This is a genomic window from Kosakonia pseudosacchari, from assembly GCF_900184035.1.
In the GTDB taxonomy this organism is placed as follows: Bacteria; Pseudomonadota; Gammaproteobacteria; order Enterobacterales; family Enterobacteriaceae; genus Kosakonia; species Kosakonia pseudosacchari.
Genome location: NZ_FXWP01000009.1, coordinates 171,061 through 286,403 on the forward strand (window position 1 = coordinate 171,061; position 115,343 = coordinate 286,403).

Here is a 115,343-nt window from a genome sequence, read left to right on the forward strand (position 1 = left end):
GAAAATCCTGATTGAAGGGCCGCCGCGTCGCGATGTGCCGATTTTGCTGCGCCAGACCAGTTTTAAAGCACTCGATGAACCCGTGCTATTTAACGGCGAGCACCAGGGCACGCATACCGCGCGTTTTGGCGAAATCGAACAGCGCGGCGTCGCGTTAACGCAGAAGGGGCGCGCGCTCTATGATCAACTGCTGACCAGCGCCGGAACCGGCAAAGATAATCTGACGCACCAGTTGCATTTACAGGAGGTGTTTAAAGCCTTCCCGGACAGCGAAATGCTGCTGCGCAAGCAAGGGCTGGCGTGGTTCCGCTATCGCCTGACGCCAACAGGCGAAGCACACCGCCAGGCGATTCGCCCGGGCGACGATCCGCAGCCGCTGATCGAACGCGGCTGGGTGGTGGCGCAACCTATCACCTATGAGGATTTTCTGCCGGTCAGCGCGGCGGGGATTTTCCAGTCGAACCTTGGCAACGAAACCCAGGCCCGCAGCCACGGCAACGCCAGCCAGGCGCAGTTTGAGGCTGCGCTGGGTTGCCCGGTGTTCGATGAGTTCACACTCTATGCGGAAGCCGAAGCGCGCAGCAAACGGCGTTGCGGTCTGCTGTAAAACAGGTAATCTGCCAGAAATCAGTTATTTCTGGATGTTGTTATGGAAAATCCATTAACGCCGCTGGCACACATCCGCCAGGGGAGTGTGCTGGGATGCAGTGAGGACGCCTTTCATGTCTGGCGCGGTATTCCGTTTGCCGCGCCGCCCACCGGCGCACTGCGCTGGCGCGCGCCCCAGCCACCGCAGCCCTGGCAGGGCGTGCGCATAGCCGACACGTTTTCCGCCGCCAGTTGGCAAAACAGTGATTACTGCCTGCAGATCGGCGGCGGAGATCCGGGGCGTTTCTCCGAAGATTGTCTCTATTTGAATATCTGGTCACCGGCTTCGCGGACAACACCGCTGCCGGTGATGGTCTGGCTGCACGGCGGCGGGTTCACTATCGGCTCCGGCGGGTTGCCACCGTATGACGGAAAAGCGCTTGCTGCGCGCGGTGTGGTGCTGGTGACGGCCAATTATCGCCTTGGTCATCTGGGCTTTTTCGCCCATCCGGCGCTGGAGCAGGAGAGCGATGAGCGCGTCTACAACTTCGGCTTGCTTGATCAGATAGCCGCCTTGCGTTGGGTGCAGGAAAATATCGCCGCGTTTGGCGGTGACGCTGACAACGTTACGCTGTTTGGCGAATCGGCCGGGGCGCGCAGCGTGATGGCGCTGATGGCTTCGCCGCTGGCAGAAGGGCTGTTTCACAAGGCCATTATTCAGAGCAGTTATACCTTACCGGATACACCGCGCGAGGCCGCGCTGGCAAAAGGTGAAGCGATTGCCGCGCATTTTGGGCTGGAAAATGCCAGTGCCGAACAGTTGCGCGCGCTGCCGGCAGAGGCGTTCTGGCCGCTGGAAGCGCCGTTGAAAATTGCGCCTGCGCCCATCGCAGGTGATTGCGTGTTACCGGAACCGATGCTCGATACCTTTTTCGCCGGTCGGCAACATCCGATGCCGGTCATTATCGGGTCGAACAGTGATGAAGCCAGCGTGATGGCCGAGTTTGGCGTCGATCTCGCCGGGCAAATCGAAAAGATACGCCGCGAACAGCGGCTCGGACTGGGGCTGATCCGGCTGCTTTATCCGGGAGTGAAAGGGGATGCCGAACTGGGTCGCCAGGTCTGCCGCGATATGGCCTTTACCACGCTCGGTCTGGTGGTGATGCAGGCCCAGCAGCGTGTCGGGCAACCCTGCTGGCGTTACTGGTTTGATTATGTTGCCGAAGCGGCGCACGACACCTATATCAACGGCGCGTGGCACGGTAATGAAGTGCCGTATGTATTCGACAATCTTATGCTTTCGGAGCCGTCCTGCCACTATGTTAACCCGCGCGATCTCGCCTTTGCCGCGCATATTGCCGATTACTGGGTGCGGTTTGCCGCCCACGCTGAACGCCGAACTGAAGCACTGCCCGGCGTGGTAACCTGGCGGGCCTGCGTACGTGGTCGCGATCGCCTTTTACGGATGGGATTGAATAAACATGCAGGATTTCGCATGGTTAACCGCTTTATGCGTGCGCGACTGAGCTTCTTTCGCCGGGTTATGCGCCACCATGTGAAGCTTGATTAGCCCCCAGTAACCCCTCTCTGAACGCCGCCAGCCCGGCGGCTTTATTCTCCGTTTCCCGCAGCACCAGGCGGTAACTGGCACCGGTTCTGACACGCTGCGAAAACGGGCGCAGTAAGCGTCCGGCCTGGATATCTTCCGCAACCAGCGTCTCATCGGCGATGGCCATCCCCAGCCCCTGAATGGCCGCGGTAATGGCGAGATCCATGGTGTCGAAGTGTTGATTTTTGCTCATGGCGGGCTGAAACGCGCTTTGTCTTGCCAGCCACAGCGACCAGTCGGTTTTATCCCGCGTTGGGTGCAATAATGTGGCGGCTTCCAGCGCAGTGCGCTGCGCCAGGGCGTGGCTTATGACCGGCGTTAACGCTTCCTCAAACAACAGATCCCCGGCGCTTAATTGAGTACCAAACACAATCGCCGCGTCATAAGGTTCTGTTTTGAAGTTAATGGTGTGATCGGTGGTGGTGGTCAATGCCACCTGTAATTCAGGGTAACGTTGTTCCAGATTCACCAGTCGCGGCACCAGCCAGCGTATCGCACAGGTTGGCGCTTTCAGACGCACCACCGTTTGTTGCGAACGCGCCTGGTCTGCGACCATCAGCAGTTGCTCGAACGCGCCGCGCAGCTCCGGTAGCAGGGCGCTGCCTTGCGGGGAAAGGTGCAAGCCGCGCGCATGGCGCTCAAACAGCGGAAAGCCGAACCAGTTTTCCAGCGCGGCGATTTTGCGGCTGACCGCGCCCTGCGTCAGGCACAACTCTTTTGCCGCATGCGTCAGATTCAGGTGGCGGGCGGTGACCAGAAAAGCGTCGATGGCATTGAGCGGCAACGATCGGGGTGACATGACAACTCCAGCTATGCAATTTATTCATGGCTATTATGACAACAATTCGGTTGTCGGCTCAACAGGGTTTAGTTTGAATGCTTATGCACTTTTTATGTGAAAGGATCAGGCATGACTCTGCGTACCCCGGTGAAAACTCGCTCCAAATTACCCGATGTTGGCACCACCATTTTTACCGTTATCGGCCAGCTTTCCGCCGAACATAATGCGATTAACCTTTCTCAGGGCGCGCCCAACTTTCCCTGCGATCCGCATCTGATTGCCGGGGTGACGCGTGCCATGCAAGCCAATCATAACCAGTACGCGTCCATGACCGGTCTGCGCCCGTTAAAGGAGCGGATTGCTCAGAAAATCAGCGAGCTGTACCGCACGGATTACGACGTTGACAGTGAAATCCTCATTACCGCCAGCGCCAGCGAAGGGTTGTACTCCGCCATCAGCGGGCTGGTGCATCCGGGCGATGAAGTGATTTACTTTGAACCCTCGTTTGACAGCTATGCGCCAATCGTCCGTTTACAGGGCGCAACGCCCGTTGCCATCAAACTGACCGTGCCGGATTTCGCGGTGAACTGGGACGAAGTGCGCGCGGCAATCACACCGCGCACGCGCATGATCATCATTAATACGCCGCACAACCCCAGCGGGCAGGTTTTTTCAAGCGCTGATCTTGAGCAACTGGCAGCGATCACTCGTCACACCGATATTGTGATCCTCTCCGATGAAGTCTACGAACATGTGGTGTTTGACGGCGAGCCGCATCACGGCATGGCAACCCATCCGCAACTGGCCGAGCGCAGCGTGATTATCTCGTCGTTTGGCAAGACCTACCATGTGACCGGCTGGCGTGTGGGATACTGCGTTGCGCCTGCTGAACTGATGGACGAGATCTGCAAAGTCCACCAGTTTTTGATGTTTTCTGCCGATACCCCCATGCAGCATGCCTTTGCTGATTACATGGGTGACCCGCAGGGTTGGCTGTCGCTGGCGGCGTTTTACCAGCGTAAACGCGACCTTTTGCAAACATTGCTCGCTGAGTCACCGTTTCGCCTGCTACCCAGCGCCGGATCGTTTTTTCTGCTGGCGGATTACAGCCACTTTAGCGATGAAAGTGACAGCGAGATGGTTAAAAGGCTGATTATTGATTGCGGTGTTGCCACTATTCCGTTGTCGGCGTTTTATACCGATGGTACAGATAACAAGTTGATCCGCCTCTCTTTTGCGAAAGACGAGGCCACATTAAGAGCAGGCGCGCAGGCCCTGTGTCGTGTTAAGCCACGCTAAGGAGCGTTAATGATGAAATATAAAGCACTCTGTCTGGGCATGGGTTTGCTCTGCTCATTCTCCTCGTTTGCCGAAAACGCCCTGCGTTACGGTGTGGAAGCGGAATATCCGCCGTTTGAAAGCCGCAACGCGTCAGGCGAACTGGAAGGTTTTGACATCGAACTGGGTAACGCTGTCTGCAAAGCGGCGCAGCTGAAATGCAGTTGGGTGGAGACCTCGTTTGATGCGTTGATCCCGGGGCTTACAGCCAAAAAATTCGACGCCATTAACTCGGCGATGAACATTACCGAACAGCGGCGCAAAAGCATTGATTTCACCCAGCCGATTTATCGCATTCCTTCGCAACTGGTCGGCAAAAGTGGCGACGGCATGGAAGCGACCGCTGAGGGGCTGAAAGGCAAAACCATTGGCGTGTTACAGGGATCGATTCAGGAAACCTACGCCAAAGAGCACTGGGAAAAGCACGGTGTCACGGTGGTGTCGTATAAAGATCAGAATATGGCGTGGGGAGATTTGCTGAACGGTCGCATTGACGCCTCACTGGTGATGTCAGCGGCGGGGCAGGCAGGTTTCCTCAGCAAGCCGCAGGGGAAAGGGTTTGGCTTTATTGGCAAACCGGTATCGGACGATACGATCCTCGGCAGTGGTATCGGTTTCGGGCTGCGCAAAGGTGACGAGGCCACCAAAAAGCAACTTGATGCCGCCATCGATAAAATCCGCGCTGACGGCACCATCAAAACGCTGGCGGAAAAGTACTTCCCCGGCATTGATGTTAGTGTCAGCGCACAATAAAGCATGACCACTCTGGCGCCTGCCGTCTGATGTCCGGCAGGCGCTTTTTTATTTCCGCCGCAAACCTCCGCTGTTATACAGATCTTTACGCCGCTTTCGGGCTGCTCTTATCGACAGAAAATATTTCATGTTTCGTTCATATATTCGGCAGCCAACAATTGGATTCTCAATGAATTTTGTCTAGAGTGATGCGTTCATTAATGAACGCTTTCGCCGCTATTTCGCGTCATCGCGAAATGCCATTTGACGACCAGAAGGACGTGTTACCAGGCATGAACCGCAGACGATTTATCCAAGCATCCATGGCCCTTGCCGCAACTTACGGCACCACCGGTGTTGCATCGCTCTTTTCCCGCGCGGCGTTTGCGGCGGAAACGGACATTGCCGATGGCCAGAGCCGCCGTTTTGATTTCTCCGTGCTGCAGTCCATGGCGCACGATCTGGCGCAACAGCAGTGGGGCGGCGCACCGAAAGCGCTCCCCAACACGCTGGCGAACCTGACGCCGCAGGCTTACAACAGCATTCAGTATGATGCGCAGCACTCGCTGTGGAACAACGTTGATGGCCGCCAGCTGGACGTGCAGTTTTTCCACGTCGGCATGGGGTTTCGCCGCCGCGTTCGCATGTTCTCCCTCGACCAGAACACGCACCAGGCGCGTGAAATTCACTTCCGCCCGGAGCTGTTTAACTACCACGACGCGGGCGTCGATACGAAACAACTGGAAGGGCAAAGCGATCTGGGTTTCGCCGGGTTCCGCGCCTTTAAAGCGCCTGAACTGGCGCGCCGCGATATCGTCTCGTTCCTCGGCGCCAGCTATTTCCGCGCGGTAGACAGCACCTTCCAGTACGGCCTTTCCGCACGCGGCGTGGCGATTGATACCTTTACCGATACGCCGGAAGAGTTTCCGGATTTCACCGCCTTCTGGTTTGAGACGGCAAAAGCGTCCGATACCACCTTTACCGTTTATGCGCTGCTCGACAGCCCGAGCATTACCGGCGCGTACAAGTTCGTGATCCATTGCGAAGAGAGCCAGGTGATCATGGATGTCGATAACCGCCTGTATGCGCGCAAAGACATCAAGCAACTGGGTATCGCGCCGATGACCAGTATGTTCAGCTGCGGTAATAATGAACGCCGCGTCTGCGATACCATTCATCCGCAAATTCACGACTCCGATCGGCTGGCGATGTGGCGCGGCAACGGCGAGTGGATCTGCCGCCCGCTGAACAACCCGCAAAAATTGCAGTTCAACGCTTATCAGGATGAAAACCCGAAAGGGTTTGGCCTGCTGCAACTCGATCGTGATTTCTCCCACTACCAGGATGTGATGGGCTGGTACAACAAGCGCCCAAGCCTGTGGGTGGAGCCGCGTAACAAGTGGGGAAAAGGGGCGGTCAGCCTGATGGAGATCCCCACCACCGGCGAAACGCTGGATAACATTGTCTGCTTCTGGCAGCCGGAAAAACCGGTGAAAGCGGGGGATGATTTTGCCTTCCAGTATCGTCTTTACTGGAGCGCGATGCCGCCGGTACGCTCGCCGCTGGCGCGCGTTTACGCGACCCGCACCGGCATGGGCGGTTTCCCGGAAGGCTGGGCGCCGGGCGAACACTATCCGGACAAATGGGCGCGTCGTTTCGCTATTGATTTTGTTGGCGGCGATCTGAAAGCGGCCGCGCCGAAAGGCATTGAGCCGGTCATCACGCTGTCAAACGGTGAAGCGAAACAGGTTGAGATCCTCTATGTCGAACCATTTGACGGGTATCGCATTCTGTTCGACTGGTATCCGACCAATGATTCCACTGATCCGGTAGACATGCGCCTGTTCCTGCGCTGCCAGGGCGACGCCATCAGCGAAACCTGGCTCTATCAATACTTCCCGCCTGCGCCGGACAAACGTAACTACGTTGATGACCGCATCATGCGCTAATCTCACTTCGCCCCCGTCAGGGGGCGAATGCTTTATGGAGTCGTAATGGACGATACCGTTATTCCGGTGAATGACCATCTCACGCTGCATGCCGTCGACGAGCGGTTTGTGCACGATCTTCACCAGTTAATTGTCAAAAACCGCGACTGGCTACAGCAGTTTCTCAACTGGCCGCACTCAGTCACGTCCATTGATGACACCCGCAAAACCGCGCAGAGCAACATGCTGTTGCACCAGCGCGGTTACGCCAAAATGTTCATGATGGTGCGCGACGAGGTACTGGTGGGCGTGCTGGCGTTTAACGCCATTGAGCCGTTAAACAAAACGGCCTATATCGGTTACTGGCTGGACGAAGCCTGCCAGCGGCAGGGAATGGTGTCTCAGGCGATGCAGGCGATGATCGATTTTTACGCCCGCCGCGGCGATATCCGCCGCTTTGTCATCAAATGCCGGGTGGCGAATCAGGCCAGCAATCAGGTGGCCTTGCGCAACGGCTTTACGCTTGAAGGCTGCCTTAAACAGGCCGAGTTTCTCAACGGTTGCTTCGACGATCAAAATATCTGGGCGAAGATCGTCGACAGGGCCTAACTGGTGGCCTGCGATACCGCTTTTCGCAGGCCGTTTACCGCCGGTGAGTTCATCGGCGTTACCAGCGCGTAGTTGTAGTGATCATCACTCCAGTACTGCGCCATCACATCATCTGACTCGCGCTCCCCGTGGGGAAGTTTTACCGGGCTTAACGGGCGGATATACCAGCCGACCCGCGTACCGTTCCTGTCCTGATACATAATCAGCGCCGCCGGGCCTTGCGCGGTGGCGATAAGCCGCGCGCCGGATAAGGTGAAACCATACTGTTCAAGATTTGGCGGCTGGTTTCCATTAATGAAATACCGGGCGACCCAGCGGGTGAGTTCGGTTTGCTGGCTTGCCACCACATCCATTGGCGTGACGGCGGCGTTGTCAAAAAGTTTATAAGCCTGAACCGCGTCCTCCATCGGCTGATGCGTCATTAACATTTGCGACTCTTTTAGTTGCCAGCCGGTGTAACCGCCAACACTTAACGCCACTACCAGCGCGAAGGCGGTGGCCAGTTTCCATTGCCGCTGCTGACGGGCCTGGCGGCGTAAATAATGCGGCTCCGGTTTTTCCAGCGCGATGTGTTGCTGGCTCATGGCCTGGCGGAGTTGCTGTGCGTCGCGTCGCCAGCCGGCAACCTGCGCGGCGGCATCCGGGTTTTCTGCCAGATAGCGCTCGACACGCGCTGAGGTCGCCTCATCGGTTTCGCCATCCATCCAGGCATGCAGATCGTGTTCATCCGGTGGCAACGTCATTTCAGTCTCCTCAGCGGCAGCGGTGCTGCCGTACCGTCTAATTTCTCATGTAGCAATTTACGCGCGCGTGACAGGCGCGACATCACGGTGCCGGTCGGGATATCGAGCGTTTGGGCGACTTCTTTATAACTCAGCCCTTCAATGCTCACCAGCAACAGAATGGCACGATAATCGGTCGGCAGCGTGGCGAACACCGCCAGCGTATCATCCGCCATTGCCAGTGATTCGGTCGACGCGCTAATGGCCTCCTCGCCGGTGAAAAAGGCGAGGATTTTCATGTACCGCCGCTTGCGCCGCTCGCCGTCAATAAACTGACGGTAAAGAATGGCAAACAGCCAGGCGCGCAGGCTCCGTTCGCCATCACTATTTGGGCTACGCGTCAGCGCTTTCATCAGGCAACTTTGCACCAAATCTTCCGCGCTGTGCGGGTTACGGGTCAGCCACAGCGCAAAGCGTTGCAAATGTGGCATCACCTGACGAATCTCATCATCAGTCAGTTGCATAGCTTGCCTTCATCGCTTGCGGGTTCCCGACATGCTTTCAAAAACGCCATCGCGCAGCACGAGGGCATGAAACAGTGCGGCGGCTAAATGCAGCATCACCGTTGCGAACAGCGCCAGCGCCACCAGAGAATGCAGTGGCCGCAGCAGCGCGTAAGTATCATTATTCACCGGCAGGATAGGTGGCAACAGCCAACCGCCGACCGTAACCGGGTAGCCCGCCGCCGAGAGCATCCCCCAGCCAATCAGCGGTTGCGCAATCATCATCGCATAGAGCGCCCAGTGTGAAAGATGCGCCATAGCACGTTGCCAGACGGCGAGGGTCGCCGGTAACGCGGGCGTGGCAGTATAAAACCGTAACCACAAGCGAACCAGCACCAGCACCAAAATCATTAAACCCAGCGGTTTATGGATTGACACCAGCAGGCTGTGCAGGGATGAGACGGTAGAAACCATCACGACGCCAATAAACAGCATTGCGATGATCGCCGCCGCCATTAACCAGTGCAGCACACGCAGCGCCGGGTGGAAATAAGCAACCTGTTTCATAAATGAGCTCCGGCCTGGGTGGATTGTTCACGGGTGCGCGCGTTGTAGGATTTAGCATAGGCCGCAGAACGCGCATTGAGTAAAGGATCGTCGGAGGCGGCAATGCCATCCGGCAGGATCATCGGGTCATAATTGATGTCGTTGCACGGCCCGTTTTCCTGTTCGGTTGCGCGAGTCAGTACCAGCGTTCCGGCGTTGATGGTTTGCCTGTCGGCAGGCCAGACTTTCGAAGCATTGCTGCCATCGTCACCCGGCTGCGCGACGGTTATCAGCAAATCCCACTTCAGCGGCCCCTGCGCCAGTCGCTGTTTGATATCCGTTTGCAGGAAGTTTTTATTACTCTTTTCTTCGGCGCTGATGGGCTGATAACCGGTGTGCGGCACCATGCTCCAGCGCACCAGATGCGCCATATCTGCTTTATCTATAAACCGGAATGCGTTCAGGCTGTTAAACCGATCGCTGGCCCAGCTCGACGAAGGGACATTCTGTTTTGCCCATGCCAGAAACGGTGCGACCTCGGGGTTCTTTTGCACGAAAGCTTTGAATTTCTCCGCGTTTGGTTTGCCGGTTGCCGTATCGGGCAGCGAGGCAACCTGTAATTCATAGAATTGCTCGACGGTGGAGACCGGGAAGAAGGGCATTGCGTTCATGCCGGTGCGCCACTGTTCACCGTTCGCCAGCTGAAACGCCAGCGCCAGACTGCGCACGGGAACAGCATAATCCGGCGCGGCAGGGTTTCCACCGGCGATGGCAAAACGCCCGATGACCGGCGTTTCACCTGCGGCAAATACCTGGGCGCGTGACAACGTACTGGCATTGCCGTTAGAGATAAAACTGCCGGTGACGCAGAGCCCTTTGGCGTGATTTCGCCGATAACCCGGATGCTCGCCGCCCGCCTGTTGTAAGACATTAACCAGTTTATCTGCGCTGAGGCGCTGGGGGGTTAACCAGCCTCCGCCCCACAGAAACAGCACAATCAACACCAGAGGAACACATGCGATCGCTGCAAGACGTGCAAGGATCTGGCCGGTCGTAAAAGGAGTGTTTGTCATAGTCGCTCACCTGCTAATCATGAGCGGATAAGACGAAGCAACGGCGCGTTTATTCCACGCAGGAGAAAAAATATTTTCGTCAAAAAAGCCTGCAACAGAATGTCTGCTGCAGGCCCGGTGTTATCAGGGGTTTATCGCCGCAAAAAGTGTCGCGAAGGTGCCCTCTTTTTCAGCCCAGCGCCGGGGTTTATCACGCTCCAGCACCAGTTCGCCCGCAGGATGATCGCCGCGCTCAATCATGGCGATCACTTCACTGATATAAGCCGGTAATGGCATCGCGCGCGGATCGGTTGCCTGCTCTGCGCCTGTGAGGGTGGTTTGCACATAAGGCGGCGAAAGTTCAAGTACCTCAACAGGCGTATGGCGAAGCTGATGGCGCAGACAAACCAGCCACGTATGCAAGAACGCCTTGCTGGCGCAATAAGTCGGGAAGTCTGCCCTTGGCACAAACGCCAGCGCCGAACTGGTTGCCAGCAGCGTGGCGTCGGGTTGGTGGCGAATCAGCGGCAGAAATGCGGTCACCGTCCGGATGACGCCAAGGATATTGGTGGTGACGATCGCCTGCGCCATATCTGCGTTCCCGTTACCTTCGGTAAAATCCTCTGCGCCAGAAATACCGGCGTTAGCGATCAGTACATTCAGTCGGGGAAACTGCGATTTGACACGTCTGGCGAGCGCTTCTGGCATGCCGCCATCATCGACATCCAACTGAAATCCCGCCATACCTGGGTTGTTACGAATGACCTCATCCAGCAGCGCCTGACGGCGCCCGGTAATGATAACCTGATTACCCCGCGCATAAAGCGCTTCAGCCATCGCGCGGCCAATGCCGCTGGTTGCGCCGGTGATAAGAATAGTATTGCCGCTAATGTTCATAAAAAAACATCTCCAGTGATCGGGAATGGAAAGGCGACGACACAAGCCCGCAGCCGAAAAGATGGCGGGGAGTGTGGATCAGAGGTGAGTGCCGCGCCTGCATTAGGAACCCTGTTTTCTCTGCTGAGACCCTCAGGAACCTGGGCGCGTTGGATGACGGTAACGCCTACGGCATGGTGGAAAATGCCGGGTGATCATATTTTCATCGCCAGTAACAGACAAGCGACTTATAAAGCGCCAACCAGCGGCGTACGGGTAATGTGCTGCCTGTCGTTAATGACTTTTGGCCCGCGTAACAGAATACTTTCGCCTTCCTGCGCGTCGACGACCACATCGCCGCCTATTTCAATCTGATGCTCGATCAGCACATTGCCGTGAATGCGCGCATTGCCCTGAATCACTACTTTTTCATCCAGTTGCAATGGTCCGCCGTGTAACCAGGCGTGACCGCCCACCAGCACGTGATGTTTTAAAATACAGTTGCCTTCAACGACCGCGTTTTCGGCCACCTGCGAACTGTAGCGCAGGGTGGGGATCTCATCGTCAAGCGTCCCGGCGACCACACGCGCATGACCATATACTTTGGCGCAGTCGCACACCCAGACATCATTAAGCTCGTTGCCTTCGAGCAGGGCGAAATCAAAGACTTCGGCGCGGTGTTCAATAAAGGCGTAATTGACGATGGCGTCGCCATAAATTTGCGCCTGATGCACCACGCGCGAATGGCTGACGGTGGCGCTGTCGTAAATCTGCAAAATCTGTTCGTTATCCAGCGTTAAACCCTGAGCGGCAACGATATCGCAGCCATTCAGAATACGGGCATCGCCGCGTAGATGGCATAAACCGCGCACCGTTGACGCCTGAACGGTGACGTTGTCACTTAATTGCGCGCCGTGGCTTATTTCACAGCCGTCAACCCAGGCGTTGTCCTTGATAACGACATCGTGGCAAATGACGCACGGCTGGGTGATCCGCGCATTGTCACGTACCAGGCTGCCAAGAAAAACCATGCTGTTTTCATCATAAATCCAGCAATTTCCCTGCTGATCCAGTACGTTCTCATTATCAACCCAGCCACCGGCGCTGCCCGCTACAACATCGTTAAAATCGCGCAGGGCGATAATCTGGCGCAGCGCGACGGATCGTTTCTCACCGCCAATCTGGTAATGCATGGTCCTTTGCTCATCGCTGAGCCGATACTTGTTCATGCTACATTTCCCCCATCTGCCTGAGTTAAACGTAGCAAATTTTACGCCGCTGGCTATCCGCCAGCGAAACCAATAAAATGCGCGAAAAATGCAACTTATCAATTCGCGACGTATTGAGGAACAGCATGAGCACCCGTACTGATAACTACTTTACTGAAAAATACAGCATGACCCCGACCCATTCGGAAGTGCTTAACGCCATGAATTATGTCCAGCCGGGTAAAGCGCTGGATCTCGGCTGCGGTAATGGCCGCAACAGCCTGTTTCTCGCCAACCGGGGTTTTGATGTCACCGCGTGGGATAAAAATCCGAACAGCCTGAGCAATTTACAAAATATCCGTGACGCGGAAGGGCTGGAAAACTTACATATCGAGGCGGTTGATCTCAACCATCTCAGTTTTGACGGCGAGTATGATTTTATTCTTTCGACCGTGGTGCTGATGTTTCTGGAAGCGAAAACCATCCCGGGGCTGATTGCCAATATGCAGCGCTGCACCAAACCGGGCGGCTATAACCTGATTGTCGCGGCAATGGACACGGCAGATTTCCCGTGTACGGTCGGCTTCCCGTTTGCCTTTAAAGAGGGTGAGTTACGCAATTATTACGCGGGCTGGGAACTGCTGAAATACAACGAAGAGGTGGGTGAGCTTCACCGTACCGATGCTAACGGTAACCGCATCAAGTTGCGCTTTGCCACCATGCTGGCACGCAAATCCGCGTAAGTTTTCCCGCTGCGACAGTAAAAGAGCCGGAAGGAGTCCTCCGGTTCTTTTACTACCAGCCCGCCGTTTTTTCTTTGAACATTCACTGCACCACGCCTGTTCCGCTATTCACCCGGTAAACACCACCGGCAAACTGATTGATGATTACAGTGATGACGTGTTAGCGCTGGCGTAGCAAATGCCGGATGGCAAGGCCAGCCAGCCCATTCGCGATATCCGCATCCGGCAGGTTAAAGCGGGCCAGTATTGCGGGTGAAGTCCGTTCCGATACTTTCACCGGTCTGTTTTAGCGCGCTGCCAGCAGGCAAAGTTGCAGTGCCACGTTATAAGAGGCTTCGAAAGCGCGTAGCGGCAAGAACTCAAAACGCGAGTGGAAGTTATGCGCGCCGGTGAAGAAATTCGGCGTCAGCAAACCCTTAGCAGAAAGCGCCGCACCGTCGGTGCCGCCGCGCATTGGCGTCGGTTTTGGCGTGATACCCAGTGATTCCATCGCTTCAAACAGTAAATCAATCGCCCGACGATCGTCGCCAATCGCGTTGCTGATATTGCTGTAAGTATCGCTGATGCTGTAGTCCACTTTCGCCGTCGGATATTGCGCGGCGATTTTCGCCGCGACATCGGCAATTTGTTGTTTGCGTTTAGCAAAACTCTCGCTGTCGAAATCACGAATGCTGGCGTTCAGCGTCGCGTAGCTCTGCACGGCATTGAGACCGTTAAACCAGATATAACCTTCGCGTCCTTCGGTGTGCTCCGGCGTTTGCTGACGATCGAAGTGGCTGATGTAATCCATCGCCATCAACAGCGGGTTAACCAGCACGCCTTTCGCCGACATCGGGTGCGCCGTCACGCCGGTAAACTGGATTTGCGCGCTGGCGGCGTTAAAGTTCTCATAAACAATTTCGCCCAGTTCGCAGCAGTCGATTGTCCAGGCGAAATCAACATCAAAACGCTGTAAATCCAGCGCTTTCGCGCCGCGCAGACCCACTTCTTCATCCGGCACGAAGGCCACCACGATATCACCGTGACGCTGTTCTGGTGTCAGGTTTTCCAGCAGCGTCATCACCACGGTAACGGCCGCTTTGTTATCCGCGCCGAGGACGCTGGTGCCATCGCTGAAAATAATCTCTTCATTGGGATACGCGAGAATTTCCGGATGCTCATCCACGCGCAGCCAGATATCCTGCGCGCTGTTCAGACAGAGATCTTGTCCCTCAAAGCGCAGGATCTGCGGATGAATATGCGGCGATAAACCGACATCCACGGTGTCGATATGGGTGATAAAACCAAGGCGCGGCGCGCCGGGAACCGTGCCTTTTTTGACCGCAGTGACGGTCGCGTGATCGTCGATGACAATCTCTTCAAGACCGAGTGTTTTCAACTCATTAGCCAGTTCACGCGCCATGTCAAACTGCCCGACGGTGGTGGGTAAAGTAGTGGCAGTGGCATCGCTTTGGCTGGTGATGCTGAGATAGCGAAAGAAGCGATGCGTTAATTGACTGGTGAGCGACGACGTCATAGTGATTCCTTCTTTATTCGAATTATCAGGTGTTTGCAAATTCACTTTAATGTTATTTATGAGAGGGCAAACAACAAGCCTTTACAATAAAACAACAGGAAAAACTATGATTAGCAAACCGACAACACTTGCTCTGGCGTTGGCCGCGATGATAGTGAGTTCTTCTGTGGCGGCGAAAACGCTGGTCTATTGCTCGGAAGGCTCGCCGGAAAACTTCAACCCGCAACTCTATACCTCGGGCACCAGCGTTGATGCCAGCGCGGTGCCGGTCTATAACCGGCTGGTGGATTTCAAAGTGGGCACCACGCAACTGCAACCCAGCCTCGCGGAACGCTGGGATGTCAGCGAAGACGGCAAGGTTTACACCTTCCATCTGCGCAAAGGGGTGAAGTTCCAGAGCAACAAATACTTCACGCCAACGCGCGATTTCAACGCCGATGATGTGATCTTCTCATTTATGCGGCAAAAAGACGCAAACAACCCCTATCACAATGTCTCTAACGGTACTTACTCGAACTTTGAAAGCCTGGAGTTCGGTTCGCTGATCACCGCGATTGATAAACTCGACGACCATACCGTGCGCTTTACGCTGGCGCACCCGGAAGCCCCGTTTGTTGCCGATCTTGGCTGGTATTTTGCGTCGATTCTCTCTGCGGAGTACGCCGATGCGATGTTAAAAGCAGGGACACCGGAACGCGTCGATATGGATCCGATTGGCACCGGTCCGTTCCGGCTGGCGCAGTACCAGAAAGATTCGCGCATTCTGTTTACCGCGTTCGACGGCTACTGGCAGGGCAAAGCCAAAATTGATCGTCTGGTCTTCAGCATCACGCCGGATGCGTCCGTGCGGGTGGCAAAACTCGAGAAAAACGAGTGCCAGGTCATGCCGTTCCCCAATCCGGCCGATTTGCCACGCCTGAAAGAGAACAAAGACATCACGCTGATGAGCAAAGCCGGGTTGAACACCGGGTTCCTGTCGTTCAACACGCAAAAAGCGCCGCTGGATAATGTCAAAGTGCGCCAGGCGCTGGCAATGGCGATCAACAAACCGGCAATCATCCAGGCCGTGTTCCAGGGCACGGGTACCGCCGCGAAAAACCTGCTGCCGCCGGGTGTCTGGAGCGCGGACAGCGAACTGAAGGATTACGACTACGATCCGGAAAAAGCCAAAGCGCTGCTGAAAGAGGCCGGATTTGCGCCGGGAACAACCATCGATTTGTGGGCAATGCCGGTGCAACGCCCCTATAACCCGAACGCCAAACGGATGGCCGAGATGATCCAGGCCGACTGGGCGAAAGTGGGCGTGCAGACCAAAATCGTCACCTATGAGTGGGGCGAATACCTGAAACGGGTGAAAGGCGGCGAGCATCAGGCGGCGCTGATGGGCTGGACCACCGCGACCGGCGATCCGGATAACTTCTTTGGCCCGCTGTTTACCTGTACCTCTGCCAATGGCGGATCTAACTCGGCGAAGTGGTGTTACGCGCCTTTTGACAAAATTATCGCCGAAGCGAAAGCCACGACCGATCATGACAAACGCGTCGCACTGTATAAAGAGGCGCAGCAAATGATGCACGATCAAATGCCGGCGGTGATGATTGCCCACTCAACGATTTTCGAACCGGTACGCAAAGAGGTGCAGGGCTACGAAATCGACCCGTTTGGCAAACATATTTTCTGGCAAGTTGATCTGAAGAAATAACCCTGAACAGGCGAGCAAACCCTCTCCGTTAGCGGTTTGCTCGCACCTTTCACTGCGCGTTAATGATGACGGAATACGTGTTGTCAAAACCGCTGCCTGCAAAGCTGTTTTCCCCCCACAAAATGCCGCTGCGTTTGCTATACCTTAAGAGCAATTCCGCACTCACAGGGACATCCTCATGCGTACTCATGCATTGGTTAGCGTTGCCGTCTTTTCCGGCCTGCTGGCGTTATCAGGCTGCGCGTCAAAAGTGACACAACCGGAAAAATATTCCGGGTTTCTAAAAGATTATTCCGGGCTGCAGGAAACCACATCCGCCACCGGTAAACCGGTGCTTCGCTGGGTGGCGCCGGGTTTTGACCCGGCGAAATACGACAGTATCGTCTACCACCCGGTGGTCTATTATCCGGTGGCGAAACCGACCAGCCAGGTGAATCAACAGGTGCTGGATGGCGTCCTCGACTACACCAACAGCAAGCTGAAAGCCGCTGCCGCCGCGCGTAAACCACTGGTGACATCGCCAGGCCAGCACAGCCTGATTTTCCGCGGGGCGATAACCGGTGTGGACGCCAGCAAACAGGGGTTGCAGTTCTATGAAGTGGTGCCGGTCGCCATGGTCGTGGCGGGCACGCAGATGGCAACCGGCCATCGCACGATGAACACACACCTCTATTTTGAAGGCGAGTTAATTGACGCACAGACCAATGCGCCGGTGTTGAAAGTGGTGCGCCAGGGGCAAGGGAAAGATGTAAATAACGAAAATGCGCCGGTCACCGTCGACTCGCTGAAACAAGTCATTGACGATATGGCGACCGACGCGACGATGTTTGATATCAGCAAGCGTTAGCTTTTCGACGTGTTCCGCGCCCGCCCAGCCATGTTTCCGGGCGGGCAAACATCACCAGATTACCGGTAAGGATCAGCAGTAACCCGGCAACGCCATTGAAATGCCAGATATAGCCCTCGAAGAACGTCGAAACTGTCAGCGCGACCAGCGGAAACAGCAGGGTGCTGTAAGCCGCTTTACTGGGGCCAATGCGACCGACCAGCGTAAAATACGCGCCAAAGCCGATCACCGAGCCGAACAACGCCAGATAAACCAGCGCGCCAAGATAACTGGCAGTCCATTGCGGGGTGAAATCGTCACCGCGCAGCAGGCCAATCGCGCCCATAATTAACGTTCCGTAAAGCATCGCCCAGCTATTGGTAGTGATGGTTTCCAGCCCCTTGCGCTGATGGCGCAGGCTTATCATATTGCCAAACGAGAAACCCAGCGTGCCCAGCGCCGACAGGCCAATTCCCAGCAGTAACGTTATGCTCCAGCCGCTGTTGACCAGATCCTGCCAGAAGAGCGTCACAATCCCCGTCAGGCCGAGGATCGCCGCGACAAAAAAGCGCGCCGGTGGCTTTTGCCCGAAAAAAAGATAACTGTTTACCGCGTTAAATAAGACCGCCATCGAGAAGATCACCGACTCCAGCCCGGTGCTGATCCACGCCGCCGCGGTATAGAAGCACCAGAAGTTAAAACCAAACACACAGCAGCCCTGGAGCAGGCAAAACAGATGATCGCGCAGCGGCAGGGCGCGCAACTTGCGCTGCGCCAGCAGTACCAGCATCATTGCCACCGTGGCCAGGGCGAAGCGCCAGAAGATTGACACCGGCGCGGCGACCGGACCTTGTTGTAGAAAAATTGCAATCCAGGTAGTCCCCCAGATAACCACCACCAAACCGTACAGCAATGCGTTCATGTTGAGTTCCAGTACGTAAAACGAATGTTGAGTGTGGCAAAACACCACCATGCACGATTGCACCGCTTTGCGCCGGACTTGCATATTCTTGCGCTTTTCTTTACACAACGCTGGTATCCGGCGTCAGCTATTCATAGACTGGGGTTCTGGTGAATTTATGATAATTTCCGTGAATGTCTGAGCACTACGAAGCCTTTGAAAACCTCAGTAAACACAACGCCGTGTTACACAACTCGGTGGCGCTGCACTCTGGCATTCAACTGGCGGCCTGGTCAAACAAACGCGACAACATCACTCAGTATTGCAATCACCATACCCTGAGTTTGTACGTTGCCGACGGCTACGAGAGCTACCACAAAACCGCTTACGGCTGGAAAAACGGTGGCGGGCCGGATCGCTTTTGCCTGATGCCAAAAGAGAGCGAATCGGTGTGGGATATTCGCGATACGTTGTCCTTTGTGCACCTTTACTGCACCGATGAACATCTGCGCGAAGTGGGTGAGCAGGTGTGGGATCGCAGCCCGGCATCGTTCACGCTGGATGAGAAAACATTTTCCCAGGATGCGCGGATTACGGCGCTTTATCGCCAGTTTTTGCTCGGTTGCGACTGGCAGCAAAATGCCAACCAGTTAACGCTGAGTACCGCCTCGACGCTGTTACTGACGCACTTAGTCCAGCACTACAGCAACGTGCAGTGGCAACTGCCGACGGTAACGGGCGGTTTGGCGCCAGTGGTGCTTCGCACGGTGCTGGAGTATATCGATGCGCATCTGGCAGAACCGCTGCTGCTGGCGGATCTGGCCGCCCAGGCCGCGCTGAGCGAATACCACTTTGCCCGCATGTTCCGCCAGTCAATGGGCGTTGCGCCGCACCAGTTCGTGATGCAACGGCGCATGGCGCGGGCGAAAGATCTGTTACTTCACAGCGATCAGCCGCTGACCACCATTGCGCTGGCCTGCGGTTTTAACTCTGCCAGCCACTTCAGCAACCGCTTCAAAGCGGCGAAAGGCATCACTCCCTCGCAGCTACGCACCTCGCGCTAAACGCAGTGCGCCGTAGCAGATCCCGCCGATGGCTAAGCCCCAGAAGGCAGAACCAATCCCCAACAGCGTGACGCCGCTGGCGGTAACCAGAAAGGTGACAATCGCGGCATCGCGATCGCGCTCGGTGCTCAGCGCCTGATGCAGGCTGCCACTCATCGTGCCCAGCAGCGCCAGCCCCGCCAGCGTCTGGATCCAGCTTAATGGCAAAGCGGTGAGCAGCGACGTTATCGAGCCGCCAAACAGACCGGCTAACAGGTAAAACACCCCGGCTGCTACCGCGGCCAGCCAGCGTTTTTCTGGTTGTGGGTGAGCATCCGGGCTCTGGCAAATCGCCGCCGTGATGGCGGCAATACAAATTGAAAAGACGCCAAACGGTGAGAACAACAGCGCCAGCGCACCGGTAAAAATGATCAGCGGTGAAACCGGAACGGGGTATCCCGCCGCCTGCATGGTGGCAAAACCGGGCGCATTCTGCGAGGCCATCGTCGCCAGAAAGAAGGGAATGCCGATGCTCACCAGTGACGACAAGTGAAATTCCGGGGCGGTATAAGTCGGTAAAACGACCGCGATAGTGATGTTTTGCGTGACAACGTCACCACTTAGCCACGCAACCAGCCCTCCGACCAGTAGCGTGGCGACAATGGCATAGCGCGGTGCCAGCGCTTTGCAGATAAGCCAGGCCAGCAGCATGCTGCCACACAGGGCGAAATGCGACTGAATATTACTGAAAGCCTGCAAACCGAAGCGCAGCAAAATACCCGCCAGCATGGCCGCTGCCAGCGTATGGGGAATGACTTTCATCAGCCTGGCGAACAGCCCGGTGATGCCGCACAGGACAATTAATGCATTGGCAAAGATAAATACACCAACCACTTCATTCAGTGAAACGCCTTGTAAGCTGGTGGCCAGCAGCGCCGCGCCCGGTGTTGACCATGCCGTAAGCACCGGCATGCGATACCAGACGCTCAGCGCCAGCGTGCTGATGCCCATGCCCAGACCCAGCGCGGTCATCCAGCCGGCAATTTGCGCCGCACTTGCGCCCGCCGCCGAGGCCGCTTGCCAGATAATGGCGGCGGAACTGGCATAACCGACCAGCACCGCGACAAAGCCAGCCAGCAGGCTGGAAAAAGGGAGGGCAGAAGCCCGAGAAAAGGTGGTATGTGACATGAAATAATCCTTGTGCGTTATAGCATCCGCATAAAATATCACTGGGCGCTATAACGCACAACATGGCTGTGCATTAAGGTATTTAGCACGGTTATAGTTTCGCTCTCTAAAACAGAAACGCTGCGCTATACTGCCCCGGATTTTTCTTCCCGGAGGCGTAATGAACATCGCAGACTACCTGGCAAGCACCTTAAAACTTCTCCGTCAGGGCCGTGGCTGGAGCCTTTCCAGGCTGGCAGAAGAGACGGGCGTCTCGAAAGCGATGCTCGGGCAAATTGAGCGTAATGAATCAAGCCCGACGGTGGCCACACTGTGGAAAATCGCCACCGGCCTGAATGTGCCGTTTTCAACCTTTATTGCGCCGCCGGAGAGTGAGACACCGCTCGCCTATGATCCTCAGCAGCAGGCGATGGTGGTCACGCCCATTTTTCCGTGGGATGAAAAACTGCACTTTGATCTCTTCTCCATCACGCTGGCGCCGGGGGCGATAAGTGAATCGACGCCGCACGAAAGCGGGGTGATTGAGCATGTGATTGTCATTAATGGCGCGCTGGATATGTGCCTGAACGGGCAGTGGAAAACGCTCACCAGCGGGATGGGCGTGCGCTTTGCGGGCGATGAAGCGCATGCGTATCGCAACAGTTCCGCACACACCGTGCATTTCCACTCGCTGATTCATTATCCAAAAGAAAAAGCCGCAAGCACGCCTGCGGCCAAAAACGACGACGATTAATAACATGACAACGTTGACCCGCGATACTCCGGGCTGCAGGAAAGTCAGCCCCACCTGCAACCGGCAGTACGGTGGATAAAACGTGACGAGGAATGTCCGAGCCACCACTCTATCGCCGCACGAAACGCAGCGGAAATAGCAATTTCGACATTGCATTGCCGACAGGCGCAAATTCCCCCTGCGGCAGGTGGTGAAACGCCCCGGTTGTGACTACAATAGCCGCCATTTTGCACATAATGGATAACGACAATTGTATGCGCCTGCACCCCCATCATCTTGAACTGTTAAGCCCGGCTCGCGACGCCGCCATTGCCCGTGAAGCGATCCTTCATGGCGCTGACGCGGTCTACATTGGCGGCCCTGGTTTCGGCGCGCGGCATAACGCCGGTAACAGCCTGCGCGATATCGCCGAACTGGTGCCTTTCGCGCATCGCTACGGCGCGAAAGTCTTTATCACCCTGAACACGATCCTTCATGATGACGAGCTGGAACCGGCGCAGAGTTTGATCCACGATCTCTACCAGGCCGGTGTCGATGCGCTGATTGTGCAGGATATGGGCGTACTTGAGCTGGATATCCCGCCGATTGAGCTGCACGCCAGTACACAATGCGACATTCGCAGCGTGGAAAAAGCGAAATTCCTCTCCGATGTCGGTTTTAGCCAGATTGTGCTGGCGCGTGAGCTGAACCTGGAGCAGATCCGCGCCATTCATAGCGCGACCGACGCCACCATTGAGTTCTTTATCCACGGCGCATTGTGTGTGGCCTATTCCGGGCAGTGCAATATCTCCCATGCGCAGACCGGACGAAGTGCTAACCGTGGCGACTGCTCCCAGGCGTGCCGCTTGCCCTATACGCTGAAAGACGATCAGGGCCGCGTCGTGGCATATGAAAAACACCTGCTGTCGATGAAAGATAACGATCAGACCGCCAACCTCGCGGCGCTGATCGATGCCGGTGTGCGCTCCTTCAAAATTGAAGGGCGCTACAAAGATATGAGCTACGTGAAGAACATCACCGCGCACTATCGCCAGATGCTGGACGCCATTATCGAAGATCGCGGTGATTTAGCGCGCGCGTCTGCCGGGCGTACTGAACACTTCTTTATTCCCTCGACAGAGAAAACCTTCCATCGCGGCAGCACCGATTATTTTGTCAATGCGCGCAAAATTGATATTGGCGCATTTGATTCACCGAAATTTATCGGCCTGCCGGTCGGCGAAGTGTTGAAAGTAGCGAAAGATCACCTCGACGTAGAAGTGACAGAACCGCTGGCCAACGGTGATGGCCTGAACGTGCTGGTAAAGCGTGAAGTGGTGGGTTTTCGCGTCAACGTCGCCGAGAAAACGGGCGAGAATCGTTACCGCGTATTCCCGAACGAAATGCCGGACGCGCTGCGAACGCTGCGCCCGCACCATGCGCTGAACCGTAACCTTGATCATAACTGGCAGCAGGCGTTACTGAAAACGTCCAGTGAGCGTCGCATTGGTGTGGATATCGAGCTTGGCGGCTGGCAGGAGCAACTGGTGCTGACGCTGACCAGCGAAGATGGCGTCAGCGTGACGCACACGCTGGAGGGGCAGTTTGACGAAGCCAATAATGCGCAAAAAGCGCTGGAAAGCCTGAAAGACGGGCTGGCGAAACTGGGACAAACCCGTTATTACGCGCAGGCGATCACCGTTAATCTGCCGGGGGCGCTGTTTGTGCCTAACAGCCTGCTCAACCAGCTGCGCCGCGAAGCGGTAGAGATGCTGGAAGAGGCGCGACTGGCGAATTACCAGCGCGGCAGCCGCAAACCGGTGGCGACCCCCGCGCCGATTTACCCGGAAACACATTTGTCATTCCTGGCTAACGTCTATAACCATAAAGCGCGTGAATTTTATCACCGCTATGGTGTGCAACTGATTGACGCCGCCTTCGAAGCCCACGAAGAGAAGGGCGATGTGCCGGTGATGATCACCAAACACTGCTTGCGCTTCGCCTTCAACCTGTGCCCGAAACAGGCGAAAGGCAATATCAAAAGCTGGCGCGCGACGCCGATGCAGCTGGTGCATGGCGACGAAGTGCTGACACTGAAATTTGACTGCCGTCCGTGTGAAATGCATGTGATTGGCAAAATTAAGAACCATATTCTGAAAATGCCCCTGCCGGGCAGCGTAGTGGCGTCGATAAGCGCCGATGACTTATTAAAAACGTTGCCAAAACGCAAATAAACCAAGGGTGGCACTATGCCACCCTGTTTTTTTGCTGCCCCCAAAACAATTCTTCTGAATAGCCATAAATTATCCCGGCGAGCGAATAACCACCATGCGTTAATAACCATAATGCGTTAATCTGGCCGCGCGAAAATAATAAGAAATGGCTTATTGATGATATTCATGGAGAGGAAATGCATAAATTTACGTTAAGCGCCTTGCTTGTTGCTGGCGCATTTTTGTTGTCTGCCTGTACGCCGGGCCCGCTCGGAACGCAGCGTTATCAGGCTTATACCGGTAGCGATGCAACCGTGGTCTACACGCAGGCTAATAAAGCTCATCAGGGGCTGTTTTATTTCCAGCGTTATAACAAAGAGGGCGACTGCTTTAATTCCGCCGAGATGATTTACATCAGCAATAATATGCTGGAAGGCGTTGTTGACCGGCTTTTTACCAGCCGACTTAAAGGCGATCAATACTGGACGTTAATTGTCCAGGATAATTCCAGCGGCAGGATGTGGATCCATGAGACCGCATTTTTCCTTGAAAAAGGGAAACACTATGTGGCGATCAGCTCCCGTGGGGCGGTTGAAATTCCGGCGGACTTGAATATCACCAGCCAGGACGATCTGGATAAAGTGTATGACCGCTATCAGGATAAACCGGCGAAACCGTGGAATTTGCGCCGTGGTATCTGCAAGTCGTGGTTATCCAAAGCGATGGGATCGTAACTGCCTGAGCAGGCGGCGTTAAAACCGTATCTGACAGATAAAAAACAGGCCTTTCCCGTGATGGTGAAAGGCCTGTTTGCATTGCAGGCTGGATTAGCGCTCGTCACCCGGACGACTTTCTTCCGGCAGTGGCGGTTTCTTACCGTTGTGCTTATCGTGGTGTTTGTCATCGTGGCGCGGCGGCTTATCCTGCTTGTGTTTCGGCGGCGCGTCGTGCGACGGTTTTTTATCATTGTTATGATGCTGGCCGTTTGGGAACTGTTCCGGCGGCAGCGGCGGACGTTCGTCAGCAAACACCATCGAAGAGAAGCTCACCGCCAGAATGGCAGACACCAGTGCAATTTTTTTCATCTTTTACATCCTTACTCGTTTTATTGCGTGGCGACGATTTGACGATAAAAAAGTGAAGGGAAAATGGAGCGCTACGCCTTCGGGATTATTCCTGGCGGCTCTGCGGAAGATAGCGCCAGTAGGGCGGTGAACCGAAACTTGCCAGTAAAAAGTCGATCACCGTGCGGGTGTTAAGCGACGGGTATTTCCCGCCAGGGTAGAGCAACCAGAGCGACTGCGCCGTTGGCGAATAACTGGCGGTAAAATCAGGCATGAGCGCCACAAGCTCATTGCGGTTTAGCATTTCACCCACTTGCCAGTCCGGGAAAAGCAAGATTCCCGCATCATTCAGGGCGGCCTGTAACAGCAATTCCGCGTTATCGGAAACGATGTTGGCCTGCGGCAAAAACTGGCAGGATTTCTCCCCACGCTGAAAACGCCAGCGCTGTAAACCACTTTTCCCGCGATATGCCAGTAAGCGGTGCGACTGCAACGCCTCCGGCGTGTTTGGTTGACCATAACGGCGCACATAGGCGGGTGTTGCCACCAAATGGCAGTTCTGATGCCCAATTAGCCGACCATGCAGCTCAGAATCCTGCAGCGCGGCGATACGCAGCAGCAGATCGGTGCCGTCGGCAAACGGGTCGATATAGTCATCGTTCAGGTTCAGCTCGATATGCAGACGCGGATAGCGTTCGCTCAATTCGCTGATTCTGGGGCCAATATGGCGCAGGCCAAATGAGATTGGCGCATTGATACGAATGCGCCCGCCAGGTTCATCGCGACGTTCATCCACCTGGGTTTGCGCGTCCGCAAGCTGCTGCAACATGGCGCGAAACGTGTCGGCATAGATATGACCGGCCTCAGTGGCAATCACCGCGCGCGTGTTGCGATATAACAACTGGGTTTCCAGCGCCTGCTCCAGTTGCTGAACCACGCGCGATAAAGACGAGGCCGCCAGACCTTCGTTGCGAGCGACTTCGGATAAGTTGCCCTCGCGAACAATGGCGAGAAACAGCTGCATTGAGCGGGCGCTAATTTGACTGAGCTTATTCATCTGTGCGTAATCCGCAAAGGTCCATGGCGCATTGTAGTGTTTTTACGAACAGGTTTCATCGTTAAGCTACGCGAACACTCAACACCGGAGAAAAGTCATGAGTACCAGCGTTAAAGCCTTCGATGAAACCGTCCGCCAGCGTTTTTCCGCCCGCGCATTTTTACCTGTACCGTTAACGGACGAACAAATTCAGGACGTGTTGCAGGATGCGCAATATTCCCCGTCAAACTGCAACACGCAGCCCTGGCACGTGCATGTGGTTTCCGGTGAAACCAAAAACCGTCTTGCGAAAAGGATGACGGAAAACGATCTTGCAGGGCGCCAGACGCCGGATTTCACCTTTTCCTATGATGATTTTCACGGCGACTATTTCGAGCGCGCTCATGAGCAAGCGCGGATTTATTACGATGCGATAGGCGTGGCGCGTGAAGATAAAGCGCGGCGCCAGGAGGCTTATCTGCGCAATTATCAGTTTTTTAACGCGCCACATGCGGCTTTCCTGTTTATGCCATCCTTTGGCGACAACATCCGCGTTGCCTCCGACATTGGCATGTATGCGCAGAGCTTTTTGCTGTCATTGACCGCACGCGGTTTTGCCGGTATTCCGCAGACGTTGCTCGGTTTTCACGCCGATATGATCCGCGAAGAACTCGGTGTTTCCACTGATTATCGCCTGCTGTTCGGCATCTCGTTTGGCTATGCCGATATGTCTGCGCCGTCTGCGAAAACACGCATGCCGCGTATTCCCGTTGAGAAAAGTGTGGTGATGCACGGGTAATGTCGCGAGTGACCAGAGACGCTAATCGCCAGCGGCTCTGGTCGGCGTTATGCGGCACACAGCGCGCGGGCGCTCTGTTTCCATTGATCAACTTGCGTGGGATGCAGAAAAGAGAAGTAGACGGTGATGTTGTCGGGCAGCATGTTATGCAGTGCTGGCAGGCAGTTGGCTTCACACGGCCGCAGTTCGATGTAAGCGCTGGTGATTGGCAGGACGGCGCTCGTGCTATCGACCCGTTCAATACGCCGGATTGCGGCAACCAGCGCGGTCATTTCCCCGTGCAGTTTCACCCAGTTGTGCGCGTAGATATTCGGCGGCATTTGGACCTGCATCTGGCTGTTGCCAAACGCATAGCGGGAATTCCCGCGCAGCGTGTATTCAATGGTGGCGCAGCACGATTCCGGGCCAAAACCCTCATGCCTGACCAGTTTCTTTTTGTCTTCCAGCGTGCGACGAACAATCGGATAGCCCGAATTGAGATCGTAAGGCGTCTGAACGAGGTTAATCATCATCTCTCCCTAAATCCATGAAAAATCGCAGCTCTAACGTAAATTGGACAACAAAAAGCGTAGTGAACGATCCCGGAAATTACTAGCCGGGATCGTCCGTTGTACCTGAACAATTAGTGCGATTTAAACCCCGCCGCCGACATCAACAGCCGGAACACCATACTGACCGCAAACAGTGCCAGCACGCTGCCGCCCCAGATTAACAGCATCCACATCAGGCGGTTAAAAAAGGAGTGTTTCATCAATGATACCCCGCGCCATGTTGCACCTTGCCGCGAAACACGTAGTAGCTCCACAAGGTATAAACCAGAATAATCGGAATAATCAGCAGGGCGCCGACCAGCATAAAGCCCTGGCTTTGCGCTGGCGCAGCGGCCTGCCACAGCGTGATATCCGGTGGAATAATATGCGGCCAGATACTGATGCCAAGGCCGCTAAACCCGAGGAAAATCAGCCCCAGCGTCTGCACAAACGGCAGGGTGTGGGAATCCGGGTTACCGAGACTGCGCCACAGCCAGACACTCAGTACCACGACTAACAGCGGCACCGGCGAGAAGAAATAGAGGTTCGGCAGGCTGAACCAGCGCTCGGCAATCGTGGCATGCGTCAGCGGCGTCCACAGGCTAATCACGGCAATCACCACTAACATCGCCAGCAACAGTTTCCTCGCGGCCTTGCGCATTTTCCCCTGCAACGGCTCTTCGCTTTTCATCACCAGCCAGCTCGCGCCGAGCAGGGCATAAGTGATGACCAGCCCGACGCCACAAAACAGGTTAAACGGCGTCAGCCAGTCGAGCGCACCGCCGCTAAACGTGCGGCCCGTCACCTGAAAACCGTTAAGCACCGCGCCCACCACCACCCCCTGGGTAAAGGTGGCAAGCAGCGAGCCGGAGAGAAACGCTTTGTCCCAGAACGGCCGGTGCGCGGGGGTGGCTTTGAAACGAAACTCAAAGGCCACGCCGCGAAAGATAAGACCGATCAGCATTAGGGTCAGCGGAATGGTCAGCGCATCGACAATCACCGCATAAGCCAGCGGAAACGCGCCGAATAACCCCGCGCCGCCGAGCACCAGCCAGGTCTCGTTGCCATCCCAGACCGGCGCGACGCTGTTGACCATCACATCGCGATCGTGCGCGTCACGCGTGACGGGAAACAGAATGCCGATACCAAGGTCAAAACCATCCATCACGATATACATCAGGGTGGCGAAGACGATAATGACAAACCAGATTAATGAAAGATCGATGCCCATTATTTATCCTCATCCGCGTCGAGATGTTCACCCACCGCTGAAAGCGGGCGCGCCGGTGTGCCCTGCGTCGCGTGCTCATCACGCTCGTCGGGTCCTTTGGTGATAAGCCGCACCATGTAGCTGTAACCCACGCCAAAAACGGAACAGTAGACAACAAAGAACGCCAGCAAACTGAGGCTCATTTGCAAGTCGCCATGCGCGGAAACCGCATCGGCCGTGCGCAGCAAGCCATACACCACCCACGGCTGGCGACCCACTTCCGTCGTGACCCAACCGGCGAGAATGGCGATCAAACCCGCCGGCCCCATCCATAGCGCAAAGTGTAAAAACGGCCGCGACTGATACAGCCTGTCTTTGAAACGCAGCCACAGCGCCGCCACACCCAGACCAATCATCAGCACGCCAAGCCCGACCATAATGCGAAACGACCAGAACACAATCGGTGAATAGGGACGTTCATCTTTCGGGAAAGATTTCAGCGCCGGGACTTGCTTATCCAGGCTATGTGTCAGGATCAGGCTGCCGAGCGCCGGGATTTCCACGGCATAACGCGTGCGCTCCTGCTCCATATCCGGCATACCGAACAGGATAAGCGGTGTCGCTTCACCGGGCGGGTTTTCCCAGTGGCCCTCAATGGCGGCGATTTTTGCCGGTTGATGTTCAAGCGTATTCAGCCCGTGCATATCGCCGACCATCGCCTGAATCGGCGCAACAATCAGCGCCATCCACATCGCCATAGAAAACATTTTGCGAATAGCGGGCGTGTTATTCCCGCGTAACAGATGCCAGGCGGCAGACGCGCCGACAAACAGCGCACTGCTTAAGAAGGCCGCAATGGTCATGTGCATCAACCGGTACGGGAAGGAGGGATTAAAGATAACCTTCAACCAGTCGACCGGCACCACCTGGCCATTTTCGACGATAAAGCCCTGCGGCGTATGCATCCAGCTATTGGACGCGAGGATCCAGAAGGTGGACATAATGGTGCCCAGCGCGACCATACAGGTGGCGAAAAAGTGCAGGCCAGGCCCGACTTTGTTCCAGCCAAACAGCATCACGCCGAGAAAACCCGCTTCAAGGAAGAAAGCGGTCAGCACTTCATAGGTCAGTAATGGCCCGGTAATGCTGCCGGCAAACTGGGAAAACCCGCTCCAGTTGGTGCCGAACTGATACGCCATCACCAGCCCGGACACCACCCCCATACCGAAGTTAACGGCGAAGATCTTCGACCAGAAATGGTACAGCGTGCGCCAGTCCGGGTTGCGGGTTTTAAGCCACAATCCTTCAAGCACCGCCAGATAGCTGGCAAGGCCGATGGTAATAGCCGGGAAAATGATATGAAACGAAACGGTGAAGGCGAACTGTATTCTCGCCAGGTAAAACGCGTCTAAACCGAACATGCACAACCCCAATGTCAATGTTGTGGCGTCAATGTTAATGAGCACAAGCGTGAACTTGCAGAAACAGATAAAAAGAATTTTCGTATAACAGTTCCTTACAAAGGGTATGGCAGGTTGCAGATTAGTCCAGACGAAGCGGCAACCAATAACCATAACAGTGCGCATAATGGGCTGTTTTGCGCAAACTGATATAGCAAGATGACGCATCGCGTGCCATGATGTAGGTGTTTTGTTAACACGTGAAAAATCATGAAAAAATACCAGCGCCTGGCGCAGCAAATCGCAGAACAAATCGAGCTTGGGGTCTGGCGACCGGGAGAGAAGCTGCCGTCGCTGCGTGAGCAGGTGACCAGCAGCGGGCTGAGTTTTATGACCGTCGGTCATGCTTATCAGTTGCTGGAAAGCCAGGGGCGGGTAATTGCCAGGCCGCAGTCCGGCTATTTTGTCGCGCCAGCGCCCGGCTTACCGCGCACACCGGCGGCCAGGATCACGCGTGATGAAGCGGTGGACATCAATACCTATATTTTTGATGTGTTACAGGCCAGCTGCGATGCCTCGGTGCTGCCGTTTGGTTCCGCCTTTCCCGACCCCAAACTGTTCCCGATGCCGCAGCTCAACCGGTCGCTGGCAAAGGTGAGTAAAAGCGCCACCGCCATGAGCGTGATGGAAAACCTGCCGCCGGGGAACAGCCAGTTGCGTCACGCCATTGCCAAGCGCTATGCCCGCCAGGGGATGAACATATCGCCGGATGAGATTGTTATCACCGCGGGTGCGCTGGAAGCGCTGAATCTCAGCCTGCAGGCGGTGACAGAACCGGGTGACTGGGTGATTATTGAAAACCCCTGTTTTTACGGTGCGTTGCAGGCGCTGGAGCGGCTGAAGTTAAAAGCACTATCGGTGCCAACCGATGTAAAAGAGGGTATCGATCTTGATGCACTGGCGCAGGCATTAGCCGACTATCCGGTCAAAGCCTGCTGGCTGATGACCAACGCGCAGAACCCGCTCGGGTTTACCTTAAGTGCTGCGAAAAAGGCGCAGCTGGTCGCGCTGCTGGCTGAGCACAACGTCACGCTGATTGAAGACGATGTTTACAGTGAGCTTTACTACGGGCGTGAACAGCCGCTACCGGCGAAAGCCTGGGATACGCACGACATGACGTTGCACTGTTCCTCATTTTCAAAATGCCTGGTCGCCGGGTTTCGCGTCGGCTGGGTCGCGGCCGGACGCCACGCCAGGCGCATTCAGCAATTGCAATTAATGAGCACATTATCCACCAGTTCGCCACTGCAACTGGCGCTGGTCGATTACTTATCAACGCATCACTATGACGCCCATTTGCGCCGCCTGCGCAGACAGCTTGCCGAGCGCAAACATCTGGCCTGGCAGGCGCTGCTGCGCCATCTGCCGCCGGACGTGAAAATCTATCGTAATGAGAGCGGCTATTTCTTATGGCTGGAGCTGCCCGCCGGATTGGATGCCGGTGAACTGAGCCAGCGGGCGCTGGCGCACCATATCAGTATTGCGCCGGGGAAAATGTTTTCGACATCCGACAACTGGCGTTCGTTTTTCCGCTTTAATTGCGCCTGGGTCTGGGGCGATAAAGAGGAGCGGGCGGTAATGCAACTGGGCGAATTAATTCGCCAGATGATGAATTAACCGCACCCGTCTTTCTTATTTCCTGAATAACTTATTCTCTTGTTAAAAATAATGGCGGCGTAAATTTGACGTGCGCCGTCATTATTTTCTGCGCTCGCGATGTTGGTATTCATAGGAAATGTGAATAGCAACACAGATTAACGGGCATCTGCTAACCCCTTGTCTATACTCCAAAAGCGCGCGCAGTAGCATTTTCATTGTTAACGCAATGCGTCATCTGTCACATCCTTGCGAAAATTCCGACGGCTCACATTCATGCCGTCAGCGCGCCGTCTATTTTTATTAAGGGAGATATATTTACGGCAAGGCTGCCGCACTTTTTCATTGCGACAGGAGTAGAAAATAATGAGCAAGAAATTTGCCCACAGCAGCCTGTGTGCGCTGGGTCTGACGGTGATGACCGCACACGCCGCCGAACCAACCGAAGTGGGAAAGGGAGAAGGTCGGCTGGATATTATCGCCTGGCCTGGGTATATCGAGCGCGGCCAGACCGATAAGCAATATGACTGGGTGACCGCCTTTGAAAAAGAGACCGGCTGCGCGGTGAATGTGAAAACCGCCGCCACCTCCGATGAGATGGTGAGCCTGATGGCGAAAGGTGGCTACGACCTGGTGACCGCCTCCGGCGATGCCTCTTTACGTCTGATCATGGGTAAACGCGTCCAGCCGATAAACACCGCGCTTATCCCCAACTGGAAAACGCTTGATCCGAAGCTGGTGAAAGGCGAATGGTTCAACGTTGCGGGGAAAACCTATGGCACGCCGTATCAGTGGGGGCCTAACCTTTTGATGTATAGCACCAAAACCTTCCCGACACCGCCGGATAGCTGGTCGGTGGTCTTTGTGCAGCAAAACCTGCCGGACGGCAAAAGCAACAAAGGGCGCGTGCAGGCCTACGATGGCCCGATTTATATCGCCGATGCCGCGCTGTACCTGAAAGCTACGCAACCGCAACTGGGTATTGACGATCCGTATCAGCTTACCGAAGCGCAGTATCAGGCGGTGCTGAAAACCCTGCGCGATCAGCATTTGCTGATTCACCGCTACTGGCACGACACCACAGTACAAATGAGCGACTTCAAAAACGAAGGGGTGGTGGCCTCCAGCGCCTGGCCTTATCAGGCCAATGCCCTGAAAGGGGAAAATCAGCCCATCGCCACGGTTTTCCCGAAAGAGGGGGTAACCGGCTGGGCTGACACCACTATGCTGCATGCCGAGGCGAAACACCCGAATTGTGCCTACAAGTGGATGAACTGGTCGCTGACGCCGAAAGTGCAGGGCGATGTGGCGGCCTGGTTTGGTTCGCTGCCAGTGGTGCCAGAAGGGTGCAAGGCCAGTACGTTGCTGGGTGAAAAGGGCTGCGAAACCAACGGTTACAGCTTCTTTGACAAAATCGCCTTCTGGAAAACGCCGGTGGCGCAAGGCGGCAAATATGTGCCTTACAGCCGCTGGACGCAGGATTACATCGCCATTATGGGCGGCCGTTAACCTGCCAGGAGTGCGTTATGAGCTATGCGGTAGAGTTTCTGGATGTCGCCAGAGTCTATGGCGATGTCCGGGCGGTTGACGGCGTATCGTTCGTCGTTAATGACGGGGAGTTTTTCTCCATGCTGGGGCCGTCCGGCTCCGGCAAAACCACCTGCCTGCGGCTGATTGCCGGGTTTGAACAGCTCAGCGGCGGTGCCATTCGTATTTTTGGCCGCGAAGCCAGCGAGCTGCCGCCCTGGGAGCGGGACGTGAACACTGTCTTTCAGGATTACGCGCTGTTTCCGCACATGTCTGTGCTCGATAACGTCGCCTACGGGTTGATGGTGAAAGGCATGGACAAAAAACAGCGCCATGCCCGCGCCCGTGACGCGCTGGAAAAAGTGGCGCTCGGCTTTGTCCATGCCCGTAAACCTTCCCAGCTTTCCGGCGGCCAGCGGCAACGGGTCGCCATTGCTCGCGCGTTGGTAAATGAGCCCAGAGTATTGTTGCTTGATGAACCGCTGGGCGCGCTGGATCTGAAGCTGCGTGAACAGATGCAACTGGAGCTGAAAAAGCTGCAACAGGATCTCGGCATCACTTTCATTTTTGTCACCCACGATCAGGGCGAAGCCTTGTCGATGTCTGATCGCGTAGCGGTGTTCAACAATGGCCGTATTGAGCAAATCGATACCCCACGCGAGCTTTACCTGCGCCCGCGCACGCCGTTTGTCGCCGGATTTGTCGGTACCTCGAATGTGTTTGATGCGGCGCTTGCGGCAAAACTCTGCGGCATGAAAGGGGTTTACTCGCTGCGCCCGGAACATATTCGCCTGAATACGCCAGGGGAAATCGAAGCCAGCGCCGTGGTGCAGGCGGTGCAATATCAGGGCGCCTCCACCCGTTTTGAACTGGCGCTGGCGCAGGGGGAAAAGTTACTGGTCAGCCAGGCGAACCTCTCCGATGCGTTATTGCCAGAAACGCTGGCGCCGGGCCAGCAGGTGCGGGTTTCCTGGTCGCGCGAGGCAATGGTGCCGTTACAGGGCGCGGGGTGAAAGGGGGATGAGCATTGCACAACATTCACCGCGCCGCGTAACGCTTAGCGCGTTTTTCTGGCGTAAACCGGTTTATGGCTTGCTCCTGCTGCTGGCAGGCCCGCTGATGTGGTTTGGCATTGTCTATTTAGGTTCACTGCTCACGTTGTTGTGGCAGGGTTTTTACACCTTCGATGATTTCACCATGTCGGTCACCCCGGATTTAACGTTCGCCAACCTGCTGGCGCTGTTTAACCCGGCAAATTACGACATCATTCTTCGTACGTTGATGATGGCGATAAGTGTCACGGTCGCGAGCGCCATTCTCGCTTTTCCGATGGCGTGGTATATGGCGCGTTATGCGCAGGGCAAATGGAAAGCGTTTTTTTATATCGCGGTGATGTTGCCGATGTGGGCGAGTTACATCGTTAAAGCCTACGCCTGGACACTGCTGCTGGCGAAAGATGGCGTGGCGCAATGGTTTTTAAGCCATCTGGGGCTGGAGCCGTTACTTACCGCCTTTCTGACACTGCCCGCCGTGGGCGGGAATACGCTTTCCACCTCCGGGTTCGGACGCTTTCTGGTGTTCGTCTATATCTGGCTGCCATTTATGATCCTGCCGATTCAGGCGGCGCTTGAGCGCTTACCCCCGTCGCTGCTGCAAGCCTCAGCCGATTTAGGCGCGCATCCGCGTCAGACCTTTCGTTATGTGGTGTTACCGCTGGCGGTACCGGGCGTGGCGGCAGGTTCGATATTTACCTTTTCGCTGACGCTCGGCGATTTCATCGTGCCGCAGCTCGTCGGGCCGCCGGGCTACTTCATTGGCAATATGGTTTATTCGCAGCAAGGGGCGATCGGTAATATGCCAATGGCCGCTGCGTTTACCCTTGTGCCAATGGTGTTGATAGCCCTTTATCTGGCGTTTGTGAAACGCCTGGGAGCGTTTGATGCACTCTGAACGCGCACCGTTTTTGCTCAACGTCGCCACCTGGGGCAGTGTCATCTTTCTGCACTTTCCGCTTTTGATCATCGCCATCTATGCTTTCAATACCGAGGACGCCGCGTTCAGTTTTCCGCCGCAGGGCTTTACGCTGCGCTGGTTCAGCGTGGCGGCCGCAAGGGGAGATATTCTCGATTCGGTGACACTGTCACTTAAAATCGCGGCGCTGGCGACGGCAATCGCCCTGGTTCTTGGCACACTTGCTGCAATGGCCTTATGGCGCAGCGAGTTTTTCGGTAAAAGCGCCATTTCCTTACTGCTGCTGTTGCCGATTGCCTTACCGGGAATTATCACCGGGCTTGCGCTGTTGACCGCCTTCAAAACGGTCAATCTCGAACCGGGATTTTTCACCATCGTCGTGGGACATGCCACGTTTTGTGTGGTGGTGGTGTTTAACAACGTGATTGCCAGGTTCCGGCGAACCTCCTGGAGCCTGGTCGAAGCATCGATGGATTTGGGCGCGAACGGCTGGCAAACCTTCCGTTATGTGGTGTTACCCAACCTGGGTTCGGCGCTCCTGGCGGGTGGCATGCTGGCGTTTGCGTTGTCATTTGACGAAATCATTGTCACAACCTTTACCGCAGGTCATGAGCGTACGCTGCCGCTGTGGTTGCTCAACCAGTTGGGTCGTCCGCGCGATGTGCCCGTCACCAATGTTGTGGCGTTACTGGTGATGCTGGTAACGATGATTCCGATTCTGGGGGCCTGGTGGCTGACCCGTGATACCGACACGATTGCCGGAACCGGCAAATAACTGACCACGCTGAAAGGACAGAACTATGCAACATCAACTATTTATCAATGGAGTACTGGTTAACGGCGAAGGCGAGAAGCAGCCTGTTTATAACCCGGCTACCGGTGACGTGTTGCTGGAGATCGCCGAAGCGTCTGCCGCGCAAGTCGACGCCGCCGTGCAGGCTGCCGATCGTGCGTTTGCCAGTTGGGGACAAACTACACCGAAGGCGCGTGCCGAGTGCCTGCTGCAACTGGCACAGATGATTGAAGATAATGCGGAAACCTTCGCCCGGCTGGAGTCACTGAACTGCGGTAAACCCTTTCATTGCGTACTGAATGACGAAATTCCGGCAGTAGTGGATGTGTTCCGCTTCTTCGCCGGGGCTGCGCGCTGCCTGAATGGGCTGGCGGCAGGTGAATACCTGGAAGGGCATACTTCAATGATCCGCCGCGATCCGCTGGGCGTCGTTGCCTCTATTGCGCCATGGAACTACCCGCTGATGATGGCGGCCTGGAAGCTCGGCCCGGCGCTGGCGGCGGGCAACTGTGTGGTGATCAAGCCGTCGGAAATTACGCCTCTCACCGCGTTAAAACTGGCGGAACTGGCGAAAGATATCTTCCCGGCAGGTGTGCTGAATGTGTTGTTCGGGCGCGGCAGCACCGTCGGCGATCCGCTGACTGGTCATGAAAAAGTGCGCATGGTTTCCCTGACAGGCTCGATTGCTACAGGTGAACACATTATTGGCCATACCGCCTCGTCGATTAAGCGCACCCACATGGAACTCGGCGGAAAAGCGCCGGTGATCGTGTTTGATGATGCGGATCTCGATGCGGTGGTGGAAGGGGTGCGCACTTTCGGTTTTTACAATGCCGGGCAGGATTGCACCGCCGCATGTCGTATCTACGCGCAAAAAGACATTTATGACGCGCTGGTGGAAAAACTGGGTGCGGCGGTGGCCAGCCTGAAAATGGGTGCGCCGGACGATGAATCCACCGAACTTGGGCCGCTCAGTTCCGCAGCGCATCTGGCGCGAGTTAGCAAGGCGGTCGATGAGGCCAAAGCGCTCAGCCATATTCGCGTGGTGACCGGCGGTAAAAGACATGAAGGCGCTGGCTATTATTATCCGCCAACGCTGCTGGCAGGGGCAAAACAGGAGGATGCCATTGTACAGCGGGAAGTGTTTGGCCCGGTGGTGAGCGTCACGGTGTTTGATGATGAGGAGCAGGTGCTGGGCTGGGCCAATGATTCGCAATATGGGCTGGCGTCATCGGTGTGGACCAAAGATGTGGGGCGCGCGCATCGCCTGAGTGCGCGTCTGCAATATGGCTGCACCTGGGTAAATACGCATTTTATGTTGGTGAGCGAAATGCCGCACGGCGGACAGAAACTCTCAGGCTACGGCAAAGATATGTCGCTCTACGGCCTGGAAGATTACACCGTCGTACGTCATGTGATGATCAAACATTAATCCACTAATAAACGCCACGGACGGCGTTTATCGCATTTATTTCCTTATGAAACATGAGGTAAATCGCATAGCAAATTAAGTGTGTTGTTATTAATGAAAAACTGGTTTAATAATAGCCAGCCATCAGCGGAGTGGCGAAATAAAAACATTTAAATAAGACCGCACACAGACATTGCCCTATTGGTTGTCATATGAATGTCATCAACGCGAAAAATGGCAGTCATTGCCGTGGGTGAGAATGTCTGGCTTTTAAAAAAATCAGGCAAGGAAAATAGAGTAATGAGTAAAATCGTAGTCGTGCTCGTACCAGGGGGCGCGTCTGAATTTTTGACCGTTGAAGATGGCGAAACCTCCGTACAATGGGCGATAACGGGGCTCGATGGCGGGGCGGCAAGCGCCCGGATGCCAATCGAAACCTACTATTGCGAAGGGGAAGAGTTTTATTTTGCCCGCGTTGAAAGTCTCTCGGGTAATGAAACAGCACTCTCCATGCTGAATTAAAAAATAAGGGCTCATCTGAGCCCTTATTTATTTAACAATGCAATTAATTTGCAAGCTTACCTTTTCAGGAACACCTCATTTTCGCGCGGTGCCCAATCTTTCTCTGAAAAATCATATGTCGAGAAGGGCTCATCTTTTACGCCCTGCGAACGCAGAACGGCGCGCACTTCCGCTGGCAGCGTTTCCTCGCGGAATAACTCCGCCAGCACGAACATGGCATCAATAAACGAGAGTTGTTTTACTTCAAAGGGTTTCCAGCCGGTGCGTTTGAATATTAAATGATAAAGCGCCTCTTCACCGGCAAGTGGAACGAAACTGCTGGCGTACTTTTCCCGGTGGCGAGAGAGCAACACTTCAAGGACGAATATCTGCGCGATGCGCTGCCGGGCCGCATTGCCCCGGGCGGTATCAGTGGTCATATCGACGTGCGTTATGTCATTGTTTTCACGCACCCGAACTTCTATGGCTTGCCACAGATCGTCATATTTCTGCATAACCTTACCTTGTTTCCTCTGATGTCTGCCTTGCCGGTAGACAATATCAGAGATAATCCCGGCTCGCCAAACTTCCCGACGTGATTATCGGCAGCAATAACATATCAGTTAATCCTTAAATTAAATTAATGGATATATCGTTTCATTACGCGCGGAGTTTGTGTTTAATCATTTTTAACCCGCCACAAAATAATGACCAACCTGACCTGGATTTGTCGGAAAATAAGCATGAAAAATATATTGCTGTTGTGGGCTGCGCTCGCCGCCACAGGTTTATACACAACATCTGAAAGTTATGCCAAAACGCAGCGCCTGTCGGATGCACAGGTGAAACAAGCGATCATTGCTGAATCTATTGCTAATTACCCCGGCCCGTGTGCCTGCCCCTACAATCATGCCAGGAACGGCAGTGCGTGTGGGAAACGCAGTGCGTGGAGTCGCGCGGGGGGTTATTCGCCCCTTTGCTACGCAGAAGACGTCACAAAAGAGGATATTGCGCAGTGGCGTGAAACACATCGGTAAGAAACAACCCGACCGCAGAAAAAAGAAAGCAGTTGCGGTTTTTTTAGGTCTATCAGCCGGTTAAATCAAAGCTGGCGGCTACGCCTTTCGTAGTAATCCCTATTCGACTTGATATATATCAATAAAAAGAGCATATTGCGTTCGTTTTGTTATTTCTGGGTTAATGTTTGTTATGTCGTTATACCAAAAAATGTTGGTTTTCTACTTTGTGATGGCGCTGATTTGCGCGCTGATTACCTGGTTTCTTTCTCACGATCGTAAACGCATTCGTCTGCTGAGCGCCTTTTTAGTGGGATCGACATGGCCGATGAGCTTCCCGGTTGCGCTGTTATTTTCCATATTCTAAATTTTGCCAGCAAAGCGTGACGGCGAAAGCGATAACGCCTTGAAAATTAGTGCAACATGTTAGGCGGATGTTTTACCTAAGGACAGGAGACAGACGTTGGAACTGTACACCAAACTGCTTATTTTCTATGTTGTCATGGCGGTGTTATGCGCCGTGGCAACCTGGTTTCTTGCCAAAGATAGCCGCAAAATCCGCCTGCTGAGCGCGTTATTAGTCGGCGCGACCTGGCCTATCAGTTTTCCCGTCGCGTTACTTTTTTCTCTCTTTTAATCGTGTCCTTGCCATCATGCTGTGATACTGTATATAAAAACAGTGTTATGGCAGAGAGGGCAGTTATGAACAGTCTCTATTCACTCCATGCGCAGGGGCAGGTGCGCTGGCATGCGTTGCCAGGCAAAGGCGACCCGGTCGTTTTTATTCACGGCCTGGGCTGCGCATCTTCGTACGAATATCCACGCATTGTCGCCGATCCGGCATTTGCCGGCAGGCGCGCCATCCTTATCGATTTGCCGGGCTACGGTTACAGTGAACGCCCGGCGAGCTTCTCTTATCGCACCAGCGATCAAGCGCAAGTGGTGATTGAACTGCTGGATCATCTTGGGCTCAATGCCTTCTGGTTATACGGCCACAGTATGGGCGGCAGTATCGCGATTGAAGTCGCTTCGCGTATCCCGCAGCGTGTCAACGCGCTGGCGGTATCTGAACCTAATTTTTTCGCCGGTGGCGGGACATTTAGCCGCGTTATCGCGGCCCAGGATGAGGCCGATTTTGTCACCTGCGGCTACGCGGCAATGCTGGCGCAGGAAAAAACCGCCTGGGCCGGAAGCCTGCAAAGCAGCGCACCCTGGGCGGTGTGGCGCGGCGCGAAAAGCCTGATCGATGGTATTGAGCCGTCGTGGATGGCGTTATTTGCCCGGTTCCCGCGCCCCAAAACGCTGATTTTTGGCGAGCTGTCGTTGCCGGATAAAGATGCCGACAGTGTGCTACAACAAGGGATTGAGTTGCGCATCATTCCGCGTGCCGGTCATTCCATGTCTGAAGAACAGCCAGCCTTGCTGGCGCAGACGCTAGCGGCATTTATTGCGGAACATGAGTAAAAAGAAACCCGGCACATTTGCATGGCCGGGTGATTTTCAGGGCAGCAGGGATTTGAGTTTCTTGCGTGCCGCAGGGCTGATATCCAGCGGGTGGCTGTAACCAATGTTTTCGATAGCCCGGTGGTATAACGCGACCAGCCAGTCATAAACATAGCGGGTGGCGGCGTGTACCGGCTGCTCGCTCAGACGGGTTAAACGCGCCTGGGTGGCGCCATCCGTACCGCTGGAAAAAATGGTACTGCCTTTGTTTACACGGCTTTCCGGGCGATCTGCCTGTGCTATCTCCGCATAACCCAGCCAGGCGACAAAGTTACCAATCGCGGCGTACAGTTGCGCGGCGCAGGCGGTATCGCGTTGCATAATTTTTTGCAACTGATCGGGTAGATTCAGCCGGTAGCTGCTGACAATCACTATTTCCGCCATCTGGCGCAGCGCGGCAGGGCTGAGCCCCAAACGCGCGGCGTTATCATCGTTGCGGCTCCACTGGCGTACATGGTTGACCCACAAGGCATGCGCCTGCTGTCCGATATCTTTCGACACCGCCTGCGGCTCGCTGCTTTCTGCGGATTCAGCAAACAGATCGATAGATTCATTAAACAAGCCGCTGACTTTCTCTTCGCGTGGCTGCTGAACTTTCCATAGCGTATCGAACTGCTGCATATCCGGCTGTAAACCTTCCAGCAATTCACCGTGGCGTGAAGCCTGGCCTTGCAGTTCACGCACCACGGACTCCGCGCTCGCGCGTTGCGCCGCCGCGTCTTTCACGGCGGTGGCAAGCCAGGGTTGCAGCAGATCGCGAAGGGCGCGCTGATGGCGCTCCGTCAGCGCTTTCAAACGTTGCTGACGCAGGCCAGGCGCCGTCGCCTGCACCAGCCACTCCAACAGACGCTGCAGACTGCTGGCATCCAGCGCCTGCAACGTGCCCCAGTGCTGACCCGGCTTGCCAATGAGCTGCTGTACGGCTTCGTCAAGATTTTGCGCCAGCGTAAAGCGCGCATCCTGCGGTGTAATCGCCCACACCAGCCCCGGTAGCGCCGTTTCCTGACCGGATTGGGTCTCTTTAACCCAGTTTAATAAGGCGCGCGCGGTGGCTGCAGTGGCTGAACGCTCCAGCGTCGCATTACAGATCATCAATACATCCGGTTGCAGACGCTGGCGGTAGCTTTCCAGCAACCAGCGGCATTTGCTGCGCCACAAGGGCTGGCCATCTTGTGGGCCCGGAGCCGGAATGTCGAGAATATCAACGCCCGTTAACACTGCGTTTTCCACTGGCAACACCAGCTCGCGGGTAATTAATGCAAGGGTGGCCAGCGGAATGCTCACCGCGTTGTGCAACTGCTCGTTTGACCACGGATGCACCACCACTTCGTCATGGATCTCACCGCTACCGGGTTCTGATGGCGTTAAAAAACCGTCGGTTGGCAGGGCAAAGGTATCCACCAGAATACTGAGCGGTGCCGCCAGTTCCTGCGCGTTACCGGTCTGGTGTAGGGTGTGCGCCAGTGACAACCACTGCTGCGTGAGTTCCTGCTGCTCGCCCCATAACAGCGACCAGGCGCTGGCGCGGGCGCTGAGATCCAGGGAAGGTAACAGGCAAGCAAACTGATACCACAGCGCATCGTCCATCTGCTGCTGCGACGACGGCACCGCCGCGCGCCAGAAACGGGCAATCGCGCCGATATCTTCCACCGTGATCCCCGGCACCGCATTCGGCTGGCGCAGTGAGCGCCATTTCGCGACGCGATCTTCGATCACCGATTTATCAACGGCGCGTAATTCCGGCTGCTGTATGGCATGCGCAATAAAAATTTGTACCAGTTCGGCTTCGCTGATAATGCGCAGGCATAGCGGGAACCCTTCATCCATCGGCGCGAGATGCTGGCTAAAGCGCAGCGCCATGCTGGTCAGGGCATGGCCGGGATTGATATGGGTGAAGTAATCCAGTGTTTTTTCGCCGGGACGCACATTAAGCCGCCCGTTGCCGCTGCCGCACAGGGCGGTCAGCAGATGCGCTTTGGCCGCTTGTGAATGACCATACAACCCAACGGTGCAGGGCGCGTCAACCGCATCACGCAGCGCGCTTTCCTCGGCGGCGGCAGTCGTCAGACGCGACAGCAGCGCGTCGGCATCATCATCCAGTAAAGGTGCGTGCTGGCGGTTTTCGTTGATCCATGTCGCCAGTGCCTGGGTGGTTTTTACGCTCGCACTCATTTCAGATACACACTCCCGCTGTCGATCCAGTAATGGCTGCCGCTATGGCGGCGATCGGCCAGCGTATTCAGTTTAAAAGTTAACGCGTCTGCGGCGACCGGCGTACCATCCTGGAGCCAGGCTTCACTTAAAGTGAACGATTCCGGCCCGTGCTGTTTATTGCCGCCGCTGAACTGCAAACGGACATTCAACACGCCGTCGCCCGCGATGGTTTTCGCCAGTTCCTGCGAGTTGATACTCAACGTGTAGAGCGGCGTAGCAGGCCAGCGGGCGTTCGCGAGCTGGCGGAAACCGAGCGTAACATTACCGCGCAGCGGGAAGTGTAAACGCGCATCCAGTTTCGCACCGGGTTTATCAAGATCGATATCGTGATACCAGATATTCTCATCGCGCAAGGTATTGACGACGTTATCCAGCACACCGAGGTAGCGCACGGTGGAATAGGCACCGATATCCGCCGCTTTAAAGTTAAAACGCGGCAGACGCAAATCGAGCGCCAGGCTGCACAGCATCGCGCCCACGGCGGCTGTGGATTTCGGGTTGCCGATCTTACCCTGCTGGCTGAACGGATACCACTCGTGTACGCGGTATTTATCAAGCCAGATCATGCGGTTAACCGGCACAGGTTGCAGGTGGCGAATCAGCGCCTGCACGCCGGGTAAGCAGCCCGGACGGCCGGTAATCAGCAGCACATCGCAGCAGTAGTGGCTGATGGCTTCGCAAACCGCATGCAGCGGGGCGGTCAGGGTGAATTGCCCGGCCAGCATCGCATCCTGCAACTCACGGAAATTAACCTGCAACGGGACAGCCAGCACATCGAACTCTGCCGAACCGGACGGCAGCGCATGATCGATCGCCTGCTTCAGGTAGTTCATGACATTGCGCGTCGGCAGTTGCGTGAGCAGTTCGCCGAAGGTGGCATGCAACCCGGCGAGCGGATCGTTAATGTCGCTCTCTTCCCACGCGGCAAGAATGGCGTGACCAATCGGCATAAACAGTTGCAGCGTCGTCTGCTGACGCAGCACGGCCTGAGTATCAATACGCCCGGAATCACCAAACAGTGTTGCCATGATCGCGGCGGCATCGGTGATGCCGGCTTTTTGCATCTGTGTTTGCAACGCCGGCAGCACACAGCGCTGGATCACATCCAGCAACACGTCATCCCCGGCGACTTTAAACCCTTCGCGGAACAGCAGCTGCGGGGTGATTTTGACGTTGCTGCCGGTGCCATCGTCCAGTTGATAATGGGTGATCGCCATGTCTGTGGTGCCGCCGCCGATGTCAACGGAGGCCACGCGCAGCGAACGACCTTTTACCGCGCCCGGTGCTTCTTCGCGATCCGGGCGGGCAAGCGAGGCGAAAAACGTTTCGGTTTGCCCGGCAAAACGGGAGATCGCTTCGTTGTACAGCCACACCAGTTGACCACAACTGGCTTCGTCCCACTCCATCTGAATGTGGGGCACGGGCACCACGCTTTTTTCCTGCTGCTTGCGGTTAGCAAAGTCTTCATCCTGCGGATGCCAGCCCATCGCTTTCCATACCAGCGCGATGGCCTCAAACATGCGGCGACGGAAGATTTCACGCTCCTGCTTCGGCATTGCCGAGGGCAGGGTAAGAATAATGGTACGTAGCTGGCGCGGAGACGCCGGAAAGCCCAGGCGCAGACGTGTGGCGACACTGTTGATCTGCCCGAGCGCCTGCGACAGCAATTCGCACAGCATATGGGTCATCAGCGTACTGCGGCTGTACTGCGGGGAGAAGACTGGTAAACGCTCATCCAGCGGCAGGCTATACAGCGGCTGGCCTTCGTCATTCATCAGGTTCATCAGCGGGAAGGCGGTTGCCAGCGGTTCGCGCTGGGTTTTGCTGTTCATCTGGCTAAAGCGCCAGTCCTGCAAGACCGGCGTTTCGTCCCACAGATAGCGGCGCGGGCTCGAAATGCCGCTATTGCCTTCGGTGCCGAGACGCTGCGTTGCCAGTTTGCGGGCTTCGTCACCCACGCGGACGATCGATGGCCAAATAAAGGCGTCTTCGCGACCACTCTCAACAGAGAAGTGCTGTTTGCCAAAGCGCGCTTCAGAAAACTCAAGACGGCTGGTAAACAGCGGCTCATTCAGGAACTGCGGCTCACTGAGCGAACGCACCTGTAATTCCGCTGTCTGGCGCAACCCATCGTTGGCATCACCGTGATCTTCAATGATCACGCCGCAGGTGTGGGTGTTGCCGACATCCAGAATCAGATCGACCGGGATCGCCGGAGTACTTAACGTATGCGTGACGATTTTGACTTCCGGCACCTGCAACTGCATACCGAGCAGGCTCATCAGATTCAGCCAGTGCGCCTGGTATTCAAAACCGCGCAAGGCCTGGTTAATTTCGCGCTCGCTGCGGGTTTCATGTTGGGTAATAAATTGCAAAAACGCTTCGCGCAGCCAGCCATCAACCCAGGTTTGATCGAGGAAATCCGCCACTTCGTCATCGCGCCAGGCCAGCGAGAACCGCGTGCCATTGAGAATATCGTTTTCCTGCGGAGCGAGTGACGCCGGCGAATTGCCGTTAATCTGGCTGTCGAGCGCCAGCGCCACGCGGTGTGTATTTCCGGCGCTGTCCGGTTCGCTGAGCTTGCGGATTTGCACGCGCGCCCAGTTATCCGGGCCTTCAACGAAGGTGCGGGGCGGGTTAAAGCGCAGAAAAGGGATCGGCAGCCAGACGCCATCGAGGATCGATAACGAATATTGCAGCGAATGGGTGCTTTCAGGTTTCACCACTTCCGGCTGACCGCCATCGCGGTTTGGCAGCGTATAACGTTCGTTGACCAGATCGAAATCAAGACGCAGCAGCGGGCCGTTGGCGGTTTTCCGCACAAATCGACCGCTGTTGGCGGAATCCTGCGGTGTCAGGCCGAAATCAAGAAACTGCACGCCGCTATTGGCAATCAGCGTCACGCTCTGTTTGTAGTCGCAAAGATTAACCAGCATAAACTCAGTCACCTGTTTTTCTGAACGTCACCGGAACGGTGGTGTGGGCGTCAAAACGCGCGCTGCATTCCGCGACGTCGTTGCTGCTTGCTTTACAGGAAATGTCCGGCATCGGGTAACGCGTCCCGTCGCTGCAACGGGCGTTGCTGCGGCTCTTAATCAGCAGTTCACCGGTTTCATGCAGGCCGGAGAACAGATCGGCGCGGCAGGTTACATTTTTACCCATCACAATACGCGCCGTCCCTTTGTTGTTCTGGATCTGGTAGCGCACGGCAGGGGCTTTGCCGGTGACCGGATCTTTCACATCCATCGCCACTCGCCAGTTACCGTTAAGGAATTTGGTGGAGCCAATTTTGACTTCTAACGCATCCATCACCAGCACATCTTTCGGGATGGCGGCGATAACAACCGGTCCTTTCTCTTCCGGTTTGACTTCCGGTGCTTTGGCGGCAGGCGCCACAATTTCAGCCTGATGCAGCGGCAGATTCACCGCCAGCTCAGGCAGCGGCTCGGCTTGCATCAGCGGCGGCGCAATAGCGACCGGTTCGGCTTTTGCGACGACCGGGGCTGGCGCAGGTGCTTGTTGTTGCTGATTGAGCACCAGCGGCACGGCAATGGCAGCCGCGACAGCCGCAGCAACGGGCAATGCCCACAGACCGTAGCGGCGGTTTTTTTTCACCTCTGGCACAGGATCCGGCTGAGGAGCGGGTTCCGGTGCAACCACCGGCGCGGCTTCCTGCACGGGCGGGGCAGCCACAGGTTGCGGTTTGATTTCCGCTTGCGGCGTTAACAGCGGCGCATCCGCCTGGCTGAATGTGACCTCGACAGCAGGCTCTTCTTCCGGCTCTGGCTCCGGTTCGATAACAATTTCAGGGATTTCTGGCTCCGGTTCCTGTAAACACTCAAGCACATTTTCGCGGGCGCTTTCATTGAGATTCACAAAGCCCCAGAAGGTGATGACCGGTTTGCCATCAACGAGGAAGACATGGTTTTCGCCAGGGAATTGCAGCGCTTTTTCCAGCAGCGAGCCAAACAGTTGCTGCGCGGTTTTCGGTGATTGCAGGCATTTGCGGCTCAGCGCGGCGGCGCTGTCCAGCGTGCTCTCAAGGTAACGCAGCGCGCGGGCGCGCGCCTCTGGATCCGCCGCTTTCCAGGCCAGGGCGCGGCCATCGATGGGTGAATACCAGTCGACCCGATCGCCTTCATCATTGACCTGGGGTATTGCCAGGCAATCTACCAGCGCCTGCTGCTTTCGCAGACGCAGTGCTTCACGAATTTGCAATGCCGAATCGAATACGGCCTGACCGCCGCCGCCAACGGCCTGGAAATCATCCAAATCGCCGCTACGCAAGAGAGTTTTTGCCACGTTTTCATCCCATAGACTTCTTCACGCGTCTACTATACGCAAACTTCTTACCAGTAAAAGGCAGAAGAAAGCGCAAAACCATTGAATTCTCGACGCATTGAGCGCGTCGAACCCGCTTGACGGCACGAAATGTATTTAACACAAATTTATTTATTAATAATGGTGGATATTTCAGCAAAAACAAATGCTTTAGCATAACCTGATGCGGAATCATTATTTGCCACATCTCATCTGCTGTGCTGAGATTAATGCTCCATATAAAAAAAGAAGGCTCCTGATAATGTCCACGGGAAAAACGCTGCTCGCCCTTGCGCTGAGCACACTGTTACCGGCAAGTGCCGCATGGGCGGCGTCCAACGATACAATTATTTACTGCTCCGAAGCGTCACCGGAATCCTTTAACCCGCAAATTGCCAGCTCCGGGCCGACATTTGTTGCCAGCTCGCAGGTGCTTTATAACCGCCTGGTCACCTTTGATCCGGTGAAAAATACGCCAATCCCTTCGCTGGCGACCGACTGGAAAGTCTCTGACGACGGTAAAACCTGGACTTTTACGCTGCGCCAGGGCGTGAAATTCAACAGCAATAAGTATTTCAAACCGACGCGCGACTTTAACGCCGATGACGTCGTCTTCTCTGTGATGCGCCAGATGGATCCGAAACATCCTTATCATAATGTTTCGCAAGGTAATTACGAATACTTCACCGATGTCGGCCTTGATAAGCTGATCAAAGAAGTGAAAAAAATCGATGATAACCATGTTCAGTTTGTACTGAACGAGCCGAATGCCGCATTTCTTGCCGACTGGGGGATGGATTTCGCGTCCATTCTCTCTGCGGAATACGCGGATGCGATGCTGAAAAAAGGCACGCCGGAGAACGTCGATAACTGGCCAATCGGCACCGGTCCGTACGCCTTGCAACAATACAAAACCGACGCGCAGATCCGTTATATTGCCAACCCCAATTATTGGGATGGCGAAGTGCCGACTAAACATCTGATCTTCTCTATTACCCCGGATGTGCAAACTCGTCTGGCGAAGCTGCAAACCAATGAGTGCCAGATTATTCCCGCGCCCGCGCCGGTGCAGTTCGAACAGATCAAAAACAATAAAGACTTAACGCTGCATACCATTGATGCGCTGAATGTTGGCTACCTCGCGTTTAACACCGAGAAAAAGCCGTTTGATAACGTGCTGGTGCGTCAGGCGCTGAACTATGCGACTGACAAACAAGCCATTGTCAATGCGGTGTTCCTCGGTTCCGGTACGGTGGCAAAATCACCGCTGCCACCGAACATGCTCGGGTTTAATAAAGATCTGAAGGATTACAGCTACGATCCTGAAAAAGCCAAAGCACTGCTCAAGCAGGCCGGGCTGGAAAAGGGCTTTGAAGCGACGCTGTGGTCGATGCCGGTGCAGCGTCCCTATAACCCGAACTCACGCCGCATTGCCGAAATGATCCAGGCGGACTGGGCGAAAGTCGGCGTCAAGGCGAAGATTGTCTCCTATGAATGGGGTGAATATCTGGCCGGTATGCGCAAAGGCGAACACGATACCGCACTGTTCGGCTGGATGTCGGATAACGGCGACCCGGATAACTTTGCCGATGTGCTGCTCGGTTGCAACAGCATCAAAACTGGCTCCAACGCCGCCCGCTGGTGCGATAAGAGTTATGATGCACTGGTGCAGAAAGCCAAAGTCACTGCCGCTCCTGCCGAGCGCGCCAAACTTTACAGCCAGGCGCAGGAGATTTTCTACCAGCAGGCACCGTGGATCGCGCTGGCGAACGGTAAAACGTTTTACGCCACCCGCAGTAACGTCAGCGGTTATACCGTTAGCCTGATGGGCAGTGATTTTTCTAAAGCGAAGCTGAATTAAAGGAGAGGCTATGTCACACCTGGATGAGGTTATCGCCCGCGTTGATGCGGCTATCGAACAGGGCGCTATCATCGGCATGAATGAGCTACTGGTTGAGCTTAGCGATGATGCGGCGCTGAGCCGGGACGAACGCTACACCCAGCAACAGCGCCTGCGTCAGGCGATTGCGCACCATGGTCGGCAGCACAAAGAAGATATGGAAGCGCGACGCGAGCAGCTCACCAAAGGTGGCGAGATCCTGTAATTAAAACTGGCGTCTGGCTACCAGCCAGGCGCCAATTACCAGCAACACCGCGCCGCATACCGGACCAATCAGCGCTTTCAGCGCAACGCCCTGGCTTCTTACCACATCCATCACCAGCCCGCCGATAAGCTGGCTTGCGACCAGCACCGCAATGGTGGTTGCCGCACCGACATACTGATAGCCGCTGATACTGGCAAAGACAAAAAACGACCCCAGCAAACCGGGAATGAGCGTCCACCATTTCACACTGGCGTACAACTCCTGAAACCCGGCGACACCGTGTTTGATCAGCAAAATAGAGACAAACAGCACAATGCCGACCAGCGAATTCAGCAGCATGGCGATAAGAATGGTCGACGCCGACTGGGTAATGCGCACCATTAAGGTATTTTGCACCACCAGGCCAATACCGGCGGCAATCAAAAAGGTGAGGGTGAGCGACTGATTCATGAAATGGCGTCCGGTTCGGTACGATCATCGAGTTGCAGTTGCATAAACGTCAGATCCAGCCAGCGGCCAAACTTCGTGCCGACCTGCGGCATTTGCCCGGTGATCACAAACCCAAGTTTGCTGTGCAAATGAATCGAGCCGTGATTTTGCGCTTCGATACCCGCGACCATCACATGTTTTCCGATGCGTCTGGCTTCTTCAATTAAGCGCTCCATCAGCGCCAGGCCGATACCTTTGCCTTGATGTTCCGGGTGGACATAAACCGAGTGCTCAACCGTATGGCGAAAGCCATCAAAAGCGCGCCAGTCACCAAACGAGGCATAACCGGTGATAACGCCGTTCTCTTCGCTAACCAGTACCGGGTAGCCCAGCGAGGCGCGCGCTTCATACCAGGCGATACGGTTTTCGACATCCACCGTCTGGTCATTCCAGATTGCTGCGGTATTGACCACTGCATGGTTGTAAATGACGGCGATTGCCGCGCAATCTTCTTTCCCGGCGTAACGAATATTCATGGTTGAACCTCAAATTTGTACACTATAGTATTACGTTATGAATACTATCTCAGACAATATAAATCAACGGATCAGTGCACGAATTCGCGTTGAACGTGAATCACGCGGCTGGTCGCTGAGCGAACTGGCGGAGCGTGCCGGGGTGTCGCGGGCGATGATCCACAAAATTGAACGCGGCGAAAGTAGCCCGACGGCGGCGCTGCTGGCGCGGCTTTCCGGCGCGTTTGGTATCAGTATGTCAACGCTGATTGCGCGCGCGGAAATGCAGGAAGGTAAATTGCTGCGCCACGCCGATCAGCCCGTCTGGCGCGATCCGCAGAGTCATTACTTGCGCCGTCACGTCTCGCCGCGCAGTGATTTGCCTATTGACCTGGTGCAAATCGAGTTGCCCGCCGGGAGCGATATTCCCATGCCTGCCTCCGCCTATGCGCTGGCGCGCCAGCTTATCTGGTTGCAGGAGGGGGAACTGGTGTTCGTTGAAGGCGACACGCGCCATGAGATGCACGCCGGCGATTGTCTGGAACTCGGCCCGCCGAATGATTGCCGCTTTATCAATGAAAGCCACGCGCCTTGCCGTTATCTGGTGGTGCGACTAAATCCTTCCAGCTCGTAATGTAAACGCGCTCCTGGCCGTCAGGGACTAGTATCAATAGTTAGTCTGACACGTACAGGAGCGAACAATGAAACAAGATCCACACCGCAACCGCCGCTGGGTGCTGGCTTCCCGCCCGCATGGCGCGCCCGTCGCCGATAATTTCCGCCTTGAAGAAGATGATATCGCCACGCCGGGCGAAGGGCAGGTGTTGCTACGCACCGTTTTCCTCTCGTTAGATCCCTACATGCGCGGGCGAATGAGCGATGCGCCGTCCTATTCGCCGCCGGTAAAAATAGGTGAAGTGATGTGCGGCGGCACCGTGAGCCGCGTGGTTAAATCGCAACACCCGGATTTCGCGGAAGGTGACTGGGTGCTGGGCTACAGCGGCTGGCAGGATTACGACATTTCCGGCGGCGAAGGCCTGGTGAAACTGGGCGACAATCCGCCGCACCCGTCGTGGTCGCTCGGTATTCTTGGTATGCCAGGGTTTACCGCTTATATGGGGTTGCTGGATATCGGCCAGCCGAAAGCCGGTGAAACGTTAGTTGTTGCTGCCGCAACCGGTCCGGTCGGGGCCACGGTGGGGCAAATCGGCAAAATCAAGGGGTGCCGCGTGGTGGGCGTGGCCGGCGGTAGCGAGAAATGCCGCCATGCGGTTGAGGTGCTGGGGTTCGATCACTGCATTGATCATCACGCAGAGGATTTTGCCGAACAACTGGCTGCGGCCTGCCCGCAGGGTATCGATATCTATTTTGAAAATGTCGGCGGAAAAGTATTTGATGCGGTGCTGCCGTTATTAAATACCTCCGCGCGAATTCCACTTTGTGGGTTAGTCAGCGGCTATAACGCCACCGATCTTCCTGCCGGTCCGGATCGTATTCCGTTATTAATGGCAACATTGCTGAAAAAACGAATTCGTTTGCAAGGTTTTATTATTGGCCAGGATTACGGTCACCGTATTCATGAATTCCAGCAGGAGATGGAAAAATGGATTCGCGAGGAAATAATTCACTACCGTGAGCAATTGATCGAGGGGCTGGAAAATGCGCCAGATGCTTTTATCGGCCTGCTCGAAGGGAAAAATTTCGGTAAAGTCGTAGTGCAAATCGGGCCTCTCAGCTAAAAGAATGATGGCGGTGAAAAACCGCCATCAGAAATCGTGCAAATTTTTGAGAAACGTCTTTAATTAGATAAGCATAAGGAACTGACGACCTTGTGAAGGCGGTTCCTGGTAGTTGTGCATAATAAATACAAATTGTTTTAACTTTTACGCGACCATCCAATACCAGGCATGTGTATATAATATATTCATTGACACAAATTACGGACACGCTACCAGGCTGAGAATAAATAAGAAATTATACGGGATACAAACATGCTTGATTTGGAAAAAGCGCAGCGAACCAGCCTCACCATGCAAGTTGAGGCGAGTCTTAAAAGTGCGCTTATTATTGGCGCGCTTAAACCGGGCGCGCGGCTCATCACAAAGGAAATAGCCGATCAATTAGGCACCAGTATTACACCGGTGCGGGAAGCGTTACTGCGGTTGGTCTCCGCAGGCGCGCTGCATGCCACTCCGGCGCAGGCTTTTCTGGTTCCGGAAGTCAGCCTTGATCGCTATAACGAAATTAACCAGATTCGTAAAAATCTTGAGGGTATGGCGGCACGCGCTGCCAGCCAGCATATGACAAAGGAGAAAATTCGCGAGTTGCGTATCCTGGCGGCGAATTTTCATGAGGCAATGAAAAGCGGTAACACCGAGCAGGGCCTGCAGGCTAACCGCGTGTTTCGCTTTAGTGTTTACAGCCACGCCGGGATGCCGACGTTAACGGCTTTGATTGAGCAGTTATGGGTTCGTATTGGGCCTTGTTACAATTATCTTTATCCACATTCTGAGGATCTGACGCGCGTCGAAAATTACAGTGATTTGTTGGCGGCGTTAGAAGAGGGAGACGCTTTCGCTAGCGAACGCGCGTTATGGCGTGCGATTGATGAGGGCGCAAACATCGTTCACAAACAATTCTATCGCTGAGTTATAATTCAACGACATAATCCTTTCTCTTCCTATATTGATGCTCCCCGGCAAAATTTGCGAATGGGGCGCATCAATATCACGTTTTTCACTGATAAGACCAGCTTACACCTGAAATCCCTGGTTTCTTTGCCGATAACGATGTGTGCGTGCAGTTGTTGGGCGCTAACATTGGGGTTTAGCAAGGAGTCCGGAATGTCATTTAGCCAGCGGTTAAGCAACATAAAAATTAGTAGAAAGCTGTCAGTCGGTTTTGGGTTAGTTCTCTTTCTGGTTGCTATTGCCACCGTCCTGAGCGTATTGCGCTTTAAAGAAATACGCGACGTCTACGAAAAAACCAACCTTATGTACAACATCAACATTGAAGTATTTCAGGCCAAAATTAACCGTCTGAAATACTTCTATGGCGATGATAAATCAGGGCAGGTGATGTCCAACTATGTGCGTCACGCTTCCGAGCTGACCGCCAGCGCCGACAACATGTCCTGGTCTGCAAACGAGAAACAAATTATCAGCGATGTCGCCAGCCATCTGGAACAATTCCAGGGCGCGATTGGTGAGATGCAAAAAGCCACCGGTGACATTAAAAGCGTGCGCGACGCGCTCGACAAACTGGCCGCACAGGATCTCTCTGCGCGCTATACCACACTGGTGCGCACACCGGTGGCCGACCCTGCACTGATGGCGCAAATTTATGAGCAGTTGTTTGCGATCAGCACGGTGCGCGACGCCGTGCTGGTGGTTCGTTACAGCCCGGGTAAAGAGGCGAAAGAGGCGCTGGATGCCCGTTTTGGCACAACGCAAAAGAGCGTTCAGGCGCTGGTGAGCCAGTTACCGGGAGAGCTGCAATCACCGCTGCAATCCCTGTGGGATGACACGGTGAAATACCGCGATTTGAGCCTCAACTACCTCACCGCTTTCCAGGCATTAAAAGCAGCAGAAGATAAAGTGAAAGTGGGCGGGGACGAGAGCAGCGCCTCGCTCAAACAGATCATTGCGCTGGTGAAAGCGCACAACGATGAACTGGCGTACACCTCAAGCACCATTGCGTCGATTATTGGCGTAATCGCTATCCTGCTGGGCGTAATTGTCTCCTGGTGGGTTATTCGCCAGATTACGCGTCCTATCGATCGCAACCTGGCGCTGGCAGAACGTATCGCCAGTGGCGATCTCAGTTCACAAATTCGTGCGCAGAGCACGGATGAACTGGGGCAATTAACCGGTGCAATGGGGCGGATGAACGATACGCTGCGCGACATGATTTTCGAAGTGCGCAACAGCGTGAGCCAGGTTTCGCGTGCAGCGACGGAGATTGCCGAAGGCAATACCGATCTCTCTTCCCGTACCGAGCAACAGGCCGCAGCGGTAGTTGAAACCGCGGCCAGCATGGAAGAGTTGACCGCCACGGTGAAAAACAACGCCGATAACGCCCGCAATGCCAGCAGCCTGGCCGCTCAGGCGTCGAAAACCGCCAGCGAAGGTGGAACGGTGATGCGCGAAGTGGTGAATACCATGGGCGATATTCATAACAGTTCGAACAAAATTGCCGATATTACTGCTGTGATTAACAGCATCGCCTTCCAGACCAACATTCTGGCACTGAACGCTGCCGTCGAAGCGGCACGCGCCGGTGAACAGGGGCGTGGCTTTGCGGTCGTCGCCAGTGAAGTGCGCAGCCTGTCGCAACGCAGCTCGCAGGCGGCAAAAGATATCGAACAGCTGATTAGCGAATCCGTTTCGCGCATTAATGTGGGTAGCGAACTGGTGGCAAAAGCTGGTGAAACCATGGATCAGGTGGTGCAGTCTGTCACCCGTGTTAACGATATCATGGGCGAAATCTCGTCTGCTTCCGAAGAGCAGAGCCGTGGCATTGAGCAAATCGCGCGTGCGGTGGGTGAGCTGGATAGCACCACGCAGCAGAACGCCTCGCTGGTGAGCGAATCCTCATCGGCGGCGGGTTCGCTGGAAGAACAGGCGCGTTTGCTGGAAGAGCTGGTCGCCACGTTCCGTCTTGAACAGAATGGCGCAAAACCGGTCCCCAAAACAGGCAAACCGACAGCCAAACCGGCTGTGAAGCAGAACGTCGAACCGCGTGAAACCGCCACGAGCGATGAGGGCTGGACCACGTTTTAACCTTTGATACGCGCATCAGTAACAGCCCGGAAGCGCGATGCGACCGGGCTTTTTTATGGGAAATGGCGGCATGAAATACCCTCTGGTAAAACAACTCAAACAGCACGACATATTGCGCCAAAGCTTTATTGATTTAGCCGTCGATACCTTCGATTTATCCTTCGAGGCATGGTATCAGGCCGGATTCTGGACGGAAAACTACATTCCCTACGCGTTGGTCGATGAAAACCAGGTGATTGCGAATGCCTCGGTTAACGTTATCGATACACGCTGGATGGGCGCCGAAAAACGCTATATCCAGATAGGCACGGTAATGACCGATAAGCGCTATCGCCATAACGGACTTGCCCGTTACCTGCTGACGGAAATTATCTATGACTGGCAATACCGGGCCGATGCGATCTATTTATACGCAAACGCCAGCGTGCGGGATTTCTATCCGAAATTTGGCTTTGAGAAAGCGCGGGAATATCAATACACCCTGCGTGCCACGCCGGTGGCGAGTGACTTTCGTCGGCTGGATATGGACGACGACGCCGACAGGCAGCAGTTGCTGCGCTATTACGCGAAATCCAACCCCTTTTCGGCGCTGCCAATGAATAACAATGTGGGGTTGTTGATGTTTTACTGTGCGTCGTATTTAAAAGCGTGCGTCTATTTTTCAGAAAAACATCAGGCTATCGCCATTGCCACGCAAAACAGAGGCACGCTGCTGTGTTTCGATATTTTTGCCGAATCGGGCTCGTCTTTAACGCAAATTGTTAATGCATTAGCGAATCAGCAAACCCAGCGTGTGGTGCTAGGTTTTACGCCCAAAGAAACCCGCGAATGCGAATGTACGCTGATTGACGATGAGGACACGCTGTTTCTGTTCAGCGCGAAAGAGAATGTGTTTCGCGACCATCAGGTGATGTTCCCGTTGTTGTCTCACGCCTAGTCGTTATCGCTATAAAAAAAGCCCCTGTCATCAGGGGCTTTCATATTATTCAAACTGATACGCGACCGATAAGCCGACGCCGTAATTACGCCCCGGTGCCGGTTCGTAGTAACGGTTATTGCCTTCGTTAACGATAACCGAACCAACATAGTGGCGATCAAACAGGTTATCGACCCGGCCAAACACGTCCATCATCCAGTTGCCGTAGCTGAATTTATACCCGGTATTCAGCCCGGTGACGGTATACGAGGGCGCTTTGGCGCTGTTTTCATCATTGGCCATAATATCGCTCATATAGCGCACATCGGCGCCCGCATACCAGCCCTGGTCCGGGAGCCAGCCCAGCGAGGCAAAGCCCATATTGCGCGCGATACCCGGAATGCGATTGCCATTACAGCCACCGTCGCATACCTCACTGCGATAGGTGGCATCAAGATACGTCCACGCCAGTTTTGCCCGCCAGTTACCGGCGAATTGCTGATCGAGGGATAATTCCGCGCCCTGACGACGGGTTTTTCCGGCGTTTTTATAGGTGGTACGTCCACCGCTGCTGGTATCGGTGACGATCTCGTTATCAGTGTCAGTGCGGAACAACGCGGCCGTCAGCAGACCATTACCGATACGCGTTTTGCTGCCGATCTCCACGGTGTCGTTAGTCGACGGTTTCAGCGCGAAGTTGAGACCGGTTTTGCCATCCGCACGGTAGGAAAGCTCATTAATGGTAGGCGTTTCAAAACCACGACCGGCGGCGGCATACACATTCCACGCCTCGGTCATGGCATATTTCAGCGACGCGGCAGGCAGCCATTTGTGATAACTGGCTTCGCCACTGTCATCACCATTTCGCGCCGTAATGTAATGATCGTTGGAATCAAACCAGACGGAGCTGTAACGCACGCCCGCATCCAGCGACAGCTTATCGGTCAGTTGCCAGGCGGTTTGCAGATATGGATCGACGTTCCACATCAGGTTGCGTTCGTTACGGCGCAGATTGCCTTTTTCGCCGTACACCGGCGTGGTGCCATCCATCACAAAGTTTTCGTAACCCTTGCGCTCCTCACTCATGTTTTCGTAGTTCAGACCACCGGTAAAGGTCACCGGTACGCCCAGCTCACCACGGTGCGTCCAGCGGGTATCAATGCCCTGATAGTGGCGTGCTAAATCAATCACGCCGCCCGCGTGTTTAGGGTTACGCTGCGCAGCAAAAGGGGTATCACCACGCGGGATCGATTGATATTGCGTGGTTTCACGCTCACCGGCGTACATCATCACGCTGAAATCGTCCTGGCTGCTCATCTGGCGCTCATAGCGCAAGCCCGCCTGGGTTTGCTTAATGGTTTTGCGCGTATCGTATTGCTGCGCACGCGGTGACTGGCGCGGGTTATCGTGCCATTCAGACTCGGTTAATCCACCGGCGTCGTTCGCCTTAATATCGACGCTGTTAAAAATCAGGCTCAGTTTGCTGGCGTCATCAATTCGCACGCCGAGTTTGGCGTTGGCGAGATTTTTCCGCGCGCCGCTGCGATCGCGATAACCGTGGGTGACAAAACGGGTGCTGGACACGGTGTAATCGACATCGCCCGCATGTGTCCCGTCGCCCATCGCGCCTGTGGCTTTCAGGCCGTAGCGCCAGCTCCCAAAGCTGCCGTAATAGCTGCTGGCTTCGATGGTTGCCGGTTCACGCCCGGTCTGCGTGGTGACATTCATAACGCCGCCAGACGCGTTGCCATATAGCGCCGAGAAAGGGCCACGCAACACATCAATGCTCTCCACACTGTTTAAATCGATATTCGAGGTTTGCCCCTGGCCATCCGGCATGGTCGCGGGAATGCCATCCACATACAGACGAATGCCGCGTACGCCGTAGGTGGAACGCGAACCAAAGCCGCGAATCGACAGTTGCAGATCCTGGGCGTAATTTTGCCGGTTTTGCACTTGTAAACCGGGAACGCTGTTGAGCGATTCCGAGAGATTCACGCGCGGCGCGGCCTGACGGATATCATCGCCCTGAACGACGCTCACGGCGGCGGGGCTGTCCAGTTCGGAAACGGTCTGCGGCGTGGCGCTGACAATCATCGTTTGTTCGTTGTCGGCCGCGTAAGCGGAAGTGGAGAGCGCAGCCGGCAGCAATAACACCGGCAGGGTGAGCTTTGTGGCGGAAATGATATTCATGACGGAACCAAGTTAAAAGACGAACCAAAAAAGAGGAAATACGCCAATATGTTAAAGCGTATGTAAATTATTTGAAAACTTTAAACGCACATTACGTTAACGATGAGTGTAACGGAGGAAACGGGATCCTGCGTCATGAAGATTTAACGCTCCACTTTCTTGTTATTAATGATTACTATTCTCAACTACAACAATAAGCGAAACTGCCGTTTCGTGCACTGGACGCATGTGAAAACGTAACCATTAAGCTGAACAAAGGAAGTCGTCATGTCTTTACGTCAATTATGCTCACCGCGCTTGCGCCGCACTGTGGTTCTGGGATCGTTACTGCTGGCGGGTTCATTTAGCACCCACGCTGCAGAGGAGATGTTGCGCAAAGCCGTCGGCAAAGGCGCCTATGAAATGGCCATCAGCCAGCAGGAAAACGCGCTGTGGCTGGCGACCGCGCAGAGCCGCAAAACGGATAAAGGTGGGGTGATTTACCGTCTGGACCCGGCCACGCTTGCCATTACGCAGGCCATTCACAGCGATGTAAAACCCTTCGGCGCAACCCTCAATAGCCGTACGCAGACACTGTGGTTCGGCAACACCACCGACGGTTCCGTCACGGCGGTAGACGCCAGAACCGGTGTTATTAAAGGCCGCGTAGTGCTGGATGCGCGTAAACGTTCGGAAACGGTGCGCCCGCTCAGCCCGCGCGAGCTGGTCGTGGATGAAGAAACCAACACGGTTTACATCACCGGCGTCGGTAAAGAGAGTGCAGTATGGGTGGTAGACGGCGCGGCGCTGAAGTTAAAAACGACCATTACCAATACGGGGACTTACAGCACTGGCCTTGCCATCGATAGCGCGGCAAAACGTCTCTATACCACCAATGCTGACGGCGAGCTCATTACCATTGATACCCGCAACCACCGCATTCTTGAACGTAAAAAATTGCAGCAGGACGGCAAAGAGCACTTCTATCTCAACCTGAGTCTCGATAGCGCCGGTCATCGTGCGTTTATCACCGACTCAAAAGCGCCGAAAGTGCTGGTTGTCGATACCCGTAACGGCAAGGTACTGGAGAAAATCGCCGCGCCGGAATCGCTGGCAGTGCTGTTTAACCCGACACGCAATGAAGCCTACGTGACACACCGCGAGGCGGGAAAGGTGAGCGTTATCGACGCCAAAACCTACAAAGTGGTGAAAACTTTCGCCACGCCAACCCATCCGAACAGTCTGGCGCTTTCAGCGGACGGCAACACGCTGTACGTCAGTGTGAAACAGGCCTCGACGCGCGAAAAAGAAGCGACAGAGCCGGATGATGTCATACGTATTGCGCTGTAAGCGATTGATAGCCAAAGCTCCCTGCGGGGAGCTTTTCTTTCACAGCAGGGCATCACTATGCGCAGTAGAGGGATTGCGCCGCCTGGCAGCGCAGGTCTGGTATCCGTTTCTCTGGCAACAAAAAAGCCGCAACGTTTCCGCTGCGGCTTTTAGCGTTTATAACGCGTTACGAACGTGAGTTCTGCGCGGCGTCCGGGTGAACCGGCGCGGTGCTGTGGATTTCGTTAACGCGCTTACGCACGCCAAACCAGCCCGCAACCAACAACACCGCGATCAGCGGAATAGAACCGATGGTGTATGTGCCGTTCGGGTAATCGAACGCCATCAGCACCAGCACGCTGAGCAGGAACAGCAGCGTCAGCCAGGAGGTCACCGGCGCGCCCGGCATTTTGAAACTGACATCCGCCACTTTACCTTCATGGATAGCTTTGCGCAGACGCATCTGGCACACCACGATAAAGCCCCAGGAAGCAATGATCCCCAGCGAAGCAACGTTAAGCACAATTTCAAAGACCTGCGATGGCACCAGGTAGTTCAGGAACACGCCAACGATATAGACGCAAATGGTCGCCAGAATGCCTGCGTAAGGTACGTGGTGACGGCTCATTTTCGACATAAATTTGGGTGCGGAACCGCCCATCGACATTGAGCGCAGAATACGCCCTGTGCTGTAAAGCCCGGAGTTCAGGCTGGAGAGGGCGGCGGTCAGCACCACCATATTCATAATGTCGCCAATATAGGGCACGCCCAGCTTGGAGAAAAAGGTCACAAACGGGCTTTGTCCCGCCTGATACGCATTCCACGGCAGCAACAGAACCAGCAACACCACGGAGCCGACATAGAACAAACCGATACGCCAGATAACGCTGTTAATGGCTTTCGGCACCATAGTCTGCGGATCTTTACATTCGCCCGCCGCCGTCCCCACCAGTTCGATAGAGGCGAACGCGAACACAACGCCCTGAACCAGCACCAGCGCCGGTAACAGGCCGTGCGGGAAGAAACCGCCGTTATCGGTGATCAAATGGAAGCCGGTCGCACCGCCATCGAGCGGTTTACCACTGCCGAGGAAAATGGTCCCGACGACCAGAAACACCACAATCGCCAGCACTTTAACCAGCGCAAACCAGAACTCCATCTCTGCGAACCACTTCACACCGATCATGTTCATGGTGCCGACAATGGCCAGCGCCCCAAGGGCAAACACCCATTGCGGGACATCGCCAAACGCGCCCCAGTAATGCATATAAAGCGCAACGGCGGTGATATCCACGATCCCGGTCATCGCCCAGTTGATGAAATACATCCAACCGGCAACATACGCGGCTTTTTCGCCAAGGAATTCACGCGCATAAGAGACGAAGCTGCCGCTGGAAGGGCGGTGTAATACCAGTTCGCCCAGCGCGCGCAGAATAAAGAAGGAGAAAATACCACACACCAGATAAACGATAGCCAGCGACGGCCCCGCCATCTGCAGTCGGGCGCCTGCGCCCAAAAATAAACCAGTACCGATTGCGCCGCCGATAGCAATCATTTGCACCTGGCGGTTACCCATCGCGCGGTTGTAGCCCTCTTCGTGAGAATTGAGCCAGCGTCGTTTCGCGGCGTGATGATCCGTGACGTTGTTGTCTGTTTTCATTGCGTTACCTGTTTACCTGTCTGAACCTTGCGGAATTCCTCTACCCGGCAGGCAGAAAACCAATCGATTGCCTGGCGCGGGAAAATGTTTTGTCTTTCCAGTGTTTCTTCGTATGGATAAGACCAAACATGGCGCAGCATCGTAACCGCAATCGATATACGACGCAAAACATACCAGTGCCATAGCAGCCGACTATTAGCGGAAATTGTGAGGTTGACAGGGGCAAGCAGTGCAAATGATTCAACTCGCTGAAAAATGCAACAGAAAAAACCACCATCAGTAAAACGAATATGTAACATATTTGCAAACATAGTGCCGACTGATCATTCCGACTCAAGGTAACCAGAACGCTGGTTGGCCGCTTCTTTGCGAATTTTTTGCTTATTTAATGTAAATTAATTGTTTCACAGCATGCACGCGTCGCCCTATTAATGGGGCTATCTCCTCTAACGCGAGTTTATTGCATGTCTTATCGCCTGAGTTTGCTGGATAAAAGCCCCATCGCGGAGCATGAAACCGCACAGGATGCCCTGGCCCGCACGCTGCAACTGGCGCAGCAGGCGGAAAACTGGGGCTATCACCGCTTCTGGATTGCCGAACATCACAACACCACCCAGTTGGCCAGCCCGTCGCCGGAGCTGGTTATCGCCTGGATACTCGGCCAGACGCGGCGAATTCGCGTCGGTTCCGGCGGTGTCATGTTGCAACATTACAGCCCATTCAAAGTGGCGGAAAATTTCAATCTGCTGGCAACCCTGGCGCCGGGTCGCGTTGATCTTGGCGTCGGCAAAGCCCCCGGCGGTTTGCCGCTCGCCACGCGCGCATTGCAGCAGGGAATAAACAGCGCCGAAAAGGGCAGTTTTGCCGATCAACTGGCGCAACTGGATAACTGGTTGTCCCTGTCAAAAGATGACCACGCGGAAGAAACCGTCCTGGCTACGCCATTACCCCCGCAGCGTGCGGAAGGTTTTCTGCTTGGCGCGAGCCTCGAAAGCGCGGCGCTGGCGGCAAAACTGGACTGGAATTTCGTCTTCGCCGCCCATCTCAACGGGGACAAAGCCCTTTTGCGTGACGTTGTCACGCAGTGGCAGCAGCAGAGCCAGCGCGACACCCTGGTTGCCGTGCAGGTGATTGTTGCCGACACCGAAGCCCAGGCGTATGCGCTGGCGCAACAGGTTGAAGTCTGGGGCGTCGAGCTGGCAAACGGTCAGCGCGTGAGCGTCGCCAGCGAGGCGCAAGGCCATGCGTTTGCTCGCCAGGCAGGCAGCCCGGCGGTGCGTATCGCGAAACGCGAGCCCTCCCTGATCGCCGGAACAGCAGAGCAGGTTCTGGCGGGGCTGGATCAACTGCATCAGCAATTCGCCATTGATGAATTTATTATCGACACGCCGATCAGCGAAGGCAGCGCGCGGCTGACCTCTGTCTTGCGTCTGGCGCAGGCCCACGCAAACACGAAAGCAACGCAGGAGGTGGCGGGATGAGTTTTGCTGAACAACTGATCGACTGGCGACGCGAGTTACACCAGCACCCGGAGTTATCGCTGCAAGAGTTTGAAACCACCCGGCGCATTCGCCACTGGCTGGAAAGCGCCGGGCTGAGACTGCTGCCGTTGAGCCTGCCGACAGGCGTGGTCGCGGAAGTGGGCAGCGGCGAGAAAGTGATCGCCTTGCGCGCAGATATCGATGCGTTACCGATTGAAGAAGCGGTCGACGTGCCGTTTGCCTCGCGCAATCCCGGCGTGATGCACGCCTGCGGCCACGATATTCACTCCAGCGTCATGCTCGGTGCGGCGCTGCTGCTTAAACAAAAAGAGCCGCAACTGACCGGCAGAGTGCGCATTCTGTTCCAGCCCGCAGAAGAGAATTTTGGCGGCGCGAAACGGTTAATCGACGCCGGGGCACTGGACAACGTGAGCGCCATCTTTGGCATGCATAACGAACCCGGGTTACCGGTCGGATCGTTTGCCACCCGTAGCGGCGCGTTTTACGCCAATGTGGATCGTTTTTCGCTGACCGTTACCGGCAAAGGCGCGCACGCCGCTCGCCCGCACGAAGGTAACGACGCCATTTTGCTCGCCAGCCAACTGGTGGTCGCGCTGCAAAGCATTGCCAGCCGTAACGTCAATACGCTGGAGTCGGTGGTGCTGAGCGTCACCCGCATTCAGGGTGGCAACACATGGAATGTGCTGCCGGAGCACGTTGAACTGGAAGGCACGCTGCGCACTCACCAGGCGGAGGTGCGCGAAAAAGTTAAACGCCGCGTCGACGATATTGCCGCCGGGCTGGCACAGGCGTTTGATGCCAATATCAACGTGCGCTGGTTTGCAGGGCCTGCCGCGCTGGTCAATCACGATCGCTGGGCCACTTTCGCCCGCGATGTCGCTGACTGGCACGGTTACCAGACGCAGGAGGCGGATCTGCACATGGGGGGCGAGGATTTTGCCGTCTATTTGCAGCATATTCCCGGCGCGTTTGTCAGCATCGGCAGCGACAGCGACTACGGCCTGCACCACCCGGCGTTTAACCCCGATGAAGCGTTAATCGAAGAGGCGGCGCGTTATTTCGCGCTGCTGGCAGAAAAAGCACTGCTGCAATCCTGATGTGAAATTTGTCTGCCTGGGGCTTACGCTCCGGGCCACCTGTTGCCTGAATATGAGGATCGATTATGTCTACAGCACGACAACTGCGGCTTGGCACCATATTACATGGCGCGTCGGGAAATATGTCCGCGTGGCGACATCCGGCGGCGCTCGCCGATGCCAGCATTAATTTTGCCTTCGTGCAGGACACCGCGCGCCTTGCTGAGCAGGGAAAACTGGATTTTCTTTTTGTCGCCGACGGCTTATATATCAACGAAAAATCGATCCCGCATTTTTTAAACCGTTTTGAACCCATTACAGTTTTATCCGCGCTTGCCAGCGTGACCTCGCACCTGGGTCTGGTGGGCACGCTGTCCACCTCCTACAGCGAGCCATTTACCGTCGCGCGCCAGTTTGCAAGCCTTGACCATCTGAGCAACGGTCGCGCGGGCTGGAACGTGGTGACCTCGCCGCTGGAAGGCTCGGCGAAAAACTTCTCCCGCGCACAGCATCCGGATCACGCCTTACGCTACCGCATTGCTGATGAATATCTCGACGTAGTGAAAGGTTTATGGAACTCCTGGGAAGAGGATGCGTTTGTACGCAATAAAGCGACCGGCCAATTCTTTGACGCCAGCAAATTACATCCGCTTAATCACCACGGTGATTTTTTCCAGGTTGCCGGGCCGCTGAATATTGGCCGCACGCCGCAGGGACGACCGATTATTTTTCAGGCCGGTGCCTCAGACGATGGTAAACAACTGGCGGCCCGTCATGCCGACGCCATTTTTACGCATCAGGAGACGCTTGATGAAGCCAAAGCGTTTTATCGCGATGTGAAAAATCAACTGGAAAAATATGGCCGCCGCCACGATGAGCTGCATATCTTCCAGGGTGTCAGTGTGATTGTCGGCGACAGTGAAGAAGACGCCGAGCAGCAGTACCAGACCACCGCCGCGCTGGTTTCTATTAGCGATGCGCTGAACTACCTCGGGCGCTATTTCGAACACCATGACTTCAGCCAGTACCCGCTCGACGAGCCGTTCCCGGATATCGGCGATTTGGGGCAGAACAGTTTTCGCAGCACCACCGATGAGATCAAACGTAATGCGCGTGAGCGCCAGTTAACGCTGCGCCAGGTCGCGCTGGAAAGCGCCTCGCCGCGCCCGCGTTTTTCCGGCACACCGGAGCAGGTCGCTGATGGCTTACAGCAGTGGTTCGAAAGCTACGCCGCAGACGGCTTTATCATCCAGGGCGGTACGCCGGACACCTTCCCGCGCTTTGTCGAAAAAGTGGTGCCGCTGCTGCAGGCTCGCGGCCTGTTCCGTACGGAATACCCCGGCACGACGCTGCGTGAAAGCTTAGGGCTGCCGCTGCCTGCTCATCCTTCCTCACAACAATAAAAGAAGAAAACGCTATGCAGAAAACATCGCTATTGCTGGCGGCAACGCTGGCGCTGACGCCGCTGGCCTGGGCACAGGACGTCAACATCAATGGAACGGGCGTGAGCCTCGAAGCCAACAAAACGCCGATCACCACGGCGAAAAACGCGCAAGCCATTGCGCAGTTACCGAAGGATTACCACTTTGTGGTGCCGGGCAAGCTGACCGTGGCTGTGGCGGCGCTCAACTCGCCGCCGCTGACGGTCTTTGCCGATGACAATAAAACCCTGCTCGGTAGCGAAGTGGACATTGCCCGCCTGGTGGCCAGCAGCTTAGGCCTGGAGCTGAACGTGGTGCCGACGTCGTGGGAGGACTGGCCGCTCGGTGTCACCTCCGGCAAATATGATGCGGCGATCAGCAATATTACCGTGACCAAAGAGCGCAAAGCGAAGTTCGATTTCGCCACTTACCGCAAGGATTCGCTCGGCTTTTACGTCAAATCCACCAGTCCGCTGAAATCCATTACGCAAGCCGAAGACATTGCCGGGCTGCGCATTATTGTCGGCTCCGGCACGAACCAGGAGGCGATCCTGCTGGCGTGGAACGCGGAAAATGTGAAAAAGGGGCTGAAACCTTTTACGCCGGTCTACACCAAAGATGACGCCGCACAAACGCTGGCGCTGCAGTCCGGTCGCGCTGACGCTTACTTCGGCCCGAACGTGATTGGCGCGTGGAAAGCGGCACTGACCGGCAAAACCAAACTGGTCGGTAGCGTGGACGGCGGCTGGCCAAAAGCGGCGCATATCGCCGTCACGTTACGTAAAGGCAGCGGGCTGGTGGAACCGGTGCAAACCGCGCTCAATGGGGCTATCAAAACCGGCGACTACGACAAGGTGCTCAATCGCTGGGGCGAGGGCGTAGAACGTATTCCGGCGTCGGAGGTTAATCCGGCGGGGCTTGGCGATTAAGGAGGTTGTGATGAGCGAACGTTTCCGCGATGTCTCGCCAGACGCACCGGAATTGCAGCCGATCTTAGCCGGGTTGTTTGGCGAGTACGCCGCCCGCTATGGCGACTATTTTTCCCGCAGCGCTGAAGTGGAACTCACCGAATGGTATTTAGCGCCGCAGGGGCTGTTTATTGTGCTGGAACGCGACGGAGAGATCATCGCGACCGGTGCCTACAAACCGTTCGATGCCTATACGGCAGAGATCAAACGCATCTGGACGAAGCAGGAACTGCGCCAGCAAGGGCTGGCGGCCACCATTGTGCAGGAACTGGAGCGACGAGCGTTACTGGCCGGTTACAGCCATATCTACCTGACCACCGGCTTTCGCCAGCCGGAAGCGGTGCGGCTTTATCTGAGCCAGGGCTATCAGCCGCAGTTTGACATCCATCGCGATCCGGAAGAGTACAGCCAGCCGCCGTTCGATGGTCGGTTGCGCTTTACCAAAGCGTTATCGGTTGAGCGTTTAAGCAAAACGGCCTGAGGAGCGACCATGAAACATGCAGAAACGATCAAAGTGGTACCCGCACGCTACCCACTGCGCACGGTCGGCGCGGTTATTGCGCTGTTTGTGCTGGCGGCGATAGTTCAGTCCGTGGCTTTTAACCCGCGCTGGGAATGGAAAGTGTTCGCCCGTTGGTTTTTCGACCCGGTGATCCTCGAAGGGTTAGGGCAGACGCTATTACTGATGTTGCTCGGTACAGCGTTGAGCGTGATTTTCGGCGGCTTACTGGCGTTAGCCAGACTCTCCTCTTCGTGGCTGCTGAGCAGTCTTGCCTGGAGTTACATCTGGCTGTTTCGCTCGTTGCCACTGATTGTGGTGCTGATCATTCTTTATAACTTCTCCTACCTGTACGACACCTTGTCGCTCGGCATTCCGTTTACCGGCATCCAGTGGGCGAGCTATCAAACCATTAACGTGCTTGGGCAGTTTTCCACCGCGGTCGTCGGGTTGACGCTGGTGCAAAGCGCCTATACCGCCGAGATTATTCGCGGCGGCTTTCTTGGGGTCGATCACGGGCAGTACGAAGCGGCGGCCGCGCTGGGGTTACCCGCCTGGCGGCGCACGTTGCGCATTATTCTGCCGCAGGCGCTGCGCACGATTTTACCGTCCGGTTTCAATGAGATAATCAGCCTCGCCAAAGGCACGGCGATGGTTTATGTGCTGGCGATGCCGGAGCTGTTTTACACCATTCAGATGATTTACAACCGCACGCAGGAGGTGATCCCGCTGCTGATGGTTGGCGCGGTGTGGTATCTGGTGATCACCAGTGTGCTGTCCGCTATCCAGTATCTGGTTGAGCGCTGGCTGGCACGCAGCGAACGCCGTTCAGCGATTTCACCCACGCGGGTTCGTTCATCCGCCACCGCCCGCGTGGCGCAACCGCAGGAGCCTGTTCATGCCAACGTCTCTTAATGGTCATATTTCGATTACCGGCGTCAGCAAATATTTTGGTCGCCATAAAGCGCTGGATGACGTGTCGCTGGAGATCCCGCCCGGTTCGGTCACGGTGATCCTGGGACCATCCGGTTCCGGGAAATCAACGCTGCTGCGCACCATTAATCATCTTGAGCGGGTGGATGAAGGGTTCATACGCATTGATGGTGATTACATCGGTTATCGCCTGCACGGCGACAAGCTGTATGAGCTGAAAGAGAAGGAGATTTTGCGCCAGCGCGTCAACGTCGGGTATGTGTTTCAGAATTTCAATTTGTTCCCGCACCTGACGGTACTGGAAAACCTGATTGAAGCGCCGATTGCTCACAAAAAACTGAGCCGCAAAGAAGCCATTGAGCAGGCCTACGATCTGCTGGATGTGGTGGGGCTGCGTAATAAAGCCGATGCCTGGTCGCGCCATCTTTCCGGCGGCCAGCAGCAGCGCATCGCTATTGCCCGCGCGCTTTCGCTGCGCCCGCGCGTGATGTTGTTCGATGAACCGACATCGGCGCTGGATCCGGAACTGGTTGGCGAAGTGCTGGATGTGATCAAAAAGCTGGCACGCGCCGGTTCCACGCTGGTCGTGGTAACCCATGAAATCGGCTTTGCCCGCGAAGTCGCCGATCAGGTGGTGTTTATGGTTGATGGCAAAATTGTCGAACAGGGAAGCAGCGACGAGGTGCTGAACCATCCGCAGCATCCGCGCACACGCCAGTTTTTATCGAAGGTCTTATAAGGAGCCACCATGAAACGATTACTGGCGCTGCTGCTGGTCAGCGCGGGCAGTTTCGCCGCCGGGCAACTGGATTTAAAAGCCAATGAACAGCCGATTACCGTGCAGCGTAACGCGGCGGCGATCGCGAAAATCCCGGCGGATTATCGCTTTGTCGAACCGGGAACATTAACGGTGGCGATCTCGGCGCTTAACTCCCCGCCGCTGGCGCTGGTTGCCAGCGATAACCGCACGCGCATCGGCAGCGATCCGGATATCGCTCGTTTACTGGCGCAGAGCCTTGGCTTAAAGCTCAAACTGGTGCCCACCGCATGGGAGGACTGGCCGCTGGGCATTACTTCCGGGCGTTATGATGTCGCGCTGGTGAATATTGCCGTTACTGAAGCGCGCAAACAGAAGTTTGACTTCGCCACGTACCGCGCGGATTCACTGGCGTTTTCGGTGAAATCCTCCAGCGCCATCCAGGCGATCCGCTCCGCAGAAGATCTCGCCGGGCGCAAAGTGATTGTCGGTTCCGGCACCAACCAGGAGCGCATTCTGCTGCGCTGGAATGAAGAGAACCAGGCCGCCGGTCGCCCCGTCGCGCAGCCGATTTATCTGACAGATGACGCCTCCGGGAATTTGTATATTCAGTCGGGGCGAGCCGATGTGGTGTTTGGCCCGCAATCTGTTGCCGCCTATAAAGCGGCGCTTAACGGCAGCACGAAAGTCGTCGGTCTGGGGCCGAAAAAGGCCTGGGTCGCCACGACCACCAAAAAAGGAAACGGTCTGGTGTATGCCTTGCAGGCGGCGCTGGATGGCGCAATCGCACGCGGAGAGTATCAGCAGGTGCTGGCGCGCTGGGGAGAGCAGGGGGAAGCGGTTGAACATTCGCAGGTCAACCCGCCGGGAATCACCTACGAGTAAACAAAAAAACGCTGTTCCGCCGGGAGTACAACGCGCGGAACAGCGTGGCGCACCTGAGTCGCCAGTTTCAGGCTGTGGTCGGCGAAAGCGTAATGCGCTCCAGCGAACCGACAATAAACAGATATGAGAAGAGGCCAATCAGCCCCATTGAGCCGACATAGAGGATCGCGTAATCAAATGAGTGGGTATTGGCAAGGATCACGCCAATCACCAGCGGCGTAACAATGCTCGCCAGGTTGCCGCACATATTGAACACGCCTCCGGCTATCCCCAGCACCTCTTTTGGCGACGTATCGCTGAGCACGCACCAGCCAAGGTTGCCAAACCCTTTGGCGAAGAACGCCACACTCATGGCGGCAATCACCACCACGTCTGAATCAGTGTAATTAGCCAGCACAATCACGCAGGAGAGCAGCATGCCGCAGATAACGGGGAATTTACGCGCGGTAGTCAGGCTGTATCCGCGCGTCAGCAGCCAGTCGGAGACCACGCCGCCGAGCAGGCCGCCGATAAATCCGGCGATAGCCGGAATACTGGCGACAAAGCCCACTTTTAAAATCGACATCCCTTTGGCCTGATAAAGATAGGTGGGAAACCAGGTAAGAAAAAACCAGGTAATTGAGGTCACGCAAAACTGGCCGATATAAACGCCGATCATCATGCGATTAACGCAGACACTTTTTATTTGCGCGAAACTGATTTTCGCCGGCCCTTTTTTGCTGCCTAATTCCGGCTCGCCACCGCCATCACGAATATAATCAATTTCCTGCTGGTTAATCGCTTTATGGGATAATGGATCGCGAACTTTTATCAGCCAGAATATCCCCAGCGCTACGCCAATTGCGCCAATATAATAGAAAACATAATGCCAGCTCAGGGTATGCAAAATAATCGTCATCAGCGGCGTGATAATGCCTAAAGAAATATATTGCGCAGCCTGGTAAACCGCCGTCACAAAACCGCGCTCCTTATTAGGAAACCACTGCACACTCAGGCGGCTGTTGGCCGGAAAGGCAGGGGCTTCAATGGCCCCCATCAGCAGACGCAGCACCACCAGCACGATAAGCGGGCTGGCATAGAGATAAATCGTCCCCTGAAACATGGTGACGATCGACCAGCCAATCAACGCCACACCATAAACTAACCGCGAGCCATATTTATCCAGCAGCCAGCCGCCGGGAATTTGCATTACCACATACGAGATGCCAAATACGGAAAATGCGAGACCTAATGCTTCGGGATTAAAACCTAACTCTTTACTCATAATGGGCGCGACAACGGAAAGTGTCGCGCGGTCGGCATAATTAAATACCGTGGCAAGAAATAAAAATAACAGAATACTGTAACGCACATGGGTGCGTTTAATTAGGGTATTCATCACAACTCCTTTAACAGGGTTGAATGTCGGTGTAGGGAACAAAAAAGACGGAAGGAGCCTCCCGTCCGGAATTTATTATTATGGGCGTTTGCCGAATTCGCAGCTTTGCTGGGTCCAGGCGCGCGCCTGTTCGCTCAGGGTGAAACCCAGGCCGTGGCGGTCGGAGACATACATCCGGCCATCGCGCAGCTCAAGCTGTTCGTTAAACAGCGGATTCAGCCATTCGAAGTGCTCCAGCCACGGCTCCAGCGGGTAGGCGGCAGAAAGGTGCAAGTGTACTTCCATAGCAAAATGCGGTGCCAGTTTACGGTTGTGTTTGGCAGCCAGATCCATAATTTTCAGAAACGGCGAGATCCCGCCAACGCGCGGGGCGTCTGGTTGCACAAAATCACTGGCGTTGCCGAGGATCAGTTGTTCATGTTCGCGAAAACTGGTGAGCATCTCGCCGGTGGCGATCGGTGTATCCAGCGCGGCGGCAAGCTGGGCGTGGCCTTCTACATCGTAGGCATCGAGCGGCTCTTCAATCCAGATAAGGTTAAATTTCTCCATCTGGCGCCCCATCCGAATCGCCGTTTCGCGATCCCACTGCTGGTTGGCATCCACCATCAGCGGGAAGTCATCGCCCAGCGCTTCACGCACGGCGGTGAGACGGCGAATATCCTCTTTGGTGTCCGGCTGGCCGACTTTGATTTTGATACCGCCGATGCCGTTTTCACGCGAGATAATGACGTTTTTTAATACCTGATCCAGCGGTGTATGCAGGAAACCGCCTGAAGTGTTGTAACACTGCACCGAATCGCGGTGCGCGCCAAGCAGCTTCGCCAGCGGCAAACCGGCGCGTTTGGCTTTCATATCCCACAGCGCAATATCGATAGGTGAGATAGCCTGCACCGCCATCCCGCTGCGCCCAACGGAGGCTCCCGCCCACAATAGTTTGGTGTAAATCTTGTCGATATCGTTGGGATCTTCGCCGAGCAGGTTATCGGCAATCTCTTTGGCATGGGCGTAAATCCCCTGGCCGCCAGCGCGTTTGGAGTAGCTAAAGCCGACACCTTCGAAACCGTCGCGACTGCGTATTTCGGCAATAATAATCGCCACTTCGGTCAGCGGTTTTTGCCGCCCGGTCAGCACTTTCGCATCGCTGACCGGGGTGGCCAGCGGTAAAAAGGCGAGGGAGAGTTTTACCCACTCGATGCGGTCGCCGGTTTCAGCCGCGGTTTTGACACTGGTCGCGCGGGCGTAGGTTACAGCATCGGAATTCGCACTTACGGTCATGGTTTTGCTCCTGTGAATAACAATAATGTTTGCGCTAACATTTGTAGAACGACAGAAAATTAATCGCCAGTAAAAGGAGAGGATTTTGTACAATCGATCACAAACCCGGCGCTTAAAAGGGTGTTTATTGCCACGTTAATCACATTTTTATAGGTATAAGGGCATTTCACCCTCAATAATGATAGCGATAACATTAGTCAGGGAATATGCGAGTTAACTCGCTGATTTATGAGGACTGACAGGCAATGAAAGGAGAAAACGGTATAATACAAAAACGCAAACTAATCATCGCCAATGACCGTCTGGTTCTCTGTGAGTGAACATGTCGAAAACCGCCCGTCCTGTGCCTCCACGCGCGCCCACGCTGGAAGATGTTGCCCGTTCTGCGGGGCTTTCCTCAATGACCGTAAGTCGGGCGCTTAACACGCCGCAACTGGTGCGCCCGAAAACGGTGGAAAAGGTGCTCGCCGCCGTTAAAGCAACAGGCTATATCCCGAACGCGCTGGCCGGTGGCCTGGCGTCGCGGCGCAGCAAATTGATTGCTGTGGTCGTACCGCAGATTAACAACAATATGTTTGTCGATACGATTCAGGCCATCAGTGACGAACTGGCCGTGCGCGGTTACCACATGCTGCTGTGCGTCGCCGGTTATACCCAGCAAACCGAAGCGGAGCTGGTCGCTGCGCTGTTATCGCGCCGCCCGGATGGCATTGTGCTGACCGGTATTCACCACTCAACCGATTTGAAAAAAGTGATCCTCAACGCCAGCGTGCCGGTGGTTGAAATCTGGGATTTAACGCCCACCCCGCTGGATATGCTGGTCGGTTTTTCACATGAAAAAGTAGGCCAGGCTACCGCAGAATACCTGCTGCGCAAAGGCTATCGCCGTCCCGGATTGTTGTGGACAGTCGATAAACGCGCCATGCAGCGGAAAGCCGGGCTGTGTGAAGTGCTGGGGCGTCATGGCATTACCGACCCGCTCAGCGTGGATGTGGCACTGCCGGCACGGTTTACCTCAGGGCGCGAAGGGTTGTCGCAGTTGCTGGCGCTGGGTGAGTCCGACGTGATTGTTTGCAGCTCCGACACGCTGGCGCAGGGGGCCATTGTTGAAGCGCAGGCGCGTGGCCTGCGCGTACCGCAGGATGTGGCGGTCATTGGTTTTGGCGATCTCGATTTCGCCGCCGGGAATAATCCCGCCATCACGACGGTGAGCGTCGACAGGCAAATTATTGGCCAGCGCGCGGCAACCCTGCTGATGGAGCGAATCGAAGGAACACGTTCCGGGGAGGAGATCGTGGATATTGGTTTTCACTTTATTGAACGGGAATCTGCGTGATCTCATGAGAATTAACGTTATCGGCACCAGCGGCAGCGGAAAATCGACGCTGGCGAAACGTCTGGCCAGCCAGCTCAATGTGCCTTATATCGAAATGGATCTGCTTTACTGGCGTCCCAACTGGCAGGGGACGCCGGATGAGGAGTTGTACTCGCGCCTGGAAGAATTGCTCGAACAACCCGGCTGGGTGCTTGATGGCAACTATAACCGCAGCCGCGACATTAAATGGCGGCATGTGGATCTGGTGGTGTGGGTCGATTTCGGATTCTGGCGCACATTGCGCCAGGTGACGCTTCGCGCCATCACACGCGCCAGAAGCAAACAGGAGTTATGGCCGGGAACCGGCAATCGCGAAAGCCTGCGTCGTGTTTTTTTAAGCCGCGAGTCGATCATTCTCTGGTCGTTAAAGACCTGGCGCAAAAACCGCGAACGTTACGCGCGGGATATGGCCGATCCGCGTTATCAGCATTTGCGCTTTGTTCGCCTTACCACGCCGCAACAAGTCGACGAATTTCTCGCCAGTCTGACCTAAGCTTAAGGTTCATCCTGAACATAAGGAGCCCGTATGATTACGGTTTATGGTGTTCCCGGCTGGGGTTCGGCCATCAGCGAAGTGATGTTGACGCTGGCGGAGATCCCTTATCACTTCGTCAATGTTGATGGCTTCGACAAACCAGGCCCCCAGCAAGATACCCTGCGAAAATTAAACCCGCTGTGCCAGGTGCCGACCCTGCAACTGGACGATGGCAGCGTAATGACGGAATCCGCCGCCGTGGCATTGATGATCCTCGACCAGCGTCCGGATTTAGCGCCAGCCGCAGGCACCGCGCAACGCCAGCAGTTCTGGCGGTTGCTGGTGTGGCTTGTCGCGAATGTCTATCCCACTTTTACCTACGCCGATTACCCGGAACGCTGGGCCGCGGATGCGCCGGAGCAACTGGTGGAAAATTGCCAGAAGTATCGTAAATCGCTCTATCTGTGGCTCGATACGCAATTGCAGGCGGCACCTTATGCGTTTGGCCAACAACTGACGCTATTGGATATTTATCTTTGCGTCATGCGCACATGGGGGCCGCGTCATGCATGGTTTGCCGATAATGCGCCAAATATTACCGCCATCGCGGATGCGGTATGCCAGTTACCGCAATTACAAACCGTGCTGCGAAATAATGAAATTATCCGTTAAGCGGTCATTTCGGATTATTTTAATATTCTTAGTATCTCGCATAAGTTGAAACGCTATATAAATCTGGGGCGAGAAAAATAATTTGAAATCGCCCCGTTTATATGAGACAACATTTGGCACATTTTCGTAGTTGACGCAATATCGCAGTTATACAGCAAAATCGGACGAGTAATTTAACAGGGTGAAAATGATGGAATATATTCATTCGTATTTGAAAGGTGGTTCCTGGTTTACGCTTGGCGACAGCATAACAGAACGAGGATGGTATCAACCCATCGTCGCAGAGAATTTAGGGCTGGCGAGATGGACAAACTACGGTATTGGTGGAACCTGTATCGCACAAAAAAATGAGCACGATAATTCAGCTATCTGTTTACGATATAAAACCATGGGTGAAAATCCTGATCTTATTACTATCTGGGGCGGTGGCAATGATTTCGGTTTTAACTTCGGCTCAGAGGGTGGCACTGAAATAGGGAATAGACAAGATAAAACGTCCTTGACCTTTTATGGTGCAATGGATCTGTTGCTTACCGGCGTCACGAAAAAATATCCATTGGCAAGAGTAGGGTTTGTTGTTACGACGCCTGTTTCACATGCGCGCGGTCACGGGCAAAAAAATACCAAAGGATATTACCTGACCGATTATTGTGACGTTAGCAGAGAAAAATGTGAGGAATATTCCATCCCTTATCTCGACCTGCAAAAGAACTCCGGCTTTAACGAACTCAATATGGACATTATGACCAGTAATACAACGGGCGTAATTTCCGATGGTTTGCATCCTTCAAAATTAGGCATGGAAAGGCTGGCGACGAAGATTACACATTTTATCTTATCGCTGTAGGAGAGGTGGCCATGAGAATTGCAACCATCGACCTCCTGAAGATACTCGCGATCTTTCTTGTCATCCTGGCTCACGTGACGTTGTTTTTTTTGAATCGCGACGAAAGCGATGTCGTGTTGTGCTTTTTCAGACAGGCAGGGTTATCGGGTGTTGCCCTGTTTTTTATCTGTAGCGGTTATTTTTTATTAAATAACAAACATGAAAATCAAGCGAACTATGTTGTCGCCAAGATTAAAAGCATCGTTGGTGTACTGATTTTCTGGTTACTCTTTTATTACGCCTATGATACCTGGTGGATAAGTCGATTTACCGACGTGCCGGAAATAAATCTTCTTAATTACCTGAATGTCAGCAAAGCCACCACAGAAGCAACGCCATTATGGTTTATATTTGCCATTATTCCGCTGTACATATTCACGCCTTTAATGCGGCATGCTTTTAAGAAAGAACGCGCGGGAGAAATTCTGCAAGTTATTGTGCTAATGGTGATCATCGCCAACCTGACATTAATTAATGCATGGACCGAAGCCAGTTTTAATTTTTCGCTGTTTGCATTTAACTTGCTCATTCCTTTTCAGCCTGAAGGACTGATCTGTTTTTTAATTGGCGGTTACCTCGGGCTGGTTAAACCTACGCTCAGGCCATTCTCCGTTGCGCATATTATGACGTTAATACTGGCAATTAGCGCATTGTTAATATTGGCGTACATGTCGTCCAGCGCGGGGATCGCCATCTTTTATGGCAAGTTTTATAACTTACTATTACTTATAACCTCGGTCGGTTTGTTTTTATTTGTGGTTAACCTGAATATTAACGCCTTGCCACGCTGGGTGAGCAATGTGAGTGACAATGTGTTAGGGATCTACCTTGTACACAACATCTTTGTCGTGGAAATACACAGCGTGTTTATTCATGAAAAGCTGTTGGGAATTATCCCGGGGGTGAATAGCTATCTTTATATCATTGCTTATTCCCTGGTGGCTTTTATCCTTGCTTGCGGCCTCTGTGCGCTGCTGAAAAGATCAAAGATAACGGCCAGAATTGTCACACTTTGATAACCTGAATGCGGCGCAAAGCGCAGTAACTTGTGCTACTGTCACTCTCTTTGTTGAACAAGGAGTTTGCTATGCCGCACGTTGATATCAAATGTTTTCCCCGCGATCTGACCGAGGAGCAAAAAACCGCGCTGGCGAGCGATATCGCCGAAGTCATTATTCGCCATTTGAACAGCAAAGATAGCGCGGTCAGCGTCGCGCTTAATGAAGTCACGCCGGACGACTGGAAAGCGCAGGTGTGGGACACCGACATTGCGCCGCATATCGATACGCTTATCAAGAAGCCCGGCTATTCACTGTAGATTTCCTGTCGCCTGCGTCTGTTGCGCAGGCTTTTTTTTATCAATATAGACAACAAAAGATACTCATGTTGTTTCGAACAACCGCCCGGAATATATAATACGCAGCAAGCTAATTTTCATTGTAAGCGTATCAGTTCTTTCATTATTTTTCCTTTCGGAAAATTCATGTTTGCGCGATGTTAAATACAACTCTAGAGTTTTTATTATCTCGCTCGGGTTAAAAATCAGAGCAATAACATTATCACGGAAAGCGCTGGTTCGATTAATTTCGGCAGCAACGAATTAAACAAGGAACGTCATTCATGAAGCCATCTCGTTCTTTCATATTATTATTGCCCCTGTTCGCAGCACTGCCGTTGCAAGCCACAGAACCCGCAGCGGAATCACAAAACTGGTATCCCTCAATTTATGGTGCGAATGACGAAATAGGCGCAGCAAACTTGCTCACACCCGAGGTGGTTTTACAGGCCGTTCACCTTGTAAAACAAGGCGTTGTCGTACCGCTGGCGGTGCCGGTTGATAAGAATTTCCCGGCGTTTCGCCACCGTAGTTTTCATCTCTACAATATTCAGCCCGGCCAGCAAGACGGGAAAACGCTTGGCCCGAATAAATTCACCTTTAATGACGAACTGGTTAATGCATGGACCGGTGTGGGAACGCAGTTAAACGGTATCGGCCATATCGGCATTAATAATATCTATTACAACGGTAATAAAGCGGCAGATTTTGTCACTATTGATGGTGTTAAAAAGTTAGGCATTGAAAAAGTCCCGCCGATGGTAACGCGCGGCGTGGTGTTAGATATGACCGCTTTTTATAAAAAAAAGATTGTTCCCGGCGGCACCGAATTTAGCGTCGAGGATATTCAGTCGGTATTAAAAAACCAGGGATTAACCTTAAAGAAAGGCGATATCGTTTTATTCAATACCGGATGGCTGGAACTTGTTGGTAAAGACAATAAACAATTTCTGGAAAAGGAGCCTGGCATTGGCATGGAAGCCGCAAAATGGCTGGCGGACCAGCAGATCGTCGCGTTTGGCGGTGACACCTGGGCGTCTGAAGTGTATCCAAACCCTGCAACTAAGGAGGAATTCCCAATCAATCAATATCTGTTAGCGAAAAGGGGGATCTACAACCTGGAGTTGATCGATACACGTCCACTGGTAGGCAAACAAGTTTGGGAATTCTTGTTCGTCCTTGGCCAACCGCTGTACACCGGTTCAACGCAGGTTAACATCAACCCTGTGGCGATTTATTAGTTGTTTGTTGTTAGCGCTACCCTGAAGTGTTTTTCATTTTTAGTAAAACATTGTTCTGTGGAGCGGCTCGAATTTCATTAAGCGGGTTAATGTTACATAAGCCTCTTTGACATGGAGATGATTATGTTCCGGAAACTCAGTTCACTGACATTCGCGCTGCTCCTTTTTTCGCAGCCTTTATTTGCCGCGCCAGAGCGTTTTCCCATCTGGCCGCAGGGCGATGCGCCAGGCGCTAAAAGTAGCCCGGTCAATTTCCAGTTAACCGAACGCAGTAAAGATCCTGCACTTCCCGACCGCGCTGTGTCTGGTATCCGTGCGCCGCAAATTACCGTTTACCCACCGCAAAAACCCAACGGAACCGCCATCCTGGTCATTCCGGGTGGTTCCTATAAACGCGTGGTGCTGGACAAAGAGGGCAGTGATTTAGCGGCGCCATTTAATGCGCGCGGTTACACCTTGTTTGTCATGACTTATCGCATGCCGGAAGATGGCCATGCCGAAGGGGCAGACGCCCCGCTGGCAGATGCACAGCGCGCTTTGCGCACCTTGCGCGCGCAGGCAGGATCACGCCATCTCAACCCGAAAAAAATAGGGGTAATGGGTTTCTCTGCGGGCGGGCACGTGGCGGCAAGTCTGGAAACACGTTACGACGAAAAAGTTTACACGCCAGTGGACAACATTGATAACCAGCACGCACGGCCAGATTTTGTGGTGCTGGGTTACCCGGTGATATCAATGGATCAGGCGATTGCCCACGCCGGCTCGCGAAAAGCGCTTATTGGTGAAACGCCAACTGCGGAGCAGATCAAACACTACTCGCCGGAACAGAATGTTACCGCGCAAACCCCACCGACTTTTTTGCTGCATGCCGTGGATGATCCCTCGGTACCGGTTGCCAACTCGCTGGTGATGTTCAACGCGCTGCACGCGCATCATGTGCTCACCGAATTGCATCTGTTCAGCCACGGGCTGCATGGGTTTGGCGTGCGCGGTGTGAAACACCTACCGGCAGCGGTGTGGCCAGAACTGGCGATGAACTGGATCGAGGCGCTGCCTGAGTAAATGTGAAGTTATTCGCCAGCGGTAATGCGCTTGCCGCTGGTGACAAACGTGCCGCCGCCCAAGTGGTGAATGGTGTTCAGTTTATCGTCATTAAAGTGCCAGCGCCCATTGATAAACGCACGTTCATCGGCGGCGGCGGAAACCACTTCGCCAAACAGCGTGTCATACTTTTCCTGTGCCGCGGTCGGCGGAAGCAAACGGCACTCCATCCACGCCAGACACTTCTCTTCGATCACCGGCAGGCCCAGCACCGGCCCGGCGATAGCGGGAATGCCATAGCAATTAAACTTATCTTCATCGCGCCCGGTGACGCTGCCGACCGCGTAACTCCAGTTGGTTGCCGCAACACCTGGCACCACAATGCCAAACATACCACTGTGTTCAATCAACTCACGCGACCAGGCGCTTTTATCCACCACTATTGCAATGCGCGGCGGAGAGAATTCAACCGGCATCGACCACGCGGCCGCCATCACATTGCGCCGGTCGATCTGCTCATCGCGGCTGGTAATAAGAATGGTCGGACCGTGGTTTAGCAAGCGACAGGCATGTTCTAACGCCACCGGACGGAAATGGCTCATAGCGGTTCCTCTGTGTAAATGTTTCTGCCATTAAATGGCCGAACTGTCGGCAAAATCAAGGCGTGGCGCATTATCCGGCACTCCTGGCCACCACAATCTGGCCGCGGCCTTGTTCTTTCGCCAGGTAGAGCGCAAGATCAGCCGCCCGCACCAGATTATCCGCGCGCGCGTGGCGCGGCCAGGTCGCCAGCCCAATGGAAACCGACACCGGGCCAATATCCTGTGATTCATACAGCATGTGATGATTCAGGACATTATGCAGCAACGTCTCGGCCACTTTTTTCGCCTGCAACTCATCCGCGCCGGGCAAAACAAGCAGGAACTCTTCGCCGCCATAACGGAACGCCACACTGTTTTCATCCAGCGTTTCGGTGATCAACCGTGACAGCTCGCGCAGCACTTTATCACCCGCGTCGTGGCCGTACTGGTCATTGAGCTTTTTAAAATAATCCACGTCGACCATCAGACAGCTCAGCGTCGTGCCTTCCACCATCGCCTGGTCGAGCATGTTGCGCAGCGTCTCATCCAGGCTGTGGCGGTTGAGCAGGCCGGTCAACGAATCGTGCATGGCACGCTCCGTGAGCGTATCGCGCAGGATCTGGTTTGCCAGCGCCAGCGCCAGCGTTTCCGCCAGCAGTTCCAGGTAGATATAGGGCGGCTCTTTGCCCGGCGTGTAATTATCGAAAGTGAGTAAACCAATGCTTTTATTCTGCGCATTCAGCGGCACACAAATCGCGCGTGAAGCGAGCTCAGGCTTTATGTGTTCGCAGGGCATATCAACGCCGCCTTTGGCGGGGCTATGCAACTGACCACGTTTCAGTGCCCAGCAATGATCGGCCGGGAAGGGGGCATCTTCGCCCGGCGGTAAACCCCAGCGCGCCACACACTTCATGCGCTTTGTCCGGGCATTGAGCACAAACAACCGGCCGCCCATATCCGGGATAATTTGTGGCGCAAAGCGGCTGACCACACGAAAAATCGCGCTATGGGAATCACACCCCTGAAGCCGCTGCGTCATTCGCGCCAGCAAGGTACGCGTGGCCCACTCCGCGTCGCGCTCCTGCTCCAGCCGCTGCCGGGTCAGGCCGTTTTCACGAAAAATGCGAATGGCCTGCGCCATATCGCCAATTTCATCTACCTGCGCCAGCACCGGCGCTTCCACATTGTAATCCTGGGTCGCCAGGCGGTTAACCACATCGCTCAACGTCACCACCGGGCGCAAAATGCGGTGTTTGATAATAAAACCAAGCACAAACAGGAACAGCAGCGCCGTCAGCCCGACCATAATTTCTGACAAGGTACGCAAGCGTAAAGAGCGGTCGGTGGCGTCGCTTATCGCGCGCTGAACACGCTGATCCGCCAGGCTGCGGAAGTGGGCGAAACGGTACTCTGTTTCGGAAAGCCGCTCTTCATAGCTTGCGCTGTACAAAAGAGTCATCGCCTCGTCCGTTTTCCCGGCTTCAATATCGGCGATAGCGATGCGCTGCTCATCTTCGAGCTGATCCAGCGTCGACAGCCCATCACGCAGGATCAGTAACTCTTCATCGGACGCGCCCCGGTCACGCAGGGCAATCAGATGATTTTCCAGAGCGATATCCTGCTGCTGGCGGGTTTTCCAGCTTTGGATCACTTCCGGCTGCTTTTTGATAACCGCTTCCCGCGCCAGCTCAGTTAACGCGTATGCCTCTCTTTCCAGATCATCTATCAACTCATCGAAAACGCGGTTTTGCGCCACGGCGTCACGCTCGGCACGTTCCGCATTTGACGCCATAAACAGCGCCACGCCGGAGGTCAGCGTTAATACCACGGTCGCGATATAAGCAAAATTGGTGATCGTAGCGATGCGCACGGGGATCCTTTTAGACTTGAGTACGGGAATATGCTTCTCAGTTTAGACATTCAGTTAAAAATCAATGCGCAATATTGACGTCATTTCTTCGTCATATTCGCTGCCTATAGTCAGCCGCAATCAAATCCCAAAGAGGATAACAACATGTTTGCTCCCCTGACTTTTGTGCAGGTGGATGCGCCCCGTCGGATGAAGACCACGGGTCAATCACGGCTTTCTGTTACGGGAGGGCGTGCATGAACGCATTCACCGCTATCCGCTTACAAGGCGTCTCCTACGCCTTTGGCGCACACACCGTTCTTAATCACATCGATTTACATATTCAACCTGGCAGCATTGTCGCGCTGCTCGGGCCGTCTGGCTGCGGCAAAAGCACGCTGCTGCGCTTGCTGGCAGGGCTGAGTGAACCGGCGGAAGGTGAGATCTGGTTTGGCGATCGCCTGGTGGCGAAAGCAGGCTGGACGCTGCCACCGGAAGCACGCGACATCGGCATGGTATTTCAGGATTACGCGCTGTGGCCGCATATGAGCGTCGCGCAAAACGTCGCTTTCCCGCTGAAAATGCGCAATGTGCCGCGCGCAGAGCGCGAACAGCGGGTATTGCAGGCGCTGGAAAGGGTTGGGCTGGCTGACTTTGCCGGACGTAAACCCGCAGGGCTTTCCGGCGGGCAGCAACAGCGCGTCGCACTGGCACGCGCCATCGTCGCAGAGCCTGGCGTCTTGTTGTTCGACGAGCCGCTCTCCAATCTCGACACCGCGCTGCGCGAATCCTTATGCCTTGAGATGGCGCGTCTGCTGCGCCAGCTCGGCACCACCGCCGTGTATGTCACTCATGACCACCGCGAAGCACAGTTGCTTGCCGATCGCATAGTGCATTTGGCGTCCGGAACCGTTGAATCTGTACGAACCGTTACTTCATCCTCAGGGGAAATTGCATGAAAGCCTTACTGTCCGTGAAAAAAGGAGTCGCTTTAGCCATGGTGCTGTCATCCATGATGATCTCCAGCGCGCACGCGCTGACTGTTTACACCGCAGGCCCTGGCTCGCTGGCAAAAAGCCTGGCCAGCGGCTTTGAGCAAAAAACCGGCGTTAAAGTCAATATCTTCCAGGCGACTACCGGCAAAGTAATGGCGCGTCTGGAAGCAGAACAAGCCAATCCGCAGGCCGATATTCTGATTTCTGCCTCGTGGGACACCGCCGAAGATCTGCATCATCGCGGCTGGCTACTGCCGTTTACCAGCGCCAATGCCGAAAATGTCCCGCAGACATTGAAAAGCGCCGACTATGTGGCGCAGGGCATCTCCGCGCTGGGGATTGTCTGGAACACCATGAGCGGCACCCCGGAGCCGAAAGAGTGGAACGATCTGACCTCTCCGGACTTTAAAGACAAAGTGACCACGCCGGATCCGTCACTTTCCGGCGCCTCGCTTGATCTGCTGATCGGTCTGCAAAATGGCATGGGCGACCGCGCCTGGCAGTTGTTTGATGCGCTGAAAAAGAACGGCATGGTGGTGAGCGGCCCGAACGCCCAGGCGGTAACGCCAGTGATGCAAGGGGCGAAAGCGGCGGTGTTTGGCGCGGTCGACTATGTGACGTATGGCAATATTGCGCAGGGCGAATCGCTGAAAGTGATCTTCCCGGCCAGCGGCACCGTTATCGCGCCGCGTCCAATGATGATCCTCAAAACCACCCAACATGCCGACGACGCCAAAGCGTTTATCGACTACGTGCTGTCGCCGGAAGGGCAGAAAATGGTCGCCGACGCCTGGCTAATGCCTGCCCGCACGGACGTGGAAGCGAAACGCCCTCTGTTTACCGAGCTGAAAGTGCTGCCAACCCAGAGCAGCGGCACCAGCGAACGCGGCGACGTGCTGAAGCGCTTTAACGCGCTCTTTGCCCAGTAATCCTTTCGATCTTTGCGGGGGCGACCCCGCTTTCAGGATACCCGTTGTGAACCAAAGACTAATGGCGCAAGCCACGCTGGCGCTGCTGCTGATTCTGGTCGCGCTGCCACTGCTGTTTATTCTCTTACAGGCGGTGTTCCCGCATTTTAGTTCGGGCGAGTTTGGCGGCGCATTTTCCGCTATCCCACCCTTGCTGGCCGAGCCGCAACTGCCCGCCATGTTCGGCGGCACACTGCAAATCGCCTGCGGAGTGGCGCTTTGCAGCGCGCTGATTGGCTTGCCGCTCGGCGTCGCGCGCGGGTTATTTGATTTACCGTGCCCGAAACTGTGGGATCTGCTGTTTTTGATTCCGTTCTTAACCCCGCCCTATATTGCCGCGCTGTCGTGGATGCTGGTGTTGCAAACCCAGGGCTACCTGATGCAGCTCACCGGGCTGGATCTTAATAATCTGCTGTTCAGCAAGAGCGGCATCATTCTGGTGATGACGCTGAATATCTTCCCGGTGGTTTACTTTGCCGTATCGCGCAGTTTGCTCGCCAGCGGGCAACGTCTGGCACAAGTCGCCCGCGTTCATGGCGCCACGCCGTGGCGGGCGTTTTGTCACATCACGTTGCCGTTACTTTCCCCGGCGCTGGCGGCAGGTATGTTGCTGGCGTTTACGCTGGCGGTGGAAGAGTATGGCGTGCCCGCCGCCCTGGGAACACGTTCCGGTGTGGTGATGCTGACTGTCGGCATCGAAGAGAAACTGGCTGACTGGCCGATCGATTTGCCCGGCGCGGCGCTACTGTCGGTGGCGCTGATCGCCATTGCGCTGTGCGGATGGTGGCTGCAGCGCAAACTGACCGGTGATAAAGATGTCACCAGCATCTCCGGGAAACCGACAGAACATATCGGGGCGAAACTCGGTTTTGCTACCTTACCGGTGCTGCTGGTGATGGCGGCGGTCGGTTTTCTCGCCGTGGTGCTACCGGGGTTGTCGATGGCACTCACCGGCTTTAGCTCTACGCTTTCCGGCGGCGTATCGCTGGATAATCTTACGGTGAAACATTTTGCCGCGCTGTTCGAACAGCGCGATGACGCGCTGCCCGCGCTGGGCACCAGTTTGTCGCTGGCATTCGGCGCAGCGCTGATCACCGGCGCGCTGGGTCTGTGCGCCGCCTGGCTGGTGGTGATGCAAAAGATAAAAGGGCGCACGGTAATTGATGCGCTATCGCTGATGCCTGCCGCGCTGCCCGGCGTGGTGGTTGGCGTGGGGTTGATTTTGCTGTGGAACCGCAGTTTCTGGCCGGTTTCCCCCTACAATACCTGGGCAATTTTGCTCCTCTCTTACTGCTGCCTGCTGTTGCCGTGGCCGGTGCGTTATATCGCTAGCGCCATGCGCCAGCTCGGCGGAAACCTCGAGCCTGCCGCGCGGGTTCACGGTGCCAGCGCGTTTCAGGCGCTGCGGCTGATTGTGCTGCCGCTGATTTTCCCGGCGATGCTCGCCTCCATGTTAATGGTGTTCGCCATTGCCTCGCGCGAGCTGGTCACCTCGCTGTTGCTGGCACCGGCGGGTACACAAACTGTGGCGGTATTTATCTGGCGGCAATTCGAGCAAGGCTCGGTAGGTCAGGGGATGGCGATGGCCACACTGACGCTGCTCACCGGGCTGGCGTTGATGCTCACCGCGCTCGGGATTATGCAACGCCGCACAAAGGGATAAATCGAGGGCACGAAATCGACGGTAAAGCGAAAAAAATGCGCTATAACAACGGGACACCATTCGCAAGGAGCCTGTATGACCCCTTTTCTGACCGCTTATCTGGCCCGTATTGGCTGGGAGCAAACGCCCGATGTCTCACTGGAAACGCTGCGGGCGCTGCATTTGCATCACAATGGCGCCATCCCTTTTGAAAATCTCGATGTCGTGCTGCCCCGTGAGATTGAACTCAGCGATGAAGCGATTTTCCATAAACTGGTCGTCGCCCGTCGCGGTGGTTACTGCTTTGAACAGAACGGGCTGTTTGAGCGCGTACTGAAAGAGGTGGGTTTTACGGTGCGCAGCCTGTTAGGGCGGGTTGTTATTGCTAATCCACACCAGATGCCACCGCGTACGCACCGTATTTTGCTGGTGCAGGTGGCGGGCGAGCCGTGGATCGCCGATGTCGGTTTTGGCGGGCAAACGCTGACTGCGCCAATCAGCTTACAGGAGGATATTGAGCAGGCCACGCCGCATGGCCTCTACCGCTTGCAGCGCAAGGGGGAAGACTGGGTGCTCCAGTTCCGTCACCACGAACGCTGGCAGTCGATGTATCAGTTTGAGATGGGCGAGCAGTATCAGGCCGATTTTGTGATGGGCAATTTTCACTCCGCGCACTGGCCGGCCTCCCATTTCCGCCATCATTTATTGATGTGCCGCCATCTGCCGGACGGCGGCAAACTGACGTTAACTAACTTCCATTTTACCCACTGGAAAAACGGCCAGGTGCTGGAAGAGGTGACCTTTGCGGATGTTCCGGCGCTGTATGACGCGCTGCAACAGCGCTTTGGACTTGGCGTGAGCGACGCACAGTACGGCTTTAGCCTGCAACAGCTGGAAACGGTAATGGCCGGTTTCGATTTGCACGGCGAAAAAGTTTAACCGAGCTCGTTGTCGATCATCACAGCCAGATGGCGATTGAAAGCAGCGTCATCGACATCTGGCATGCCCAGCATGCAAATCCCGTCCAGGCCGCAGACCAGCGCAATCAGTCGCCAGGCAATGTTTGCCGCCGTATCGTTATTAGTAAATTCACCCGCCGCGCGGCCTTGCTCAATCAGTTGCACCACTTTGGCGTGCCACATCTCCATGGTCAGCAGGTATGCGCCTTTGATTTCCGGCTCTTTACTCGCCAGCAGTAACGCTTCACGCCACAAATGCACATAGGGTTCGAGACCGCCTTCGTCACTGCCCAACATGGCGTGCAACTGCTCGCGCCAAGGCGCGGTCGCAGGCACTACTTCCACCTCCAGCAGTTCCGCAATCAGGCGGATAAACGCCTCGGCTTTTAGGGCATTTCCCGACGTGAAATGGTGGTGAACCTGGCCGGTAGCCACACCTGCAACATTTGCGATCCGCCGGACAGTCATGGCGGCAAAACCGTCTTCCAGCGCCACGCGCATCGCGGCTTTCAGGATCACTTCGCGGCGATCATCCTTGTTCAGATAGCGCATATAACCTCGGTTAAATAAGGAGTAAACGGAGTGTAACAAAAAGCTGGACACGCGTTCAACTTCCCGTAGGATCGCCGTTCTGGACATCTGTCCAGGAATGAAAAACGATGGAGAGAAGTATGTTTCGTCAGTGGTTAACGCTGGTCATCATTGTGCTGGTTTATATTCCGGTCGCTATCGATGCGACGGTGCTGCATGTCGCCGCGCCCACACTGAGCGCGGTGTTAAATGCCAGCGGAAATGAGCTGTTATGGATAATTGATATCTACTCGCTGGTGATGGCCGGAATGGTGCTGCCGATGGGCGCGCTGGGCGACAAAATCGGTTTTAAGCGGTTGCTGCTTGTCGGCAGCGGCCTGTTTGGCGCGGCCTCGTTACTGGCGGCGTTTGCTTCGAGCGCCAGTTGGCTTATCGCCACGCGCGCACTGCTGGCGGTGGGCGCGGCGATGATCGTGCCGGCAACGCTTGCCGGGATCCGTAATACCTTCTCGCAGGCGCAGCAGCGTAATACGGCACTCGGTGTCTGGGCGGCGATTGGTTCCGGCGGGGCGGCATTCGGCCCATTAATTGGCGGTATGTTGCTGGAACATTTCTACTGGGGTTCCGTGTTCCTGATTAACGTGCCGATTGTCATTGCCGTGATGGCGCTGACCGCGCGTTTCGTACCGCGTCAGCAAGGCCGCGCCGATCAGCCGTTACACCTGAACCAGGCGTTGAGTTTAATCGTCGCCATTTTGCTGCTGGTGTGGAGTGCAAAAACGGCAATGAAGGGCACACTGCCGCTGTGGATCGTGGCGAGTGCGTTACTGGTTGGCGCCATCTTGCTGACCGGGTTTGTCCGCATTCAGCTGGCTGCCACCACGCCGATGATCGATATGCGTCTGTTTACGCATCGCGTGATTTTAAGCGGGGTATTAATGGCGATAACGGCGATGGTCACGCTGGTTGGTTTTGAACTGCTGATGGCGCAGGAGCTGCAATTTGTCCACGGTTTCACGCCCTTTGCCGCCGGGGTGTTTATGCTGCCGGTGATGCTGGCGAGCGGGTTTAGCGGGCCGATTGCCGGGGTTCTGGTATCAAAACTGGGGTTGCGCCGCGTCGCCGCAGGCGGGATGGCGCTCAGCGCGGTAAGTTTTCTGGGGCTTTCCGTGACCAACTTCGCCACGCAGCCGTGGCAGGCCGGAATATTAATGGCGCTGCTGGGCTTCAGTGCGGCGAGCGCGTTACTGGCTTCAACGGCGGCGATCATGGCTGCTGCGCCAAAAGAGAAAGCCGCCGCCGCCGGGGCGATAGAAGCGATGTCTTACGAACTGGGCGCCGGTCTGGGCATTGCCGTGTTTGGGCTGATTTTAAGCCGCAGTTTCTCCGCCTCGATCCAGCTTCCGCAGGGGCTAAGCCGTGAGGCTGCCGCGCAGGCGTCATCCTCCATTGGCGAAGCATTTCGCCTGGCGCAGGAGGCACCGCCCGCACTTGCAGAAGGGATCATCGCGGCGGCGAAAACGGCGTTTACCGGTTCGCACAGCGTGGCACTGAGCACCGCCGGCGCATTGTTAATGATGCTGGCGGTGGGGATCTGGTTTAGCCTGGCGCGAGTGGAAAAAGCGTAGCGTACCGCCGGATCACGCGCGCTGGCGGGTTGACCACCAGCAGAGCAGCGATCCGGCGCACACCATCAGCGCGCCCTGCCAGAAGGAAAAAGAGAGCGGGGCGCTTAACACCAGCGCCGCCAGCGCGGAAGAGAGCACCGGCGTGAAATAGGACGCCGCCGCCAGCACCGTGACGTTACCGTGCAAAATACCAATATTCCACGACGCATAACCAAAACCGAGCGCAATGCCGGTCATCAATAATTTCACCACCACCGGCAGCGTAAAGACCATTTCCGGTTGCGGGGTGAGCGCGAATTTCACCCACAGCGTTGCGGCTGTCAGCAAGACAAATAGCGTAATGCCGTTTGCGCCGTTGGCATATTTGGTCGTGACGGTGCAGTAAATCGCCCAAATAAACGCCCCGGCAAACGCCAGCGCATAACTTAGCGGGCTGGAGATAATATTGTGCTGGATTTCAGTGATATTAAGACCGCTCTCGCCGCCGAGCACCCAGCTCACACCCAATATCGCCAGCAATAAACCGGGAATAACCAATAAGCTGGCTTTTTGACCGTTGAATAATATTGCGCAAAGAATCGTCAGACTCGGCCATAAATAGTTGACCATGCCCACTTCGATCGCTTGTTGTCGCGTCGCGGCAAAGCCCAGCGAGAGCGCCAGACACAGTTCATAACTGACAAACAGCACGCTGCCAGCAATCAGGTAACGTACTGAAAAACTCCGTAAATCCGGAATGCCGACGATGACCGCCAGCAGCAACCCGCTAAGCGTATAGATCATTGCCGCGCCGCCAACCGGGCCAAGACCTTCACTGACGGCGCGGATAAAACCGACCATCGTGCTCCAGAGTAATACCGCCAGTAAACCAATTAACGTTGCGCGTTTTTTATTCATTACTGCCATTAACCGCCGGAAAGAAACGCACATTTTATAACACGGCTGAATGATTAAGCGAAATTCACCGGGCCACACCTACTCCTTTTGAGTGATAAAAATTCGACGCGCGAAACTATTAGGTATCAAGCCCCCGTCGTTATTGATTTATCGCAATTAATTCACCCTGTGAAATGTTTAGTTTTCCGGCCGCAGTTAACGACAATAATTGAGGAAAGCAATGGACGTCAGCCGCAGACAATTTTTTAAAATCTGCGCGGGCGGCATGGCAGGAACAACAGCGGCCGCATTGGGATTTGCCCCCAAAATGGCGCTGGCGCAGGCGCGAAATTATAAATTACTGCGCGCCAAAGAGACGCGAAATTCCTGTACATACTGTTCCGTGGGTTGCGGGTTATTAATGTATAGCCTGGGCGATGGCGCGAAAAACGCGAAAGAGGCCATCTATCATATCGAAGGCGATCCGGATCATCCGGTCAGCCGCGGCGCGCTGTGCCCGAAAGGGGCCGGTCTACTGGATTACGTACACAGTGAAAACCGCCTGCGCTACCCGGAGTATCGCGCGCCAGGCGCTGACAAATGGCAGCGCATCAGTTGGGATGAAGCCTTTAGCCGCATCGCTCGCCTGATGAAAAATGACCGTGATGCCAACTTCGTCGAAAACAACGCCGCAGGCGTAAAAGTCAACCGCTGGCTCTCAACCGGTATGTTGTGCGCCTCGGCGGCGAGTAATGAAACCGGCATGCTGACGCAAAAATTCGTGCGATCGCTTGGCATGCTGGCGGTGGATAACCAGGCACGCGTCTGACACGGACCAACGGTAGCAAGTCTTGCTCCAACATTTGGTCGCGGTGCGATGACCAACCACTGGGTTGATATCAAAAACGCCAACGTGGTGATGGTGATGGGCGGTAACGCCGCTGAAGCCCACCCGGTCGGTTTCCGCTGGGCGATGGAAGCCAAAAACAACAATGATGCCACGCTGATTGTGGTCGATCCGCGCTTTACGCGCACGGCTTCAGTTGCCGATATTTATGCGCCAATACGTTCCGGGACGGATATCACTTTCCTCTCCGGCGTGCTGCGCTACCTGATTGAAAACCACAAGATCAACGCCGAATACGTCAAACACTACACCAACGCCGCGTTGCTGGTGCGGGATGATTTTGCCTTCGAAGATGGCTTGTTCAGCGGCTACGACGCGCAAAAACGCCAGTACGACAAAACGTCGTGGAACTATCAGTTTGATGAAAACGGCTACGCCAGACGCGATGACACGCTGAGCGATCCGCGCTGCGTCTGGAACTTGCTGAAACAGCACGTGGCCCGCTATACACCGGAAACGGTGGAAAATATCTGCGGCACGCCAAAAGCGGACTTCCTGAAAGTGTGCGAGGTGCTGGCCTCGACCAGCGCGGCAGACAGAACCACCACCTTCCTGTACGCACTGGGCTGGACGCAACACACCGTCGGCGCACAGAACATCCGCACCATGGCGATGATCCAGTTGCTGCTTGGCAACATGGGGATGGCCGGTGGCGGGGTAAACGCCCTGCGCGGGCACTCCAACATTCAGGGGCTGACGGATCTGGGGCTGCTCTCGACCAGCCTGCCGGGTTACCTGACGCTGCCATCGGAGAAACAGACCGATTTGCAACAGTACCTAGCGGCGAATACGCCAAAAGCGCTGTTGCCGGACCAGGTTAACTACTGGAGCAACTATCCCAAATTCTTTGTCAGCCTGATGAAGTCGTTCTACGGCGACGCGGCGCAGAAAGAGAATAACTGGGGCTTTGACTGGCTGCCGAAATGGGACCAGGCCTGGGATGTGATCAAGTACTTCGACAAGATGTCGAAAGGGGAAGTCAACGGCTATATCTGCCAGGGCTTTAACCCGGTGGCGTCGTTCCCGGACAAAAACAAAGTTGTCAGTGCGCTGAGCAAGCTGAAGTACATGGTGGTTATCGATCCGCTGGTGACGGAAACCTCCACCTTCTGGCAGAACCACGGCGAAATGAACGATGTCGATCCATCGGCTATCGCCACCGAAGTGTTTCGTCTGCCGTCGACCTGTTTTGCCGAGGAAGATGGTTCGATTGCCAACTCCGGTCGCTGGTTGCAGTGGCACTGGAAAGGCCAGGACGCGCCGGGCGAAGCGCTGAACGATGGCGAAATCCTCGCCGGGATTTACCACCGCTTGCGCGAGATGTACCGCACTGAAGGCGGCAAAGGCGCGGAGCCGCTGCTGAAGATGTCCTGGAACTACCGCCAGCCGCACAACCCGCACTCGGAAGAAGTAGCAAAAGAGAACAACGGCTACGCGCTGGCGGATCTCTATGACGCCAATGGGCAATTGCTGGCGAAAAAAGGCCAACTGCTCAATAGCTTTGCGCTGCTGCGTGATGACGGCACCACTGCCTCATCTTGCTGGATCTACAGCGGTAGCTGGACGGAGCAGGGCAACCAGATGGCGAATCGCGATAATGCCGATCCTTCCGGGCTGGGCAATACGCTCGGATGGGCATGGGCGTGGCCGCTCAACCGCCGGGTGCTCTACAACCGCGCGTCGGCGGATGTGCAGGGCAAACCGTGGGATGCGAAACGGATGCTTATCCAGTGGAACGGGGCGAAGTGGGTCGGCAACGACATTGCGGATTTCAACACCGCGCCGCCGGGCAGCAATACCGGGCCGTTCATCATGCAGCAGGAAGGGCTGGGGCGGTTGTTCGCCCTCGACAAGCTGGCGGAAGGGCCATTCCCGGAACACTACGAGCCAATGGAAACCCCGCTTGGCACCAACCCGCTGCACCCGAACGTCATCTCCAGCCCGGTCGTACGTCTGTTTGCAGATGATGCCAAACGGATGGGTAAAAAAGATCAGTTCCCGTATGTCGGCACAACGTACCGCCTGACGGAGCATTTCCACACCTGGACCAAGCATGCGCGCCTCAACGCCATCGCCCAGCCGCAGCAGTTTGTCGAAATCAGCGAAACGCTGGCGGCGGCAAAAGGCATTGCCAATGGTGACAGTGTCACGGTGAGCAGCAAGCGCGGCTTTATTCGCGCGGTCGCGGTGGTGACGCGTCGTCTGCGTACCTTGCAGGTACACGGTCAGCCTGTGGAAACCATCGGTATTCCGCTGCACTGGGGCTTTGTAGGGGTGGCGCAGAAAGGCTATATCGCCAATACACTGACGCCGAACGTTGGCGATGCGAACTCGCAAACGCCGGAATACAAAGCGTTTTTGGTCAATATCGAGAAGGCGTAAAGGAGCGAAATAATGGCTATGGAAACGCAGGATATTCTAAAACGCTCCGCCACCAACCCGGTCACGCCGCCCCCGCGGGCGCGTGATTACAAAGCGGAAGTCGCCAAACTTATCGACGTTTCCACCTGTGTAGGCTGCAAAGCCTGCCAGGTGGCCTGTTCGGAGTGGAACGATATCCGTGATGAGGTCGGGCATTGCGTCGGGGTTTACGATAACCCGGCCGATCTGAGCGCCAAATCCTGGACGGTGATGCGCTTTAGCGAAACTGAGCAGAACGGCAAACTGGAGTGGCTGATCCGCAAAGATGGCTGTATGCACTGTGCGGAACCCGGCTGCCTGAAGGCCTGCCCGTCAGCGGGGGCGATTATTCAGTACGCCAACGGCATTGTCGATTTTCAGCAAGAGAACTGCATTGGCTGCGGCTACTGCATCGCTGGCTGTCCGTTTAACGTGCCGCGCCTCAACAAAGAGGATAACCGGGTCTACAAATGCACGCTCTGCGTCGATCGCGTCAGCGTCGGCCAGGAACCGGCCTGTGTGAAAACCTGCCCGACCGGGGCGATCCATTTCGGCACCAAAGCCGAAATGCTCGAACTGGCGGAGCAGCGCGTGGCGAAGCTGAAAGCACGCGGTTATGCCAGTGCGGGCATTTACAACCCGCAGGGCGTGGGGGGTACACATGTGATGTATGTGCTGCACCATGCCGACCAGCCAGGCCTGTATCACAACTTGCCGAAAGATCCGCAGATCGATACCTCGGTCAATCTGTGGAAAGGGGTACTGAAACCGTTGTCGGCGGCGGGATTCCTCGCCACCTTCGCCGGGCTGATTTACCACTACATCGGCATCGGGCCGAACAAAGAAGTGGACGACGATGAAGAGGAGCATCATGAGTAAGTCAAAAATGATTGTGCGCACGAAATTTATCGACCGCGCCTGTCACTGGACGGTGGTGATCTGCTTTTTCCTGGTCGCGCTCTCTGGCATTTCGTTTTTCTTCCCGACGCTGCAATGGCTGACGGAAACCTTCGGCACGCCGCAGATGGGGCGCATTTTGCACCCGTTCTTTGGCGTGGTTGTCTTCCTGGCGCTGATGGTGATGTTTGTGCGTTTTGTGCATCACAACATCCCGGATAAGCAGGATCTGCCGTGGCTGAAAAACATTGTCGAAGTGCTGAAAGGCAATGAGCACAAGGTGGCGAAAGTCGGGAAATACAATGCCGGACAAAAGATGATGTTCTGGTCAATCATGAGCATGATTTTTGTGTTGCTGGTGACCGGCGTGATTATCTGGCGTCCCTATTTTGCGCACTACTTCCCGATTCAGGTGATCCGCTACAGCCTGCTGCTGCACGCCACCTCGGCGATCATTTTGCTGCACGCGATCCTAATCCATATGTATATGGCGTTCTGGGTAAAAGGCTCTATCAAAGGCATGATTGAAGGGAAAGTGAGCCGCCGCTGGGCGCAGAAGCACCACCCGCGCTGGTATCGCGAGGTGGAGCGTCTGGAAGCGAAAAAAGAGAGCACCGAGGGCATTAAATAACCCCTGGCCGCTCCGGATAACCGTTCGGAGCGGTCTTTTTTTCCTCACGCCCGCGTTTCCCGTTTATTCATCCCGCGTTCCCGTTTATTCATAAACCTGCCCGAATCCATGGACTTATATGCCAGCCGGGGCATTTCAACTGGTCTGCCTGGAATGAATAGTCAATAATGCCTGTCGCAAACTTTTAACAAGTGGTTAGTGGTATGAAAAAAACCGTTTTTTCGTTGGCACTTGCGACCTTTGGTCTGGGCATGGCGGAGTTCGGCATTATGGGCGTGTTGACCGAACTCGCGAACAATGTCGGCATTTCGATTCCTTCGGCGGGGCATATGATCTCTGCTTACGCCTTTGGCGTGGTGATTGGCGCGCCGATTATGGCGCTGGTTTCCAATCGATTCTCCCTTAAAAACACGCTGCTGTTCCTGGTGGCGCTGTGCCTCGTGGGTAACGCCATTTTTACCGTCTCCAGTTCCTACACCATGCTGATTATCGCGCGCCTGATTTCCGGTTTCCCGCACGGGGCGATTTTTGGCGTCGGGGCGATAATCCTCTCTAAAATCGCACCACCGGGAAAAGTGACGATGGCGGTGGCCGGGATGATCGCCGGGATGACCGTCGCTAATCTGGTTGGTATTCCGCTCGGCACGTGGATCGGTCACGCATTCAGCTGGCGCTACACTTTCTTGCTGATCTCGGTCTTTTTCGCGCTGGTGATCGTCTCGGTGATTGTCTGGGTGCCGTCGCTGTTTGATACCAGTGAAAGCCGCCTGAGCGAACAGTTTCACTTCCTGAAAAAACCGGAGCCGTGGCTGATTTTCGCCGCCACCATGTTTGGCAACGCGGGCGTATTCGCCTGGTTTAGCTATGTGAAGCCGTTTATGGTCAATGTCTCTGGTTTCAGCGAAAGCGCGATGACACTGATCATGATGCTGATGGGGCTCGGCATGGTGCTGGGCAATATGTTCAGCGGGCGGCTTTCAGTGAAATTCAGCCCGGTGCGCATCGCGGCGGTGACGGAATTACTGATTATGCTGGCGATGCTGGCGCTGTTTGTCACCGGTGAAAGCAAAGTGGGGGCGTTGTCGCTTGGTTTTGTCTGCTGCGCCGGGCTGTTCGCGCTCTCCGCGCCGCTGCAAATCATGCTGCTGCAAAATGCGAAGGGCGGCGAAATGCTCGGCGCGGCCGGCGGGCAGATGGCGTTTAACCTGGGCAACGCGGTCGGCGCCTGGTTTGGCGGGCTGATTATCGCGTTTGGTTTTACCTACAGCTACCTGACGTTACCGGCAGCGGTACTGACGTTTGCCGCCATGACCTCGCTTCTGATCTATGGTCACAGAAAAACAAAGCATCAGCCGGAACAGGTCGTTCAGCACTAAGGCGCAACCCGGTGAACATCCGCCGGGTTAAATGCGAAAAAAGCATATCGGCGTCTTTCTCCGGGTTCATCCGGTACGCGTGAAACACTCAGCAAAGCGAACAACCGGGGCATGCCCCGGTAAACCCACCTGTTAACGCAGCCAGGGGGTTATGGTCAACCCAACCAGTACCCCTTCAGGCGCAAGCAGGCGCGTGACGCTCTGACCCCAGGGTTCCAGACGGTTGGCAACCAGCAGTTGATACCCTTTGTTGACCAGCACATCGGTGGCGATAGCCAAATCCTGCACTTCAAATTCAACCCAGCTTTGCGGAACGGGGTGGGAATCCGGCCATTTCTCTGCGCCAAAGCACGACACAGCAGCGTGATGCAGCGGCCACAGGGCGAAGTGTTTTGCGCCGTCCAGCGCATCGTGGTCGGCGACGAGGTAATCGCTCGCGCCCTCCATCGGTTTCAACGGCAGCCCAAGGGTGTGCTGGTAAAACGCCTGGCTGTCGGCAACGTTTTGCGGAACAGGGCCAAAACCGGCGATAAACAGCACGTCAATACCGGGAATTGCGGTGGTCATAAGCACCTCTGTGTCATAAAAAAAGGGGCGTTAACGCCCCCGTGATTATAGGCAATGCCTGGTGATTAATGGCGGAGATCGATCACCATACGGCCGCGAATCTGGCCTTGTTCCATCTCTTTAAAGATGGCGTTGATATCTTCCAGCGGGCGCAGCGCCACTTTCGGCACCACTTTGCCTTCGGCGGCGAACTGGAAGGCTTCGGTCAGATCCTGACGCGTACCGACCAGCGAGCCAACAACCTGAATGCCATCCAGCACCAGGCGCGGAATATCGAGGCTCATCGCTTCTGGCGGCAGACCTACGGCCACCACGCGTCCACCGGCACGCACGGCATCGACGGCGGAATTAAACGCCGCTTTCGCCACCGCAGTGACCACGGCGGCGTGGGCGCCGCCAGTTTTTTCCTGCACTACTTTCGCTGCGTCTTCGCTGCGCGAGTTGATGGTCAGATCCGCCCCCATGCTGGCTGCGAGTTTCAGTTGTTCATCATTCACGTCGATGGCGATCACTTTGGCGTTAAAGACATTCTTTGCGTATTGCAGCGCCAGATTGCCCAGCCCGCCAAGGCCGTAGATAGCAATCCACTGGCCCGGTTTGATCTGCGAGACTTTCACCGCTTTGTAGGTGGTCACACCTGCGCAGGTAATGCTGCTGGCCGCGGCAGAATCGAGCCCGTCCGGTACTTTCACCGCGTAATCGGCGACCACGATGCACGCTTCCGCCATGCCGCCATCCGCCGTGTAACCGGCGTTTACCACCTCGCGACACAAGGTTTCATTACCGCTGTTACAGTATTCGCAGTGGCCGCAGCCCTGAAAAAACCACGCCACAGACGCGCGATCGCCCACTTTCAGCGAGGTCACGCCTTCAGCCACCTGGGTGACAATGCCAATGCCTTCGTGACCGAGGATCACACCGGTTTTGTCGCCGAAATCCCCGTTTTTCACGTGCAAATCTGTATGGCAAACGCCACAGCACTCCATTTTCAGCAACGCTTCGCCATGTTTCAGCGGGCGTAAGGTTTTTTGGGTCACTTCTACCTGATGATCTTTTGTAACAACAGCAGCCTTCATGGTGTTTCTCCTGTTATGAGGCATGGAACTGAGATCCGGGTGTGGCGTCTGGCTTCATCCGTCATTTACGGCTTTAGAATTAATGGTTTAGACGTGACATTCAAGAGCAGGGCAACATGCTGTAATACTTTCTGCGCCTTTCCCCTGGTTTAGGTAGGGTAAATAATCAGTAACCGCATTGTTAATAAGGTTATGAGCTGCGAGGGATGAATGTCATGCTATTGTCATCATCTGCCGCCAAATTGTTGCTTTCTATAACAAAAGAGAGATTAACAATGCATCTGGTGAAAAAACTATTGGCCGTCAGCGTTCTCTTATCCGCCTCGGTTCAGGCACACAATATTCTTGAATTTCCGCAGCCGGAAAATAACCCGGAAGAGTTCTACGCGGTAACGGAAATCCCGGCGGGCGGCATCATTAAGTATGAAACGGACGCCAAAACCGGTTTTATCGTGGCTGACCGCTTCCAGTCTATGCCGGTGGCTTACCCGGCGAACTATGGCTCGCTGACGCAGTCGCTGGCGGGAGATGGCGATCCGCTGGATGTGATTTTCTACACTCGCGCGCCGCTGGCACCGGGAACGCTGATCAAACTGCGCCCGATTGGCGTGCTAAAAATGATTGATGGTGGCGAAACGGATGACAAAATTGTTGCCGTACCGGCCAGCAAAATCGACCCGACCTATGACGACATTAAAAACATCACCGATTTGCCTGCAATCGAGCAGCAACGGCTGGAGGCATTCTTCCGCGTTTACAAACAGTTGCCGGATGGACGTAAAAAAGTGGAGCTGAACGGTTTTAACGACGCCGCAACCGCGAAGCAGGAAATCAAACAGGCATGGGATGCCTGGAAAGCGAAAAAAACGCAGCAGTAAAACCGCCTGCACATGTTGATGGCGTTGATTGCGCTTCTGCGGGGCATACTCACTAAAAAGTCACTGTCGACTCTGCACGAAGTCAATCTCAAGACAATAAGCCCCCGCCTGTTGCTGACTTTCTTCACCGGCGGCGAGGTTAATAAATATCCTCCGGCATAGCCGGGGGTTTTTCAGATGCCCCTGTAAGGCTCTGTTACCCGCCGCGCCCACGATCTGACATTTGCATCGCACGCTGTTAATTACGGCCCGTTTAAAGACAAAAAAACAGGCGCCTTGCGGCGCCTGTTTACTGTGGTACTACAACCTCTGTTGAAGGCGTGCAATCTCCTCGCGCCACTGCGCCTGAAGCTGCGGTTTCTGGTGCTTCGCTTTACGCGCCAGGTCTTCTGCCAGTTGGGTTTCAAGCTTAATTAACCGCTCCAGAAGGGCATCAATATCCTCTGGCTCAGCGGCGGCATTAAGCGCAACCGGCGCTGCCTGCTCGTGACGGACACTTTCGCGCAGGCGTTCAAACACCGCCTCCGCATCATGCCATTCGCTCAGTTCACCGTTTTCCACCAGCCAGAAGCGATTACAGCTACTGCTGATAAGCGCTCTGTCGTGGCTGACCAGCAACACGCCGCCGCTGAACTGCTGCAGCGTTTGCGCCAACGCCTCTTTGCCTGCCATATCCAGATGGTTGGTTGGCTCATCCAGCATCAGCAGATTAAAGCGCGCCAGCGACAGGCCGACAAACAGCAGCCGTGAACGCTCGCCGCCGCTCAGTGTCGCCACGCGCTGCCCGTGACGCGCCCAGGCAAAACCGGCGCTGATGAGCGCCATTTTGCGATCCTGCGGCGTGGGGGCAAACGGCTCCAGCGCGTCAAACAGCGTGGCGTCATCCGGCAACTGGTGCAGCGTCTGGTCGTAGTAACCCGCGTTCAGACGGGGATGCAGACGCAACCCGGATACGCTTTCCTGCTGATAAGCCCGCCAGATAAGACGCAGCAGCGAGGATTTCCCGCAGCCGTTACGCCCGACAATGGCGACGCGATCGCCACTTTTCAGCCGCGCAACCGGCACCTGAAACAGCTCCGGTAACCCTGGCGCAGGCGGAACCGCCAGCTGTTCCATCTCCAGCAGACGGTCGGCCCTGAGCTCCTCGCCATGCAGCGCCAGCCGCCACTGGCTGCCCTCGGTCAGTTCGGTCTGGCTCTCTTTCAGACGCTCGACCTGGCGCTCCATCTGTTTTGCTTTGCGCGCCAGATCTTCATTGTCGTAGACGCGCCCCCAGGTGGCCAGCCGTTTGGCGCTGGCAGTAACGCGGTCGATCTCCTTTTGCTCCGCTTTGTGACGCAGGGCATCGCTCTCATCCCGCGCTTCCAGCGCCAGACGCGCCGCGCTACAGGGGAGCGCGAAGCTGTGCAGCGTGTGGTCACGCAGGATCCAACTGCCATTGGTCACCGCATCCAGTAACGCCGCGTCGTGCGACACCATTACGAAACTGCCGGACCAGCTTTGCAGAAACTGTTCCAGCCACAGCAAGGTGGGCAGATCGAGGTGGTTACCGGGCTCGTCGAGCAGCAGCAGATCCGGTTCGCGGATCAGCGCCCGCGCCAGCAGCAAGCGGGTATGTTGCCCGCCGCTCAGCGTGGCGGCCGTTAAAGCGATTTCCTGTGGACTCAGCCCCATGCTGGCTAATAATGATTCGCCGCGCCAGCGCTGACTGTCGCGCTCAAGTGCCGGAAGCTGCGCCAGCACCGCATCAAGCAGCGCCATGGATAACAGGGCATCGGGCAGATGTTGCTCAACGCGCGCCAGCAGGCACTGGTTCGCCACCGTCACATTGCCGGAAAGCGGGGAGAGTGAACCGTCCAGCACTTTTAGCAGCGTACTTTTACCGCAGCCATTGTCGCCAATAAGCCCAAGGCGATCGCCTTTTTTCAGGGTGAAGGAGAGATCGGAGAATAACGGACCAAACGCCGTTTCAACACGCAGAGATTGTGCAGATAATAATGTGCTCATTGCTTACTCAAGAGTTACAGGCACGCGTGTGCCTCGTCAAACATCGCTGACGATAACCTGGTAAGCCCAAGGGAAGGGATTGTTGTCTTCGCTCAAGCCGAAGTTATCGCAGCACGATACCGATAACGCTTGAGCTGGCGCGATCGCCAAATGCATGTGAATAGTCAAACAATTCACAATACAGCATAAGTAGCCTCCTTTTTTATATTCAGTAAGTTAATGGGTGAAAAGGAGTTTAGCGGGGAAGTGAATGTTTTACCAGCGGGAAAAAAAACCGGCGCCGCAGCGCCGGATAAGCAGGTTAGATAGACGTACGGCGGTAGCTGCGGTACTTCGGCTCCCAGAAGTTGTCGTCAATGGATTGCTTGAGCGCTTCGGCAGAGGTTTTCGCCGCCAGGCCTTGCTGTTGCGCCATTTTGCCGACGGCGAAAGCAATGGCGCGTGAGACTTGCTGAATGTCTTTCAGCTCCGGCAGCACCAGCCCTTCACCGTTGAGCAGCAGCGGGGAGTATTCCGCCAGCGTTTCGCTCGCCGCCATCAGCATGTCGTCGGTAATGCGCGACGCGCCACTGGAGATAACGCCCAGGCCAATGCCGGGGAAGATGTAGGCGTTGTTGCACTGGGCAATCGGGTAGGTTTTGTCTTTCCACTGCACCGGTGAGAACGGGCTGCCGGTCGCAACCAGCGCCATCCCATCAGTCCAGCTGATAATATCCTGCGGTGTCGCCTCAACACGGGACGTCGGGTTTGACAGCGGCATGATAATCGGTCGCGGGCAGTGTTTATGCATTTCGCGGATGATCTCTTCCGTGAACAGCCCGGTCTGGCCGGAGACGCCGATCAGAATATCCGGGCGTACGTTACGTACCACATCAAGCAGGGAGAGGGCTTCGTTCTGCGCGCCGGTGTCCCAGTTTTGCAGGTTTTCGCGTTTTTGCACCAGCTTGCTCTGGAACGGCAGCAAATTCGGCATTTCGTCTGTCAGCAGACCAAAACGGTCAACCATATAGACCTTCTGGCGGGCGTCCGCTTCGCTCAATCCTTCACGCTGGGTCTGCGCAATGATTTGTTCGGCGATACCACAGCCGGCGGAGCCCGCGCCAAGGAAGACGATTTTCTGCTGGCTGAGCTGGCTGCCCGCCGCGCGGCTCGCCGCAATCAGCGTACCAACAGTGACTGCCGCCGTGCCCTGGATGTCATCGTTAAAGCAGCAGATTTCATCGCGATAGCGGTTCAGCAGCGGCATGGCATTTTTCTGCGCGAAGTCTTCAAATTGCAGCAGCGCGTCCGGCCAGCGCTGTTTCACCGCCTGGATAAATTCATCAACAAAAGCGTAATACTCATCCCCGGTGATACGCGGGTGACGCGAACCCATATAGAGCGGATCGTTAATCAACTGCTGATTGTTGGTGCCCACATCCAGCACCACAGGCAGGGTGTAAGCCGGGCTGATACCACCGCAGGAGGTGTAAAGCGACAGTTTGCCGATCGGAATCCCCATGCCGCCAATCCCCTGGTCGCCAAGACCAAGAATGCGTTCCCCGTCGGTCACGACAATCACTTTGATGTTGTGGTTCGGCACGTTTTGCAGGATATCGTCCATGCTGGCGCGGTTCTGCCAGGAGATGAACACCCCGCGTGCGCGGCGGTAAATATCAGAAAAACGTTCACACGCCCAGCCAACAGTTGGGGTGTAGATCACCGGCATCATCTCTTCGAGATGATTTTCCACCAGCCGGTAGAAGAGGGTTTCATTGGTGTCCTGAATATTACGCAGATAGATGTGCTTATCGATGTCGGTTTTAAAGCCCTGATACTGCAACCAGGCGCGTTCGGCTTGTTCTTCAATGGTTTCAACCACTTCTGGCAGCAGGCCAAGCAGGTTGAAGTTGCTGCGCTCTTCCATGCTGAAGGCGCTGCCTTTGTTCAGCAACGGAAATTCCAGCAACACGGGTCCAGCGTAAGGGATATATAACGATCGGTTTTTATTATGCTTTGCATTCATCTTACAGCTCCTTGATCAACTTTCTCCCGTGGGGGTGAGTCACGGACCGGTACAGCGGCGGGCGCAAGTATAAAGCATCGCTTCAGCAAATACTTCCCGATCGCAGTATTCGTTGATTGAATTTTTATCATTATCAAGGAGAAGATGAGGGCAAAAGCCACCCCGAACGGGGTGGCAGGGATGGAATCATTAGCCAGCGCGGCGATGACGCCCGGAACGGTGAGCGACCACCGTCTCTTCCTGGTTGTCTTTGGTGACAACTTTGCGGGTGTTCGACACTTTGTAATCCAGTCCCATTAGATGACGTGCCTGACGGTTCGATTTCATGCTTACTCCTTAATCCAGTTCAATGTTTCAAGGACAAGCCCGGCGACTGACCGGGCGAAATTCAATCTCATCATTGCGCGGTACAAAAAACGTACCGAATGGTTATCCTCGAACATCCCGGCACAAAGTGCAATAAGAAAAGTTACCTTTAGGCTTTATCGTGATAAATAAAGCCACCACGCAGGCAGAGTTATTCCTGTTCGCACCCAGAGTTTATGAGCAAATACGACGAACACACTCAGTCGTAGTAGATAAGTCTTCTCTTATAGCGCGGCAATGCCATTATTTATTTGCGACGTACAGTTTAGCCACCTGCAAACACTGAAATTACGTTTCTCTTTTTGTGTGATGAAAGGTTAAAAAAACAGGACAATCTTCAATATTGCGATGTTCGCCACTTTTATCTTCGATATTAATATGCTTTCTTAATGCCAATGGAATAATTAAAAACATTTCCGCAATGAGAAAGAGGCAATTCCATGAACAATCGAAATGGAGTGATTTTTATTTCTTTTGATGCTGTTGCATTTTCAGGCATAACTGTTGAAGCGTTCAAAACAGCACAAGGATTGGTACACAAGGGAATTAAACCTTATCTTGATCTTGGTTACGATATCAAGATAGACAAGGGAAAGTTCAATAAACCATATGAATGGGAGAATGCTATATACAAAGGCGGCTTTACGCTTGTGCGAATTAATGATATTGCCAGCATACCGGATTACAACCCTCAATTTATTGAATATTCACATAATGTATTGATTAGCCAAAAAATATCGGTTTCATCAGCGGAACGTGAAAGAATTCTCTCTGTCATTGATAAAACGGCGTGCCAACTGGCAAAGAAAATCGTGCGCCAATGGGAGCAACTCAATATCGGCACTGTTTTTGTTGAAAACGGTACGCTTCCGGAAAATATTATTTATACGAAAGCCCTATACATTGCTATCGATACATATGGAAATCGTTATGATTTAGAGCAATTCGTCACCTGGCGCGACCATGATTTAATGTGGAACAGCGAAAAAACGGTGATGAAATATGGAACCTACCCATACCCCTATGCCATCAAACCCATAAAATCTCGTTATATCACGTACGTGACGCTCAACGAGGATTTGAAAGAGAAGCTTGAAAGATGGTGCAACTATGCCGTTGAAGTTAAAGTAAAAAAGAACGCCTACAACTTTACTGACGCGCGAAGTCATAGTGATATGCGACGCAGCCTTGGTATTGGCTGTGATGATATATTGATTGCCCGAACCACGCGCCTGATCCCACAAAAACGACTTGACCGGGATATTTACCTGGTATCACGGCTTAATCAGTTATTTCAACAACACGGTCACGATGCGCGCGTATTTCTTGTCATCGCAGGCGATCCCCATGAGGCGCCAGAGTGTTATCAGTCGCTGGTTGATTTATCCAGAAAATTACAGCTTGAACCATTCATACATTTTATTGGTTGGTTGCAACATGGTTATATGCCCCCCGGCATGAACACTTATACCATTGAAGATTTATATTACTCGTGCGATCTCGTTTCTTTCCTGACATCGTGGGATTACGACAGTTATGGCAATCCAATTGGTGAGGCGATCAGTCATCGGCGCTGTTACATTTCGACACGTTACGAATATTATGACGAAGTTTATGGACAATATGGATTCTTTGCGCCAGTTATGGATATTTCGGCTGATAAAGATGATTTACCTGACGATGAGTTTATTCTCAGTGTTTATAAACTCATCACCAACAAACCGTTAATGTCAGAAATGGCTTATCAAAACTTTCTTATTGGTAAGAAAATACTTAGCAGCAAGAGCGTTGAGTCTTAATTAATACTCAGGGAGTGGTATATATGCGTAACAATGTTTATGTTTCTATTGTTTTGCCCGTTTATAACGAGAGCGACAGAATTAATTCTGTGCTTATGTCGCTACTTAATCAAAGAACGCGTAATAACATGCTGACGCATGATAACTGGGAACTGATCGTGGTGGATAATAATTCCACCGATGATTCAGTCGCGCAAATAGAGGATTTTCATCGACTCAATCCGGCAATGGATATTCATATCATCAAGGAAACCACGCAGGGTGTCTCCTCCGCGCGAAAATGCGGAATGGACTACGCATCGCTGCGTGCAAAAGCCCGGGATAAACGCCTTGGCGTCGACCGAAAACACTATATCGTTTCGGCCGATGCGGACTGTACCGTGGACAGCTGGTGGCTGCACACGCTAATTGAAAAAATGGTCGAGGAAGCAGGGGATTTAGGCACCTGTAATTACTACTACAACGAAAACGACTTCCGGCTGCGCCCGAACCTGTTTGCGGAGATCCAGAAAACGCTGCGCTGCCGCGATGTCTCATTTTCGCTGTTTGGTGGCTTCCCGGATGGCAAGGGTTTTGCCGTGGAACGCACGATGTACGATAAGGTTGGCGGCATTGAAATCTTTTACCAGCTCAGTAACGGCCGGTTTGTCGAGCATCTTTCCGATGACTGGGATTTCGGTATTCGCGTGATCGCCGCTGGCGGGAAACCTGTCTACGCGCGCGATTCTCACGTTGAAATCAACAGCCGCCGCGTAGACACCATTCTGCAGGAAGTGATAACCGGTGTCGCTTATGGGCACGATGGCATCATCATCATGAAAGATGTCCGCCCGGAAGGGGGACAGCAAACCACACTTCGCGACACGACACCGGCGCAATCATTGCAGGCCTGGCACTACTCCATCAAAGATTACGTGCCGAAAAACATTGTGCTGCCGGTGCTGCTCAACCCGCATCTGCTGTTGGACAGCGACGCTGTGCGAGACTTCTTCGGTCCGGTGGTGGCCGATCGCCTGTTCCGGCGCATTGAGGCCATTAAACACGAAACGCGGATTATCGATTTCACCCCCATCCACGCCTATAAAACGCCCGCTTACCGGCTCTATTTCGAGTTTCGCGACGAGATTTTCAGCGCCATGCGCCGCGCAATGGGCGAAGACATTGGTTTTCCACCGCCGCTGCCAGCCTGTTTTGACGAAGTTAAAGAGAGCGATTTCCAGCGTTTCGTCTGGTATTTCTGTGAGGATCGCGAATCCGGCATGGCGCATAACTACTTTGCCAACGGAGGCGTATTCTGATGGACAGTGCACTTCTGGATTCGTTAAACGATCTCGACCCTGACTACCCGGTGCCTCGCGTGTACGATTTCCTGGCGGCGCCAGAAAACCGCACTTTACTGGAGTATGTCTACCGGGACCCTTTTGGCTGCCACGTGTTTCCGGGCGACATCACGGCGTATTCGCAGGATGCCTTTTTCCGCGACATGGAACACGACATCAAGCAGGCGGCACAGATCCATCTCTGGGCATCGATTCCAACGTGCCGCTACCGCTGCCATTTCTGCCAGTTCCCGACCATTATCATTAACCCGCAGAGCGCGCCCTCGCGCGCCGTTTTTCAGCGGATCGTGGATCAGAACATTCAGGAAGCAACGTTGTGGCTGCAAAATGTGCCCGCGCTTGCCGACGCTGAAGTGGGCGAATTTAACGTTTTCGGCGGCACGCCGTCGTTGCTGCCGGAAGCGGAACTTCGGCGTCTGATTGCGTTTTACCGGCAACACTTCAATTTTTCTGCCGCCACGCTGCGCTTTGAAGGGGAACCGGCAACGCTGACAAAAGCCTATCTGCAGCTGCTCAAAACACTCGGTTTCAGCAAAATCAGTTTTGGTGTCCAGTCGTTCAATAACCAGCTTATCGAGGCCTGCGGGCGTAAACACAGCGCGGAAACCTGCGAACAGACGATTGCGAACGCGCGCGACGTTGGTTTCGACTGGATAAGTGTGGATCTGATCTACGGCCTGCCCGGGCAACGCGTCGATGACGTGAAATATGATATGGAGAAATGCCGCGAACTGGCGCTTTCCCATGTCGTCTGCACAAAGTTGCATCTGGCGGAATTTATGAAGCAGCGCACTGGTGTATCGGGGCAGCGCCAGAGCTTATGGCAGAAAAAAGGGGCGACCCGCGTTTTTCCGGGGCTGGGTAAGCAGTATCAGATGCGTGAGCTGATCGAACACTACTTCGCCGACGATTACATTGAACATCCCACCATGTATTTCCATCGGCGCACTCAGCCAGCGGAGAAGTGGAAAGGACTGATCACCGATCTTGATAAACAGTATCCGGAAGTGGCGATTGGCCTTGGCGGCAGTTCGAAATGCACGCAGTCGGAGGCTATCAACATCACCGATTACAAATGTTACTCCCAGGCGCTGGAAGAAGGGCGCTTACCCATTGAGTCGCAGCGGGGTTTTTCACCGCTCAAGCGCGAAGTGAATGCCTTCAAAATGGCGCTCTCTACCCTGCGTCCGGTCAGCGATCGCGAATTCCGCCAGCGCTTCGATGGTCGCAGTTTTTTCAATAACCCGGTTATTCAGCGCGCGTTAACGAGGTTAACGCAAAAAGCACTCATCACCGTGACTGGCGATAACGTCACGCTCACGCCAAATGGCGTCACGCTGGTGGAAGCGATCATTAATACCCAGTTCAACGTGGAGGTCGGGCATGAAACAGACTGAGGCATCAACACCGGTTTTTAGCCTTTATTACATCGCCATTGACACCGAAGCCGGGGTCACTAATGAGCAATTTGAGCAGTTTGTTCGCGAGAAAGGGTGCCAGATCCCCTGTTACCCCGGCTGGCGCTGGACGCTACTGCGCGGTCTGCGGGGAGAGCGCGCCGGGCAATTTCTGATGCTGTATGAGATCGAAAACGCCGGCATACGCGATCGTTACCAGCGCGCGGACGGCAATCTCACCGCGCTGGCGCGTCAGTTCTGGCGCGATCGCCCGCATGCGCAGCAATTACTGCGCGAATGGCAGCAACTGGGAACATTCAGCGCACTACCGACGATCTACACCGATTATCGGTTGCTGGCGGAGAACAAAAAAAGCACCGTGCAGGATGGCCCTCGCTATCGCGAACGGCCGGGAGAGGAACCTGAAGCCCGGGTCATAGGCATTCATAACCTGGCGCTGCGCCCGGATGTCAAGGCCGCGACCTTCGAGACTTTTATCGCTGAAAATTACCAACGCATTGAAGATTACCCGGACTGGAAATTCCGCTTGCTGAAAGGTGAGCGCGGCAACCGGCTGGATCAATATGTGGTGATGATGGAGATAGCGAGCCTTGCGGCACTCGATGTTTTCTATCCTGAACCGGATATCGCCACCGATCAGGCCGCGATTTTCGCCAGCGCGCATCGGGACACCAAACAGATGTATGAGGAGTGGAAACAGCTCGCGTCTTTCTCAGGTTCACCGCAAATCTACACCGATTATCTGGCCGTGGCTGAAAGCCAGTGCTGCGGAGATGACAAAGGAGTGTAGCCCATGACAAATCCCCACCCGACACCCAATACGCGGGCCCAGCATGCGACGCGGGCGATCTTTTTTATCGCCGGGCTGGCCGTTTCCGCGTGGGCACCGCTGATCCCGCTGGTGAAAGCCGCGCTGCACGTTGATGAGGGCGCACTGGGTTTGCTGCTGTTTTGTATTGCCGCAGGGTCGATGCTGGTGATGCCATTCAGCGGCAGCGTAATCAGCCGGTTTGGCTGGCGGGCCGTGATCCTCTGCTGCGCCCTGGTGTTGTGTCTCGATCTGCCCTTCATGTTGTTTATTGATTCCCCCGTCGTGATGGGCGGGGTTCTGCTCATTTTCGGTGCGGCAAATGGCCTGCTCGATGTGTCGATGAACAGCCAGGCAGTAGTGGTTGAGCGTGAATCCGGGCAACCAAGAATGGCCGGGTTTCATAGCTTTTATAGCCTGGGTTGCATCACGGGGGCGGGAAGCGTCAGCGTGTTGTTGTCGGCAAGCGTTGCGCCGCGACACGCCATTTTACTGATTGCGCTGCTGATTCTGGCTATCGCGCTGGCCGCATCCAGCCATTTATTAGCCAGACGCCCGCCGCAAACCGGCGCGAAAGGAAGCCTGCTGCGAACGCTGGCGCATCCGCAGGTGGTTTTCATCGCCATCGTCTGTTTTTTTATCTTTCTGATCGAAGGCGCAATGCTGGACTGGTCCGCCGTTTTTCTGCACAGCGAACGGCAGATGCCCGCGCAGCAGGCGGGTCTGGGCTTTACGCTCTATTCCATTGCCGTCGCGCTGGGGCGGGTCTACGGCGATCGCTTTATCAACTCGTATGGCAACGTGCGCGTGCTGATCTTCGGCGGGGTATGTGCCGCAGCGGGGCTGCTGGTGATGGTTTCACTGCATAGCGCCATGCTGTCTCTTAGCGGGTTCGTGCTGGCTGGCGCGGGGCTGGCAAACATTGTGCCGGTGCTCTTCTCTGGCGCGGGGAATCAGCCCGGCGTGCCGTCGCACTTCGCACTTCCCGCCGTCACCTTATTCGGCTATGCGGGGCTGTTGAGCGGTCCGGCGCTGATTGGTGTCATGGCGCAACACTACAGCCTGAGCGCGGTTTTCAGCGCCGGCATTGTGCTTCTGCTGCTGGTTAGCCTGCTGGCGCGCAAAATCATCCATTAATTCACGGACGTGTCCGTGGTACGAAGAAAGGAGTCTTTATGAATAACCCATCTCATGCCGTTTTTAGCGTGCATTACATTGGCCTTAACCTGAAAAAAGGGGTAACAGCGAGCGATTTTGAGCAATTCGCCCGCGAGCGCGGTGTGCGGATCCCGGCCTATCCGGGCTGGCGCTGGACGTTGCTCAAAGGTTTGCGCGGCGAGCGAGAAAACGAATATCTGATGCTGTACGAAGCGCCGGATGCGCAGCAGTACGCCCGCTATGTGACAGCCAGTGGCGAGCAGACCGCCGAAGCACAGCGTTTCTGGCAGCAACACCCGCAGGCACTGGCGCTGATTGTGGAATGGAAAACCTTCGCGACGTTCGCCGAACTGCCGACCATTTTCACAACCTATTCACTGGTAGCGGAAAATACACATAGCTCATTGCCGGAAGGGCCGAATTACCAGGCCAACGCCGGGCAGGAAACGGTGGCGCGCGTTGTCGGCTTCCACAACCTCGCGTTGCGCGCGGGCGTATTACCGCAGACCTTCGAAAAATTCATTACGGACAATATTCACCGCGTTGAGGATTACCCCGGCTGGAAATTCCACATGCTGAAAGGTGAGGGCGGTAATCGTCTCGATCAGTACGCGGTGATGCTGGAAATCGAAAGTCTGGCGTCGCTGAACGCCTTTCATCCAGGACTGGATGTCTCCACGGAAAAATCACTGGCCTTTGTCGCCGCACATCAGGACACGGAACGGATGTATGACGAGTGGCGCACGCTCGCGTCGTTTTCCGGTGCGCCGCAGCTCTATACGGACTATCTGGCGATAGCCGGAAACGCCGGTTAACCTCACTTACTCCTGGCGGGCGGTGGTGGTCAGCAGATGGCTGAGATCACCGCCCAGACGGGTGTTTTGCAGCGGGCGCAGGTGCGCTATACGCTGGCGCAGCGCATCATCACAGGTATAAAGCTGGCACCAGCCTTCAAGCCAGGCCAGATTGGTCGGGTGTTGTAAAAACGACATATCCTGCGTAACGCCCGTTTTTTGCGCAAATGGCTGCGCATCGGTGAACCCATCAATCACCTGGCCCCCCAGACGCTGCAGCGCGTCGTGATTTTCTGCCTCTGGATCCACACCGTTCGCACGGGCAAACAACGCAATCATCACCAGCGGCTGGATAGCGTAATTGTGATAAGAGAACGCCCGCTGACGACGGCGCAGCTCGTTGGGTAAAAAACCGTCTTGATCAATTTGCTGCATCGCCGTGCGGTAAATATCCAGCGCGTCGGTAAAGAGATCGCGCCGCTGTGTGACGACCGCCGTAGCCATAATCGCCCAGGCCGCCCAGTAGCTGTGGTTATTGACTTTACTGCGCGGTAAATCATGCCATTCGCTAACGGTTAAATCGCCAAGTGTACTGAGCCAGCGCTCAATATTTGCCTGCTCGTCCGGATACGCACGCAGCGGATGCTGAGGTGAATCTTGCAGTTGCAGCCAGGCCGAAGAGAAGGTGGCCAGCGCCCATTTACGCATTGATCTGCCGGTATGGTTCTTCGCATCGCCGGTTAATGCGCCCGCGCTGGCCCAGCCCGCCAGTGCGTTAACCACACAGGCGACATTCGACGGGTTGCCACTTTGTGCCCAGGCGGTAACCTGGCGGCTGACAAAGCGTTCCATATCGGTGATCGGTTTGGTTTGCTGGCGAAAAGTGGCGTCGGCTTCAGGGTTGAGTGTGGCGCGCGCGCTGTCGGAGCCTGCATATTTACTTTGAAAATCCAGCACGCCAGTAAACGGGGCCGGTGCTGCGGGGCAGTTAACCGCTTTTGCTGCGCGGTGTTCCGGCGGTTGCATAAACCCGGCGGGAGGAGAAAGGCGTTCGGCGCCATGGGCGGCTGCCGAAAGGATGAAGATCAGTGCTGCTCTGAGAAACACCATGCTATGTCCTGTTTTCCGCGACCGGGGAGCAGCACTATAGCATGGTGTCCGGGGCTATCAGCTACCGCCGAAAACATGCACCGCGCGATGCAAACGGGCAGCGCGTTCAGAGAGATCTTCCGCCGCGCTGGTAACATGCTCAACCATGCCGGTGTTGTTGTGCGTCATGGTGCCAATACGCGAAACGGACTGGTTAATCAGCTCAAGCGCCTGCGTCTGTTCGTGAGTAGCGACACCGATCTCTTTGATCATCGCCGACATATTGATCACGCTGTCGATCATCGCCGTCAGGTGCGTTTCGGTGTTCTCGACCATCTCAACACCGCTTTTCACGTTAGCCACGTTATGCTCGATAAGGGTCTGAATTTCACGCGCGGCCGATGCGGAGTGTTGCGCAAGATTACGCACTTCCGCGGCAACCACGGCAAACCCGCGCCCGGATTCACCGGCACGCGCCGCTTCCACCGCCGCATTCAGCGCCAGAATATTGGTCTGGAAAGCGATACTGTCAATAACGCCAATGATGTCGACGATTTTATTATTGTCCGCGGAAACAGACTGCATCATGGCAATGGTCTTTTTCATGACATCGCCGCTTTCCATCGCGCTGGCGCTGGTCTCATCCGCACGCGTCATCGCTTCTGTTGCGGTTTCCGCCGTTTGCCTCACCGCGCTGGCGATCTCTTCAACTGCCGCCGCTGTCTGGTGCAGATCGCCGGAGGTCTCTTCCGTACGTTGACGCAGAGAGTCGCCCTCGCTGGAGATACGCCCGCTAATGACGCGAATGCCCTTAATTTGCGCGGAAACATCGCCAACCAGCGAATTAAGATTCAACCCGGACTGATTTACCAGCCGCATCAGCAAACCGATTTCATCCACGCGGTTAAAATGACGAAAGTCGGCTTTTCGCCCGGAGACCACTTTTTGCATTTGTGACAATACTATTTTCAGCGGGCGAGATATTTGGTTCTGCAAAAAAGCGGAAAGTAATCCCATAACAATGACCGTGATGCCGGCTTTTTCCGCAGCATTAAATGGCACAAACTGCAATACCACTAAGAGGGCAGCAGTAATAATGACCCCGATATTAATCCGTTTTGAAACACTAATCCGCTGAAAAATGGACAGGAAAGAAAATAACCCACGACGAACCACTAAACCTTTATAAAAACGGAAACCACGAAGTTTGTTTTCATTCACGCGATCATAAAGCGCGGCGCTGGCGTCAATTTCCGCGCGTTGTGGAATATTCCGCACCGAGATATAACCCGTCAATTCTCCTTGCTGATAAACAGGCGTTACGTTAGCGCGCACCCAGTAATGATCGCCGTTCTGTCGGCGGTTTTTCACCATTCCGGTCCAGCTATCACCTTGCTGGATGGTAAACCACATATCAGCAAAAGCGGCAGGTGGCATATCCGGGTGGCGAATAATATTGTGCGCTTCGCCCATCAACTGATCTTCGCTAAATCCGCTGGCCTCAATAAATGCCGTATTGGCATAAGTAATATGGCTGTGCGTATTTGTGGTCGACAACAACGTCGCCCCATCGTTAAGCAAATACTCTTTCTGTGTAACAGGAGTGTTACGCTTCATGAAGAACCCCGTAATGTACCGCGTTCAATAAATTGCTGACGCGGTAATCGGCTTTTTTATATTTTACCGGCCAGTGAGTTTTTGTTATTACCTGTGCATTTTCCACAAAGTTATCGGCAACGGAAAGTAGCTGCGTTAAATATTTTTTTAGTCATACTTACGACTCAATTGATAAATATTGTTATGATTTTGCGAAAGAAAAATGACGACAAAAAAACAAACCAGCAATAAGTACATTCTTAAGTCAAATTAATAGCCAGTGATGCAACAAAGGCGAATAAATAGACGATCAAAAATAGAAACATTAACATCGCAGGCTAACATTTTTTACTTTTAGATAAAGTCGCAGGTATAAGAAAAGGACAATACCATTATTTAATTTATGGTTTTTATTGATGCGGCAGAATATTCATTGCGGTGGTAATGCGGCGGAAACCCGCCGCATGATGACTAATGGCTGAGGATCTGATCGAGGAACTGGCGGGTACGCGGATGCGCAGGCTGGGTGAAAAACGTTTCCGGCGGCGCGGATTCCACAATGCGCCCGTCGGCCATCAAAATCACATTATCCGCTACGGTACGGGCAAAGCCCATTTCATGCGTGACCACAATCATCGTCATGCCGCTGTCCGCCAGATCCAGCATCACATCCAGCACCTCTTTGATCATTTCCGGGTCCAGCGCCGAGGTGGGCTCGTCAAACAGCATGATCTCCGGTTGCATACAGAGTGCGCGGGCAATCGCCACGCGCTGCTGCTGACCGCCGGAGAGCTGCAACGGGAATTTATGCGCCTGGTTGGCGATCTGCACTTTTTCCAGATAGTGCATCGCCAGCTCCGTTGCCTGCGGGCGGCTCATCTTGCGCACCAGCGTGGGGCCGATAATCAGGTTATCCAGCACGCTTAAATGCGGGAACAGATTAAACTGCTGAAACAACATCCCGATGCTCAAACGAATGCGGCTAATGTTGCGCACATTGTCATTCATTTCGATACCGTTCACCAGAATCTGGCCTTTCTGGTGCTCTTCCAGCCGGTTAATGCAGCGAATAAGCGTCGATTTGCCGGAGCCGGATGGCCCGCAAATCACCACGCGCTCACCTTTTTTTACGCTGAGTGAGACATCATCCAGCACCTGGAATTTCCCGTACCATTTGCTGACGGAGGTCATTTGAATGATCGCATCGTGCGGGGGCGTTGTGGTTTGCATCAGGAAACTCCTTCAGGGTTGCGGCGTTCGTCGATACGTCCTTCGACCCACACCGCGTAACGGGAAAGCGAAAAGCCAAACAGTAAATAGAGACCGGCGATAAAGACATAGGTTTCAATGTAGTAACGACGCCAGACCGGATCCTGCATCACGGCGGTGGTGGCGGTCAGCACATCGAACAGGCCGATAATGATCACGAAGGATGAGTTTTTCATCGCCGCAATAATATGGTTGGTGACCGCCGGCAGGCAGATGCGCAGCGCCTGCGGCAGCACAATTTTGGTGGTGGTGTGCCAGTAGCCCAGATTCAGCACCGCTGCCGCTTCATACTGGCCTCGCGGCACCGCCTGCAAACCGCCACGGATCACTTCAGCCTGGTAGCAGGCAAAGAACAGGGCGATCCCAATAATCACCCGCAGCAGCTTATTCACTTCCATCCCGGCCGGTAAAAACAGCGGAAAGACGTTCACGGCGACAAATAAAATCGTGATCAACGGGACGCCGCGTAACCCTTCAATAAACACCACCGACAAACCGCGCAAAAAGGGCAGCGGGGAGCGGCGGCCCAGCGCCAGCACTACTGATACCGGCATGCCAATAATCACCGTCCCGGAAAAAAGCAGCAGCGTCAGCGGCAAACCGCCCCAGTCCGCAGAAGAGACAGCCGGCAGGCCGAACACGCCGCCGCTCATCAGCACCGACATCACGGCGAGTGAAATGATCCACAGCGGCCACAGCAGACGCGAGTGCCAGCACATCGGCGACAATGAAAGCCCGACGGTGACAAACCACACCAGCACCGCCAGGGCGGCCCGCCACTGCTCATCATAGGGATAGAGCCCGAACAGGATCGGGCGATATTTCTCACCGATCACCGCCCAGCAAGCACCTGCCGCCGCCCGGCACTGCTCAGCCGTCCCGTTAAAGCCGACCGCATCCAGTACGCCCCAGCGCAGCAGTGTTGATCCCACCAACGCCAGCACGGTTAACAACAGCAGCGTCAACACGCTTTGTGCAACGCTGCTAAATAAATGCTGTCGTAGCCAGAAAACCACAGAGTTTTGCATAACGGTTCCTTAGCGCTCTTTAATGGCGACGTAGCGGTTAAAGAGGTTCATCAACAGCGACGTGGTGCCGCTAATGGCCAGATAGACCACCATCATAATGGCGATAGCTTCCAGCGCCTGGCCGGTCTGACTCATCATGGTGTTGCTGATATTCGCCAGTTCCGGGTAGCCAATCACCACGGCTATCGAACTGTTTTTCGCCAGGCTCACATACTTGCTCGCCAGCGGCGGCACCATCACCCGCATCGCCTGTGGAATGACGACGTGACGCATGACATGCCACGATGAAAACGACAGCGCGCGCGCCGCTTCAAGCTGCCCTTTTGGCACGGACTGGATCCCCGCGCGAACAATTTCGGCGATATAGGCAGACGAGTAGAGCGAAATCCCCAGCAGCAAGGCGGTAAATTCCGGGCTGATGGTAAACCCGCCGCGAAAGTTAAACCCGCGCAGTTCCGGGGTGTTCAGCGCATGCGGCGCACCGGATAACCCCCACACCAGCAGCGGCAGGGCGATAATCAACGCGAGGTGAATGCGTGCTGTTGGCAGCACTTTGCTGCGCCGCTCGCGCCAGTAACGCGCAAGCAGTGAAACCAGCAGGCTTAACACGCAGCCAGTCAGCAGCGCCAGCAATGTCCACAGCCAGCCACTGTGCGCCGCCGGAACGCTGAAGGTTAAGCCCCGGTTGGTAAGAAAACCGCCCGGCAGCGCTATCGCCTGGCGCGGCGCGGGCAGGTTGCGGATCACCATCGACCAGAAGATCACATGCAGGATCACCGGGACATTACGCAGCAGCTCCACGTAAGTGACGCACACTTTCATCAATAACCAGTTTCTGGACACCCGGCCAATGCCGACCAAAAAACCGAGCAGTGTCGCCAGCACAATGCCGCAAAGTGTCACATAGAGGGTATTGAGAAACCCAACCACCAGCGCGCGGGTGTAGGTGTCGTTCGCGGTGTAGGGAATTAATGTTTCCCCAATGGCGAACTGCGCAGGCTGGTGCAGAAAACCGAAACCAGTCGAAATGCGTTGCGCATGCAAGTTTTCTACGACGTTGCTGTAGAGCCAGTAGCTAAAACCCACCAGTAGCGCCGCCAGCAGCAACTGGTAGCAGGCGCTGCGCACGGACTTACTGCCAAAAAAGGTGAAAAGGCGAAACGCGGTGGCTTCACGCGTCGCTTCCGACGCCAGAACACCGGAGTTGTCAGACTGTTTCATCATTAAAATTACGACTATGGCAGGAGTGGAGAAGGGCCGCCCCGCAAGACGGAGGCGGCCCGGCGATTAACGGATCGGCAGACCGTAAAGCAGGCCACCTTTGTTCCACTGATTATTCAAATCACGATCCAGCGGTTCAGCGCTTTTCGGGCCAAAGTGGCGGTTGTAAATATCGCCATAGTTGCCCACCTGTTTAACAATGTTGTACACCCACTTGTCATCCAGCCCCAGTTTCTGACCGAAACCGCCGGTAACCCCCAGCAGACCCTGGACATCCGGATCGGTGGACTTCAGTTTTTCATCGACATTGCTCTGGTTAACATCCATCTCTTCGGCATCGAAGGTAGCGTAAACCACCCATTTAACAATGTCATACCACTGGTTGTCGCCTTTGCGCACCGCCATCGCCAGCGGCTCTTTGGAGTACATACCCGGCAGGATCACATGATCCTGCGGTTTGTCGGTATCAAATGCCAGGATGCCAGGCAGCGCCACTTTGTCGCGGGCGATAACATCACAGCGACCCGCGAGGTAGGCGGCGACATACTCTTTGTTGTTTTCAATAACCACGGGCGTGTAGTGAATGTTGCGCGAGCCAAAAATCTGCGCGACGTTACGTTCGGTGCTGCTTGGCGTGACACAAACGGTTGCGCCGTCGAGATCTTCAAGTTTTTTCACGCCGCTGTTGGCGCGCACCATAAAGCCGGTGCCGGTGTAGAAGTTAGGCGGCGCAAAACTGATGCCGAGCGACACGTCGTTGGTGAGCGTCG

The 115,343-nt window shown here is 55.0% G+C and carries 105 protein-coding genes and 1 pseudogene (2 of these 106 only partly in view); 64 read left to right on the forward strand and 42 right to left on the reverse strand.

Annotation, left to right across the window (positions count from 1 at the left end):
- A protein-coding gene (hglS, locus tag BN2591_RS02835) for a 2-oxoadipate dioxygenase/decarboxylase HglS (protein WP_086868822.1) crosses the window boundary here: on the forward strand, window positions 1-607 show its final stretch. The gene continues 737 nt to the left of window position 1, outside the view; only the last 607 of its 1,344 coding nucleotides appear in the window; the start codon falls outside the window, past its left edge; its stop codon occupies window positions 605-607.
- 42 nt (window positions 608-649) lie between these two features.
- On the forward strand, window positions 650-2,158 hold the full coding sequence (locus BN2591_RS02840; protein WP_086868824.1) for a carboxylesterase/lipase family protein: 1,509 nt from the start codon (window positions 650-652) through the stop codon (window positions 2,156-2,158).
- Here the strand turns inward: BN2591_RS02840 and BN2591_RS02845 are convergent.
- Window positions 2,130-2,996: a LysR family transcriptional regulator gene (locus BN2591_RS02845; RefSeq protein ID WP_086868826.1), complete on the reverse strand. Its 867-nt coding sequence runs from the start codon at window positions 2,994-2,996 to the stop codon at window positions 2,130-2,132. The two genes, BN2591_RS02840 and BN2591_RS02845, sit on opposite strands and share 29 nt — an antisense overlap.
- Before the next feature lie 111 nt (window positions 2,997-3,107).
- Here BN2591_RS02845 and BN2591_RS02850 point away from each other — a divergent pair, with 111 nt between their 5' ends.
- The 4 genes from BN2591_RS02850 to rimL all read left to right on the forward strand — a co-directional run bounded on the left by BN2591_RS02850 (window position 3,108) and on the right by rimL (window position 7,585).
- On the forward strand, window positions 3,108-4,277 hold the full coding sequence (locus tag BN2591_RS02850) for a pyridoxal phosphate-dependent aminotransferase (protein WP_086868828.1): 1,170 nt from the start codon (window positions 3,108-3,110) through the stop codon (window positions 4,275-4,277).
- Window positions 4,278-4,289: 12 nt separating this feature from the next.
- A complete protein-coding gene (locus BN2591_RS02855; RefSeq protein ID WP_025263612.1) occupies window positions 4,290-5,069 on the forward strand; it encodes an ABC transporter substrate-binding protein in 780 nt (259 codons plus the stop codon).
- A gap of 272 nt (window positions 5,070-5,341) precedes the next feature.
- A complete protein-coding gene (locus BN2591_RS02860) occupies window positions 5,342-6,997 on the forward strand; it encodes a glucan biosynthesis protein D (protein ID WP_086869924.1) in 1,656 nt (551 codons plus the stop codon).
- A gap of 45 nt (window positions 6,998-7,042) precedes the next feature.
- Window positions 7,043-7,585: a 50S ribosomal protein L7/L12-serine acetyltransferase gene (gene rimL, locus BN2591_RS02865; protein ID WP_086868830.1), complete on the forward strand. Its 543-nt coding sequence runs from the start codon at window positions 7,043-7,045 to the stop codon at window positions 7,583-7,585.
- Here rimL and BN2591_RS02870 read toward each other — a convergent pair.
- The 6 genes from BN2591_RS02870 to ydcK all read right to left on the reverse strand — a co-directional run bounded on the left by BN2591_RS02870 (window position 7,582) and on the right by ydcK (window position 12,513).
- Entirely contained in the window at window positions 7,582-8,328 is a 747-nt protein-coding gene (locus tag BN2591_RS02870; RefSeq protein ID WP_086868832.1) for an anti-sigma factor family protein, read from the reverse strand. The two genes, rimL and BN2591_RS02870, sit on opposite strands and share 4 nt — an antisense overlap.
- Window positions 8,325-8,831 carry an RNA polymerase sigma factor gene (locus BN2591_RS02875; protein WP_017456832.1) on the reverse strand — a complete coding sequence of 169 codons (507 nt, stop codon included), beginning with the start codon at window positions 8,829-8,831 and terminating at the stop codon, window positions 8,325-8,327. The genes BN2591_RS02870 and BN2591_RS02875 overlap by 4 nt, the downstream gene beginning before the upstream one ends.
- A gap of 9 nt (window positions 8,832-8,840) precedes the next feature.
- The gene (locus tag BN2591_RS02880; protein ID WP_086868834.1) at window positions 8,841-9,377 is read right to left on the reverse strand and encodes a cytochrome b; all 537 of its coding nucleotides are present in this window, start codon (window positions 9,375-9,377) and stop codon (window positions 8,841-8,843) included.
- A complete protein-coding gene (locus BN2591_RS02885; RefSeq protein WP_086868836.1) occupies window positions 9,374-10,429 on the reverse strand; it encodes a catalase family peroxidase in 1,056 nt (351 codons plus the stop codon). Before BN2591_RS02885 ends, BN2591_RS02880 begins: the two co-directional genes overlap by 4 nt.
- Window positions 10,430-10,552: 123 nt before the next feature.
- Window positions 10,553-11,305, reverse strand: a complete 753-nt coding sequence (locus BN2591_RS02890) for an SDR family oxidoreductase (protein WP_086868839.1) — start codon at window positions 11,303-11,305, stop codon at window positions 10,553-10,555.
- Window positions 11,306-11,532: 227 nt separating this feature from the next.
- A complete protein-coding gene (gene ydcK / locus BN2591_RS02895; RefSeq protein ID WP_167372798.1) occupies window positions 11,533-12,513 on the reverse strand; it encodes a YdcK family protein in 981 nt (326 codons plus the stop codon).
- 125 nt (window positions 12,514-12,638) lie between these two features.
- Here ydcK and tehB point away from each other — a divergent pair, with 125 nt between their 5' ends.
- Window positions 12,639-13,235: a tellurite resistance methyltransferase TehB gene (gene tehB / locus BN2591_RS02900; RefSeq protein ID WP_086868843.1), complete on the forward strand. Its 597-nt coding sequence runs from the start codon at window positions 12,639-12,641 to the stop codon at window positions 13,233-13,235.
- 286 nt (window positions 13,236-13,521) lie between these two features.
- On the opposite strand, the gene pepT is transcribed toward tehB, so the two are convergent.
- Complete coding sequence (pepT, locus tag BN2591_RS02905; RefSeq protein WP_086868845.1) at window positions 13,522-14,751, reverse strand: peptidase T; 1,230 nt, start codon at window positions 14,749-14,751, stop codon at window positions 13,522-13,524.
- Window positions 14,752-14,857: 106 nt separating this feature from the next.
- Here pepT and BN2591_RS02910 point away from each other — a divergent pair, with 106 nt between their 5' ends.
- Together BN2591_RS02910 and BN2591_RS02915 are read left to right on the forward strand one after the other, a co-directional pair.
- Window positions 14,858-16,453: an ABC transporter substrate-binding protein gene (locus BN2591_RS02910; protein WP_086868847.1), complete on the forward strand. Its 1,596-nt coding sequence runs from the start codon at window positions 14,858-14,860 to the stop codon at window positions 16,451-16,453.
- A 178-nt stretch (window positions 16,454-16,631) separates the two neighbouring features.
- Window positions 16,632-17,300, forward strand: coding sequence for a DUF3313 domain-containing protein (locus BN2591_RS02915; RefSeq protein ID WP_086868849.1), 669 nt, complete (start codon window positions 16,632-16,634; stop codon window positions 17,298-17,300).
- Here the strand turns inward: BN2591_RS02915 and BN2591_RS02920 are convergent.
- A complete protein-coding gene (locus BN2591_RS02920; protein ID WP_086868850.1) occupies window positions 17,287-18,201 on the reverse strand; it encodes a DMT family transporter in 915 nt (304 codons plus the stop codon). The two genes, BN2591_RS02915 and BN2591_RS02920, sit on opposite strands and share 14 nt — an antisense overlap.
- Window positions 18,202-18,374: 173 nt before the next feature.
- Here BN2591_RS02920 and BN2591_RS02925 point away from each other — a divergent pair, with 173 nt between their 5' ends.
- On the forward strand, window positions 18,375-19,244 hold the full coding sequence (locus BN2591_RS02925) for a helix-turn-helix transcriptional regulator (protein WP_086868852.1): 870 nt from the start codon (window positions 18,375-18,377) through the stop codon (window positions 19,242-19,244).
- Here BN2591_RS02925 and BN2591_RS02930 read toward each other — a convergent pair.
- Entirely contained in the window at window positions 19,227-20,411 is a 1,185-nt protein-coding gene (locus BN2591_RS02930; RefSeq protein WP_086868856.1) for a benzoate/H(+) symporter BenE family transporter, read from the reverse strand. The genes BN2591_RS02925 and BN2591_RS02930 overlap by 18 nt on opposite strands.
- 160 nt (window positions 20,412-20,571) lie before the next feature.
- On the opposite strand from BN2591_RS02930, the gene BN2591_RS02935 reads away from it, so the two are divergent.
- From BN2591_RS02935 to BN2591_RS02945, 3 genes are all read left to right on the forward strand, one after another.
- Window positions 20,572-21,144, forward strand: a complete 573-nt coding sequence (locus BN2591_RS02935) for a helix-turn-helix domain-containing protein (protein WP_086868858.1) — start codon at window positions 20,572-20,574, stop codon at window positions 21,142-21,144.
- A 254-nt stretch (window positions 21,145-21,398) separates the two neighbouring features.
- Window positions 21,399-23,357, forward strand: a complete 1,959-nt coding sequence (locus tag BN2591_RS02940; RefSeq protein ID WP_086868861.1) for a peptidase U32 family protein — start codon at window positions 21,399-21,401, stop codon at window positions 23,355-23,357.
- Window positions 23,358-23,533: 176 nt separating this feature from the next.
- Complete coding sequence (locus tag BN2591_RS02945) at window positions 23,534-24,070, forward strand: hypothetical protein (RefSeq protein WP_086868863.1); 537 nt, start codon at window positions 23,534-23,536, stop codon at window positions 24,068-24,070.
- Between the two features lie 93 nt (window positions 24,071-24,163).
- Here the strand turns inward: BN2591_RS02945 and BN2591_RS02950 are convergent, their stop codons facing one another.
- Together BN2591_RS02950 and BN2591_RS02955 are read right to left on the reverse strand one after the other, a co-directional pair.
- A complete protein-coding gene (locus BN2591_RS02950; protein ID WP_086868865.1) occupies window positions 24,164-24,421 on the reverse strand; it encodes a hypothetical protein in 258 nt (85 codons plus the stop codon).
- An 85-nt stretch (window positions 24,422-24,506) separates the two neighbouring features.
- Window positions 24,507-25,457, reverse strand: a complete 951-nt coding sequence (locus BN2591_RS02955) for a LysR family transcriptional regulator (RefSeq protein WP_086868867.1) — start codon at window positions 25,455-25,457, stop codon at window positions 24,507-24,509.
- A 97-nt stretch (window positions 25,458-25,554) separates the two neighbouring features.
- On the opposite strand from BN2591_RS02955, the gene BN2591_RS02960 reads away from it, so the two are divergent.
- Window positions 25,555-26,235 carry a nitroreductase gene (locus BN2591_RS02960; RefSeq protein WP_086868869.1) on the forward strand — a complete coding sequence of 227 codons (681 nt, stop codon included), beginning with the start codon at window positions 25,555-25,557 and terminating at the stop codon, window positions 26,233-26,235.
- 47 nt (window positions 26,236-26,282) lie between these two features.
- On the opposite strand, the gene BN2591_RS02965 is transcribed toward BN2591_RS02960, so the two are convergent.
- The 4 genes from BN2591_RS02965 to BN2591_RS02980 all read right to left on the reverse strand — a co-directional run bounded on the left by BN2591_RS02965 (window position 26,283) and on the right by BN2591_RS02980 (window position 29,396).
- Window positions 26,283-26,744: a hypothetical protein gene (locus BN2591_RS02965; protein ID WP_086868871.1), complete on the reverse strand. Its 462-nt coding sequence runs from the start codon at window positions 26,742-26,744 to the stop codon at window positions 26,283-26,285.
- A 113-nt stretch (window positions 26,745-26,857) separates the two neighbouring features.
- Window positions 26,858-26,986 carry a DUF2474 domain-containing protein gene (locus tag BN2591_RS02970; RefSeq protein WP_086868873.1) on the reverse strand — a complete coding sequence of 43 codons (129 nt, stop codon included), beginning with the start codon at window positions 26,984-26,986 and terminating at the stop codon, window positions 26,858-26,860.
- Complete coding sequence (gene cydB, locus BN2591_RS02975) at window positions 26,986-27,996, reverse strand: cytochrome d ubiquinol oxidase subunit II (RefSeq protein WP_086868875.1); 1,011 nt, start codon at window positions 27,994-27,996, stop codon at window positions 26,986-26,988. Before cydB ends, BN2591_RS02970 begins: the two co-directional genes overlap by 1 nt.
- Window positions 27,996-29,396: a cytochrome ubiquinol oxidase subunit I gene (locus tag BN2591_RS02980; RefSeq protein WP_086868877.1), complete on the reverse strand. Its 1,401-nt coding sequence runs from the start codon at window positions 29,394-29,396 to the stop codon at window positions 27,996-27,998. The genes cydB and BN2591_RS02980 overlap by 1 nt, the downstream gene beginning before the upstream one ends.
- Window positions 29,397-29,645: 249 nt before the next feature.
- On the opposite strand from BN2591_RS02980, the gene BN2591_RS02985 reads away from it, so the two are divergent.
- The 7 genes from BN2591_RS02985 (at window position 29,646) to BN2591_RS03015 (ending at window position 37,255) form a co-directional block, all read left to right on the forward strand.
- Entirely contained in the window at window positions 29,646-31,052 is a 1,407-nt protein-coding gene (locus BN2591_RS02985; protein WP_086868879.1) for an aminotransferase-like domain-containing protein, read from the forward strand.
- 345 nt (window positions 31,053-31,397) lie between these two features.
- Entirely contained in the window at window positions 31,398-32,540 is a 1,143-nt protein-coding gene (gene ydcS / locus BN2591_RS02990) for a putative ABC transporter substrate-binding protein YdcS (protein WP_086868881.1), read from the forward strand.
- Window positions 32,541-32,557: 17 nt separating this feature from the next.
- Window positions 32,558-33,571 carry an ABC transporter ATP-binding protein gene (locus tag BN2591_RS02995; protein ID WP_086868883.1) on the forward strand — a complete coding sequence of 338 codons (1,014 nt, stop codon included), beginning with the start codon at window positions 32,558-32,560 and terminating at the stop codon, window positions 33,569-33,571.
- 7 nt (window positions 33,572-33,578) lie between these two features.
- Entirely contained in the window at window positions 33,579-34,508 is a 930-nt protein-coding gene (locus tag BN2591_RS03000) for an ABC transporter permease (RefSeq protein ID WP_086868885.1), read from the forward strand.
- Window positions 34,498-35,304, forward strand: coding sequence for an ABC transporter permease (locus BN2591_RS03005; RefSeq protein ID WP_086868887.1), 807 nt, complete (start codon window positions 34,498-34,500; stop codon window positions 35,302-35,304). Before BN2591_RS03000 ends, BN2591_RS03005 begins: the two co-directional genes overlap by 11 nt.
- Window positions 35,305-35,329: 25 nt before the next feature.
- Entirely contained in the window at window positions 35,330-36,754 is a 1,425-nt protein-coding gene (patD, locus tag BN2591_RS03010) for an aminobutyraldehyde dehydrogenase (RefSeq protein ID WP_086868889.1), read from the forward strand.
- A 279-nt stretch (window positions 36,755-37,033) separates the two neighbouring features.
- The gene (locus BN2591_RS03015; RefSeq protein ID WP_065368462.1) at window positions 37,034-37,255 is read left to right on the forward strand and encodes a hypothetical protein; all 222 of its coding nucleotides are present in this window, start codon (window positions 37,034-37,036) and stop codon (window positions 37,253-37,255) included.
- Window positions 37,256-37,311: 56 nt separating this feature from the next.
- Here BN2591_RS03015 and BN2591_RS03020 read toward each other — a convergent pair whose 3' ends face one another.
- Window positions 37,312-37,749, reverse strand: a complete 438-nt coding sequence (locus BN2591_RS03020; RefSeq protein ID WP_025263616.1) for an ECs1072 family phage-associated protein — start codon at window positions 37,747-37,749, stop codon at window positions 37,312-37,314.
- Between the two features lie 228 nt (window positions 37,750-37,977).
- Here BN2591_RS03020 and BN2591_RS03025 point away from each other — a divergent pair, with 228 nt between their 5' ends.
- From BN2591_RS03025 to BN2591_RS03040, 4 genes are all read left to right on the forward strand, one after another.
- On the forward strand, window positions 37,978-38,271 hold the full coding sequence (locus BN2591_RS03025; RefSeq protein WP_086868891.1) for a hypothetical protein: 294 nt from the start codon (window positions 37,978-37,980) through the stop codon (window positions 38,269-38,271).
- Window positions 38,272-38,443: 172 nt separating this feature from the next.
- Entirely contained in the window at window positions 38,444-38,617 is a 174-nt protein-coding gene (locus BN2591_RS03030) for a GhoT/OrtT family toxin (RefSeq protein ID WP_071925283.1), read from the forward strand.
- Window positions 38,618-38,713: 96 nt separating this feature from the next.
- Entirely contained in the window at window positions 38,714-38,887 is a 174-nt protein-coding gene (locus BN2591_RS03035; protein ID WP_017456865.1) for a GhoT/OrtT family toxin, read from the forward strand.
- Window positions 38,888-38,952: 65 nt separating this feature from the next.
- Window positions 38,953-39,714, forward strand: coding sequence for an alpha/beta fold hydrolase (locus tag BN2591_RS03040; protein ID WP_086868895.1), 762 nt, complete (start codon window positions 38,953-38,955; stop codon window positions 39,712-39,714).
- A gap of 36 nt (window positions 39,715-39,750) precedes the next feature.
- Here the strand turns inward: BN2591_RS03040 and BN2591_RS03045 are convergent, their stop codons facing one another.
- Genes BN2591_RS03045 through BN2591_RS03055 form a run of 3 tightly spaced genes read right to left on the reverse strand, consistent with a single transcriptional unit; the run spans window position 39,751 to window position 46,269 of the window.
- Window positions 39,751-41,925: a virulence factor SrfC family protein gene (locus tag BN2591_RS03045; RefSeq protein ID WP_086868897.1), complete on the reverse strand. Its 2,175-nt coding sequence runs from the start codon at window positions 41,923-41,925 to the stop codon at window positions 39,751-39,753.
- The gene (locus BN2591_RS03050; protein WP_086868899.1) at window positions 41,922-44,903 is read right to left on the reverse strand and encodes a virulence factor SrfB; all 2,982 of its coding nucleotides are present in this window, start codon (window positions 44,901-44,903) and stop codon (window positions 41,922-41,924) included. The genes BN2591_RS03045 and BN2591_RS03050 overlap by 4 nt, the downstream gene beginning before the upstream one ends.
- 4 nt (window positions 44,904-44,907) lie before the next feature.
- Window positions 44,908-46,269 carry an SrfA family protein gene (locus tag BN2591_RS03055; protein ID WP_086868901.1) on the reverse strand — a complete coding sequence of 454 codons (1,362 nt, stop codon included), beginning with the start codon at window positions 46,267-46,269 and terminating at the stop codon, window positions 44,908-44,910.
- 280 nt (window positions 46,270-46,549) lie between these two features.
- Here BN2591_RS03055 and BN2591_RS03060 point away from each other — a divergent pair, with 280 nt between their 5' ends.
- Entirely contained in the window at window positions 46,550-48,148 is a 1,599-nt protein-coding gene (locus tag BN2591_RS03060; RefSeq protein ID WP_086868903.1) for an ABC transporter substrate-binding protein, read from the forward strand.
- 10 nt (window positions 48,149-48,158) lie between these two features.
- On the forward strand, window positions 48,159-48,392 hold the full coding sequence (locus BN2591_RS03065) for a DUF2526 family protein (protein WP_086868905.1): 234 nt from the start codon (window positions 48,159-48,161) through the stop codon (window positions 48,390-48,392).
- Here BN2591_RS03065 and BN2591_RS03070 read toward each other — a convergent pair whose 3' ends face one another.
- Both BN2591_RS03070 and BN2591_RS03075 read right to left on the reverse strand, forming a co-directional pair.
- Window positions 48,393-48,842: a DMT family transporter gene (locus BN2591_RS03070; RefSeq protein WP_016496003.1), complete on the reverse strand. Its 450-nt coding sequence runs from the start codon at window positions 48,840-48,842 to the stop codon at window positions 48,393-48,395.
- Window positions 48,839-49,357, reverse strand: coding sequence for a GNAT family N-acetyltransferase (locus BN2591_RS03075; protein WP_086868908.1), 519 nt, complete (start codon window positions 49,355-49,357; stop codon window positions 48,839-48,841). The genes BN2591_RS03070 and BN2591_RS03075 overlap by 4 nt, the downstream gene beginning before the upstream one ends.
- A gap of 37 nt (window positions 49,358-49,394) precedes the next feature.
- Between BN2591_RS03075 and BN2591_RS03080 the strand changes: the two genes are divergently transcribed.
- From BN2591_RS03080 to BN2591_RS03100, 5 genes are all read left to right on the forward strand, one after another.
- Complete coding sequence (locus BN2591_RS03080; protein ID WP_086868910.1) at window positions 49,395-49,970, forward strand: helix-turn-helix domain-containing protein; 576 nt, start codon at window positions 49,395-49,397, stop codon at window positions 49,968-49,970.
- A 67-nt stretch (window positions 49,971-50,037) separates the two neighbouring features.
- Window positions 50,038-51,075 carry an NADP-dependent oxidoreductase gene (locus BN2591_RS03085; RefSeq protein WP_086868912.1) on the forward strand — a complete coding sequence of 346 codons (1,038 nt, stop codon included), beginning with the start codon at window positions 50,038-50,040 and terminating at the stop codon, window positions 51,073-51,075.
- A 252-nt stretch (window positions 51,076-51,327) separates the two neighbouring features.
- Entirely contained in the window at window positions 51,328-51,984 is a 657-nt protein-coding gene (locus tag BN2591_RS03090) for a GntR family transcriptional regulator (protein WP_017456876.1), read from the forward strand.
- A 195-nt stretch (window positions 51,985-52,179) separates the two neighbouring features.
- The gene (locus BN2591_RS03095) at window positions 52,180-54,117 is read left to right on the forward strand and encodes a methyl-accepting chemotaxis protein (RefSeq protein WP_086868914.1); all 1,938 of its coding nucleotides are present in this window, start codon (window positions 52,180-52,182) and stop codon (window positions 54,115-54,117) included.
- 70 nt (window positions 54,118-54,187) lie between these two features.
- Window positions 54,188-55,054 carry a GNAT family N-acetyltransferase gene (locus BN2591_RS03100; RefSeq protein WP_162842149.1) on the forward strand — a complete coding sequence of 289 codons (867 nt, stop codon included), beginning with the start codon at window positions 54,188-54,190 and terminating at the stop codon, window positions 55,052-55,054.
- A 45-nt stretch (window positions 55,055-55,099) separates the two neighbouring features.
- Here BN2591_RS03100 and pqqU read toward each other — a convergent pair whose 3' ends face one another.
- Window positions 55,100-57,226: a TonB-dependent receptor PqqU gene (pqqU, locus tag BN2591_RS03105; RefSeq protein WP_086868918.1), complete on the reverse strand. Its 2,127-nt coding sequence runs from the start codon at window positions 57,224-57,226 to the stop codon at window positions 55,100-55,102.
- Between the two features lie 267 nt (window positions 57,227-57,493).
- Here pqqU and yncE point away from each other — a divergent pair, with 267 nt between their 5' ends.
- Complete coding sequence (yncE, locus tag BN2591_RS03110; RefSeq protein WP_086868920.1) at window positions 57,494-58,555, forward strand: 7-bladed beta-propeller protein YncE; 1,062 nt, start codon at window positions 57,494-57,496, stop codon at window positions 58,553-58,555.
- Between the two features lie 166 nt (window positions 58,556-58,721).
- Here yncE and ansP read toward each other — a convergent pair whose 3' ends face one another.
- Both ansP and BN2591_RS03120 read right to left on the reverse strand, forming a co-directional pair.
- Window positions 58,722-60,194, reverse strand: coding sequence for an L-asparagine permease (gene ansP, locus BN2591_RS03115; protein WP_086868922.1), 1,473 nt, complete (start codon window positions 60,192-60,194; stop codon window positions 58,722-58,724).
- On the reverse strand, window positions 60,191-60,505 hold the full coding sequence (locus BN2591_RS03120) for a hypothetical protein (protein ID WP_086868925.1): 315 nt from the start codon (window positions 60,503-60,505) through the stop codon (window positions 60,191-60,193). The genes ansP and BN2591_RS03120 overlap by 4 nt, the downstream gene beginning before the upstream one ends.
- 153 nt (window positions 60,506-60,658) lie before the next feature.
- On the opposite strand from BN2591_RS03120, the gene BN2591_RS03125 reads away from it, so the two are divergent.
- The 7 genes and pseudogenes from BN2591_RS03125 to BN2591_RS03160 all read left to right on the forward strand — a co-directional run bounded on the left by BN2591_RS03125 (window position 60,659) and on the right by BN2591_RS03160 (window position 68,235).
- Complete coding sequence (locus tag BN2591_RS03125) at window positions 60,659-61,675, forward strand: MsnO8 family LLM class oxidoreductase (RefSeq protein WP_086868928.1); 1,017 nt, start codon at window positions 60,659-60,661, stop codon at window positions 61,673-61,675.
- On the forward strand, window positions 61,672-62,793 hold the full coding sequence (locus tag BN2591_RS03130) for a M20 peptidase aminoacylase family protein (RefSeq protein WP_086868930.1): 1,122 nt from the start codon (window positions 61,672-61,674) through the stop codon (window positions 62,791-62,793). Before BN2591_RS03125 ends, BN2591_RS03130 begins: the two co-directional genes overlap by 4 nt.
- A 65-nt stretch (window positions 62,794-62,858) precedes the next feature.
- Window positions 62,859-65,122, forward strand: a pseudogene (locus BN2591_RS24670) (NtaA/DmoA family FMN-dependent monooxygenase).
- A 10-nt stretch (window positions 65,123-65,132) separates the two neighbouring features.
- On the forward strand, window positions 65,133-65,642 hold the full coding sequence (locus BN2591_RS03145; protein ID WP_086868937.1) for a GNAT family N-acetyltransferase: 510 nt from the start codon (window positions 65,133-65,135) through the stop codon (window positions 65,640-65,642).
- Between the two features lie 9 nt (window positions 65,643-65,651).
- Entirely contained in the window at window positions 65,652-66,575 is a 924-nt protein-coding gene (locus BN2591_RS03150) for an amino acid ABC transporter permease (RefSeq protein WP_086868939.1), read from the forward strand.
- Entirely contained in the window at window positions 66,559-67,332 is a 774-nt protein-coding gene (locus tag BN2591_RS03155) for an amino acid ABC transporter ATP-binding protein (protein ID WP_086868941.1), read from the forward strand. The genes BN2591_RS03150 and BN2591_RS03155 overlap by 17 nt, the downstream gene beginning before the upstream one ends.
- 9 nt (window positions 67,333-67,341) lie before the next feature.
- Window positions 67,342-68,235 carry a transporter substrate-binding domain-containing protein gene (locus BN2591_RS03160; RefSeq protein WP_162494940.1) on the forward strand — a complete coding sequence of 298 codons (894 nt, stop codon included), beginning with the start codon at window positions 67,342-67,344 and terminating at the stop codon, window positions 68,233-68,235.
- A gap of 67 nt (window positions 68,236-68,302) precedes the next feature.
- Here BN2591_RS03160 and BN2591_RS03165 read toward each other — a convergent pair whose 3' ends face one another.
- Window positions 68,303-69,613, reverse strand: a complete 1,311-nt coding sequence (locus BN2591_RS03165) for an MFS transporter (RefSeq protein ID WP_086868943.1) — start codon at window positions 69,611-69,613, stop codon at window positions 68,303-68,305.
- A 78-nt stretch (window positions 69,614-69,691) separates the two neighbouring features.
- Window positions 69,692-70,888, reverse strand: a complete 1,197-nt coding sequence (locus BN2591_RS03170) for an L-talarate/galactarate dehydratase (RefSeq protein ID WP_086868945.1) — start codon at window positions 70,886-70,888, stop codon at window positions 69,692-69,694.
- 322 nt (window positions 70,889-71,210) lie between these two features.
- On the opposite strand from BN2591_RS03170, the gene BN2591_RS03175 reads away from it, so the two are divergent.
- The 8 genes from BN2591_RS03175 (at window position 71,211) to BN2591_RS03210 (ending at window position 77,935) form a co-directional block, all read left to right on the forward strand.
- A complete protein-coding gene (locus BN2591_RS03175; protein ID WP_086868947.1) occupies window positions 71,211-72,224 on the forward strand; it encodes a LacI family DNA-binding transcriptional regulator in 1,014 nt (337 codons plus the stop codon).
- 4 nt (window positions 72,225-72,228) lie between these two features.
- Window positions 72,229-72,756, forward strand: coding sequence for an AAA family ATPase (locus tag BN2591_RS03180; protein ID WP_086868950.1), 528 nt, complete (start codon window positions 72,229-72,231; stop codon window positions 72,754-72,756).
- Window positions 72,757-72,789: 33 nt separating this feature from the next.
- Window positions 72,790-73,410 (forward strand): glutathione S-transferase family protein, encoded by a 621-nt coding sequence (locus tag BN2591_RS03185; protein WP_086868952.1) that lies wholly within the window; start codon window positions 72,790-72,792, stop codon window positions 73,408-73,410.
- Between the two features lie 187 nt (window positions 73,411-73,597).
- Entirely contained in the window at window positions 73,598-74,257 is a 660-nt protein-coding gene (locus BN2591_RS03190) for an SGNH/GDSL hydrolase family protein (RefSeq protein WP_244172970.1), read from the forward strand.
- Window positions 74,258-74,268: 11 nt separating this feature from the next.
- On the forward strand, window positions 74,269-75,312 hold the full coding sequence (locus BN2591_RS03195; RefSeq protein WP_086868956.1) for an acyltransferase: 1,044 nt from the start codon (window positions 74,269-74,271) through the stop codon (window positions 75,310-75,312).
- Between the two features lie 71 nt (window positions 75,313-75,383).
- Window positions 75,384-75,614, forward strand: coding sequence for a tautomerase PptA (gene pptA / locus BN2591_RS03200; protein ID WP_016496030.1), 231 nt, complete (start codon window positions 75,384-75,386; stop codon window positions 75,612-75,614).
- A 302-nt stretch (window positions 75,615-75,916) separates the two neighbouring features.
- Window positions 75,917-76,873 (forward strand): cyclase family protein, encoded by a 957-nt coding sequence (locus BN2591_RS03205; protein ID WP_086868958.1) that lies wholly within the window; start codon window positions 75,917-75,919, stop codon window positions 76,871-76,873.
- Between the two features lie 123 nt (window positions 76,874-76,996).
- Window positions 76,997-77,935 (forward strand): alpha/beta hydrolase, encoded by a 939-nt coding sequence (locus tag BN2591_RS03210; RefSeq protein WP_086868960.1) that lies wholly within the window; start codon window positions 76,997-76,999, stop codon window positions 77,933-77,935.
- Window positions 77,936-77,943: 8 nt separating this feature from the next.
- Here BN2591_RS03210 and BN2591_RS03215 read toward each other — a convergent pair whose 3' ends face one another.
- Window positions 77,944-78,516 (reverse strand): flavin reductase family protein, encoded by a 573-nt coding sequence (locus tag BN2591_RS03215; protein WP_086868962.1) that lies wholly within the window; start codon window positions 78,514-78,516, stop codon window positions 77,944-77,946.
- Between the two features lie 70 nt (window positions 78,517-78,586).
- Window positions 78,587-80,365, reverse strand: a complete 1,779-nt coding sequence (locus BN2591_RS03220; RefSeq protein WP_086868964.1) for a sensor domain-containing diguanylate cyclase — start codon at window positions 80,363-80,365, stop codon at window positions 78,587-78,589.
- A gap of 236 nt (window positions 80,366-80,601) precedes the next feature.
- Here BN2591_RS03220 and BN2591_RS03225 point away from each other — a divergent pair, with 236 nt between their 5' ends.
- The 4 genes from BN2591_RS03225 (at window position 80,602) to nhoA (ending at window position 84,888) form a co-directional block, all read left to right on the forward strand.
- A complete protein-coding gene (locus BN2591_RS03225; protein ID WP_086868966.1) occupies window positions 80,602-81,303 on the forward strand; it encodes an ABC transporter ATP-binding protein in 702 nt (233 codons plus the stop codon).
- The gene (locus tag BN2591_RS03230; RefSeq protein WP_086868968.1) at window positions 81,300-82,268 is read left to right on the forward strand and encodes an ABC transporter substrate-binding protein; all 969 of its coding nucleotides are present in this window, start codon (window positions 81,300-81,302) and stop codon (window positions 82,266-82,268) included. Before BN2591_RS03225 ends, BN2591_RS03230 begins: the two co-directional genes overlap by 4 nt.
- A 61-nt stretch (window positions 82,269-82,329) precedes the next feature.
- Window positions 82,330-83,970: an ABC transporter permease gene (locus BN2591_RS03235; protein WP_425268944.1), complete on the forward strand. Its 1,641-nt coding sequence runs from the start codon at window positions 82,330-82,332 to the stop codon at window positions 83,968-83,970.
- 75 nt (window positions 83,971-84,045) lie between these two features.
- Window positions 84,046-84,888, forward strand: coding sequence for an N-hydroxyarylamine O-acetyltransferase (gene nhoA, locus BN2591_RS03240; RefSeq protein WP_086868972.1), 843 nt, complete (start codon window positions 84,046-84,048; stop codon window positions 84,886-84,888).
- Here the strand turns inward: nhoA and BN2591_RS03245 are convergent.
- A complete protein-coding gene (locus BN2591_RS03245; protein WP_086868974.1) occupies window positions 84,885-85,460 on the reverse strand; it encodes a TetR family transcriptional regulator in 576 nt (191 codons plus the stop codon). The genes nhoA and BN2591_RS03245 overlap by 4 nt on opposite strands.
- A 119-nt stretch (window positions 85,461-85,579) precedes the next feature.
- Between BN2591_RS03245 and BN2591_RS03250 the strand changes: the two genes are divergently transcribed.
- Window positions 85,580-87,067, forward strand: a complete 1,488-nt coding sequence (locus BN2591_RS03250) for a SmvA family efflux MFS transporter (protein WP_086868976.1) — start codon at window positions 85,580-85,582, stop codon at window positions 87,065-87,067.
- Between the two features lie 12 nt (window positions 87,068-87,079).
- Here BN2591_RS03250 and yddG read toward each other — a convergent pair whose 3' ends face one another.
- Window positions 87,080-87,964, reverse strand: coding sequence for an aromatic amino acid DMT transporter YddG (gene yddG, locus BN2591_RS03255; protein ID WP_086869928.1), 885 nt, complete (start codon window positions 87,962-87,964; stop codon window positions 87,080-87,082).
- Between the two features lie 220 nt (window positions 87,965-88,184).
- On the opposite strand from yddG, the gene fdnG reads away from it, so the two are divergent.
- The 4 genes from fdnG (at window position 88,185) to araJ (ending at window position 94,154) form a co-directional block, all read left to right on the forward strand.
- On the forward strand, window positions 88,185-91,232 hold the full coding sequence (gene fdnG, locus BN2591_RS03265; RefSeq protein WP_143468234.1) for a formate dehydrogenase-N subunit alpha: 3,048 nt from the start codon (window positions 88,185-88,187) through the stop codon (window positions 91,230-91,232).
- A gap of 12 nt (window positions 91,233-91,244) precedes the next feature.
- Window positions 91,245-92,129: a formate dehydrogenase subunit beta gene (gene fdxH / locus BN2591_RS03270; RefSeq protein WP_086868982.1), complete on the forward strand. Its 885-nt coding sequence runs from the start codon at window positions 91,245-91,247 to the stop codon at window positions 92,127-92,129.
- Entirely contained in the window at window positions 92,122-92,778 is a 657-nt protein-coding gene (fdnI, locus tag BN2591_RS03275) for a formate dehydrogenase-N subunit gamma (RefSeq protein ID WP_086868983.1), read from the forward strand. The genes fdxH and fdnI overlap by 8 nt, the downstream gene beginning before the upstream one ends.
- Before the next feature lie 203 nt (window positions 92,779-92,981).
- A complete protein-coding gene (araJ, locus tag BN2591_RS03280) occupies window positions 92,982-94,154 on the forward strand; it encodes an MFS transporter AraJ (protein ID WP_086868985.1) in 1,173 nt (390 codons plus the stop codon).
- A 132-nt stretch (window positions 94,155-94,286) separates the two neighbouring features.
- Here araJ and BN2591_RS03285 read toward each other — a convergent pair whose 3' ends face one another.
- Together BN2591_RS03285 and adhP are read right to left on the reverse strand one after the other, a co-directional pair.
- Complete coding sequence (locus BN2591_RS03285) at window positions 94,287-94,721, reverse strand: VOC family protein (protein ID WP_086868986.1); 435 nt, start codon at window positions 94,719-94,721, stop codon at window positions 94,287-94,289.
- A 65-nt stretch (window positions 94,722-94,786) separates the two neighbouring features.
- Window positions 94,787-95,797, reverse strand: coding sequence for an alcohol dehydrogenase AdhP (adhP, locus tag BN2591_RS03290; RefSeq protein WP_086868988.1), 1,011 nt, complete (start codon window positions 95,795-95,797; stop codon window positions 94,787-94,789).
- Window positions 95,798-96,072: 275 nt separating this feature from the next.
- Here adhP and BN2591_RS03295 point away from each other — a divergent pair, with 275 nt between their 5' ends.
- The gene (locus BN2591_RS03295; protein WP_086868989.1) at window positions 96,073-96,675 is read left to right on the forward strand and encodes an inorganic diphosphatase; all 603 of its coding nucleotides are present in this window, start codon (window positions 96,073-96,075) and stop codon (window positions 96,673-96,675) included.
- Between the two features lie 300 nt (window positions 96,676-96,975).
- On the opposite strand, the gene BN2591_RS03300 is transcribed toward BN2591_RS03295, so the two are convergent.
- The 3 genes from BN2591_RS03300 to sra form a co-directional block, all read right to left on the reverse strand.
- Complete coding sequence (locus BN2591_RS03300; protein ID WP_086868991.1) at window positions 96,976-98,682, reverse strand: ABC-F family ATP-binding cassette domain-containing protein; 1,707 nt, start codon at window positions 98,680-98,682, stop codon at window positions 96,976-96,978.
- Between the two features lie 301 nt (window positions 98,683-98,983).
- Window positions 98,984-100,687 (reverse strand): NAD-dependent malic enzyme, encoded by a 1,704-nt coding sequence (locus BN2591_RS03305; RefSeq protein WP_086868993.1) that lies wholly within the window; start codon window positions 100,685-100,687, stop codon window positions 98,984-98,986.
- A gap of 189 nt (window positions 100,688-100,876) precedes the next feature.
- A complete protein-coding gene (sra, locus tag BN2591_RS03310; RefSeq protein ID WP_086868995.1) occupies window positions 100,877-101,014 on the reverse strand; it encodes a stationary-phase-induced ribosome-associated protein in 138 nt (45 codons plus the stop codon).
- A 479-nt stretch (window positions 101,015-101,493) separates the two neighbouring features.
- Between sra and BN2591_RS03315 the strand changes: the two genes are divergently transcribed.
- From BN2591_RS03315 to BN2591_RS03340, 6 genes are read left to right on the forward strand one after another with little or no spacing between them, the layout of a single operon-like run.
- Entirely contained in the window at window positions 101,494-102,852 is a 1,359-nt protein-coding gene (locus tag BN2591_RS03315) for a glycosyltransferase family protein (protein ID WP_086868998.1), read from the forward strand.
- A 23-nt stretch (window positions 102,853-102,875) separates the two neighbouring features.
- On the forward strand, window positions 102,876-104,150 hold the full coding sequence (locus BN2591_RS03320; protein WP_086869000.1) for a glycosyltransferase family 2 protein: 1,275 nt from the start codon (window positions 102,876-102,878) through the stop codon (window positions 104,148-104,150).
- Window positions 104,150-105,589: a radical SAM protein gene (locus BN2591_RS03325; RefSeq protein WP_086869002.1), complete on the forward strand. Its 1,440-nt coding sequence runs from the start codon at window positions 104,150-104,152 to the stop codon at window positions 105,587-105,589. The genes BN2591_RS03320 and BN2591_RS03325 overlap by 1 nt, the downstream gene beginning before the upstream one ends.
- Window positions 105,576-106,400 (forward strand): hypothetical protein, encoded by an 825-nt coding sequence (locus BN2591_RS03330; RefSeq protein ID WP_086869004.1) that lies wholly within the window; start codon window positions 105,576-105,578, stop codon window positions 106,398-106,400. Before BN2591_RS03325 ends, BN2591_RS03330 begins: the two co-directional genes overlap by 14 nt.
- Window positions 106,401-106,403: 3 nt before the next feature.
- Window positions 106,404-107,555: an MFS transporter gene (locus BN2591_RS03335; protein ID WP_086869006.1), complete on the forward strand. Its 1,152-nt coding sequence runs from the start codon at window positions 106,404-106,406 to the stop codon at window positions 107,553-107,555.
- Window positions 107,556-107,593: 38 nt separating this feature from the next.
- A complete protein-coding gene (locus BN2591_RS03340) occupies window positions 107,594-108,391 on the forward strand; it encodes a hypothetical protein (RefSeq protein WP_086869007.1) in 798 nt (265 codons plus the stop codon).
- A 6-nt stretch (window positions 108,392-108,397) separates the two neighbouring features.
- Here the strand turns inward: BN2591_RS03340 and BN2591_RS03345 are convergent, their stop codons facing one another.
- The 6 genes from BN2591_RS03345 to BN2591_RS03370 all read right to left on the reverse strand — a co-directional run.
- Complete coding sequence (locus tag BN2591_RS03345) at window positions 108,398-109,480, reverse strand: mannuronate-specific alginate lyase (protein WP_086869009.1); 1,083 nt, start codon at window positions 109,478-109,480, stop codon at window positions 108,398-108,400.
- A gap of 57 nt (window positions 109,481-109,537) precedes the next feature.
- On the reverse strand, window positions 109,538-111,076 hold the full coding sequence (locus BN2591_RS03350; protein WP_086869011.1) for a methyl-accepting chemotaxis protein: 1,539 nt from the start codon (window positions 111,074-111,076) through the stop codon (window positions 109,538-109,540).
- 450 nt (window positions 111,077-111,526) lie between these two features.
- Window positions 111,527-112,285, reverse strand: a complete 759-nt coding sequence (locus tag BN2591_RS03355; protein WP_016496065.1) for an amino acid ABC transporter ATP-binding protein — start codon at window positions 112,283-112,285, stop codon at window positions 111,527-111,529.
- The gene (locus BN2591_RS03360) at window positions 112,285-113,352 is read right to left on the reverse strand and encodes an amino acid ABC transporter permease (RefSeq protein WP_086869013.1); all 1,068 of its coding nucleotides are present in this window, start codon (window positions 113,350-113,352) and stop codon (window positions 112,285-112,287) included. The genes BN2591_RS03355 and BN2591_RS03360 overlap by 1 nt, the downstream gene beginning before the upstream one ends.
- Window positions 113,353-113,361: 9 nt before the next feature.
- A complete protein-coding gene (locus tag BN2591_RS03365) occupies window positions 113,362-114,576 on the reverse strand; it encodes an amino acid ABC transporter permease (RefSeq protein ID WP_086869015.1) in 1,215 nt (404 codons plus the stop codon).
- A gap of 63 nt (window positions 114,577-114,639) precedes the next feature.
- Window positions 114,640-115,343, reverse strand: partial view of an amino acid ABC transporter substrate-binding protein gene (locus BN2591_RS03370; RefSeq protein WP_017456806.1) — the 3' portion only. 343 nt of this gene lie beyond the right edge of the window; 704 of the gene's 1,047 nt are visible here — the last part of the coding sequence; its start codon lies beyond the right edge, outside the window — the gene reads right to left on this strand; its stop codon occupies window positions 114,640-114,642.

Coding starts and splice junctions, on each gene's coding strand:
- BN2591_RS03285 (WP_086868986.1), bottom strand. CDS start 94,721: ATGACCACCGCAATTCCCGGTATTGACGTGCTGTTTATCGCCGGTTTT.
- BN2591_RS03325 (WP_086869002.1), top strand. CDS start 104,150: ATGGACAGTGCACTTCTGGATTCGTTAAACGATCTCGACCCTGACTAC.
- BN2591_RS02845 (WP_086868826.1), bottom strand. CDS start 2,996: ATGTCACCCCGATCGTTGCCGCTCAATGCCATCGACGCTTTTCTGGTC.
- BN2591_RS02940 (WP_086868861.1), top strand. CDS start 21,399: ATGCGCCTGCACCCCCATCATCTTGAACTGTTAAGCCCGGCTCGCGAC.
- BN2591_RS03355 (WP_016496065.1), bottom strand. CDS start 112,285: ATGCAAACCACAACGCCCCCGCACGATGCGATCATTCAAATGACCTCC.
- BN2591_RS02875 (WP_017456832.1), bottom strand. CDS start 8,831: ATGCAACTGACTGATGATGAGATTCGTCAGGTGATGCCACATTTGCAA.
- BN2591_RS02855 (WP_025263612.1), top strand. CDS start 4,290: ATGAAATATAAAGCACTCTGTCTGGGCATGGGTTTGCTCTGCTCATTC.
- BN2591_RS03165 (WP_086868943.1), bottom strand. CDS start 69,613: ATGAATACCCTAATTAAACGCACCCATGTGCGTTACAGTATTCTGTTA.
- pptA (WP_016496030.1), top strand. CDS start 75,384: ATGCCGCACGTTGATATCAAATGTTTTCCCCGCGATCTGACCGAGGAG.
- BN2591_RS03185 (WP_086868952.1), top strand. CDS start 72,790: ATGATTACGGTTTATGGTGTTCCCGGCTGGGGTTCGGCCATCAGCGAA.
- BN2591_RS03120 (WP_086868925.1), bottom strand. CDS start 60,505: ATGTTTGCAAATATGTTACATATTCGTTTTACTGATGGTGGTTTTTTC.
- ydcK (WP_167372798.1), bottom strand. CDS start 12,513: ATGAACAAGTATCGGCTCAGCGATGAGCAAAGGACCATGCATTACCAG.
- fdxH (WP_086868982.1), top strand. CDS start 91,245: ATGGCTATGGAAACGCAGGATATTCTAAAACGCTCCGCCACCAACCCG.
- BN2591_RS03170 (WP_086868945.1), bottom strand. CDS start 70,888: ATGACCGTAAGTGCGAATTCCGATGCTGTAACCTACGCCCGCGCGACC.
- BN2591_RS02945 (WP_086868863.1), top strand. CDS start 23,534: ATGCATAAATTTACGTTAAGCGCCTTGCTTGTTGCTGGCGCATTTTTG.
- BN2591_RS02985 (WP_086868879.1), top strand. CDS start 29,646: ATGAAAAAATACCAGCGCCTGGCGCAGCAAATCGCAGAACAAATCGAG.
- BN2591_RS03360 (WP_086869013.1), bottom strand. CDS start 113,352: ATGCAAAACTCTGTGGTTTTCTGGCTACGACAGCATTTATTTAGCAGC.
- BN2591_RS03330 (WP_086869004.1), top strand. CDS start 105,576: ATGAAACAGACTGAGGCATCAACACCGGTTTTTAGCCTTTATTACATC.
- BN2591_RS03365 (WP_086869015.1), bottom strand. CDS start 114,576: ATGATGAAACAGTCTGACAACTCCGGTGTTCTGGCGTCGGAAGCGACG.
- BN2591_RS03145 (WP_086868937.1), top strand. CDS start 65,133: ATGAGCGAACGTTTCCGCGATGTCTCGCCAGACGCACCGGAATTGCAG.
- BN2591_RS03225 (WP_086868966.1), top strand. CDS start 80,602: ATGAACGCATTCACCGCTATCCGCTTACAAGGCGTCTCCTACGCCTTT.
- araJ (WP_086868985.1), top strand. CDS start 92,982: ATGAAAAAAACCGTTTTTTCGTTGGCACTTGCGACCTTTGGTCTGGGC.
- BN2591_RS02970 (WP_086868873.1), bottom strand. CDS start 26,986: ATGAAACACTCCTTTTTTAACCGCCTGATGTGGATGCTGTTAATCTGG.
- BN2591_RS03205 (WP_086868958.1), top strand. CDS start 75,917: ATGAAGCCATCTCGTTCTTTCATATTATTATTGCCCCTGTTCGCAGCA.
- adhP (WP_086868988.1), bottom strand. CDS start 95,797: ATGAAGGCTGCTGTTGTTACAAAAGATCATCAGGTAGAAGTGACCCAA.
- BN2591_RS02860 (WP_086869924.1), top strand. CDS start 5,342: ATGAACCGCAGACGATTTATCCAAGCATCCATGGCCCTTGCCGCAACT.
- BN2591_RS03045 (WP_086868897.1), bottom strand. CDS start 41,925: ATGAGTGCGAGCGTAAAAACCACCCAGGCACTGGCGACATGGATCAAC.
- BN2591_RS03300 (WP_086868991.1), bottom strand. CDS start 98,682: ATGAGCACATTATTATCTGCACAATCTCTGCGTGTTGAAACGGCGTTT.
- BN2591_RS03345 (WP_086869009.1), bottom strand. CDS start 109,480: ATGGTGTTTCTCAGAGCAGCACTGATCTTCATCCTTTCGGCAGCCGCC.
- BN2591_RS02915 (WP_086868849.1), top strand. CDS start 16,632: ATGCGTACTCATGCATTGGTTAGCGTTGCCGTCTTTTCCGGCCTGCTG.
- BN2591_RS02885 (WP_086868836.1), bottom strand. CDS start 10,429: ATGACAAACACTCCTTTTACGACCGGCCAGATCCTTGCACGTCTTGCA.
- BN2591_RS03295 (WP_086868989.1), top strand. CDS start 96,073: ATGCATCTGGTGAAAAAACTATTGGCCGTCAGCGTTCTCTTATCCGCC.
- BN2591_RS02920 (WP_086868850.1), bottom strand. CDS start 18,201: ATGAACGCATTGCTGTACGGTTTGGTGGTGGTTATCTGGGGGACTACC.
- BN2591_RS03315 (WP_086868998.1), top strand. CDS start 101,494: ATGAACAATCGAAATGGAGTGATTTTTATTTCTTTTGATGCTGTTGCA.
- fdnI (WP_086868983.1), top strand. CDS start 92,122: ATGAGTAAGTCAAAAATGATTGTGCGCACGAAATTTATCGACCGCGCC.
- tehB (WP_086868843.1), top strand. CDS start 12,639: ATGAGCACCCGTACTGATAACTACTTTACTGAAAAATACAGCATGACC.
- BN2591_RS03160 (WP_162494940.1), top strand. CDS start 67,342: ATGAAACGATTACTGGCGCTGCTGCTGGTCAGCGCGGGCAGTTTCGCC.
- BN2591_RS03130 (WP_086868930.1), top strand. CDS start 61,672: ATGAGTTTTGCTGAACAACTGATCGACTGGCGACGCGAGTTACACCAG.
- BN2591_RS03080 (WP_086868910.1), top strand. CDS start 49,395: ATGAATACTATCTCAGACAATATAAATCAACGGATCAGTGCACGAATT.
- sra (WP_086868995.1), bottom strand. CDS start 101,014: ATGAAATCGAACCGTCAGGCACGTCATCTAATGGGACTGGATTACAAA.
- BN2591_RS03215 (WP_086868962.1), bottom strand. CDS start 78,516: ATGAGCCATTTCCGTCCGGTGGCGTTAGAACATGCCTGTCGCTTGCTA.
- BN2591_RS02880 (WP_086868834.1), bottom strand. CDS start 9,377: ATGAAACAGGTTGCTTATTTCCACCCGGCGCTGCGTGTGCTGCACTGG.
- BN2591_RS02930 (WP_086868856.1), bottom strand. CDS start 20,411: ATGTCACATACCACCTTTTCTCGGGCTTCTGCCCTCCCTTTTTCCAGC.
- BN2591_RS02965 (WP_086868871.1), bottom strand. CDS start 26,744: ATGATTAACCTCGTTCAGACGCCTTACGATCTCAATTCGGGCTATCCG.
- BN2591_RS02995 (WP_086868883.1), top strand. CDS start 32,558: ATGAGCTATGCGGTAGAGTTTCTGGATGTCGCCAGAGTCTATGGCGAT.
- BN2591_RS03235 (WP_425268944.1), top strand. CDS start 82,330: ATGGCGCAAGCCACGCTGGCGCTGCTGCTGATTCTGGTCGCGCTGCCA.
- BN2591_RS02890 (WP_086868839.1), bottom strand. CDS start 11,305: ATGAACATTAGCGGCAATACTATTCTTATCACCGGCGCAACCAGCGGC.
- pepT (WP_086868845.1), bottom strand. CDS start 14,751: ATGACGTCGTCGCTCACCAGTCAATTAACGCATCGCTTCTTTCGCTAT.
- BN2591_RS02910 (WP_086868847.1), top strand. CDS start 14,858: ATGATTAGCAAACCGACAACACTTGCTCTGGCGTTGGCCGCGATGATA.
- BN2591_RS03070 (WP_016496003.1), bottom strand. CDS start 48,842: ATGAATCAGTCGCTCACCCTCACCTTTTTGATTGCCGCCGGTATTGGC.
- BN2591_RS02950 (WP_086868865.1), bottom strand. CDS start 24,421: ATGAAAAAAATTGCACTGGTGTCTGCCATTCTGGCGGTGAGCTTCTCT.
- BN2591_RS03250 (WP_086868976.1), top strand. CDS start 85,580: ATGTTTCGTCAGTGGTTAACGCTGGTCATCATTGTGCTGGTTTATATT.
- BN2591_RS02980 (WP_086868877.1), bottom strand. CDS start 29,396: ATGTTCGGTTTAGACGCGTTTTACCTGGCGAGAATACAGTTCGCCTTC.
- BN2591_RS02925 (WP_086868852.1), top strand. CDS start 18,375: ATGTCTGAGCACTACGAAGCCTTTGAAAACCTCAGTAAACACAACGCC.
- BN2591_RS03350 (WP_086869011.1), bottom strand. CDS start 111,076: ATGAAGCGTAACACTCCTGTTACACAGAAAGAGTATTTGCTTAACGAT.
- BN2591_RS03320 (WP_086869000.1), top strand. CDS start 102,876: ATGCGTAACAATGTTTATGTTTCTATTGTTTTGCCCGTTTATAACGAG.
- yddG (WP_086869928.1), bottom strand. CDS start 87,964: ATGAATAAAAAACGCGCAACGTTAATTGGTTTACTGGCGGTATTACTC.
- BN2591_RS03340 (WP_086869007.1), top strand. CDS start 107,594: ATGAATAACCCATCTCATGCCGTTTTTAGCGTGCATTACATTGGCCTT.
- BN2591_RS03040 (WP_086868895.1), top strand. CDS start 38,953: ATGAACAGTCTCTATTCACTCCATGCGCAGGGGCAGGTGCGCTGGCAT.
- BN2591_RS03195 (WP_086868956.1), top strand. CDS start 74,269: ATGAGAATTGCAACCATCGACCTCCTGAAGATACTCGCGATCTTTCTT.
- BN2591_RS03190 (WP_244172970.1), top strand. CDS start 73,598: ATGATGGAATATATTCATTCGTATTTGAAAGGTGGTTCCTGGTTTACG.
- BN2591_RS03245 (WP_086868974.1), bottom strand. CDS start 85,460: ATGCGCTATCTGAACAAGGATGATCGCCGCGAAGTGATCCTGAAAGCC.
- ansP (WP_086868922.1), bottom strand. CDS start 60,194: ATGAAAACAGACAACAACGTCACGGATCATCACGCCGCGAAACGACGC.
- BN2591_RS03095 (WP_086868914.1), top strand. CDS start 52,180: ATGTCATTTAGCCAGCGGTTAAGCAACATAAAAATTAGTAGAAAGCTG.
- BN2591_RS03025 (WP_086868891.1), top strand. CDS start 37,978: ATGAAAAATATATTGCTGTTGTGGGCTGCGCTCGCCGCCACAGGTTTA.
- BN2591_RS03175 (WP_086868947.1), top strand. CDS start 71,211: ATGTCGAAAACCGCCCGTCCTGTGCCTCCACGCGCGCCCACGCTGGAA.
- BN2591_RS03090 (WP_017456876.1), top strand. CDS start 51,328: ATGCTTGATTTGGAAAAAGCGCAGCGAACCAGCCTCACCATGCAAGTT.
- rimL (WP_086868830.1), top strand. CDS start 7,043: ATGGACGATACCGTTATTCCGGTGAATGACCATCTCACGCTGCATGCC.
- BN2591_RS03075 (WP_086868908.1), bottom strand. CDS start 49,357: ATGAATATTCGTTACGCCGGGAAAGAAGATTGCGCGGCAATCGCCGTC.
- BN2591_RS03335 (WP_086869006.1), top strand. CDS start 106,404: ATGACAAATCCCCACCCGACACCCAATACGCGGGCCCAGCATGCGACG.
- BN2591_RS03230 (WP_086868968.1), top strand. CDS start 81,300: ATGAAAGCCTTACTGTCCGTGAAAAAAGGAGTCGCTTTAGCCATGGTG.
- BN2591_RS03100 (WP_162842149.1), top strand. CDS start 54,188: ATGAAATACCCTCTGGTAAAACAACTCAAACAGCACGACATATTGCGC.
- BN2591_RS03210 (WP_086868960.1), top strand. CDS start 76,997: ATGTTCCGGAAACTCAGTTCACTGACATTCGCGCTGCTCCTTTTTTCG.
- BN2591_RS03050 (WP_086868899.1), bottom strand. CDS start 44,903: ATGCTGGTTAATCTTTGCGACTACAAACAGAGCGTGACGCTGATTGCC.
- BN2591_RS02840 (WP_086868824.1), top strand. CDS start 650: ATGGAAAATCCATTAACGCCGCTGGCACACATCCGCCAGGGGAGTGTG.
- ydcS (WP_086868881.1), top strand. CDS start 31,398: ATGAGCAAGAAATTTGCCCACAGCAGCCTGTGTGCGCTGGGTCTGACG.
- BN2591_RS03005 (WP_086868887.1), top strand. CDS start 34,498: ATGCACTCTGAACGCGCACCGTTTTTGCTCAACGTCGCCACCTGGGGC.
- BN2591_RS03065 (WP_086868905.1), top strand. CDS start 48,159: ATGTCACACCTGGATGAGGTTATCGCCCGCGTTGATGCGGCTATCGAA.
- pqqU (WP_086868918.1), bottom strand. CDS start 57,226: ATGAATATCATTTCCGCCACAAAGCTCACCCTGCCGGTGTTATTGCTG.
- patD (WP_086868889.1), top strand. CDS start 35,330: ATGCAACATCAACTATTTATCAATGGAGTACTGGTTAACGGCGAAGGC.
- BN2591_RS02960 (WP_086868869.1), top strand. CDS start 25,555: ATGAGTACCAGCGTTAAAGCCTTCGATGAAACCGTCCGCCAGCGTTTT.
- BN2591_RS02935 (WP_086868858.1), top strand. CDS start 20,572: ATGAACATCGCAGACTACCTGGCAAGCACCTTAAAACTTCTCCGTCAG.
- BN2591_RS03000 (WP_086868885.1), top strand. CDS start 33,579: ATGAGCATTGCACAACATTCACCGCGCCGCGTAACGCTTAGCGCGTTT.
- BN2591_RS03150 (WP_086868939.1), top strand. CDS start 65,652: ATGAAACATGCAGAAACGATCAAAGTGGTACCCGCACGCTACCCACTG.
- BN2591_RS03155 (WP_086868941.1), top strand. CDS start 66,559: ATGCCAACGTCTCTTAATGGTCATATTTCGATTACCGGCGTCAGCAAA.
- BN2591_RS03180 (WP_086868950.1), top strand. CDS start 72,229: ATGAGAATTAACGTTATCGGCACCAGCGGCAGCGGAAAATCGACGCTG.
- BN2591_RS03020 (WP_025263616.1), bottom strand. CDS start 37,749: ATGCAGAAATATGACGATCTGTGGCAAGCCATAGAAGTTCGGGTGCGT.
- nhoA (WP_086868972.1), top strand. CDS start 84,046: ATGACCCCTTTTCTGACCGCTTATCTGGCCCGTATTGGCTGGGAGCAA.
- BN2591_RS03125 (WP_086868928.1), top strand. CDS start 60,659: ATGTCTTATCGCCTGAGTTTGCTGGATAAAAGCCCCATCGCGGAGCAT.
- BN2591_RS03060 (WP_086868903.1), top strand. CDS start 46,550: ATGTCCACGGGAAAAACGCTGCTCGCCCTTGCGCTGAGCACACTGTTA.
- cydB (WP_086868875.1), bottom strand. CDS start 27,996: ATGGGCATCGATCTTTCATTAATCTGGTTTGTCATTATCGTCTTCGCC.
- BN2591_RS02850 (WP_086868828.1), top strand. CDS start 3,108: ATGACTCTGCGTACCCCGGTGAAAACTCGCTCCAAATTACCCGATGTT.
- BN2591_RS03030 (WP_071925283.1), top strand. CDS start 38,444: ATGTCGTTATACCAAAAAATGTTGGTTTTCTACTTTGTGATGGCGCTG.
- BN2591_RS03085 (WP_086868912.1), top strand. CDS start 50,038: ATGAAACAAGATCCACACCGCAACCGCCGCTGGGTGCTGGCTTCCCGC.
- yncE (WP_086868920.1), top strand. CDS start 57,494: ATGTCTTTACGTCAATTATGCTCACCGCGCTTGCGCCGCACTGTGGTT.
- BN2591_RS02955 (WP_086868867.1), bottom strand. CDS start 25,457: ATGAATAAGCTCAGTCAAATTAGCGCCCGCTCAATGCAGCTGTTTCTC.
- BN2591_RS02870 (WP_086868832.1), bottom strand. CDS start 8,328: ATGACGTTGCCACCGGATGAACACGATCTGCATGCCTGGATGGATGGC.
- BN2591_RS03305 (WP_086868993.1), bottom strand. CDS start 100,687: ATGAATGCAAAGCATAATAAAAACCGATCGTTATATATCCCTTACGCT.
- BN2591_RS03015 (WP_065368462.1), top strand. CDS start 37,034: ATGAGTAAAATCGTAGTCGTGCTCGTACCAGGGGGCGCGTCTGAATTT.